Raw genomic sequence first — 115343 nt, 5'->3', positions numbered from 1 at the left:
CCTACCTGCTCTCGACGTCCTCGCCGGCCTCGATCAAGGTGCCCGCGGGCCGCGTCACGCTCACCGCCCTGTGGAACGCCTGGCTGGGCGCGGTCTGGGGCATCGACATATCGGGCGGCCTCGGTCTCGACACGCTGCTCGGCTGGGCCGCCCTCGATCAGCGAGGAGCGCGGTTCGTTGAAGCGATGAGTGCAGCGATCGCCGCGGGTGTACGCGACGAGCTCCTCGCCCACCTCACGGCGCAGTTCGGAGCGGCGGGCCCGGTGGTCTGGAAGGCGTGGGAGAACGCGCGGGGCTCCGCAGTGCTCGCTTACGCGCTGCTCTTCGAGACGCTTTCGTCGAGCGAGCACGCTGGCGTGAAAATGTGGGTCGGCCTGGCGCCACGGGCAGCGCTGGGCGTGACGAACGAGAGCACCATGGCCGCCGTGGCTAGGGCGCTGGGGGCATCGGCGGACGGGGCACTGCGCCATGTGGAAAAGAAGGCAGGGGCAACGCTGGTGCGCACGATCGTCCAGACGGCGGATGCGCTCGTCGAAAATGCCGACGTGCGGGAAGCCCTCGCGACGGATCGCCGACTTCCTTCGGCGTGGCGCGCTCGGCTTGACACACTCGGCCGCACACTCACGGCCGCCGCAGAAGCGCGTTCGGTTGCAAACGTCGAGCGTGCGGCGGCGGCCTACCGAGCGCTCGAGGGACACATGTTCTTCACCGATGCGGATGAGACTGTGCTGATGGCACGCGCCGAGATGGCCGTGCGGCTCGCAGCGTGGCTCTGCGTACGGCCAGATCGGGATCTCCAGGGAGCGCCGACACTGCACGCGGACGCCGAGCTGCTCGCGCGCTGGTATGCCGCCGAGGGCGGCTATGTAGACTGGGCACGACGAAACGCTCGAGGCACCGCTGAGGATGTGTTCGGTAAAGGAGTAAACGCCGTCGTCGCGGCCGCCGACGCGGCACGCGAAGAGCTCGATCGGCGCTTCGCGCGCTCGCTGTCGAGCTGGGTCGAAGCGGGTCGTCCATCGGCGCAAGTGGTTCCGATCGATCAGGCGGTGAAGCGCATCGCCGTCCGCTTCCTCGAAGACGACGACTCACGAAAACTACTCGTGCTGCTGATGGACGGCATGGCCTGGGCGCAGGCGGTAGAGCTCCTGCAGTCGCTCGGCGCCCGAACGGTCCCTTGGGGGCCGCTGGCCTGGCACGGCTCGGCAAAGGGCAAGATCGGCAACGGCATCTATCCCGCCGTGCTGGCGAATCTCCCGACGATGACCGACGTGAGCCGCGCGGCGTTCTTCGGGGGAAAGGCACTTCCGCCTGGTGCCGCATGGAACACGGCGAAAGACGTCGAGCGTTGGGCCGAGCACCGGGAGGTGAAGAAGCTATTCGCAGGCAGCACAGTGCCCAGGCTCCTTCTGCGCGGCGAAGGGCACACGCTCGAGGGCTCGGCCTCACCGGAGGCGCTGAGCCTCGTCGCCGATAGGACTCGGCGCGTGGTGGCGATCGTGATCAACGCCATCGACGCTTCGCTCAAAGGCGATCCGCAGCAGCGCCACGCGTGGACGGTGGAGAGCATCAAGTCGCTGCCCGATCTGCTCGATCGCGCCCGCGAGGCAGGCCGCGCGGTGCTCTTGGCGAGCGATCACGGTCATGTGCCCGCGGATCGTCTCGTCTCAAAGGGATCGTACAAGGATGCGGGGGCACGCTGGCGGCCGTGGACGTCACCCGACGAGGCGCTCGCGCCGTACGAGGTGGGCTTCCGTGGCGACACCGTCTGCAGCCCGAAAGGGGCCCATGGGGTGGTACTCCTGGCGGACGACGCCTCGCGCTACGGGGGAGGCGCTCACGCCGGCGAACATGGCGGGGCAACGCTTGCCGAGGTGGTTGCGCCGTGTCTACTCATCGGGTGCGAGGATCTCGGAGCGCCGGCACACGACGATCGCGCGCTCGACGTCGGCTCAGCGCACGTCCCGCCCTGGTGGTACCTCGAGGTTCGCACGCCGATGGCTGCCCCCGAGGTAACCCCCGTCGAGATCCCAGTCCGACCGAGGAAGCAGGCGAGCCAGGTCCAACTCGGCTTCCCGGCCCTCGCGGAGCCGATACCTCCTCCTGCACCTGCGCCTGCTCCAGTCGCCAAGCCTTCCACCTTCGCCTCCTCGCCAGTCCTCGCCTCGCTGGAGAGATCTGCGAGCGACCGGAAGCAGATCGTCGAAGCGGTCGACTTCCTCCTCGCGCGCCAGGGTGTAGCATCCGAAGCCGCCCTCGCGAGTGCCCTGAACGTGCCCGCATGGCGCATCGGAGGCGTGGTGGCAAAGCTTGGAGAGATCCTCAACGTCGATGGTTACCAGGTAATCCGCCACGACTCGGCGGCCAAGACGGTCCACCTCGACCGGGAGAAGCTCGCCCAGCAGTTCGAGGTGCAGCTTTGATCTCGCAGAGCCCGCTCAAACGACGCGAGATCGTCGATGCCCTGCGACTCGGAGCCGTTCCGCGGCATGGGCTTGAACTCTTCGCGGTCGGCCTCGATCCCTTCGAGAAGGCCATTGACGAGGAACTCTCGGCCTCTGCTGCAGGCCGCGGCAAGTTCAAGGCGGTGCGCGGAGAATACGGTACCGGCAAGACATTCTTCGCGAGCTGGCTCGAGCACCGGGCGCGGCAGCGCGCCTTCGCGACGACGCTCGTGCAGATATCGGAGTCCGACACGCCGCTCTACCGGATGGAGACAGTCTACCGTCGGGCCATTGAGGGCTTGCAGACGAAGGAATGGTCGAGCGGTGCCTTCCGCTCGCTGGTCGACCGCTGGTTCTACAACCTCGAAGAGGAGGTCCTCGCCCAGCCCGACACAGACGCCAACGACGCCGAGGCTGTGAGCCGGGCCGTGGGCCAGCTGCTCGAGCAGCGACTGGCGACGGTGAGCGCAACCCAGCCGCAATTCGCTGCCGCGCTGCGCCGCTGCCACACCGCACGGGTGAAAGAAGAGCACGCGATCGCAGAGGGCCTCGTCGCGTGGCTGATGGGGCAACCGAACGTCGCCGCCGACATCAAGCGGGCGGCGGGTCTCAAGGGTGATGTGGATCACGACGGCGCCGCGGGCTTCCTCCGTGGCTTGCTGGAGCTCCTCAAGCAGACGGGGCGCGCAGGGCTCGTGCTTGTGCTCGACGAGGTCGAGACGATCCAGCGCGTGCGCGCCGACAGCCGCGAGAAGAGCCTGAACGCGCTGAGGCAGCTCATTGACGACCTGAGCGCTGGGCGTTTTCCGGGTCTCTACGTGCTCATCACTGGCACGCCTCAGTTCTTCGACGGCATGCAGGGGGTTCAACGCTTGCCGCCGCTGGCGCAACGCCTCCAGACGGAGTTCGCTAAGGACCCCAAATTCGACAGCGCTCGCGCCGTACAGATCCGGCTTCAGCCTTTCTCTTTCGATCGCCTCGTCGAAGTCGGCCGGCGGATTCGCGATCTCTACCCCACCGACCACCCTGAGCGCATCGCGGCATGCGTGGACGACGCGCTCCTCGCGAGCCTTGCGCGCTCGGTCGCGGGCAAGCTTGGAGGCAAAGTAGGAATGGCTCCGCGTCTCTATTTGAAACGCCTTGTAGGGCTGTTGGATCAGGTAGATGAACATGCCGAATTCGATCCACTCGTCCACTACGAGCTGGTTGTAGCGGCAAACGAAATGACCGATGAAGAGCGCGACGCGGCCGGGGTCGTTCGTACGGTCGCCGACATCGCACTCGACCTGGGAGACGAAGACCGGCGCGCAGGCCGTGGAGACGATCTCGAATGAGCGCCTTCGAGCGGCTCTCGAGCGCTCTTCAGTACCAGATTGCCAACACACTGGGCTATGGCGAGCTAAGGCCTGTTCAGGAGGCCGCGATCCGCCCCGTGCTCGAAGGGAAGAACGCCGTAATCCTCGCTCCGACCGCTGGGGGAAAGACGGAGGCCGCGCTCTTCCCCCTCCTGGCTGCGATGGATACGGAGGACTGGCGCCCAGTATCGGTGCTCTATCTCTCACCGATCCGCGCACTCCTCAATAATCAGGAGGAACGCGTAGCGAGGCTCGCTGGCCTCGTCGGGCGCCGCTCCTTCAAGTGGCACGGTGACACGACGCCGAGCGCGCGCAAAGCGTTCCTTCGGGATCCTACCGACATCCTGCTGATCACGCCAGAGTCGCTGGAGGCAATGCTGATCAGCGCACGCGTCCCGACACGCGAGCTGTTCGCCGGGCTACGCGCTGTGGTCATCGATGAGGTTCACGCATTCGCGGCCGATGACCGCGGGGCCCATCTGTCTTCGTTATTTGAGCGACTGACGCGCTACTGTGGTCGCGACGTGCAGAGGATCGGGCTCTCGGCCACCGTCGGGAACCCAGGGGAGATCCTACGGTGGATCCAGGGGAGCTCGCTGCGTGCGGCAGAGGTGGTCGATCCGAAGGGAGCCAAGATTCCCCCCGATCTCGCACTCGACTTCGTCGCGACGCTCGAAAACGCGGCGACGGTAGTAAAGGCGCTGCACCCGGGTAAGAAGAGGCTGGTCTTCGTCGACTCGCGGCGCACTGCCGAGGGGCTTGGTCACATCCTCAGGCAGCTTGGGGTGACGGCGTTCGTCAGCCATGGATCGCTGGCTTTTCCGGAGCGACGCGACGCGGAGCGAGCTTTTCAGGAGGGAAAGGATTGCGTCATCGTCGCTACAAGCGCGCTGGAGCTCGGGATCGACGTGGGTGATCTCGACCATGTGCTACAGATTGACAGTCCATCGAGTGTCGCGAGCTTCTTGCAACGCATGGGCCGTACCGGACGGCGCGACGGAGCCGTGCCCAACTGCACCTTTCTGGTAACGAAGGAGATGGCCCTCCTACAGGCAGCGGCGATCATCCGGCTGTACCGGGGAGGCTTCGTCGAGGATGTCCGGCCGAGCCGCCGCGCAACGCACATTCTCGCGCATCAGCTCATGGGGCTGAGCATCCAGGCAAGCGGCATCGGCCGGGGCGATTGGTGGGCATGGCTCGAGGGAGCCGTCGCGTTCGAGGGGATCAGCGCCGAGGAGCGGCTGGCGATCGTCCAGCATATGCTGGATGCGACGATTCTGTCGGAGCAAGGTGGGAAGTTCTGGCTCGGAGTCGATGGCGAGAAGCGGTATGGGCGCGCCAACTTCCGGGAGCTGTACGCGGCGTTCGATGTCCCGCGGCTCGTGACGGTCCGTTCGAACACTGAAGAGATCGGAACCGTGGATGCGCTGTTCCTAATGACGCTCGATGCGGACCGAGTGCCAGCGAGCTTCACGCTTGCAGGGCGCGCGTGGGAGGTCCTGTCAATCGACTGGAGGCGCGGGCTCTGCGCGGTGAGGCCGGCGCCCGCTGGACGGCCGCCTCGATGGACGGGAGGGCCGCGACGCCTTGGATACGATCTGTGTCAGGCGATGCGGCGCATCCTTATGGAGGACACAGCGGACGCTAGCTGGTCTCCCCGGACGCGGAACGTGCTTTCCATGATGCGGGCGGAGCACACGTTTCTGCGAGACGCGGCCTCGCCGGTGCTGGAGAGCCACGAGGGGATCACGTGGTGGACGTTCGCCGGTGGGGGGGCAAACTTACTGTTGGCGCGAGTGCTGGAGGCCGAGATCGGGGAACAGTGCGTTAGCCGGAATCAGTCGATCACCTTCAAAGGCGAGGCGGGCAAGAGTATTGTTCGGGTGCAGCAGGTGCTCGCAGAACTGCGTGCCGCGGGAAGGCCGACGGAGGAGGATGCGCTCCGGCATTCAGAGGCGGTGGGGCGAAGCAGGGTTTCGAAGTTTCAGCCATGCTTGCCGGATAGGTTAATGCGAGAGCTTGTCGTAGCCGGTGTGCTAGATGTCGGAGGGGCGCGGCGAATCATCGAGGGTGCGGAACCAGAAACGTCCGTCGCGCATGCCAATGTGCTCGCCTCCGCGTAGGCTCTGTGCCTGAGATATGCACGACGTCGCCCGCAAGCACGGTCCGTCGGGGCGGCACCGCGGACAGGCATTTCCGACGGGGTGACGGGCAGCCGCGCCCCGGCCACGCCGTCGACGAGGTCTCCCGACGGGAGCGGTAAGAGCGGCATCGAGTGGGATCGCTTACACTGAAGCGCCGGCGAGACGGGCTGGCCAGGGGATCGCGAGGCCGGACGGTAGCTTCTCCACCGCCGAGACGGGTGCCACCCATCTTTTCCTGGAGCCACGTCCACCCGGAGACGGGTCCCACCCATCTTTTCCTGGAGCCCCTCCACCGCGGAGACGGGTGCCACCCATCTTTCCTTGGAGCCACGTCCACCGGGAGACGGGTCCCACCCATCTCCCGCGTGGACGCCCCACCTCACCCGGACGGGTTCACGGCATCCCGTCCACCCCCGGCAGGGGCTCCGACACGGCCTCAGGCTTCTTCGCCGGTCCCTTCCGGCGGGCTCTCCCCAGGTCGTCGACCATCTCGACGTACGGCGCCAGCAGGAACGCCGCGAGCGCCTCGCTCCCCGGGATCTCCGGGTCCCCATGGCTCTCGATCTTCTGGATCAGGCTCCGCAGCGCATCCCGGGCGGCGCTCCACTGCGGCCGGCCGTCGGTCGGCGCGCCCTCCTTGGCGATCACCACGTTCGTGAAGCCGTAGGCCTCGCCGAAGCGCGCGTGGGCGGCGACGAGCTGCTGGTAGTGCCGGCTCCCGCCGAACCCCTGGAGCACCGCCTGCGCGCGCTCCTCCTCCAGCGTCTTCATCCGCTGCACCATCGCCGCCCACTGGACGCGGGGCCGGCGCGTGATGAACCGAAGCCCCTCGGGCGCCGGGAAGAGCTGCGCATACAGCCAGCGCGCCTCCGACGGCGACGGCGTCTCCCCGTCGTCGGAGAGCCCGGCGGCGCCCGCGTTCCACTGCTCGAACGCGCGCCATCGGTCGTCGCTGTCGGTGTTCGCCGCGCTCCGCTCGGCCTCGGTCGGCGCCCCATGGCGCTGGTCGGCCTGCGCGCTCGCCCGCAGGCCGCGGAACCCCTGGAGCTCCGTCGCGGCCGCTTCGAACCGCTTCCACGGCCTGTCGATGTGCGGCGGCAGCGCCACGAGCGTCTCGAGCCCCCTGGGCAGCGCCGCGTCGCCCTCCTTGCGCTTGCCGCCCTTGGGCCGAACCACCGCCGCGATCCGCGCGCTCATCTGATCTCGGAGACCGATCACGTCGTCCGCGACGAGATCCGGGGGGAGGACGATGGTCGAAAACATCGGTGTTTCACTCACGGGGAAAACCTCCTGTGATTTCTGATCGGATCCGGCCTGTCGCCGTGGCGACACGCCGTGGTTTCGTTGCGGCGCGGCGGCACGGCAACCTACGTGCCGGCGCGAGATACGTCCCTATCTCCGAGCAACGTCTGAAGACGACACCCAGGAGCTGAGCGCAAAGCCCTGTCATGATCCGCAACGGATTGCGCTGTTGCGCAACGCTCCCGCCGGCGCCTCACGGCCGCGCGTGGCCGGCGGCGACGTCGAACACGTTCCCGCACGCGTCGTAGCGAAAGAGCTCGGCGCGCTCGTGCTCCGGGACATTCGCCAGGATCTGGCTCGCAGGGTCGTACTCGAAGCGGCGCGTGCCGTACGCCTGGTCCCACGCCTCGACGAGCTCCGAACACCAGAGCGCCTCCGCGACGGGCTGGCCAAGAGATCGCGAGGCCGGACCGTGGCCTCTCCACCGCGGAGACGGGTCACGCGCCACGCCGACCCCCGCGTCAGGTCACCGCCCGCCGCTGCGCCCACCCGTCAACGACGGCCGCCATGACCCGGATGAGGTCGCGCAGCCTCGCGCGGAAAGCGTCGACGCGGATGAACCTCGGAAACCTGTGGCTCGCCAGCATGTTGTAGCCGCGCCTGAACGTCCAACCCGCGGCCTCGAGGGCTTCACCTCGTCGCTCGAGCTCCACGAACAGCTCATCCTGGACCGCCGCGTGCTCCTTCAGCGCGGCGTCGCCGTGCTTCGCCTGCAAATCGCTCTTCGAGAGATACGGGTTCGTCTCACAGTGAAGATAGATCGCGAGCCCGTCGGTCGCCGTGTTCCACTGGAGCTCGAAATGGACCGACATGCCAGGATTGCCTCCTGATCTGCGCCGCTCCCACGACGGCTTGCTCCATTTGAAGAGCGGGATGTAGCCGCACCCCGGGTTGGCCGTGTGCCCATGGCTGGTGACGAACCCCTCGTCCGGCATCCGGGCCGCGTCGAGCAAGCGGAGGAACACGACGGCCTCGGTGACGAGGCCCGGGCGCCGATGCAGGTAGCGGAGCACCGGGGTCGTCAGCTCGGGCGCAGGCCAGGCGTCGTGCTCTCGTATCCGAGCGGCGAGCTCGCGCAGGAGCAGGCCCACCGTGTCCGGGTGGGTCGAGGCCGAGGCGGCCTCGGCCACCACGGTCCACCGGAGCGGCCTGAACCAGGACGACCTCGGCGGCGTGCCGTCAAGCGTCAGGAAGAAGCCCCGCTGGTTCGACTCCGGGGCGTCGAGGCCGAGCCGCAGGCACAGCTTCGTCCGCGCCTGCGGCACGGCATACCGCATCGTCTGCCTGTCGCCCTCGCCAGCGTGGATCTTCGCCTCGACGATGACGATCTGGCGCGCCTGGCGGGAGAAGAACACGAGGTCAGGCACGCTCTTCTCGTCCTCGCCGGGGGTCACACCGACGCGCAGGCGGCACATCCAGTCGGCTCCGGCCGCGGCCGCCGCTGGCACCCCGAGGGCAGGCAGCAGCGCGGCGCGGAAGCCCGCGTCGTGCGCGAAGGCGCGCGCGACAAGCGTGGTGTAGCTGTCCTCGCGATGAGAGATGCCGAGAAGATCGAAGGCGTCGAGCGACACGGACGACGCCTTCGGGATCGAGAAGCTGGCCACGAACGCGGCGGGCCGAGCCTTGATCCCCGTGATGGGCTCAGCCACCGCGAGCGTGACGTCGAGGCCGTCGAAGGCATCGGAGAGAGCGTCGCGGAGATCGCTCTTCAACGAATCGGCGATGGTGCCGGGCGGATCGAACAGCAACCGGAGCACCTCGCCGCCTCGCGACGGGAGCTGCCAGACGCCGGTCTTCTCGCCGAGACCGAGATCCTTCACGATCTCGCGGCCCGCGTCGGCGGCGGCAGTGCTCTCCACGGGCCTGTCGACGCGCGGCTCGTTGCACCAGCTCACGTCGCTCGCCGCCGGCGACTCACGCGCTCGACTCTCCCTCCATGCGACGAACCGGTCACGCATGCAGTTGCCGCACGGCCGGTAGCCTGCCGCGACGGCGGCCTCCTCGTCCGCGAAGAAGACCCGGTGCTGCGTGTACGCCTCTCCGTGATCGCGAATGGCGGCGAGCGCAGATCCGCAGTCGAGGCGGCCGTAGATCTTCGCCCTCGCGTTGCCACCCAGCGTGCCGGGCGTCGTGCTCTCGTACCTGTGCCCGTCGGGACCGAGGAGCCAGTACGTCTTGCGGGCGCCGTGCTCGGCGGGAGGGGCCACGCCCGTGACTGTACCGGATGTGCAGGAGCTACGCGACGGAGGCCTGCCGGACGCCTCCTCCGACGCGTCGCACCGAGCGGGTGTCCGCCTCCGGCACCGTGAGAAGGGTGTCCCGACGCACCGTCCCTTGCCGAACGCTGCTGGTCCTGGCGCCCTCTATCTCCACGCGGGCGTCACCAGCCGACCACGCGCGTGCTCGCCGCGCGGTAGCGCGAGACGTCGTCCGCGGTCTCGCTGCGCCAGCGCGCGCGGTCGATCGCGAACCGGAGGCGATGCACGCCGGCCTCGAAGGGCGCATGGTCCCCCGACGGCCCCACCGGGATCACGAGCGCGCGCAGCTCGTCGCCGCTGCCGAGAACCACGACCGGGACGTCGGCGTACGGAGGCGGCCCAGGGAGCGGCGCGGGCGCGAGCAGCGGCCGGTCGCGGTCGTCGAAGAGCCCCAGCTCGTCGGGCCCGAGCGCGGCGTAGCTCTCCGGGATCCTGTCGCCCGGGACCAGCGTCGCCACGCGCGGCGCGCGGCTCGTCTCGCTCGGGTCGACCCGCGGCGGCAGCTCGTACACGTGAAAGGCCAGCCCGCCGCGCGCGCGCTCGGCGCGCACGAGGCGCCGGAGCGCGCGCAGCTCGCTCGGGATCGGCGGGACCAGCAGCGCGTCGTCGGCGAGCTCGATCTGCTCCAGGAAGGTCGCGAACGGCGACGGGCGCGGCCTGCCCCGGATCGACAGCGGCGGCCAGCGCGGCGGCGTCGGGGTCGGCGCCGGCGCGCTCGCGCGGCGGTGCACCGACAGGGTCACGTCGCGGCTGAACGCGAGCGGCTCGGGGCTCTCGACGAGGAGGAGCTCGGTGGCGCCCCCCGCGACCAGCCGCGTGAGCGCGAGCCGCGACGGCCGCTCGCGGAGCGGCACCGAGAGCGCCGCTATCCATCGGCGGAACAGGGCGTCGCGCGCCTCGGCGTCCGCGCCCGCCGCCATCGCCGCGGCGATCGCGCGCGCGTCCTCCGCGAGGAGCGCGGCCGCCGTCGTGGTCGGCGCCCCGGCCACGCCCAGCGGAAGCTCCGGCAGCGCCCCGTCCCAGCTATCGATGTGCGCAGGGAAATCAACGTACCGGCTGGTCCGGAGGTGCGCGCGCCAGACGTCGAGCCCCTGCACCGTGAGCCCGGCGAAGCGCCCGCCACCGCGCGCGCAGAGGCCGATCCGCCCGCCCCGCGCGGCGCCGCGCTCCTCGTCCGGCTGGACCACCACGTCGCCCACCGCGGCGCGCACGCGATCGTCGTACGACGTCACCTCGAGCACGTAGGGGCGCGGCGCGTCGTCCGCGAGCGGACGCGCCGCGAGCTCGCGCACCACGCCGCCGCGCCGCTCGACCAGGCGCAGCCGCCGCGCCCCGCCCCGCTCGTCGATGAGCGCGAAGATCGCCTGCGCCACCGGCGCGCCCAGGACCGCGACCGCGATCCCGGCCTCGCCCCCCTCCGGATCGACGGTCGCGCGCACCTGGACGTGCTCCCAGCCCGCCTCGTCGCCGACCAGCGCGAGCTGCGCCGCGTCGCCGGGCGGGAACGCGGCCGGGCGCAGCGCGCCGTCGTCGACCGTCCAGGCAGCGGCGGCGCCGCTCTCCGCCACGAAGGTGCACGCGGTCGCGTCCTCGGGCTCGAAGCGGCGGCGCTCGATGAACGGCGCGCCCTCCGCGCGCACGCTGACGCGGTACTCCTCGTCGGGCTCCCAGCGCGCGGGCGCACCGGCCGGCGCGCCGAGATCGACCGGCTGGTGCACGAGGAGCTGCGAGGCGTGGATCCGCCGCGGCGCGGTACACGCGCCGGGCCGCGCCATCATGTTCTCCAGGCGGAGCCGGCGCGGGTCGGTCGACGGCGCGCGGCGGATCGGCGCGCTCAGCACCTCGGCGTCGAGGATCCGCGGGCGGCGCGGCGGCGTGATCGGCGACGGCGGCGACGGCGGCGACGGCGGCGACGGCGCGCCGCGGTGCGCGACGATCCAGTCCTCGACCGTCTGCGAGATCCGCTCCAGCCCCGCCGCGCCCCCGACCTTGTCCACGACCAGCACCCAGCGGACGAGCTGCTGGCGCTCCTCCGGATCACCCGGCGCCGGCGCGCGGTCGACGGGGAGGAGCACGTTCAGCCGCTCGTCGAACGCCACCGCGAGCGCCTCGGCGCGGTAGAGGCGATCGGCGGGCGCCGGATAGCGCGACTCGACGTACGGGTCGATCTCCTCGCCGACGAACGAGCACGCGTTCAGGCCGAGCGGACCGCGCGTGCGGAAGTACGCCTTCTGCTCGACGACCGCGTCCTGGTCGCCCGCCGCGGCGTAGCCGAGCACGACGCGGGTGCGGAGCGTGATCTCGTAGTCGGTGTTGGGGAGCCAGCCCAGCCGCCCGGCGCCGTGCACGCGCTCGTCCTGCGCACCGCAGCGGAGCAGGTCGAGGAGGACCTCGTAGGCCTCGCGCAGCGTGCGGTAGCGGAGCGAGATCAGCTCGACGGGCGGCTCCCCGCCGTCGGGCTCGACGTCCCCTTCCTTGCGGAGGAGCAGCGAGGTCATCCCGTCCGGCGCGCTCACCTGGATCGGCGCGGGGGGCGCCACGTCGGAGATCGCGAACTTCAGCGAGGCCACGACCTCGAGGCCGCGGTACGCCTCCACGACCAGCGCCGAGGCGGAGCGGAGCGGCTTCCAGGCCGCGTACACCTCGCAGATCGCCGCCGGCTCGTCGAAGCTCACCGCGGCGATCACCCCGGCGGGGCGCGCGCCCAGGCCGACGGCGGCGACGTTGGCCCCGCCGGGCGCGACCTGGGGCGGCACCACCACGGGCGGGCGCCCCCCGACCCAGCGGAGCGTGCTCGCGCTCTCGCTGAAGCGCTCGATCGCCGGCGTGCGCACGCCCGGCGGCGTGTCGTGGAAGTGGACGATGTGCCACCGCACCGGCCGATCGGCGCGCCGGCAGCAGGGCCAGCCGGGCAGCGTCGCCGCGACGATCTCGTCCGCCTCGGGGTTGCGCGTCGCGAAGGTGTAGGGCGTGTCCGCGTTGACGAGCAGCCGCCGCGGGTCGACGCGCCCCACCCGGTGCACGTCCGGGTCCCAGTCGAAGGTGACGACGGGGCGAAAGCGCGCCTCGAGCTCCTCGGCCGAGAGGCCCCCCAGCGCGTCGACGCGGGTCGTCAACGGATCGAGGAGATCGCGCCAGACGCCGTCGCCGAAGCGGCGGCGGCGGCGCACGCCGATCTCGACGATCTCGTAGCGCGCCTCCAGGTCGTTCGAGCGCTGGGCGCCGCCGGCGGTGCTCGTGGTGCTGGGCAGGGCGGTCGCCCACGCGTCGCACGAGGCGCCCAGGTCGAGCGCGATCACGCTGTCCACGGCGACCGGGCGGAGCGCCGCCAGGTCCGCGTCCGAGGGGCTCGCCGGCGCCGCGTCGCGCAGCGCCCGGAGCGCGTACGTGGGCCCGTCGCCCAGCTCCCCCGCCGGGCGGGTGACGCCGAGCGCCACCGCCTCGCGCGGGCCCGCGGGGCGGTGCGCCGACGCGCTCGCGAGCGGCAGCGACACGACCGGCATCGCCTCGGGGACCGGCGTCCCGTCCTGGCTCTCCCAGCGGAAGGTCAGATCGGGCAGGTACCAGGGGGTCTCGATCCGGAAGACCGTGCTCTTGCGGTGGTAGGTCGGGTCGCCGGGGCCGAGCGCCGCGACGTCGACCTTCACGTGCGCGCCGAAGTTGAAGCAGCCGAACACCTTGCAGCGGATCCCGGCCTCGACGACGAACTGGTGCCCCGACGCCACCCCCTCGTTGCGCCACTGCCCCATCACGACCTGCACGGTCAGGTAGACCTGCAGCTTCCCGAGCGGCCCGAGCTTCCCGCTCCCCTGCAGGGAGAGGCTGAGCGCCCAGACGTTGACGCTCTCGACGGTGGGGTCGAGCGCGTCGGCCTCGTCCACGCGGTGGTGGCAGAACGCGGCCGAGATCCCGAAGCTGACGCGCCCGCCGAACGCGAAGCGGAACTGCAGCCAGGTCGACGGATCGTTGTACTGCCCGATCGCGAGCGTGTCCGGCTTGTTGCCGTAGAAGAAGGTCCCGGTGAGCGCGGCGAGATCGGCAAGGAAGCTGGGCAGATCGTCGCCGAGGAGGTTCTCCAGCCCGAGCGCGATCCCGAGGAGCAGCCCGAGCTTGTCGCGCTGCATGTCCCACTCGAAGACGCCGAACGCGATCGGCTTCCTGGACTTCGCCAGGTAGAGCTCGACGCCGGCGAGCAGCCCCTGCTCGCCGGCGCCCTCGTGGTAGAAGAGGAAGCCGTCGAGCCCCATCGCCCGCGTCGCGGCGAGGTGGATCGTGAGCCCGATCCCGGCCGCGCCGGCGCCCTCGGCGGGCTGCCACGCGGTCAGCTTGCGCGAGAGCGGCACCGCGATGGCGTCGCCGCTCTGCTTGTACCAGCGGAACAGGCGCATGGACTGGCCGTGGCCGTCGGGAGGCGAGAGGCGCGGCGTCAGGTTCGACGTGAACAGCACGCGCACGTTGGCGAGCTCGGTGGCGCCGAGCGGCAGGCGCCCGAACGAGAGCGCGAGCAGCAGGTACGTGAACTCGTCGGCGCCGGTCACGCGCCCGTGGAGGAACTGCCCGCCGAGGTCGAACGCGCGCCCCAGCGCGTCGAAGCGGAACGAGAGCTCGATCCCGATCTCGCGGTGGTGGTTCGCCCCCTGGTCGTACTCGCTCACCATCCCCATGCCGGCCAGCTCGAACTTCCCCTTGCGGGCGAAGAAGCTGATCCCGTCGAGGAGCCACGGCGCCTGGGTGTCGTTGCTCCGCGCGAGCAGCAGCCGCAGCCGGTGCAGGCGCAGGCCGAACCCCTTGCGCCGCGCGTCGTCGGTGGACGCTGTCGTGGCGGGCGCCGCCGGCGCGCCGACCTCGGCGGGCTCGGGGGGCGTGGCCTCGCCGAGCGGCGTGCTGAGCCCCGCCGTCACGAGCAGGTAGAGCGCGCCGTTGTTCTCGGTCACCAGGCCGAGCTCCTCGATGCGCAGGCGGAGCTTGTCGGCGAACACGAAGTCGAGCCCGTCAGGGTCGTACAGGCTGCCGAGCGACGGCTTGCCGAACGCCCAGCCGACGTCGTGGAGCACCTGGAAGCCCGGCTTCCCCGACGCGTCCTGGAGCTCGAAGATCTGCCCCTCGCGGACGGTGTCGATCTGGAAGTCGCCGAGCAGCGCGAGGACGTCGGTCCAGGCGTCGTCGTCGCCGTCGAACACCTTCTTCAGCGACACCCCGAAGCGGAGCGCGCCGAGGCGCACGTGGGCCCCGAGGACGCGCAAGAACGTGACCGGCGCCGGGTTCAGCGCGCCGACGAGGAGCTCGCCGCCGTCGGTGAGCGTGACCTCGCCCTGCAGCGCGCCGGTCGGATCGTCGGGCGAGTCGCTCCACTTCACGTCGAACGCGGCGGGCGACTCGCCGCCGCCCGGGGTCTGGAGCATGAGGCGGAACAGCTTCAGGTACGTCCCGCGCACCTCGATCTCGACCGGCGCGTCGCGGAGATCCCACGCCTCGCCCCCCGCGTCGCCCGCGACGATGCTGCGGCGCAGGTGGAAGCGGCCGTGCGTGGGGATCGGCAGCGGCGGCGCGGTGCGGAACGGCAGCGCGACGTCCTCGAGGGCCAGCTCGACGGGATCCGCCTCGTCGCGGCGCGCGCGGATCCGCTCGACGAGCCCCTTCAGCGGGCCGCGCGTGGCGTCGAGATCGATCGTCCGGATCGTGATCAGCCCGGGGAAGCTCGCGTCCGTGTCAGCGATCGAGATGTCGTGGCGCGCCCACTCGAGCGCGATCTCGGGCCCCTCGCGCCCAGGCTCGACGTGGCGCGGGCGCGGCGTCGGGATGAGCTGCACGTCGTGGAGGCCGCGGCAGGGCAGCCCCGAGAGCTTGCACGCGCCGATCGAGAGCGGCACGACCGTGTCGAACAGGAAGTCGCCGGTCTCGGTCAGGCGCACGTTCACGCGCACGCTGACCCGCGTCGGGCCCGACTCGCTGGCGACGATCTCCAGGCTGTCCGCGTGATCGGGCTCGAACGCGTCGGTGAGCAGCTTGTCCGGGGGATCGCCGACGACGCCAGCGAGCTCCTCCTCGGTGTAGAGCGGCTGGACGAACCCGGGCGGGAGGTGCATCGCCACCGGGAGCCCCTGGATCGCCACCTCCAGCGCGCCCCCGGGCCCGCGGGTCACGAACAGCGTCGCGGGGAGGTTCGCCGTCGCGCGCAGGTGGAACGCGACCTCCGGGAGCTGCGCCATCACGAGCGGCAGCGCGACGGGGGGCGGGGTCACGTGCACGTCGGCCACGAGCCCCACCCTGTCGCCGTCGGCGCCGGGGCGGAGCCCGCGCAGCTCCAGCGCGTCCTGGAGGTGGATCATGAGGTCGCGGTAGAGCGCGTCGCCGCTGCCCCCCTCCAGGACGCCGACGAAGGGGCGCACGAGATCGCGCGGCCAGCGCTCGGCGGCCTCGTCCGGGGTGCTCACGCCGAGGAGCGTGTAGAGTCGGATCCGGCTCATGAGGGCGTCACCTCGGCGGAGAGCGCGTCGCGCCCGTCGAGCGAGAGCGCGCGCAGGCGGTAGCGGAAGACGCCCGGCGCGGGGCGGTGCGCGTGCGCCGCGACGTCGCGCGCGATCCGCCCGGAGACGCGCGACCAGGCGTCGCGATCGGCGGGCGCAGCCTCGAGGATGACCTCGGTCGCGTCGGCCGGAGACGGCCAGGTCCAGGTGAAGAGCAGCTCGGGAGGGCTGGCCGAGACCGAGAGCGCGGGGGCCGCCAGGGCGGCCCGCGGCATCGCGATCGCCCACGCCTCGGGCGCCGACGCGACCCCGTCCCGCGTGACCGAGACGGCCCAGACCCGCGCGCGCTGGCCGTCGACGAGCGCGAGGTCGAGGACCACGCGCCGCGAGGGCGGCGCCCCGGCCACGTCGGGATCGGCCAGGCTCTTCACCTGCGGGGCGAGGATCTCGCCCCCGAGGCGCAGGCGCACCCCCGCGCCCGGCGGCAGGTGCGCCGCGCCGGGGACGCGCAGGAGCTCGGCCTCGTCGCCGGAGGGGGCGCGGCCAGGGGCGACCGGGTCGACGCGCTGGAACAGGAGCAGGTGCGTGATCTCGCCGGGGCCCTCGACGCGCAGGCGCAGGCGCGCGCGCGGGTCGTCCGGCTGCGCCGCCTCGCGCCGCGGCGGCGGGACGCGGGTCGTCGCCGGCACGCGCACCACCCCGCGGAGCGTGCGCCCGTCGGCGGAGAGGCGCCCGGCCGCGTCGGCGAGCCGGACGCGGTAGATCCAGCGCGCGCCGCGGTTCGGCAGGGTCTCGGCGAAGCGCGGCAGCGCGACCTCCGCCTGCGTGACCGGCGTGAACAGGCGCGCGCGGTACGGGTGCGCGGCGGCCAGGAACACGGCGTGACGGTCGGTCAGCGCGCCGACGTCGCGCCCGTCGAGCGCGGCGAGGATCGCGGCGCGATCCGACGCGTTCGGCACCGCCACGTCCACCTCGGCGTCGCCGGGCGCCGGCGGCTCGAGGACGCGCGCGAGCACGCGGCCGTCGCTCGCGCGGTAGGCGCGGAAGACCTCGTCCGCCGAGCAGCGCTCGGGGCGCACGCGCTCGCTCCCCGAGAGCCCGGTGCCGGCGAGGAGCGGGGTCACGTCGAGGACGAGCCGCATCGGCCGATCTCCCGGCTCGGGCGTCACCACCGCCGGCACGTCGGCGAGCGCCGGCGCCTCGACGAGCGCCGGGCGCCCCTGCCAGCGCCCCTCCACCTCGACGGCGGCGATCGCGCTCTCGTTGCCCGGGCGCGCGTCGTCGGGCGCGAGCCGGTCCGGGACGTAGTCCTGCGCGTCGGCGGCGCTCACGCCGACGAGCGCGCGGTCGTGCGGGTGATCCGCGCGGAGGTCCAGGAGGTCGAAGATCGGCGCGGACTCGTACGCGGCGTCCGGGCCGATCGCCCGCACCTCGACGCGCGCGCCCCACGCGGGCGCCGTCGTGCGGTCGGGCGTCAGGTGGACCGGCAGCACGACCGCGCCCGCGCGCGGCACCGGGAAGGCGCCGCCGGGGAGCGGCACCTGGGCGCGCAGGGTGATGGAGAGCGGCGTCCCCGCCGCGCCGCCGTCATGGGCGAGGATCTCGAACGGGTACCCCGCGTCCAGGCGGAGCCGCCGCGCGGCGTTCGCGAGCACCGGCTCGCCGAGCGTGAGGGTCGCCAGGTACAGGCCGCCCGAGCCGGACACCGCGGAGAGCACGCCCGGGATCGCGTCCAGGCGCCGCCGGGTCGCGTACACGCGGAACTCGGTCGCGTCGGGGTCCTCGGCGCGCTGCGCGGCGTGCCACCCCCAGCGGAGCAGGACGGCGCTGCCGTGCGCGCCGAGGAGCGCGCGCTCGTCGTCGGTCAGGTCGGGCGCGCCGGCGACGAGGACGCGCGCGTGCACCCCGGTCGGCGCCGGGAGCGTGAGCGCGTCGGCCTTGGCCTCGTCGGGCCCCGCCGGCAGCGGCGGCGGGCGCCGCTTCTCCAGGCGGAGCTCGCCGGTCTCACACCACGCCGTCCCCGCGCGCCCGACCGCGTCCACGGCGCGCACGCGGTAGCGGTGGCGCGTCCCCGGCTCCGGGCGCGGGCGCCGCACCGGCGCGCCCCCGTCGGGGAAATCGAACACGTCGCGCCAGGCGAGCGTGAGCCCGCCGGGCGCCGGCGACAGGACCTCCGGGAAGGACGCCATCAGGTCGCCGCCGACCGTCATCGGCGGCAGCGCGACCTCGTCGCGGTGCCCGGTCACGTGGTTGTCCTCGTCGAGGAGCGGGGTCCAGGACGGCGCTCCGCCGGCGGGCGTGTGCTCGATCTGGAACAGCGCGGCGTCGATCGGAGGGGGCGGCAGCTCCGCGGGCCATGCCTCGATCCCCTCGGTCGGCGCCGGGATCCAGCGCACCTCGAAGCCGAGCGCGTGGCGCGGCGGCGGCGGCCCGAGCGGCGCGTGGCCGGTCGCGACGCTCTCCGGCTGCTGCAGGTTGGCGAGCCACGCGGCGAGCGGCGCGGCCGGGCGCGGCGTGTCGGCGAGGACGAGCGGGGGCAGCACCACCGCGCGCTCGACGATCGCGGTGGAGCTCTTCGCCGGGAAGCGGAGCGCGCAGAGGAACCCCTCGCCCCCCAGGCGGATCTGGTGCACCGGCGTCGCGAAGGAGAGCGCCGGGCGATCGCCGGCGGGGACGCTCGCCTCGGGCCCCTGCGGCAGCCACGGCGCCCCCGCCGCGTAGGTCAACGAGTGCGCCGCGTGTCCCAGCTCGAGGACGAGCGACGTCACGGCGACGGGCAGATCGATCACCGCGCTCCAGCCGCCGGTCCCGGGCGTCAGCCACCCGGGGTCGCGCCCCGGGGAGAGCGCCACGCCGCGGCGCGTGAGCGCGATCGGATCCGACGGGCGCGGATCGGCCAGCTCGACCAGGCGCGGCTGCGAGAAGCGGACGCGCACGTCGCCGAGCGACAGCTCCGCCGGGAGCTGCGTGGTCGCGGGGGCGGTGTGGAACCCGACCACGCGGTCCGTGAGGTCGGCCTCCGGCCAGCCGCCGCTCACGCGGTACTGGTAGACCTGGCCCGGCACGAGCGCGGGGTCCGCGTCGAAGTACGCGAAGCCGAGCACCCGGCGCCAGCGCGGGTGCGCGATCACGGCGCGGAGCGGATCGAGCGCGACCAGCTCGTCGTGGCGCAGCTCGGGGTCGTCGCGGAGGAGCAGCGTCAGATCGACCGGGCGCGGCGGCCCGGCGGCGGTGACGACCTTGCGCAGGATCCCGGTCAGGTGCTCGAGCTCCCCGCGATCCAGGGCCTCGCCGGGGAGGAGCCGGCGCTTCGCCTCGTCGTACTCGTCATCGGCGCTGGTCAGCCTCGGGTCGAGCTCGCGCAGCGGGAGCTGCAGGCGCGCGATCGTCGCGGCGTCGCGCCAGTCGTCCTCCCTGGCCGGCGGCACGCAGACCCCGAGCGCGGTGAGCCCGCGCGCGTGGACCACGACCGTGTCGATCCCCGCCGCGACGAGCTCGTGGGCCGTGTTGCCGGCGACGAGCCGCCCGCCGGCGATCACCTTGCCGTCGCGCAGGGCGACCGCGAGGCTCGCCGTCGCCTGGACGGGGACGCGCACCCCGTCGCTCGGCCGGTCGAGCTCGATCGTGATCACCTCCCAGGGGATCGTGCCGACGGCGCTCGCGGCGGCGGGCGTGCCGGCGGCGAGCGTGCCGGCGGCGAGCGTGCCGGCGGCGGCGCGCGCCCCGGCGGCCCCGCCGGCGGCGCGCGCCCCGGCGGCGGCGACGAGCGGCGCCGGCGCGGCCCCGACGCGGTCGGTCAGCACGCCGAGGCGGATCCGCAGCTCGCGGCGCGCGCGCAGCGCGGCGAGCTGGTCGGCGGTCAGCGAGACGCAGTCCCAGCGGGGGCGCGGGGCCGCCTGGCGGCGCTGGATCGTCCACCCGGCGGGGGAGTACAGCCAGGCATGGGGGCCGCTCCAGAGCAGGTGCACGCCGACGATCGGCGGCTCGACCTGGGGGATCGCGCGCGCGAACAGGCTCACGGGACCGGCCCCTCCGTGGGTGCGGGATCGGTCCCCGTCGTCGGGTCGATCACGAGGTTCCAGGCGGTGCGGTGGAAGAACGAGAGGAACCCCGCCGGCACGCCCTCGAGGAGCAGCGCGAGCGCGCCGATCAGCGTCATCGGCCAGAGCTGCGTGTCGGGGAGCGACAGGAAGGGGCGGATGTCCGTGCTCTCGAGCGGCGCGAAGCGCGACCCGCCGAGGTGCGGCCGGCGGAAGAGCTCGAACCCCGCGATCGCGTCGCCGAGCAGCGCCCCGCCCTGCGCCGGCGGGATCCCCAGGTGCTCGGCCCAGAGCGCGGTGCGGAGCGCGCGCGCCGGGTTGTCGGGCGCGCCGCGCAGCTCCTCGGGGATCGCGAAGACGTTGATCTCGCCGTCGTGGAAGAAGCCGCGGCGGTTCAGGTTGGTCGAGCCGATCGAGACGAAGACGTCGTCGATCATCATGCACTTGGCGTGGACGTAGATCCCGGCGGGCTGCGAGAAGGTGACCGCGGCCCCCGCGCGGTGCGCGCGCGGGTGTGCGCCCCAGCGGCCGCTCGCCGAGATCCCGCCGCGATCCACGACGACGCGCGCCGCCGGCTCCCCCTCGTGGACGACCGGGCGGGTGACGCTGCGCGCGAGCATCAGCTCGCCATCGACCCAGAGCCACGACGGCGCGCCGATCGCGCGCGCGGGCGGGCCCACGTACAGCTCGGTCGCCCCGGGCGCGAGATCGCCCACCAGCCACGCGCGCCCGCGGCTCGCGAAGCGGTCGGCCCGGCGCAGGCGCGGGCGCCGCTGCGGGTAGCCGACGATCATCCGGTCGCCCCAGACCTCGCGCAGGCGCGCGAAGACGTGCCGCCGGCGCAGGTCGCCGAACGGCTGGTCTCCCTCGCCGGGCACGACGATCAGCAGGCGGCGGCAGCGGTCGGCCCCGCCGGCGGCGCGCAGCGCGTCGACGAAGACATCGTCGGGGGTGAAGTACTGGTCCTCGATGTAGATGTGGTCGCGCGCCTGGCCGATCGCGGCGAGGAGCGTGTCGTAGGTGCCGCGATCGCCGCCGGGCGCGAACTGCAGCGCGGGCGTGCTGCGCGGGTAGGTGCGCCCGATGCGCGCGATGTGGCGCGCGCCTGTGTGCTGGGGCATCGCCGCGGCGACGGGCGCGGGGAGCTCGGCCTCCAGCGCGGCGGGGTCGATCCCCGCGTCGCGCGCCCAGCGCTCGTAGAACGCCCGGAAGGCGTCGGCGACGACGGGCCCGCTGAAGCGGGCGTGGACGTCGTGGTACGGCCCGCCGATCTGGTGCCCCGGGGAATCGAGGCGGTTGCGGTTGACGTCGATCCCGCCCAGGAACCCGACGAACTCGTCGCCGCGCGCGTCGGCGCGCCGCCGGACGAGCTGCATCTTGTTGTGGTACACGCCGAACTGATCCGCGTCGTCCTCGAGCCCGAACAGCGGGCTGTCGCCGTACCGCGGCGCGAGCGGGTTGTCGGCGAGCCGCGCCGGGTTGCTCGACCAGACCGCGGTGCCCGGCGCGAGCGCGTTCAGATCGTCGACGGTGGCGCGCGCTGTCTCTAGCATCCCCACGAGCGCGTCCTCGAGCCACCCCAGCTCGGCGGCGGCCAGCCCGAGCACGCCGGCGACCGCCGGCAGCGCGAACCAGGCGAAGACGACCCAGTCGTCGGTCTCGGCGGTCGGCGCCGAGAAGTTGAACACCTCCGCGGCGAGCTTGATCAGGAGCTCGGTCACCAGCGTCGCGTGGCCGAGCGCGATGAGCAGGAGCGCCGCGGCCGCGCGCGAGCCCGAGAGCTCCGGGTCGCGCAGGTTGAGGAACCGGTTCGCGAGCACGAGGACCGCCCCGTCGCGCGCGAGGATGTCCTCCGCGAGCTCGACGACATCGGTCCGTGCGCCGCCGGGGAGGAGCTGGAAGCGGTTGAAGGTCCACCCCGTGAGGTGGGCGCGGAAGCGGGCGCCGGGCGGATCCGCGGGCGTGCGGACGCACGCGCGCAGGTCCTCGACGAGCGCCTGGAACGCGGCCATCCCGTCGACGAGGGGGATCACGAGGCTGTTCGCGTGGTAACGCTCGACCGCGTGCCCGGGCGGGACGGGCGGGTACCAGCGCGCGAGGTCGAGCACCTCCAGGGTCGCGCGCGGCTCGGCGAGCGCCGGCACCCGCAGGAACGCGCCCGGCGGGCTGCTCACGCGCGTGCCGACCAGCGCCTGCACCGGCAGCGACGACCCGGTGAGCGCGTCGCCTGCCCAGCGCACCGCGACGTGGTGCCCGGGCGGCGGCGCGAACAGCGAGCCGACGGGCGAGGCGGCGGCGGCTGGCTCGAGATCGCCGTCGGCGCCTGCGTTGACCGACGCGGTCGCCACGGCGACGCCGTCCGGGTCACGCCGCAGCTCCAGGTCGAACCCGGCCGCGGCGCCGAGCGGGCCGCCGTCGTGGCGCACGGCGACGAAGCGCCGCGCCGGGCCGCCGAGCGTCGCGAGCTGCGCGCGCCACGCCGCCGCGGCCGCGCCGTCGCCCGCCGCCTCGAGCGCGTCGGCGATCAGCCCGAAGGCGGTGACCGGCGGCAGCGCGGTCCCGTCCTGGAACAGGACGCCGACGGAGAACACGGCCCCCGGGGTGAGCTCCACGATCGGCGCGCCGCGGAGCAGCAGCGCGTCGTCGAGCGGCTCGGCCGGCGGGAGCGCGGCGGCGACGGCGGCGAACGGCGCGACGTAGAAGGTCGGCACGCCGCGCGTCCCGAGGCGGCGCAAGGTCTCCTCGAACAGCGGCGGCGCGCCCGGGGTGTGATCCAGGAACGGGAGCGGCGACAGCTCGAGCAGCTCGACGCCGCCGCCGGGGAGCGGCGCCGCCGGATCGAGCGCCACGCGCCGCACCGCCGCGCGCACCGGCGAGGTGACCGTGTGCGCGAGCTCTCCTGCGCGCAGGCGGACCTGCAGCAGCGTCACGCGCCGGGCGGCGTGGCGCGCCACGCCCGGGCGGGTGATGACGACGGGATCCGGCGCCGGCACCGGCTGTGGCGGGTCCGGCAGCGTGATCGTCGCTTCGAGCACACGCTCGAGGTGCACCGGATCGAAGAGCGGATCGAAGCTCGCCATGCACCGCGCCCCCCTTGGACGCGCGTTGACCGAAGGCCGCATGGTACGGGCCGCCGCGCCGGGGTGGCAATGACGAAGCGGCCGGGCGAGGCGAGCGACGACGGGCTGATCCAGGTATCGAGTATCCACGCCGCGCCGCGGTGAACCATTCGCGAGCTTGCGACAGTTCAGCAGGATGAACATTTCCAATAAACCGGTCCCATCACCCGGTGTCCATCCAAACACTAAATCGTCCATCTAAACACTAAATAACAATACCTTAACATCGCATCCTTGAGACGCGATCGTCGGGTGAACAGGCCTCGCGTACCGCTGCGGCACGGCTCTCTTACGCATCGTCAGGGCACGGCTGCATCCGTCGATTGGCGGGCTAGACAAGCCCTCTCCTTCGTGTCATGACCATGCGCCCATGGCTTGAGCGTTCCCCGTACCCCACGACCCTCTCGGGCTCGCAGCGGAGCGAGCCCGGAGCCCGGCGGATCGTCTCGACCGTTTGCGCCCCCCTGAGTCTCCCGCGAAGCCTCCGATTCGCTGCGGGCGACACGCATCGCTTCGATGGGTGAAGTGCCTGTGCCCACGCTGGTGGTCTTGCGTGCTTGCATCGAAAGGAACTGTTCGTGACAGCTGGTATGACATTTGCCCGACATGCGCCCAGTTCCGCACAGGATCACTCGTTTGAATCTCGGAGCGCCATGACATCGCTGCCCGAGCTGCTCGCTCGCCGCGCGGAGGAGCTCGGCGACGCGCCTGCGTACATTCATTCTCACGAAGGCGAGGAGGAGACGGCGGCGCTCTCGTTCGCCGCGCTACACGCCCGCGCTCGAACGATCGCCGCCTTCCTCCGGAAACACTATCCTCCGAGGAGCCGCGTCCTCCTCCTGTTCGCCCCTGGGCTCGATTTCATCGAGGCGTTCTTCGGCTGCCTGTTAGCGGACATGGTGGCCGTCCCCACCTCCCTTCCGCGACCGAATCAGGCGGAGTCTCGGTTCGACGCCATCACGGCCGACTGTGCTCCTGCGTGCGCGCTCACCTCGCGACCCATGCCGCGGGAGAGGAGCGCATCGACCTCGCGCTCCGGGTTGACCATTCACACGCTGCCCATTCACACGCTGCCCATTTACAAGCTGGAAGAGTGCTCCTCGGGCACCGCCGCCGAGCGCACCGACGCCGGGCGTGCCGACGGCGCGCCTGGCGCGCCCGATGACGTCGCGTACCTCCAATATACCTCCGGCTCGACCTCCAGCCCCAAGGGCGTGATGGTCAGCCATCGCAACGTCCTGCAGAACTGCCGCATGCTCGCCGACGGGTTCGGGATCGAGGGCGGCGACACCTTCGTCAGCTGGCTGCCCCACTTTCACGATCTGGGGCTGATCCACGGGATCATGCTGCCGCTCTTCGTGGGCGGCAGATGCTACAGCATGCCTCCGGCGTCGTTCATCTTCCGGCCCATGCGCTGGCTCGAGGCGCTGTCGCGCCACCGCGGCCACCATAGCGCTGCTCCGAACTTCGCCTTCGATCTCTGCGTGACGAGCTCGACCGCCGAGCAGCGCGCCCGGCTCGATCTGTCCGCGTGGAAGACGGTGATCAACGGGGCCGAGCCCGTCCGCGTGGGGACCCTCGCGCGCTTCCTCGCGGCCTTCGCGCCGAGCGGATTCCGGCCCGACGCGCTGCGACCCTCCTATGGCCTGGCAGAGGCGACGCTGGGGGTCAGCGTCTCGCCGAGGCGCCCGCCGCGCGTCGTCAAGGTGAGCTCCACGGCGCTGCAAGAGGGGCGGGTGCGCGCCCGCTCCGCCGCGGAGACCGACGCGCAGGAGCTCGTGAGCTGCGGCCGACCCCTGGCCGACACGCGCGTCGCGATCGTCGATCCAGCCAGCGGAGAGCCCGCCCCGGATCTGCAGATAGGCGAGGTGTGGGTCGAGAGCAGCGCGGTCGTGAGCGGCTACTGGCAGAACCCGGAGGCCACCCGCGCCTCGTTCGGCGCGCGGCTGCGCGGGGCGGGCGACCTGCGCTTCCTGCGGACCGGCGATCTCGGGTTCTTGCAGGACGGGGAGCTGTTCATCACAGGACGGCTCAAGGACGTCATCATCGTCCGGGGACGCAATTACTATCCGCAGGACATCGAGCTCGCGGTGTGCTCCGCCCACGAGGCCTTTGCCCCCGACGGGGGAGCAGCCTTCTCGGTGGGCCTCGAGGACGGGGTGAGCCTCCCTGTCGAGGATCCGGAGGCGATCGTCGTCTGCCAGGAGATCAAGCGCGGGCAGCGCGGGCTCGACCTCGAGGCGCTCGCGCGCGCCGCGCGGCGCGCCGTGGCGCAGCAGTTCGGGCTGCCCGTGCACGCGGTCGTGCTCCTCCCCCCGCGCCGCCTCCCCAAGACCACGAGCGGGAAAGTGCAGCGAAGGGCGTGCAAGGCGGCTTTCTTGCGCGGTGAGCTGGAGCCCCTCGGCGTGTTCCACGGCGCGCCGACGCGCGATGGAGCGCCCGGCGCGGCCGCGGCGCAGGACGGGGCCGCCGCGGCGCAGGACGGGGCCGCCGCGGCGCAGGACGGGGCCGCCGCGGCGCAGGACGGGGCCGCCGCGGCGCAGGACGGGGCCGCCGTGGCGGCCGGCGCGCAGCCCAGCGAGTCGGGCTGTACCGCGCGCCTCGAGGCGCTCGTGGGAGAGATCCTTCAGCTGGACGCCGCGCAGCTGCGCTGGGACGTGCCGCTCGTCGAGGTCGGGCTCGAGTCGGTCAAGGCGATCCAGCTCGCGGAGCGCATCGCCAGGCTCAGCGGCAGGCAGATCTCGCCGGTGAGTTTGATCGAGGGAATGACGTTGACCGAGCTTCTGCGCCTGATCGCCGAGCCGTCGCCGCCGGGCGGCCGCGAGGGCGAGGCCCCCCTCGTCAGCCCAGGCGACGACGACCCGGAGGCCCCCTTCGCCCAGACCGACGTTCAACGGGCGTACCTGGTCGGGCGCGAGAGCGCCTTCGACCTCGGGGGCGTCGGCTGTCACGGCTACCTCGAGCGGGAGTGCGACGGACTGGATCTCGAGCGCTTCGAGCGAGCGTGGAATCGGGTCATCGCCCGGCACGGGATGCTCCGGTCCGTGTTCACCGAAGACGGGCTCCAGCGAGCGCAGCGGACGGTGCCCCGCTTCGAGCCGAAGGTCTGGGACCTCCGCGCGATGACGCCGGCCGACGCCGACCGGGCGCTCGATGACATCCGTCATCGGCTGTCCCACCGCGTGTTCACGCCCACGGAATGGCCCCTGTTTGACGTCGCCGTGTCGCTCCTTCCAGACGGCCGGCGCCGCGTGCACATCAACCTGGATCTCCTCGCGCTCGACGCCTGGAGCTGCGGGATCGTCTCGCGCGATCTGGAGCGCTTCTACGAGCAACCGGAGATCGAGCTCCCGCCGCTCGGCGTGACCTTCCGGGACTGCATCGTCGATGCGGAGCGCCATCGACAGACACCGGAGTACGAGCGCTCGCTCTCGTACTGGCGCGAACGCGTGGCGAGCCTCCCCCCCGCGCCCGACCTGCCGCTCGCCAGGAAGCCTCGAGACGTCACGCCCCCCCGGTTCGTGCGGCACGAGGGGCGCCTCGACCGGTCCGCGTGGGAATCGCTGAAGAGCCGGGCGAAGTCGAGCCGCCTCACGCCTTCGGCCGTCGTCCTCGCGGCGTTCGCCCAGGTGCTCGGGAGGTGGAGCGCCCGCCCGGAGTTCTCGCTCACGCTGACGTCGTTCGAGCGTCCGCCGCTGCACGAGGACGTCTCGGAGATCGTCGGCGACTTCACCACGGTGGTGCTCCTGGGCTTCGACGTGGGCCGGCACCGGGGGGTCGCCGAGCTGGCCCGCGCCACCCAGGACCAGATCTGGAGGGCGATCGAGCACCGGCGCGCGGGGGCGATCCCGGCGCTCCGCCAGCTGCGCGCGCCGAGCGTCCCCGTGGTGTTCACCAGCCTGCTCGGCCAGGGAGGGGCCGAGCCGCAATCGCTGTTCTCCTGGCTCGGCAAGGAGGTCTTCATGGTCACCCAGACGCCGCAGGTGTGGCTCGATCATCAGGTGACCGAGGACCAGGGCGACCTCGCGTTCTCCTGGGATGTCGTCGAGGGGCTCTTCCCCGAGGGGATGGTCGCAGCGATGCTCGAGTCCTATCTCGATCTGCTCGCGCGGCTGGCGCGGGGCGACGAGGCGTTCCAGCGGGCGAGGGTCGCGCTCCCGATCTCGCAGCAGGCGGCGCGCGCCGAGGTGAACCGGACGCAGCGGGCCGCGCCGGACGAGCTGCTCCACGCGGCGTTCCTCCGGAGCGCGGCGGCCCGCGGCGAGTCGCCCGCGGTGATCGCGCCCGAGGGGAGCATCACCTACGGGGAGCTCGACCGGCGGAGCAGCGCCCTCGGCCGAGCCTTGCGGGCCCGCGGCGCGCGCCCCAATACCCTCGTCGCCGTCGCCTGCGAGAAGGGCGTGGCGCAGGCGCTCGGGACGCTCGGCATCCTCAAGTCCGGGGCTGCCTACGTGCCCGTGGATCCGACCTGGCCCCGAGAGCGGATCTGGGGAATCCTCGAGCAGGCCGCGGCGCGGATCGTCCTCACCCAGGCGCGGTTCGCGGAGCCGGCCCGGTGGCCCGCGGGGACGATCGTCGTGCCCCTGGACGCGCCGGGCGGACCGTCAGAGGACGAGTCGCCCCTCGAGGCCGTTCAGCGGGCTGACGACCTGGCCTACGTCATCTTCACCTCGGGCTCGACGGGAAGGCCGAAGGGAGTGGCGATTGACCACCTCGGCGCCGTGAACACCATCGCGGACGTGAACGCGCGCCTCGGCGTGAATGCCTCCGATCGCGTCCTGTCGCTCTCGTCGCTCGCCTTCGATCTGTCGGTCTACGACCTCTTCGGCCTGTGGGCGGCGGGGGGCGCCGTGGTGCTGCCCGAGCCGGCCCGGCTGCGCGATCCCGGCCACTGGGAGGAGCTGATGTCCCGGCACGGCGTGACGCTCTGGAACACCGTCCCGGCGCTCATGCAGATGCTCGTCGAGCACCGGGCGCGCCGCTCGGGCGCCCCCGCGCCCCTGCGCGCCGCGCTCCTCAGCGGGGACTGGATCCCCGTGACCCTGCCCGATCGCATCCGTGAGACGTTCCCGGGCGCGTCGGTGCTGAGCCTCGGCGGGGCGACGGAGGCGTCGATCTGGTCCATCGCCTACCCGATCACCCACGTGGAGCCGAGCTGGAAGAGCATCCCTTACGGCAAGCCGCTCGCGAACCAGCGGTTCTACGTGCTCGACCGGGCGATGGAGCCGTGTCCCGACGGGGTGTCCGGGCGCCTCTACATCGGCGGCACGGGCCTCGCGCGCGGGTACTGGCGCGACGAGGAGAGGACGCGCGAGCGCTTCGTGACGCACCCGGAGACCGGCGAGCGACTGTACTGGACCGGCGACCTGGGACGCTGGCTGCCGGACGGGAACATCGAGTTCCTGGGACGCGAGGACTTCCAGGTGAAGGTGCAAGGGCACAGGATCGAGCTCGAGGAGATCGAGGCCGCGCTGCTCCAGCACCCCGGCGTGGCGAGCGCCGCCGTCTCGGTGGGGAGCACGGCGAGCGGTGGAAAGCGGCTGATCGCCCATGTCGTCCCGGCCCCGGGCAGGGCGCTCGAGACCCCCGCGCTGCGGGCGTTCATCGCCTCGAAGCTCCCGGACTACATGGTGCCGAGCGCCTTCGTGGAGCTGCCCCGCCTCCCCCTCACCAGCAACGGCAAGGTCGATCGCAGCGCCCTCCGCGATCCGGGGCGCGAGTCCGGCGTGGAGGCGCCACCCGGCGAGCCTCCGCCGGGCGTCGCGGCCGATCCGGCGCTCGCGCCCGGACTCGAGGAGCTGCTCCGCGAGCACCCGAGCGTCGAGGCAGCGAGGGTGGAGCGCGCGGCCGGCGAGCGAGCCGGGCTGGTCGCGTACGTGACGGCCCGGGAGGGCGCGGCGGACTCGACCTTATCCTTGCTGCAGGATCCGATCGCGCGGCTGAAGTACAAGCTGAGCAAGCCGGCGCAGCGCGACGATCTCTCCGGGGCTGCCATCCCGCTGCTCGCCCGCGCGCGCACGGACGAGGAGCTCTCGGCGTTCGCGCGGCGGCGCAGCTATCGCCAGTTCGGGAGCGAGCCCATCGCCTTCGAACGCCTGGCGCACTTCCTGCGGCAGCTGTCTCCGGTGAGGCTGCCAGGCTATCCGCTCGCCAAGCAGCTCTACTCCTCGGCGGGCAACCTGTATCCGGTGCACGCGTACCTGTATGTGAAGCGGGATCGCATCGAGCGGGTCCCCGGCGGCACATACTACTTTCACCCGGAGCGTGAGCAGCTGGTCACGATCCAGCTCGGCGCGCACATCGATCGCTCGGTCCACGGAGGCCCCAACGGGCAGGCGTTCGACAGCTCGGCCTTCAGCGTCTATCTCGTGGCGGACCTCGGCGCGATCGAGCCGGTGTACGGCAGCCGGGCGCGGGATCTGTGCCTCATGGAGGCCGGCATCCTCGCCCATCTGCTCGAGTCGACGGCGCCGGACCACCAGATCGGTCTCTGTCAGACGGGCGGATTCGACTTCGCGCAGGTCGCCCACCTCTTCCAGGTCGGCCCGCGGTACGAGTACCTCCACGGCCTCGTCGGGGGGGCCATCTCGGCCTCGGACACCACCGTCGAGGCGCTGGCCCGCGAGTCGGCGGCGCTGGGGGCCATGGTCGATGCCGCGAGCCGCGCTGCGTGGTCGCAGGGCCCCGCCCTGGCGAGGCCGGAGCGGCTGCGCGATCGGCTCGCGCGAGCGCTCTCGTCGTACATCGCGGAGCGCTGGACGGAGCAGCCCGTCAGCGTGGTGGTCGTCGACAGGCTCCCTGGCTCGGCGGGGGGCGCGCGGCGAGCGGTCCTGGAGGACGCGCCGCCGCGCGCGGAGCAGGCCTGGACGAGGCCCGCCGCGGAGCTCCCGGCCAGGGGGGAAGCCGACGAGCACCCTGGCCAGGAGCCGCCCGCGCGGCGCTCGATCCCGGGGCGAACGCCGCAACCCGTGGCGCTGGATCAGGCGAGGACCGCCGCCGTCGCGGGAGACGGGCTGGAGAGCGCCATCGCCCAGATCTGGGCCGAGGTGCTCAAGCGACTGCAGGTCGGACACGACGACAACTTCTTCGACCTCGGGGGCGACTCGCTCCTGCTCGTCAGCATGGCGCGGCACATCCGCGAGCGCTTCGGAAGGGATGTGTCGTTGATCAACCTGTTCGAGCATCCGACGGTGTCTCAACAGGCGGCCTACCTGAGGACCCTCGGGGTGAGCTCGACCGCCTCGGCGAAAGGCGAGGATGCCGCGGAGGGCGAGGCCGCGCCGGTCGCGGCGGAGAGCGGCCGGTTCAACGCCATCGCCGCGCGCGCCCGGCGGCAGCGCGAGCGAGGTCTGGAGCGGCGCGCGCTCGCGTCGTTCGCGCCGGAACAGGCCTCGCGCCGGGACGAGCCGGAGGATTGAACGATGCAGGACCTCGGAGATCTGGGCGACGCCATCGCGATCATCGGGCTGAGCGGGCGATTCCCGCAGGCGAACGATCCGGAGGCGTTCTGGAGGAACCTGCGCGACGGCAGGGAGTCCATCACCCGCTTCACGGAAGAGGAGCTGCTCGCCGCCGGGGTCCCTCGCGCCCTGGTGAGGGACCCGGGCTACGTCAAGGCACGACCTTGCCTCGACAGGCCGGAGTGGTTCGACGCCGACTTCTTCGGATACAGCGAGCGGGAGGCGCAGTGGATCGATCCGCAGCAGCGGCTGTTCCTCGAGTGCGCGTACGAGGCGCTCGAGGGCGCAGGGTACGACGCCGAGCGGTACCCTGGCTGGATCGGCGTCTTCGCCGGCGCCATGATGAACTCGTATCTTCATTCGCACCACCGCGCGCTGCTCCAGAAGTTCGAGTCATCCGAGGCGATGCAGCTCCTGATCGCGAGCGACAAGGACTATCTGACCACGCGCGTCGCGTACAAGCTCAACCTCAAGGGCCCGAGCATCAGCGTCCAGACGGCCTGCTCGACCGGGCTCGCGGCGGTCCATCAGGCATGCCAGAGCCTGCGCGCCGTCGAGTGCGACATGGCGATCGCGGGCGCGGCGTCGGTGATGTTCCCGGAGCGGCGCGGGTACTTCTACGAGAAGGGCGGGCCGTGCTCTCCCGACGGTCACTGCCGTCCTTTCGACGCCGACGCCGCGGGCACTGTGTTCGGCGATGCGGTCGGGGTCGTCGTGCTCAAGCGGCTCGAGGACGCGATCGAGCAGGGCGACTTCATCCACGCGATCGTCCTCGGGTCCGCGACGAACAACGACGGCGCCGCCAAGGTCGGGTACACCGCCCCGAGCGTCGACGGGCAGGCCTCGGTGATCGTGATGGCGCACGAGGTGGCCGGCGTCCGGCCGGACACCATCGATTACGTCGAGGCGCACGGGACCGGCACATCGCTGGGCGACCCCATCGAGGTCCGCGCCCTGGAGCAAGCCTTCCGGCGCGCTTCCGCCCCGCTCCGCCGGTGCGCCCTCGGCTCGGTGAAAGGGAACGTGGGCCACTCGAACACGGCGGCCGGCATCGTCGGGCTCATCAAGACGGTGCTGGCGCTCCGGCACGCGCAGATCCCGGCCACGCTCCACTACCGGCGACCCAACGCGGAGATCGACTTCGACAGCTCCCCTTTTCACGTGAACACGGAGCTCCGCGCCTGGCCGAGGGACAACGGCCCTCGGCGAGCCGGCGTGAGCTCGTTCGGCATCGGGGGGGCGAACGTACACGCGGTCCTCCAGGAAGGTCCCGCCTACCAGCCGACCCCCGCGGGAGAGAGCGAGATCCTGGTGCTGTCGGCCCGGAGCGAGGCGGCCCTGGCGCAGGTGCGATCGCGCCTCGCGGAGCACCTCGAGGGGCGCCCGGAGATCTCCTTGCGCGACGCGGCGTTCACGCTGCTCGAGGGGAGGCGGCGGTTCTGGCACCGCGATTTCGTCGTCGCGTCCTCGTCGGCCGACGCCGTCGCGCGGCTGCGCAAGCCCGGGCCAGGGCGCGTGGCGCAGCGGGGCGCCGCCGGCGTGGTGATGCTGTTCACCGGACAGGGGAGCCAGCACCCCGGAATGGGCCGGTCGCTGTACGAGGAGCACGCCGTCGTCCGGGAGACGGTGGATGAGTGCGCCGAGAGGCTCCGGCCGCTCCTTGGCCGCGACCTGCGAGCGCTGCTGTTCAACGGCCCGGCCGACGAGCTCCGGGAGACGGAGGTCGCCCAGCCGGCGTTGTTCGTCGTCGAGTACGCCGCGGCGCGGCTGCTCGAGTCGTGGGGAGCGCGCCCCGCGGCGCTCCTCGGGCACAGCGTCGGCGAGCTCGTCGCGGCCTGCGTCGCGGGGGTGTTCTCGCTCGAGGACGGACTCCGGGCGGTCGCGGTGCGCGCGAGGTTGATGCAGTCGCTGCCGCGCGGGGCGATGCTCGCGGTGCCGCTGTCCGAGGGGGCGCTGCTCGAGAGCCTGCCGGCGGAGCTGTCGCTCGCCGCGGTGAACGCGCCCGAGCTGTGCGTCGTCTCCGGCGCCGAGGCGGCCGTCGCGAGATACGAGGCGCAGCTCGGCGCGCGCGGGATCAAGGGACGCCGGCTCCAGACCTCCCACGCCTTCCACTCCGCCGCGACCGAGCCGATCCTGGACGAGTTCCGCAGGGCCATGGCGGGGATCACGCTGCGCGAACCCCGGATACCCGTCCTCTCCAACGTCACCGGCGGTTGGATGACGGCCGCGATGGCGCGAAGCGCCCAGTACTGGGCTGACCACCTGCGGCGCGCGGTCCGCTTCGGAGACGGGGTCAAGGCGGTGCTCGAGGGCGGAGGACCGCACCTCTTCGTGGAGGTCGGGCCCGGCTCGACCTTGTGCTCGCTCGTGCGCGCGGGGCTCGGAGGGAACGCGGAGAGCGCCGCCATTCCGCTGCTGCCCGGGCCTGGCGACGCCGCGAAGGGCCGGCGCGTGCTGCTCGAGGCGGCCGGCGAGCTGTGGGCGCGCGGCGCCGACCTGCGCTGGCAAGCGGTGTTCCCGGACGCCCGGGCGCGCCGGGTCCCCTTGCCTACCTACCCCTTCGAGCGGAGGCGCCACGCGGTCGAGGACGGCGTATCGGAGCCGCCCATGAGCGCGGAGGAGACGACGGCTCCCGAGGGCGCGGAGGACGCCGGCGGTGCGCGGCTGTTCCGGCTCCGCTGGTCTCGTCTCCACGAAGCCGCCTCGGGTTCCCGGCCAGCGGACGAGGCGCCGTGGCTGCTCCTCACCGACGCAGGCGAGAGCGCGGGCGCGCTGGAAGCGCACGTCCGCGACTCGGGCGCTCGCGTGATCACGGCCCGCCCTGGGCCGGCGTTCGCCGCGTCGGGGGCCTTCGCGTTCGTCCTGCGCCCCGACAGCGAGGAGGACTTCCGGGCGCTGCTCTCGACCCTCGACGGCCAAGGCACCTTCCCCCGGCGCATCGTCCACCTGTGGAGCGCGCTGGGGGAGCCGGGCAAGAGCGCTGAAGAGAGCCTGCGGCGGGGCTTGCTCAGCGTGTGCGCCGTTTCGCGGAGCCTCGGCGCCGCGCCGCCAGGGGCCGAGATCGAGCTCGCGGTCGTGACCCGGGGAGCCCACGCGATCGCCGGCGAGACCACCCCTTCGCCGGACCACGCCGCGCTCATCGGCCTTTGCCGCAGCCTGGGCAACGAGCTCGCCGGCGTCCGCTGTCGCGTCGTCGATGTGCTCCTGCCGCGGGACGGGGAGACGAACGCGCCGTGGGCGCGGTCCGTCTTCCGGGAGCTCGCGGGCGCGCCGGAGCACGACCTCGTGCTCCTGCGCGCACAACAGCGCTGGGTTCCGGCGTTCGAGGCGATCTCTCCTCCGTCGCCAGCGGCGGAGTCGTCGCGCTTGCGGCGAGGGGGCGTCTACCTGATCACGGGCGCCTTCGGTGGGATCGGGCTGCGTCTCGCCGAGCACCTCGCGCGCACCTGGTCGGCGAAGCTCGTGCTGATGGGGAGAACGCCGCTCCCGCCGCGATCGGAGTGGTCGAGCTACCGGGAGCGCGACGAGGCGCTGGCCGCGGTCGCCGAGATCCTCGAGGCGCTGGAGCGGATGGAGGCGCAGGGGACAGAGCTCCTCGTCGCCGCCGGGGACGTGGCCGAGCCGCGGGACGTGGCGCGCGCGTTCGCCGAGGCGAGGGCCCGTTTCGGGCGCGTCGACGGGGTCTTCCACGGCGCCGGGGTCCCGGGCGCCGGACCGCTCCAGGCGCGGACGAACGAGGAGATCTGCCAGGTGCTGTCGCCGAAGACCACCGGGACACGGAACCTCGCCGACCAGCTCGGCCAGGAGCGGGAGCAGCCCTTTCTGGTGCTGTTCTCGTCGACGTTCTCCCATCTCGGGGCGATCGGCCAGGCGGACTACGCTGCCGCGAATGCGTACCTCGACGCCTTCGCCGGGGCGCACCAGAGCGCGACCGGCCACCCGAGCTTCGCCGTCGCGTGGGACGGCTGGGAGCAGGTCGGCATGGCGGCGCGGGCCGGAGTCACCCGGCCGGGGCCGTTGCCGCCGGGGCCGAGGTCGACCCCGCGGGGGCCGCACCCGCTGATCGACCGGGTCGAAGGCGGGACGCTCGGGCCGCGGGCGTTCCACAAGCGGTTCAGCCTGGCGCGCGACTGGCCTGTCGTGGAGCACCGGACGCAGCACGCCGGGCTCGTCTCCGGCACGACCCTGCTCGAGATGGCGCGGGCCGCGGCCACGCTCTCGGGGGTGGGCGCCGTGGAGCTGCACGAGGTCCGCTTCCACGCGCCCTGCCGCGTGGAGGACGGGGCGCCGCAGGACGTCTGTCTCGCGACCGAGCGAAACGGGACGCGGACCGAATTCTCGATCTTCGCTCCGGGCCCCACCGGGACCAGGGAGCGGCTCGCGTCAGGCTACTGGACGCCTGCTCTCGACGAGGCGCGCGAGCGGGCGCCGGTCGAATCGATCCGGCGGCGCTGCCGCCCGGCGGCCGCCCGGCAGCTCTTCGAGGCCGTCAACGCGAGCCGCTTGCTGCGGTGGGGACCTCGCTGGGACTGCGTCGAATCTCTCCATCTCGGGGAGGACGAGGCCCTCGCCGACATCCGTCTTCGCCCGGAGTTCGCGGCGGACCTGTCCGTGTACGGCTTGCATCCAGCGCTGCTCGACGTGGCCACCTCGCTGACCGCCGTGCTCGATCCTCGCGGGGTCTATCTCCCCGCGGGGTATGGCCGCGTGGTCTGCCTGGCGTCCACTCCATCGAGGCTGTTCAGCCATGTTCGCCTGCGCCGAGAGGAGACCGAGCCTGGCCGTGTGCTCTCCGCGGACGTGACCCTGCTCGACGAGCAAGAGCGGGTCATCGCCGACGTGACCCGCTTCGTCCTCCAGCGCGTCCACGGCGGCGCCGGAGCCGCCCTCTCCGCGCCGTCGCAGCGGACGTCGCGCGGCATCGCCCCGGAAGACGGGATGAGGGCCATCGAGCAGATCCTCGCCCTCACCGGGCCCGAGCAGATCGTGGTCTCGCCGCGCGACTTCCCTGCCCTCGCCGAGCAGCAGCGCCGCGCCCGGCTGGAGCCCTCCGCAGGTCCGCGGCGGCCCCTCGGCGACGATGAGCGACCTCGCGACGAGATCGAGCGCGTCTTGTGCTCGCAGTGGGAGGAGCTGCTCGGCCGGCGGCCGATCGGCATCCACGACGAGTTCTTCAGCCTCGGCGGCCACTCGCTCCTGGCGATCCAGGTCCTCTCGCGGGTGAAGGAGGCGTTCGACGTCGATCTACCGAAACAGGACATGTTCGAGGGGGCGACCGTCGCGGGGCTCGCCGAGAAGATCACGAGCGCTCTCGCCGAGCGTCTCGCGATGCTCGAGTCGATGACAGACGCCGCCGCGCCCGGCGAGCCGTCCTGAACCACGAACGCACCGGAACCGGAACCGGGAGAGGAACGTCAACTTGAGCGAGCTGCAGCAGCGGATCAAGGGCCTGTCGTCCGAGGAGCTCAAGGCGCTCGTCGCGAAGCTGAAGGGACAACGTCCGTCCGGCGGCGGAGCGGCGGCGGGGCCGCAGCGGACCGGGACGCAGTCGAGGTTCCCCCTGTCGTTCGCGCAGCAGCGGCTCTGGTTCCTGTACCGGTACGAGCCCGACAGCCCTGCATACAATCTCCACGGGGCGGCGCGCCTCCGGGGCTCGCTCGACGTGGCGGCGCTCGAGCGGGCGATCTCGCTCCTCGCGGAGCGGCACGAGATCTTGCGGACGCGCTTCGGCGAGGACGCCGAGGACGCCTATCAGGAGGTGCTGCCAGCGTCCGGCGTCGCCGTGGCGGTCACCGACCTCTCCACGATGGCGCCGGCGGACCGCGAGCGCGAGCTCGTCCTCCGGTGCGCGGAGATCGCCCATGCGCCCTTCGCGCTGGAGCGGGGCGACCTCCTCCGGGCAGCCCTCTTTCGCCTGACCGCGCAGGAGCACGTCCTGCTCATGGCGACGCATCACATCGCCAGCGATCACTGGACCTGGGGCGTGCTGCTCCGGGACCTCGCCGCGCTCTACAACGAGCTGGCCGCGGGGCGCGCCCCGCGGCTGCCCGAGCTGCCCGTCCGGTATGGCGATCACGCCGTCTGGCAGCGAGGCCAGTGGAGCCAGGAGCGCCTTCAACGAGAGCTCGCGCACTGGAAGGACCGGCTGCGCGGCGCGCCGGCGCTCCTCGAGCTCCCGCTGGACCGGCCGCGCCCGGCCGCGCAGGCGCACCGGGGAGCGAAGGCGTCGCTCACGCTGTCACCCCGGCTCTCCGCGGCGGTGAAGGCGCTGTGCCAGCGGGAGGGCGTCACCCTCTTCATGACGCTCCTCGCCGCGTACCAGACCCTCCTCTGTCGCGTCACGCAGAAGCTCGATGTCGTGGTCGGGTCGCCCGTCGCCGGGCGGACGCGGCGGGAGATCGAGCCGCTCGCCGGCATGTTCGTCAACAACCTCGCGCTCCGCGCCGACCTCTCGGACAACCCCAGCTTCGTCGAGCTTCTCCGCCGGACGAAGCGCGACGTGCTCGACGCCTTCGCGCACGACGATCTGCCGTTCGAGCTGCTCGTGGAGGCGCTGCAACCCGAGAGGAGCACATCCCACGCGGCGCTGTTCCAGACCCTGTTCATCCTGCAGACAGCGGCGGCCGATCTGCCGGTCTTCACCGGGCTCACGCTCGAGCCGGTCGAGGTGCCGGTGACGACGTCGAAATACGACTGGACCGTCGAGGCCTGGGACCGCCCGCAGGGCATCCGGCTCGATCTGGAGTACGACACCGATCTGTTCCGCCGCGAGACGGTGGACCGGATGCTCAGGAGCTATGAGGCGCTCCTGCGCGCGGCGGCCGCGCGCCCCGACGCGCGCGCGCTCGATCTGCCGGTCGTACACGAGGACGACGCGCGACTCCTCGAGGAATGGAACCGGACGGAGCGCCCTTTCCCCGAGGATCTCTGTGTGCACGAGCTCTTCGAGCGGCAGGCGCGGCGCCATCCGGAGCGCGTCGCGCTCGCGTTCGGTGATGACGAGATCACCTACGGAGAGCTCGACCGCGCCTCCGCCTGTCTCGCGCGCCGGCTGCGCGCGATGGGCGTCGGCCCGGACGTCCCGGTGGCGATCTGCATGGAGCGGTCGCTCGATCTCGTCATCGGGCTGCTCGCGATCCTGAGATCGGGCGGCGCCTACGTGCCCCTGGATCCCGCGCTGCCGGGCGAGCGCATCGCCTATATCCTGCGCGATCTCGGGACCGCCTTCCTGCTCACGCAGCGCGCGCTGCGACGCTCGCCCGCCGGCGAGCCGCAGCGGACGGTGTTCTTCGAGGATCTCACCGCGGCGGCCGGCCTGGCCGAGGAGCCGCTCGTGCCTCCGCCCTGCAGCCGGGATCTCGCCTACATCATCTATACGTCGGGCTCGACCGGATACCCCAAAGGCGTACAGGTCGAGCACCGCAGCGTCGTGAATTTCCTTGAGGCGATGCGGGACAGGCCCGGTCTCGACGCCGGCGACGTGATGCTGTCGGTGACCACGGCGTCGTTCGATATCTCCGTCCTGGAGCTGTTTCTGCCGCTGAGCGTCGGCGGAAGGACGGTCCTCGTGTCCGCCGCCGAGGCGCGGGACGGCACCGCGCTCCTGCGAGCGCTGGAGAGCTCGGGAGCGACGGTCATGCAGGCGACGCCGAGCACCTGGCGTCTCCTGCTCGCGGCGGGGTGGACCGGCAGCCCGCACCTCCGCGCGCTGGCAGGCGGGGAGGCGCTTCCGCCGGACCTCGCCCGGGAGCTCAGCGCGCGCGCGGGTTGCCTCTGGAACCTGTATGGCCCGACGGAGACGACCGTGTGGTCCGCCGCGGTGCGCGTCGACGATCCGGGCAGGATCACCCTGGGATCCCCGATCGCCAACACGCGGATCTACATCCTGGATGAGCGGCGCGAGCCGCTCCCGATCGGCGTGGCCGGGGAGCTGTACATCGGCGGAGCGGGCCTGGCCCGCGGCTACCATGGCCGGCCCGACCTGACCCGGGAGCGGTTCGTCGAGGACCCGTTCTCGGCGGCGCCGGGCGCGCGGATGTACCGGACCGGCGACCTGGCGCGGATCACGCAGGACGGGCTGCTCGAGTTCCTCGGGCGGATCGATCATCAGGTGAAGATCCGCGGCTTCCGCGTCGAGCTCGGCGAGATCGAGGCGACCCTGGCGCGCCACCCCGGCGTCAGGGAGTGCGTCTGCGCGGCGCACCGGGACCCGGTGGGCGAGTCGGTGCTCGTTGCCTATTACGTGCCCGCGGCGGAGCGGGTGAGCCCCGACGCGCTCAGGGCGCACGCGCGCGCGTTCTTGCCCGAAGCCATGCTCCCGGCGCGCTTCGTCGAGCTGCCCCGGCTGCCGCAGACACCGAACGGCAAGATCGACCGCAAGGCGCTCCCGGGCCCGGACGCGCTGGAGCGCGCGCCGGCGCGCGATCGGCAGGCGCCGGCGACCGAAACGGAGCGGCTCGTGGCCGCCGTGTGGGAGGAGCTCCTCGGGCGCGCGCCGGACCGGACCGACCGTTTCTTCGAGCTCGGGGGCCACTCGCTGCTCGCGATGCGCGTCGTCTCCCGCATCCGCGAGCGAGCGGGCGTCGAGGTGCCGCTCCGGTGGCTGTTCGACACGCCGGCGCTCGCCGACCTGGCTCGGCGGATCGAGCAGATCGCGCGTCCCTCGACGCGTCCGGCGCTGCGCCCCCGCGACCCGGGCGGGGTGATCCCGCTGTCGTACGCGCAGACGCGGCTCTGGTTCCTGGACCGGCTGGCGCCCGGGACAGGGGCCTACAACGTCGGTGGCGCGGCCGAGATCGCGGGGCCTCTGTGCGCGCGCTCCCTCGAGCGCGCGCTCCATGCCCTCATCGAGCGGCACGAGGCCCTCCGCACCGTGTTCCGCGTCGTGGACGGGGCTCCCGTCCAGATCGTCCAGCCGTCAGCGCAGCTCGACTTCGAGGAGATCGATCACCGGCGCCTGGCGCTCGCTCCGGACGCGCGCGAGGCGGCGGCGCTCGCGCGGCTGCGGCGGATGGCCGGGCGCCCGTTCGACCTCGCCAGAGGTCCCCTGGTGCGGGCCGAGCTCGCGCAGATCGACGACGAGCGGTACCTGTTCGCGTTCGCGATGCACCACATCGTGACGGACGGCTGGTCGCACGAGATCTTCGTCCGCGAGCTCGCCGCCGCCTACGAAGCGATCTCGACGGGCGAGCGCCCGCGCTGGGGAGCGCTCCCGGTCCAGCACGGCGACTACGCGGTCCACGAGCGGCGGCGCTGGGACGAGGCGGCGCGGGGCGAGGAGATCGCGTTCTGGAAGGCCGAGCTCGCGGGCGCCAGTCAAACGCTCGATCTCCCGACGGATCACCCTCGCCCCGCGGAGAAGCGGTATCAGGGGGCGCGGCACCACTTCCGCCTCTCGCGAGCGCTGACGGAGGCCGTCGAGGGCCTCGGCCGCGAGCGCGGCGTGACGCCGTTCATGGTCTTGATGGGCGGGTTCCTCGCGCTGCTCCATCGGCTCAGCGGGCAGGAGGACCTCCTCGTCGGGACGCCGATCGCGGGGCGCGATCACCGCGAGCTCGAGGGCGTCATCGGGTGCTTCGTCAACACTCTTGTCTTTCGCGGCGATCTCCGGGACGACCCGCCCTTCAGCGAGCTCCTCACGCGGGTGCGCAGCACGGCGGTGCGGGTGTTCGCGCACGCGGACATCCCCTTCGAGCGGCTCGTCAACGCCGTTCGGCCGGAGCGAGACCTCGGCCGGACTCCGCTGTTTCAGGTGATGTTCGCCTTCCAGCCCAAGGTGCCCGCGCCGATCGCGCTGGGGCGGGCGCGGGTGACGCCGATCGACCTCGATCCCGGGACATCGCAGTACGACATCACCCTGTCGATGCAGCACGACGGAGCGACCCTGAGCGGTCATATCGAGTACGACACGGCGCTGTTCCGCGAGGCGACGATCGCGCGCCATGCCGAGCTCCTCCAGCGCCTCCTCACCGAGGCGGCGCGTGAGCCCGACAGGAGGGTCTCGGCGCTCCTCCGCGGCGACGCGCTCGGCCCCGCGACGGCAGCGGCTGCGCGCCGGGCGCTCTCGGCGCCCGCGCTCCCGTTCGTGCGGAGCGACCCTGCGGGGGAGCCTCCTCGGCTCGTCCGCCGCGCCCGGCGCGTCGATGCCGGGCTCATCCGCGGTATCGAGGCGCGCGCGGCGCTCCTCGGCGTGAGCCCGGGGGCGGCCGTCGTCGCCGCCTTCGCGCAGGCGGTCGCCGCGTGGAGCACGTCGCCGCTGGCCGTCGTGGTCGGCGCGTCGGGCGAGCCGCCGGACGGCGCGCTGTCCGTCTCGATCGGCGCGGGGAGCGGCCGGATCGAGGTGAGCCGCGGTGGCGAGACGCCGTTCGTCGATCTCGCCCGGTCCGTCGACGAGGCGATCGCGCTCGTCGCGCCCGGGACGCGAGCGCCGGACGAAGGCGCGCGTCACCCCGGCGCGACGGCCGTCAGGCTGCAGGTCCCCGCGCCCCTCCGGTCCGAGCGAGGTGGACAGGACACGCAGGCTCCCTGCATCGAGCACGAGATCCGGCAGGACGAGGGGGGCTTCGCGCTGAGCTCCAGCGCCGCCGACGATCTGTTCCCTGAAGGCCTCGCGGTGGATCTCCTGGAGGCGTACGAGGCGCTCCTGAGCCGCCTCGCTCGGGACGACGCGTCCTGGACCAGGGCGGCGACCATCGAGCTCCCGGAGCGGCAGCGCGCCGTCCGCGCCAGCGTCAACGGCACCACGCGCGAGGTCTCGAGCGACCTCCTGCACAGCGGGTTCGTGCGGCAAGCGGCGCTGCGGCCCTCCGCACCGGCGGTCATCAGCCCCGAGAGGACGTTGACCTACGGGGAGCTCGATCGGCGGAGCAGCGCGCTCGCCCGGCGCCTTCGCGCGCTCGGAGCCCGACCGAACGCGCTCGTCGCGGTGGCCGCGGCGAAGGGATGGGCGCAGATCGTGGCGATCCTGGCGGCCCTCAAATCGGGGGCGGCGTACCTGCCCGTCGATCCGGAGTGGCCCGTCGAGCGGATCCGCGCGACCCTGGATCAGGGGCAGGTGGAGATCGTCCTCACGCAGGAGCGTCTTGCCTCCTCGCTGGCCTGGCCCGAGGCCGTGCGCCTGATCGCTGTCGACGACGACAGCGCGTTCGCGTCGGAGGACGACAGCCCGATCGCGGCGGTCCAGGGGCCGGACGATCTCGCCTACGTGCTGTTCACGTCGGGCTCGACGGGCACGCCAAAGGGCGTGGCGCTCGATCACCGCGGCCCGCTGAACACGGTCCTCGAGATCAACGAACGATTCCAGGTCTCCCCGTCGGATCGCGCCCTCGCGCTCTCGGCCGCTCACTTCGATCTCTCCGTGTACGACGTGTTCGGGCTGCTCGGCGCCGGAGGCGCCCTGGTCATCCCCTCACCCGAGGGCGCGCGGGATCCGGCCTACTTCCGGCACCTCATCGAGACCCACCAGATCACGGTCTGGAACTCGGTGCCCGCGCTGATGCAGATGTTCGTCGAGCACCTCGGCGGCGGTCCCCGGGCGTGTCCCTCGCTCCGCTGGGTCATCCTGAGCGGCGACTGGATCCCCGTGTCCCTGCCCGATCAGATCCGCCGCGCCTGTCCGGGGGCCCGGGTCATCGGGGCGGGCGGGCCGACCGAGACCTCGATCTGGTCGATCTTCTATCCCGTCGGTGAGGTGGACCCGACCTGGAAGAGCATCCCTTACGGCAAGCCCCTCCCGAACCAGCGTGTCCACGTGCTCGACGAGCGCATGCAGCCGTGTCCCGACTGGGTCGTCGGCCGCATGTACGTCGGTGGGATCTGCCTCGCCCGCGGCTACTATCGGGATCCCGCGCAGACCGCGGAGCGCTTCCTCGAGCACCCGGAGACGGGCGAGCGGCTCTACTGGACTGGCGATCTCGGGCGATCCCTCCCGGACGGGAACATCGAGCTCATCGGACGGGAGGACTTCCAGGTGAAGATCCAGGGAAACCGCATCGAGCTCGGGGAGATCGAAGCCGCGCTGGCGCAGCATCCCGGGGTCAGGCAAGCGGTTGTGTGCGTGGAGTCGACCCCGAGCGGGGCCAGGCGCCTCGTCGCCTGCTACGTGGCTGAACGGGGCGCGACGCTCGAGCCGCGCGTCCTGGAGGAGGTCGTCGCCGCGAGGCTGCCGCGGTACATGGTGCCCGGCGCGTGGGTCGCGCTGGAGCGCATGCCTCTGACGGCCAACGGCAAGGTCGATCGGAGAGCGGTCCTCGATCTTGCTCTCCAGCAACGCCATGGGGCGAGCGCGGCCTACCGGGCGCCGTCGTCGGAGGCGGAGCGCCGGATGGCCGCGCTCTGGGCCGGCGTCCTCAAGCTGGATCGGGTGGGCGTGGACGACAATTTCTTCGCGCTCGGCGGGGATTCGCTCCTTGGCATCGCGCTGGTGGAGCGGGCGCGGGAGGCGGGGCTCGACATCACGCCGAGGCAGCTCTTCCAGCACCAGACGATCGCGCGCCTGGCGACCGCGTGCGCCTCCCTGGACCGCGCGGAGGGCGACGTAGAACGAGAGGTCGGGGAGCAACCGCTCACCGTCCTCCAGCGCTGGTATCTGGAGCAGGCTCACGAGCGCACCCGCCCGGCGCGCTGGAACGTGAACCTGCTGCTCGAGGCCGTGGCGCCGCTCGATCTCGACAGGCTCGCGCGCGCTTCGCTGATCCTCGTGAACCGCCACGAGGCGCTCCGCGCGCGCTTCGAGCGCGCCCCGAGCGGCTTTCGCCAGGTGATCGACGAGCCGTGGGCCGAGGCGCCGTTCGCCTGCGTGGATCTATCGAGGGTCCCGGAGGATCAGCGCCGGGCCGAGCTCGAGCGGCACTGCGATCGCATGCAGGACGAGTACGAGCTCGAGCGCGGGCGGCTGTTCCGGATCGTGTTCTTCCGGTGGGACGAGCAGGGGCGAGGCCGGTTGTGGCTCAACGCGCACCACCTCGTGGTCGACTGGCTATCGATGATGATCGCCGCGCTCGACCTGCAATCCCTCTACGATGAGCTCGCGACGACGGCCGCGCCCCGCCTGCCGCCCAGGGGCGCCTCGCCCGGCCGCTGGACGCGCGCGCTCGAGCGGTGGGTGAACGACGAGATCCTGCCGAACGAGCGCGACTACTGGCTCTCGCTGCCCTGGGACGAGATCGACCTCCTCCCGGCGGACCATCCGGCGACCCGCCATCTCTATACCGTGGAGTCGGTCCGCGATCACTGGGCGTCGCTCCCCGAGCAGGAGTCCCAGGTCATCTTGCGCGACCTGCCGGCGCGCTTCGGGGTGAGCACGGAGAACGCGCTCATCGCCGCGGTCCTCCGCGGCGTGACCGCCTGGACGGGCCGCTCCTTGCAGGACATCATGGTCCTGAACTCGGGGCGTGATCTGATGCCCCACCGCGCGGAGCTCGACGCGTCGCGCACGGTGGGCTGGCTGAGCGCCGAGCGGGTGCTCGTGCTCCGGCGCCCGAGCCAGCGAGAGCCCCTCGCGGCGCTGCTCGACCTGAGCCGGCAGATCGATCGCATCCCGAACGGGGGCCATGGCTACAACCTCCTCAGGTACCTCGGCGGTGACGCCCGGCTCAGCGCGGAGCTCGGGCGGCTCCGGAAGCGACCGGGGATCCTGTTCAACTACCAGGGGCGCATCGAGCCGCCTGCGCAGGGCTCGATCTTGCGCGTGGCGAATGAGTCCACGGGGTATGACGAGGCGGCGACGAACCTGCGGTTCAACCTGTTCGAGTGCCACGTCCTGGTCCGTGGAGAGGCCCTGATGTTCCGGTGGCGCTACAGCGCAAACGTGCATGCGCCAGCGACCGCGGAGAGGGTCGCCGGCGACGTCATCGACGATTTGATGGCGATCGCGCGCGCGTGCCGGTGAGCGGAGCCCGCGCTCGTGTGCGCGCGGCGGCGCGAGGGACGGACACAACCCATACGGATGAGCCAACATGAAGACGTTCGCAATCGAATTGCCTGACCAGAGGGTCGTTCACGATCGCGTCCCCGACATGGCGAGGACCCTGCACCTCCAGGTGCAGGGCTACTTCAGGCCTCGCGTGCAGAGCCTCCTGGCCGGCGGAGAGGTGACGGTGATCGACGTCGGCGCGAACATCGGCCTCTTCGCGCTCGAGGTGCTGAAGCGCACCGGCGGACGGGCGCGGCTCCACTGTTTCGAGCCGATCCCCGAGACCTTCGAGCTCCTCCGGATGAACCTGGGGTCGTCCGGATCGGAGCGCGTGCGCCTGCACCGCGCGGGCCTCGGTCGCACCGCGGGCGCCGCGACGTTCCACTACGCTCCGCGCCAGAGCGCCATCTCGAGCATGTACGACATGATGGCGAGCGACGACAAGCAGGCCACGCTCGCGGCCATCTACGACGAACGGATCCGGGAGAAGCACCACGCGGATCTGCCGGCCTACATGACGCACCTCCCGCGCGCGGTGAACTCGGTGCTCATCGACTGTCATGCGTGGTGGATGAGGCGCGGTATGAAGCGCGTGGAATGCGAGCTCACGACGCTGTCCGATCTCATCGAACGGGAGCAGATCGGGCACATCGACTTGCTCAAGATCGACGCCGAGAAGGCCGAGATCGACGTGCTGGAAGGCATTCGCCCCGGCGACTGGGGCAGGATCCGGGCCGTCGTCCTCGAGCTGCACGACTTCGGCGGGAGAGGCGAGCGCGTCCGGCGGATGCTGCGCGATCAAGGGTTCGAGGTGGAGACCGATCAGATCTGCCCCGAGGACGTGATCATCACCATGGCGGGGTACCGGTAGCGTGCGGGGGAGCGCCGGCCTCGGAGCGCTCGACGCCTCCCCCCTCACCGGCTCCCCCCCTCCCCCGCCGTCAATGGCCGGCAGCAGGCAGAAGGCGCACCACGCGCTGCGACCAGAGCTCGATCAGCTCGGCGATCACCGCCTCCCGGCCCGTCACGTCGTCGAGCAGTTCGCGGAGCCGCTTCCGGCCGTCGGCCCGCCACAGGACCTCGAACGTCTCGGCGGAGACAGGGTACGTCGCGTCGTTGTAGGTCGTGACGATCGCGCGCTCGACCTCGTGGCCGCCCGGCGTGGGGCCTCGCAGCGAGCGCAGCTTCACGAAGGCAGGAAACGAGAGGACGAGCTCCGCATACGCCGACGGCGGCGCCGGCTTCTTGTGGACGAGGTAGTCGCCGACGACGAGCTTGTCGAGCCGCGTCGTCAGAAAACAGGTCACGCAGTCGTCGACCGAGTCGACGATCGGCTCGGCGTTGTTGTTGAACGAGGTGTTGAGCACCACCGGTACGCCGGTGATGTCGCCGAAGGCCCGGATGAGCTGCCAGAAGCGCGGGTTCGTGCGCCTGGAGACCGTCTGGACCCGCGCGGTCCCGTCCACGTGGGTGATGGCGCCGAGCTGCTGTCGCTTGTGCTCGTGGACGGGCACCGTGAAGACCATGAAGGGCATGGCCTCCGCGCCGCCGAGATCGAAATAGTCGCGCGCGTCCTCCTCGGTCACGGAGGGCGCGAAGGGCCGGAACTCCTCGCGCTTCTTCACCATCGCGTTGATGATGTCCTTGTTCGCCGCCGGCCGGGGATCCGCCACGATGCTGCGGTTGCCGAGCGCGCGGGGGCCGAACTCGGACCGGCCCTGCGCCCACCCGATCACGCTCCCCGCCGCGATCAGCTCGGCGGCCGCCTTGGGCGCGTCGGCGAGCTCCTCCACGCTGATGAAATCGCGCCACGCGTCGAGCGCCCCTCGCACCTCGGCCCGCTCGCCGATGTGCCTTCCCCAGTACAGATGGCTGATCGCGGGCGGTCGCCGCGCCGGAGCCTTTCGCGTGTGCACGGCCATGGCCGAGCCGAGCGCGCAGCCGGCGTCGTGCGCGGCTGGCTGGACGAACACCCGCTCGAACAGCCCGGAGCGGAGGATCTTCCCGTTCAATGTGCAGTTGTGCGCGACGCCGCCCGCGAAGCAGAGGCTCGCCTGTCCGGTCTCGCGCTGGAAGTGCCGCAGGCAATGAAAGACGATGGTCTCGAGCGCCTCCTGGAGCGAGGCGGCGATGTCCTTGTGGTCCTGCGTGATCGGCTCCCGCGGGGCGCGCGGCCGGATCACGTCGTGGAGATCGGCGATCTTGTCGGAGTCGATGACCCACGCGCCCTCCGGGAGCAGCGTATACGTCGCCTGGAGCAGCGCCCGGTACCTGCGCGGATCGCCGTACGGGGCGAGCCCCATGACCTTGTACTCGTCGAACAGCGAGAACCCGAGGAAACGTATCACCTGGACGTAGAAATTGCCCAGCGAGTCCCGTTCCGCGATGTCTCTCAACGAGTGAAGCTCGCCGCGGGAGCCGACGGAGACGGACCCCGACTCGCCGTCGCCGCTGCCATCCAGCGTCAAGACCAGGCTGCTCTCGTACCCCGAGCCGATCAGGGCGCTCATCGCGTGGGCCGTGTGGTGCTTCACGAACTGGATGCGCTCGGGCTCCACGTCGACGCCGAACTCGGCGAGCACGAGGCGCCTCATGACGTCGTGCGCCGTGCGCAGCTCGGGGTCGGCGGAGAAGAGCCCGCGCTTCACCGCGGCGTTGCACCAGTCTTCGCTGATGTAAAAGCAGATGTAGTCCACGTCGTCGACGCGGAGCCCCCGGCTCTCCAGGCAGAAGCGCGCTGCCTGGAAGGGCGCCTTGTTCGAGTGCTTGAGGCGGTTCAGCCGCTCTTGCTCGATCGCCGCGACCACCTCCCCGTCCTCGAGGAGGACGGCGGCGCCATCGTGCGACGTCGCCGCGTTGAACGCTGGTCTCGGATAACCCTGATGGTCCGGCTCGTGGCCGCCGCTTATTCCAAGGATTCGCATGAATGGAGGGTAGCATTCGAATGCGTTAAGTAAACCATCGTCGATGAGCAAATCGACGCGCGAGCATGGCTATCAACGCGATATTCGATCGGTGCATTGGACGCGCCGAACGAGGCTTCTTCCATTCGTGTTTCTGCCGGAGCCGTGCCGCAGCCCGCCCGCGGCGATCACCGCGCGATACCGCGGAGCTGCAGCTCGCCGCCCGGCGAGCGCGCCGCGACCACCGTGATCGTCGCCGAGGCCGACGGCCCGAACAGATCGAGCCCCGCGAGGCCGGGCACCTCGGCCGCGGGCGCCGAGAGATCCGCCGGCCTCCGCCTCAAGGACGCCTCGCCCACCTCGGCCCGCTCCACCCACTCGACGAGCTCGCCGCGGACCGCGGGAAGCACGTACGGCGCGCCCGCCATCTCGATGCTCGCCGCCATGGCGTCGCCGCTCCCAGGAGCGGCGATGTCCCCGATCAGCAGATCGAAGTGCTCGAACTTGGGCTCCGGATGAATCCACGCCCAGTCGAGATAGGCTACCCTCTCTCCGGCGCCGAGCATCGGGAACGCCTGTTTGCCCTCGCGGGAGCGCGGTGAGGCGCGCCCCGTGCGTCGATCATAGACCACGATGTCCGCGAGATCGCGCTCGTCCTGGTCGAAGCGGCCGTCGGGATCCTCGGAGAAATCAGCGAAGGCGACGTGCGTCGCCGAGATGTCCGGAAAACGCTGCTGCCCCGGGCCGGACGCGATGCGGACCGCCTCGGCCTGGCCGGGCTCGTACAGGAAGATGTCCGTGTCGCCCGCCTCGTCCGCGGTCAGCCAGCCCGTCAGCACCACCGCGTCTCCCTCCACGCGCGGCTCGCCTGCGTGATCGAACGGGCCGGGGATCGTCCCGGTCTCGCCCCCCCAGCGCGCGCGCACCACGCGTGTTCCATTCTCCGTCGCCTCCCAGGCCACGACGTCGCCGGCGAGCGCAGGCCGGCGGGGCTCCTCCGCGGCGGGCGCGAGGAGGAGCTCCTCGCCCGTGCCGAGATCACGCAGCTTCAGATCGCCGCTCGCGTCGCCGGCCGCGGGCGCCGCGACGTAGACGAGCCAGCAGCCGTCGATCGCGTAGGCGGGAGCTCCGGGCGCCTGCGGGGCGTCTGTATCGACGCTCGAGGCGAAGACGGCGACGCCGTCGGCCGCGGAGGCATCGCACGCAGCGGGCGAGGGCGGCGCGGCGGGGGCGCCAGCTCCTTCGTCGACGGCCGCGGGCGAGCAGCCCGCGACGAGCAGCGCGAGGGCGAACCGCCCGCTCCATCCACGGCGAGAGCTCGGCTCTGGATGGCAGGGGCGCGGGAAGATTGGAAAGAGCATTTTTCCTGCCGCGCGGCCTTGCTGGTGCTCCTCCTCGAGCCTCGATGTATTCAGTGCTCCGGAACCGCTGCCCTTCATAAAGAGTCCTCCAGTACTGCGTCGGGTTGCCGCTCTGTCAGCAGCGCCTTCACGAGGGGATTCACTCCCCTTTCCTCTTCAATCCGGAGGGGGCGCGCATGCCGAGGCGCACCATGCGCTTCTTCAGGCCGTGGCGCGTAATGCCCAGGCGCTCGGCCGCGCGGCTGATGTTCCCGCCGGTCTCCGCGAGCGCGCGCCGGATCGGCTCGCGCTCATCGTCCTCGGCCGGCGCGTGGCGCGCCTCGCCCGAGCTTCCCCGCCCCGCGGCCGGCGGCGGGACGGGCCCGGCCATCAGCGGTCGGGATGGCGACGCGGGGCGCTCGGCGGCGGCGGGCGTCCGGCGCGCGCTCGCTCGCGGCGCGCTCGCTCGCACCTCGCGCGGGAGGTGCTCCAGCTCGACGCGACGCACGCCGAGCGCGGCCAGGCGCTGGACCAGGTGCGCGAGCTCCCGCACGTTGCCGGGCCACGCGTAGGCGCTGAGCGCCGCGAGCGCGCGCGGCGCGATCTCGATGGGGGCGCCCGTCCGACCCAGGTACCCGGCGAGCAGCAGCGGCACGTCGCCCTCCCGGTCGCGGAGCGGCGGCAGGTGGATCTCGATGGCGTTCACCCGGAAGAGCAGGTCCTGCCGGAACGTCCGCTCGGCGACCGCCTGCGCCAGATCCCGGTTCGTGGCCGCGACGATCCGCACGTCGAACGGCCGCTCGTCGTCGCTGCCCACCGGGCGGTAGCGCCGTGACTCGAGCGCCCGCAGCAGCGCCGCCTGCCGCGCGAGCGGCAGCTCCCCCAGCTCGTCGAGGAAGAGCGTGCCGCCCTCGGCCCGGGCGAGCAGGCCGGGGCGCGCGCGCTCGGCCCCCGTGAACGAGGCCCGCGCGTGGCCGAACAGCTCCGCCTCGAAGAGCGTGTCGGGCACGGCGCCGCAGTTGACGGCGACGAGCTCGCGCGAACGGCGCGGGCCGAGATCGTGGAGCGCGCGGGCGAAGAGCTCCTTGCCCGTGCCGGTCTCGCCCGCGAGGAGCACGGGCAGATCGTTGTCGATGGCCGCGTCGAGGCGCGCGAGCGCCCGGCCCAGCGCGGCGCTCTGGCCCAGGATGTCGGGGAAGCTCCTCCGCGGCTGGGCCGCGGGCACGACGGTCGTGTCGGCGCGCCGGAGATCGGGCCCGGGCTCTGCGAGCGAGGCGAGGCAGGGAGGCGCCGGGCCTTCGCGGCGGGGCTCTTCCGGCGCGCCGGGGCGGGCGAAGAGCCGCAGGAAGAGCCCGGCGAGCGACGCCCAGCGAGCGGCCTGCGCCTCGGTGACGGCGTCGAAGCACGCCGGGCGGAATCGGTGCTCGACCACGATGAGCGCGCGCGGAGGCCCGGGGAGCGCCGGGCCTGGCGCACCTGGCGCGGACGCGCTCGCCGCCAGGACGCGCGCGCGCGCGTCGATCGAGGCGTGATCCGCGCCGCCGCGCAGCACGAGCCGCGAGCCGCGGCCGCCCGGCGTCTCCACGTCGCGCTGGTAGTGGACGGGCGCGGCCTGGCTCAGGGCGAGCCGCGCCAGGTCGGGCGCGATGCGCCGGGCCGCCTCGGCGATCTCCAGCCCGTCGAGATCGGCGCCCCAGGCCGCGACCACCCGCCCCTGCTCGTCGACCACGGCGAGCAGCGCGCGCTCGGCCCCCGACTGCTGCACGAGGGCGCGCGCGAGCCCGACCGCGGCGTCCGCGGCGCCGTCCGCGGTCGCCACCGACGCGAGCCACGCCCAGAGCGCGTCGTCCTCTCCGCTCGCCGCCGCCATGCCTGGGCCAGCATACGCGCCGCCCGCCGCCGCCATGCCTGGGCCAGCATACGCGCCGCCCGCCGCCGCCGGTGCGCCCTGCGCCACGCGCGCGCCGCCCTGCGCCGCCGCCGCGGCCAGCGCCGGCCGTGCGCCCTGCCGCGCCGAGCGCAGCACGTCGAGCGCCTGCGCTTCCACCTCCGCGAGCGTCGCCGCGCGCGCCCGTCGCGCGGCCCGGATCGCCCCCCGCGCCGCCCGCCGGGGCTCCGCCGGCAGCCTCGCGAGGTACACCTGCGCCTCCGCCACCTGCGCCCGCGCGTCCACCAGCGGGTCGCTCGCCCGCACGCCCTCCGAGAGCGCCGCGAGCGCCGCGAGCGCCCGCGCACCGTCGCCGTCGAGCAACGCCACGTTCGCCCGCGCGATCACCAGATCGGCCTGGATCGCCGCAGGGAGCGACGCCGCGAGCGCCCACGCCTCCTCGATGCAGCGCTCCGCCGCGCGCGCGTCGCCGCGGCGCACCTCGATGTCCGCGCGCGCCGACAGGCACCACCCGCGCCCCGCCACCTGACCCAGCGACCGCGCGAGCTGCATCGCCTCGTCGAGCGCGCGGAGGGCCTCCTCGTAGCGCGACGCCTTCCCGAGCGCGATCCCCAGGTTCATCAGGCACGACCGCATACCGGCCCGGTCCCCGAGGCTCCGCTTGACCGCGAGCGACGCCTCGAACGTCCGCACGGCGTCCTCCACCTGGCCGCGGTAGAGGGCGACGACACCCGCGTTGTGATGGAGCCGCGCCACCTCTTCCACGTCGTCGGCGCTCTCGCCCGCCGAGGGCAGCTTCGCCTGCGCCTCCGCGAGCCACGCCTCCGCCTCGCCCCAGTCGGCGCGCATCAGCGCCACGAGCCCCAGCGTCGACAGCGCGAACGCCTCGGCCGCCCCGCCGCCGAGCCTCCGCGCCGCCGCGAGCGCCGCGAGCGCCTGCTCCTTCGCCGCCGTCGCGTCGCCGTCCCGCGCGCGCTTCTCCGCGCGCCGCCGCAGCGCGAGCACGAGCACCCGCTCGTCCCGCTGCGCCGCCTCGTCGAGCCACGCCACGACCTGCGGGTGCGCCGCGCCCACGCCCGCGTCGCGCGTCAGCCGCTCGAGCCTGCACAGGAGCCCCGGGGTCCGCCGGTCCGCGTCCTCGCCGAGCGCGAGCAGCGCCTCGATCTCCTCGGACCGCAGCCCGGCCTCGCGCGCTCGCGCCGCGGCCCGCTCGTGGAGCTGCGCGCGGCGGGCGCTCGTGCACGGCGCCGCCGCCGCCGAGAGGAGCGCCGACGCGGGCGCGCCGGGATCCGCGAGCAGCGCCGCGGCGACCTCCTCGGCGACCTCCGGCGTGGCGAGCGCCGCGGCGAGATCCCGCGCCAGGGCGGGAGCGGACAGCGTGTAGAGCGCGCCGGCCGCCGCCTCCCGCCTCGCGATCAGCGCGCCCGCGAGCAGCTCGCCGAGGGCCCGCTCGCCAGAGGCGCCCGGCTGCCCGCCGCCCCGCGCGTCCGCTCGACCGCCGCGCCCGAACCCGGGACCGCAGAGCGCCTCGGGCAGAGCGCCGCCCGCGATCGCGATCGCCGCGAGCGTCGCGCAGGCGTCGGCCGACAGGCCGCGCACGCGCTCGATCGCCGTGTCCTGCGTGAGCGGCACGCGGCCGAGCGACGCGATGAGCCACCCCGGGCTCTTCCCCGACGCCGCGGCGGCCTCGCGCACGCTCGCCTCGTCGTCCACGCCGAGCGCGCGGCACAGCGCGCCGAAGCTCGCGTCGCTGAGCGGCCCGAGCGCCACGCACGCCGCGCCCTCGGGCGCGCTCCGGACCGTCGCGACCACCTCGATCGCCCCGCCGCCGGGCGCTGCCGGCCGGCACCGGTACGCGTCGAGCGCGGCGCGCAGCTCGGCCGGGGCCTGGTCCAGGTCGTCCAGCAAGAGCAGGAGCGGAGGACCGTCGCCGGACGGCGTCACGAACGGCGGCGCCTGCTCGGCGCCCCGGAAGAACGCGATGAGCCGCAGCAGGAGCGGGTCGGCCTCGCGCGGGAACGCCACGTACCGGGCGCTCCGCCCGGCGAGCAGCGCCCGCGTCACGAGCTCGCGGCCGAGGTGGCTCTTGCCGGCGCCGCTCGGCCCGGTGACGTAGCGCACGCGGCCTGACGGCGACGGCGCCTGCTGCAGCGCCTCGAGCTCGCGCTCGCGCCCGATCGGCGCCGGCGGCGTCCCGACGGCGATGCCCGCCTCCGCGGCCGCGACGCCGAGCAGCCGGAGCACCTCGCGGGCCTCGGGGGGGCGGTCTCGCGGGTGCAGCGCGAGCAGCGCCTCGATCACCTCGGCCACGCTCGGCTGGACCCAGGGTGCGGCGTCGCGCAGCGGGCGCCGCGCGCGCCAGGGCCCAGGCGGGCGGCCCGCGGCCGAGCACCACGCGAGCGCCCCCAGGCTGTAGAGGTCGGACGCGGGCGAGGGCGCGCCCCCGGCGAGCAGCTCGGGCGCGGCGAAGGCCGAGGTGAACGCGACGGCGCCGCGCGGGCCCGTCACGCGCGCCCTCGACACCGCCGCGCCGAGGTCGAGGAGCACAACCTCGGCGCTGCCCCCGCCGAGGGGCCGCATCCGGACGTGCGCCGGCTTGAGATCGCTGTGCACGAACCCCGCGTCGTGCAGGGCGGCGAGGGTCCTCGCGACGCCGCCGAGCACGCGCGCGAGCCGCGCCGGGCGCTCGTCGGCCAGGGCCCCCTGCACCCACGCCGCGGCGTCGTCGCCGGCCACGTACTCCTCGACGAGGAAGGGGGCGCCCGTCCGCTCGTCCCGCCCGAGATCGTGCGCCCGCACCACGCCGGAGACGCGCAGGCGCGCGAGCAGCGCGAACTCGCCGAGCAGGGTGTCCTCGCGGAAGGCGCCCTGACGGAACACCTTCGCGACGAGCTCGCGCCCCCGCGCCTCGCGGTCGATCACGCGCCCCACGACGCCCTGCGCTCCCTGTCCGAGGATCTCGCCGGGCTCGTACCGAGCATGGGCCACGAAGGGCTCGCGCCGCGGGGCGTGCATGGTCGAGAGGTTACTCGCGCGCGGCGCTCGCCGTCGCTCCGGCGGCGATGCGGGCGAGCAGGGGCTCGCCGTACGCGGGCTCGCCGAGGAGCGCGAGCGCGCGGCGGAGGCGCGGCTCGGCGAAGCGCCCGAGATCGTCGAAGTGGCGCTCGGCGTCCCCGGCGAGGGACGGGTCCGCGAGCCGCCGCGCCGCGCCCACGTCGGCCGCCTCGATCTCGGGCGAGAGCACCTCGACGCGGAGCATCATGACGCGCACGACGTCGTCAGGGGTGGGATCGACGGTGAGCGGGATCGAGGCGTCGGTCCACGCCTGCGGAGCGAGGTAGAGCACCCGGACGCCGGGCGTCCGGAACCACTGGCGCTTCCATGTGTTCACCATGGCGACGGCCTCGTCGTGGTACAGGCCGGTCGCGTCGAGGGCGTCGGTCACGCTCGCGCCGAGCGCCTCGACGAACTCGTCGAGGGGTGGCGCTCCGTCGAGAGAGGGGGCGCGCTCGACGAGCGTGCCGCCGCCGGCGATGCCCTCGGGGCGCGCGACGAACGCCCCCGCCGAGGCGCCGACGTTGAGGACGAAGACGGTGCCGATCGCCTCGCCGAGGGTGTTCTCGGCGGAGATCGCCCCGCCGGCGCCGGCCGTCACGCGGACGGGCAGGTCGAAGTTGCCGAGCCCTCGATAGAACAGGAAGCGCTCGTGCTGGGGCGCCTCCGTCGCGCCGGGCACGCCGGCGACGCGGAGCGGGTTGGCGCCGACCTGGCGCGCGTGGGCCCACGTGAACCGATCGAGCGGCGCCTCGGGCACGGGGACGTCGCCGTCGCGCCCGAGGATCTCGATCGTACCCCACTGGAGGTAGCCGTTCGCGCTCGCGCCGTACCTCTCCGCGCACACCGGCGAGCCGAAGGGGAACTCGGGGTCGAACGCCGGGTCCGCGTACGTCGTCACGCCAGCAACGGTGTTGGGCGCGAAGATGGGCGGGTCGAAGCTGTGGACGGCGGGGTACCACTGCGTGAAGATCCCTTTGCGGAACACGACCTGGACGTGCGCTTTGAGCGGCTCCTCGGCGTAGAAGTAAGTGACCGGCGTCTCCATCTTCACGTTGACGCTCGTCGACGTCGAGCCATCGAGCGAGCCGGCGCCGAGCCGGTCATAGACGAAGGCGGGGAGGTCCTCCTCTTCGTGGTGCAGCCCCGGTTGCAGCGAGCCGTCGGAGCCGACGACCACGGTGTCGGTGCCCCATTCGTGGACGATGAAGCCCTTGCCCGGGTACGCGAGGTCGGGCGCCGAATTCACGTCGCGCGCGGGCTGCGCTGGACCGAGCGGCGCGCCGTCGTGCGAGCTACCGCTGTCGGATGTTCCGGAGCACGCGGCGGTCAGGGTGGCGAGAAGGAAGAAGGGGAGCGTGAGGCGGCGGGATGTCGATGCGGTTACCATGGTAAGACCTCCTGGCCGGTCCTGAAGCAGCTCTCGGGCCATCGTGCCCAGTCGCTGAATCTCGATGGATTGCGAGCGTCGCACCGAGGCCGTTACCAGTGGAGGTGGCAACTGGAACGGCGGGACGACCGGGAGCTGGTAACCACGCGAGACGCCGGGGGCGCCTCACCTGCTACGCGGCCACGCCGAGGGTGCCGATCGCCTCGAACTCGCGGATCATCCCGTCGAGCCTGCCCTCATCGACCCTGAGGCCGAGGGCCGCCGCGGCGTGGGCGAGGAGCGTCCGCTCCCGCAGCGACGCGACCTTGTCCACGGCCGCCGCGATCTCGAGCGCGCGCAGCAGCGGGGTGCGCGCGCCCTCCGGCACGGCGCGGAGGCGCTCGATCCAGGCGATGTCGTCGGCGAGCCGCTCGTTCTGGCCAGCGCGCGCCGGGGCCGGCAGATGCCGCAGCACGGCCGCCAGCAGCGCCGTCTCCTCCGGCCTGAGGCGGCCGTCGGCGGTGAAGATGAACCAGAGCCCTTCGAACAGGCGATCGAGGTGCGGGCGCAGCGCCTCGTCGCAGAGCGCCCCGTCGAGCGCGCGCCGGTAACGCAGGTACCGGCGCGCTGTATCTCCGAGGCGCCGGGTCACCACCCAGCTCGTGATCGACGACGAGGCGACCGAGAGCACGGGCACCAGGTTGCGCGCCACGCTCTCGCCGGCGAGCCGCGCCGCGAGCTGCCTGGCCACGTCCGAGCCGCGCTCGCGCGCCGAGCGCACGAGCACGCCCGAGGGATCGTCCGTGTCCTGGGGGTGCTCCACGACGCCGAACGTGAGGACGAGCAGCGCCCAGACGTCGGCCGGCTCGTCCGGATCGAACCGGAGCCCGAAGAGATCCGCGAGCTCGCAGAGCATCTGCACGTGCAGGAGCAGCCGGAGCACCGTCTCGCCGCCGATCGCGAGCACGGCGGCAGGGATCGCGATGAGCCCGCTCAGCCCGCCCGTCTCGCCCGTGGCCACGGCCGCGCCTGTCGAGAGCGCCCCGGTCGCGCCGCCAGCGAGCGCCGAGCGGATGCAGGCGCGCCGGATGACCGCGCGCGCGTCGGTCGGCTCCGTCACGCCGGTCGACGCCGCGATGGCCGCGGGGCGAGGCCGCCCGTTGTAGCGGCGCACCGCGCGGGACAGGAGCTCCTCGAGCCATGCGTCGACCGGGCGCGGGCGCACGCCCGCCTCGCTCGTCGCCTCGGTCAGCGGGAGCGCCGCGGCCCCCGCTGCGTCACCAGGGTGCGCAGCCTCGTCGCTCATGGTCCAGGGCGGTTCAAGATGCATTCCGTGCGCGGCCCGCGCCTGGCGCGTCGAGGCCGAGCCCGTTCGCAGCCCTGCCGAGATCGTCCACCGCCGGTGGCTCACATCCCCTCCTCTCAGGGGAGGCCCATGAGGGCACCTGACCTTGCCTGGTGCCCCTACCGCGGGTTCACGATCGAGATCTGGAACCACTCGCCCACCTTGTCGGGCTGCTGGGATACGCCTCCGACGACACCGGACTGGCACAGGTTTCCCTCGGAGCCGTCCGTATCCCGGGGTCCCATGACGTTCCACACCGAAGCGCTGCAGTCCTCTGCGGTTTCGGTGAGATGGAAGTGTGCCAGGCCGCTGCCCGCCCTCCAGTACAGGAAGTTATATCGGCGCGCAGAAGGGCAGCCACTGGCACCCCGGATCGGCGCAATCCGCGAGCCCGTCGCCGTCGTCGTCGTAGCCGTTGCTGCAGGCCGCGTCGGTGTCCTCGCCCCACGATGCGCACCAGGGCAGCCACTGGCACCCCGGATCGGCGCAATCCGCGAGCCCGTCGCCGTCGTCATCGTAGCCGTTGCTGCACGTCACGTCGGTATCCTCGCCCCACGGTGCGCACAAGGGCAGCCACTGGCACTCCGGATCCGCGCAATCCGCGAGCCCGTCACCATCGTCGTCGTAGCCGTTGCTGCACGCCGCGTCCGTGTCCTCGCGCCACGGTACGCACCAGGGCACCCACTGGCACTCCGGATCAGAGCAATCCGCGAGCCCGTCGCCGTCGTCATCGTAGCCGTTGCTGCACGCCGCGTCGGTGTCCTCGCGCCATGGTACGCACCAGGACAGCCACTGGCACTCCGGATCCGAGCAATCCGCGAGCCCATCACCGTCGTCATCGTAGCCGTTGCTGCACGCCGCGTCGGTGTCCTCGCGCCATGGTACGCACCAGGACAGCCACTGGCACTCCGGGTCCGAGCAATCCGCGAGCCCGTCACCATCGTCATCGTAGCCGTTGCTGCACGCCGCGTCGGTGTCCTCGCGCCATGGTACGCACCAGGGCACCCACTGGCACTCCGGATCAGAGCAATCCGCGAGCCCGTCCCCATCATCATCGTAGCCGTTGCTGCACGCCGCGTCGGTGTCCTCGCGCGGCGCCGCCGTGTCGTCGACGCCGATGACGATGTCGAGGCTCCCCTGGCCGACGGAGATGATCTCGCCGTCGGCGCGGAACTGGAACACGACCGTCGATGTCATGCCCTCGTTGATGAAGACCTGCAGCGGATTCGGCGACGTCAGGACCGCCTGAACCGGCTGGTAACTGACGCCGGTCCACCGCTCGAGGACCCAGTTTTGCTCGAGGTATACGTCATAGCCGCCGACCGGAAGCACCTCCGTGATCACCGGCGTCTCGGTCGACCCGTAGACGAGCCGGTCCGTCGGACCGTGGATATCGAACCATGCGTTCGACAGGCGGTACGTCGCGCCCGTGACGCTGGTCCCCACGAGGGCGAGGCTGATCGAGCCGACATCGGACGCCTGCTCGATGGCGTCCGGCGCCTCCGCTCCTCCACACCCCACCTGCATCGCAAGAGCCGCCAGCACGGAACATACGAATATTTGTCGCAAGTGTCTCATGATGGATTCGTATCAGAGACGCTCGCGCAGGAGAAGCGAGATCGTCGGACGCGATCACGCCACGCGCCCGTCGGCCATGGGCCATCGGGCATCGGCCACGCGCCCATCGGCCATGGGTCATCGGCCACGCGCCCATCGGCCATGGGTCATCGGCCACGCGCCCGTCGACCATCGGCCATCGTCCATTCGCGGCGCGCTCTCGCGAGGCCCTGGCGATGCCCCCGCGAGGCGTGCGCCCGCTGGCCGATCGCAGCGCCGCGGCCGTCGGCCGAGCATGCGCGAGCGCGGTCGCCGGGAAATCGACCGCCGTGACCTCCCGTCCGCGCGCGGCGAGCCACAGCGTCTCCGATCCATGACCGCAGCCCGCGTCGAGCGAACGCCCCGGAAGGCTGGCGACCTCGGCGATCAGGCGCGCACTCGGCGGACGCCGCGCTACCTTGTCCGGGCGCTCGCGCAGCGTCTTTTCCCGGCGCGGTGGTGGGCGTATTGACGCCTCCTCAGCGGGGGTCCGCGTGCGCCTCCCGCTTCATCGAGCCGGCGATCTGCCTGGTGGCGACGTTGATGCGATTGAAGCAGTTGATCAGCGCGATGTGAAGGACCAGCGCCGCGAGCGCCGGCTCGTCGTAATGCCTCGCGGCCTCCTCCCAGATGTCGTCGGGCACCGGATCCGCGCGATCGCTGAGCCTCGTCGCGGCCTCGGCGAGCGCCAGCGCGGCGCGCTCCGCGTCGGTGAAATAGGGCGCCTCGCGCCAGGCCGCCACGGCGAACAGACGCTCGTCGGTCTCGCCCGCCTTCTTGAGCTCGCGCGCGTTCATGTCGACGCAGAAGCCGCACCCGTTGATCTGGCTCGCCCGCAGGTGAACGAGCTCGAGCGTCCGCGCCGGCACGCCACACTTCTTCACCGCGCCGACCAGGGCGTAGATGGGCTCCATGACGCCGGGGATGAGCATCGCGGGGTTCTTCATCCGTGCTTTCAGCATGATCGTGATCCTCTCGAGGCGTTCGGGTGTGCTCGCCGACCGTGAAGGGGCGCTGAACGTCCGTTCGCGCCGTCACATCGGCTAGGATTCGTTCGTCACAGCCATGACGAAGCACGACGAGGGAGTGTGACCGATGGATGAAAATTGTTGGCTGGCGGAGCGGTTCGAGGCCCACCGGGCCCACCTGCGGGCGGTGGCGTACCGGATGCTCGGCTCCCTGGGCGAGGCGGAGGACGCCGTGCAGGAGTCCTGGCTCCACCTGAGCCGCGCCGACACGAGCGGCGTCGACAACCTGGGCGGGTGGCTGACGACGGTCGTGGCGCGGGTGTGCCTCGACATGCTGCGCTCGCGCAAGGCGCGGCGCGAGGAGCCGATGGCCGCGCCCGACCCCGCCGCGGACCGCGAGGCCGGGACCGACCCCGAGCGCGAGGCGGTGCTGGCCGACTCCGTCGGCCTCGCGCTGCTCGTGGTGCTCGATACGCTGACCCCCGCCGAGCGGCTCGCGTTCGTGCTGCACGACCTGTTCGCGGTACCCTTCGAGGAGATCGCCTCCATCGTGGGCCGCTCCCCGGCCGCGGCGAGGCAGCTCGCGAGCCGCGCCCGCCGCCGCGTGCAGGGGGTGCCCCCTTCCCCAGACGCCGACGTCGGCCGCCAGCGCGAGGTCGTCGAGGCCTTCCTCGCGGCCATGCGCGGCGGCGACTTCGACGCGCTCGTGGCGATCCTCGATCCGGACGTCGTGATCCGCTCCGACGCCACGGCCGCGGCCCCGGCCGGGAACGAGGTCCGCGGCGCGCGCGCCTGGGCCAAGCAGGCGATCTCCGGCGCGCGCGGCGCCAAGTTTGCCCGCCCTGCGCTCGTGGACGGCACGGTGGGCATCGTGGTGGCCCCGCGCGGGCGGCTCTTCCGGGTGCTCCGCTTCACGCTCGCGGAGGGGAAAATCGCCCAGATCGACGTCATTGGCGACCCCGAGCAGCTCCGCGATCTCGACCTGTCGGTCCTCGACGGCGGACCGCCTCCGCAAGCCTGAACGAGCCGTGTGTGAAGCGCTCGAGGTCCCGCCGCGCGCGCCGGCCGGGTAACCAGGCCTGCGCCCGGCGCCGGCGCGTGGACCTCAGGTCTTCCAGCGGGTCAGAAGAACACGGCGCGGTCGAAGACCCACGACGCGGACTGCCCGCCGCTCGGGACGCCGCTCAGCACCACCTGGATCTGGAGATCGTTGAAGCTGCCCGCCTTCAGCGCGGTGAGCGTCGCCGAGGGCAATGTCCAGGGCACGGTGTAGAACGTGGAGGCCACCGAGTTGGCGATCCCGTTCAAGCTCTGTACCGAGGAGCACACGTAGCTGCCGATGCCCCGCTGCGGCGACTTGAGGCACAGCTTTACCCCCGCTCCGGTCAGGCCCGCCAGCTGCGTCGAGACGCGAACATCGACCGAGAGGTGCTCGGCGACGGCGACAGCGCTGCTGCTCAGCGCAGCGCTGGTCAGCGTGACCCCGGCGCCGATCCCCGTCAGCTTGAGCGACGCCGCGCCGTGCGTCCGCTCCCCCGCGACCGTGTCCTGCGTCTTTGTGCCCACCGACGCGGTCCAGCTCGAGGTGTTCTCGAAGCCCAGGGTGGCGTGGCCGACGTTGCCCGACGTCAGATCACGGGCGGCCTTCACGGCTGCCGGGTAGTCCATGAAGTAGAACCACCAGTTGTTGAGCCTGCCGTCGGACACGCTCGTGAAGCGCGGGATGTGGCCGAACATGAACTGATAGTACCCGTCGTCGGTGCAGCCCCAGGCGGTGCACGACACGCTGCTGGTGACGTCCTGGAGGAACGGGTAGTACTGCCAGTTGGCCTCGTACGAGGTGACCGGGGTCAGGATGTCGTAGTCGTCGTAGTCGACCAGGCCGTTCACGGGGATGTGCGTGTTGCCGATGTGACCCTGCCCCGGCTTGTCCTTGTCGAGGGTGGCGAACTTCTCCCAGTCGTTGGGATCCGTGGCCGCGGCGTCCCAGCGGCCCATGACCTGGGTCATCACGCTCTCCATGCGGTGACCGAAGCTGTGCACGGCGTTGGGCGTGCTGGCCTCGTAGTTCAGGCCCATGATCGGGAGCTGGCCGTTGCACGTGGTGCCGAGCAGCGGATCGCTGTTGTACCAGAACCCGCCCGGGCCGGCGAGGCGCGACTCGAACATCCCGCCGTGAGGATCGGTGTACACCCACACCTCGTCGATCAGGCCTGCGTCACGCTTCTCGCAGAGCTGCAGGTCGGTGAGCAGCTGGTTGTACTCGAACCCCAGGTTGCCGCTGTTGGCCGCGGCGTTGAGCTGCGGGTTCCAGAAACCGAAGCCCTGGTCGTACCAGCTGATCAGGTCGTTGAAGCTGAGCGGGGCGCCGTACCAGCGCGTGTAGAGGTTGCTGGTGCCGATGTTGCTCGTCTCCACCACGACGTAGTTCACGGCGCCGCCGCTCGACGCGCGCAGCCTGGAGATGACGGTGGCGATCTGAGCGTTCGGATCGTTCCACCCGTAGAGCTGGTGCATCGGGACGTTGCCGTGCTGGGGCACGGGAGGATCGCGCAGCACCACGGCGACCTTGCGCGTGCGCGAGGCGTCCCGCGTCTGGGTGAACGAGCTCGAGGTGGTGACGGCCACCGTATCACTGACGCCGTTGGCGGCGACCGTCAGGGTGGCGGTGCCGGCGGTGCCGGTGGCTGTCACCTTGCCGGTGCTGTCCACCGTGGCGACGGCCGGGTTGCTCGAGCTCCAGGTCTGCGGGTGGGTGATCGGGTAGAGCTTCTTGTTCGTGTCAGCGTACCTGGCCTTGAGCTGCAGGCTCCGTCCGGTCAGCATCTTGACCGAGTTGGCGGTGGTGGAGGCCGAGGGGACGACCTTGATGCTGTTGATCGTCGTGAGGGCGCCGAGCTCCCACTCCCGGATGTGGACGTAGTTGTCGGTGACGGTGCGCGTGACGGTCGCGCGCACGAACTTGCCTGCCGCCGTGAAGCTGGCGGAGCCCCAGGCGTTGAGCGAGAGCACCTGATTGTTGATCGCCAGGGTGTAGGTGCCGGTATGGCTGTCGAGGTCGCTCAGGCTGTCGGCGATCTCGAGCTTCAGCGTGCCGTCGGTGGCGAGCATGATGCGCGACTGATTGAAGTTCACGGGGGCGTCGAACGCCAGGGTGATGATGCAGGGATTGACCGCCGGCGTGCGCGCCAGGGTGCTGGTGTCCCCGTCGAAGATGCTGCTGAGCTGCCCGATGTCGAACTCGGTGTTGACGGTGGAGCTCACCTGACCGGCCGCTAGCAGGCCGTTCATGTCGAGGGTGTGCTGGAACGAAAACGAGCCGAGGGCTTGCCCTTGCTGTTCTGTCTCGCCGTCGTCCTCGCGGGGCGGGTCGACAGCCCCGCAGCCCAGCGACACGAACGCGCCCGCGATCATCACAAGATACGCCTTCGAAGACCTTCGATGAACCATGCTCTCCTACCTCCGCTGGCCGCCACGCAGATCCCGGCCAGCGCGCTTTCACGGCATTGAACCCCCAAACGGGCGGGCGGGCCCAGCAAAATGGAGCCCGCGGTCCGATCGGCGGCAGGATCTACGGCGGGACCGCGGAGGAGATCGTGGTCCTCGCCGACGCCGGCGAAACCGCCGAGATCTACGATCCCGCGAGCGACGCGTGGACGCTGACCGCGTCGACGAGCTTCCGCCACACCTGAGCGTCCGCCGTGGCGATGTTGAACTGCGATCGCCCCTTCTCGACGAGCTCGTACATACGCGCGAGCAGCGTGAGCTGCCTGGCCGGCGACGGCGCCGCCTCGGTCTCGTCGAGGATGAATCCGGGCTCGACAATGCGTCACCCACGGCCTGCGCCAGGGGTCCAGGTGCCGCGAGCGGATCGCAAGGGCAGGATCGCGACCGGATGCCTTCGCCCCGTCGCCGCGGGCAGCTTCTCGACATGGCACGCGGCCACTGGCCTCTATAAGCTCCTCGAATTGCTCAATACCCGCGCGCGCGGACGGCGAGCTCGTCGACTCACTCCATAAGCTCCCTCGAGAGGTCATCGCATGGCAATGGAACGGGACAAGCAGAAGATCACCCTCATGGGTCGCGTCGTCGATACCGCCAACCTCGCCGGGAACGAGGAGGCTGCCGGCGTGGACAACGCGACGATCGAGGTGTTGGTGAGCACCACGCCGCCTCAGATCGTCTCCGCTGCCACGACCGATTCGGTCGGCGCGTTCGCCTTCGAGCTCGACGTGGCGACGCTCCGGCCGATCCTCGGCTCTCACGCCGTGTCGGGGTTCTTCCGTGTCTACCAGGGCAGCCAGCTGCTCGCCGATACGCGAGACTCCCTGCTGTGGTACGACCGCTCGACCGACGCCGTGCTGCGCATCGGCGTCGACCCGGCGAAGCCCGAGGGCACAGGGTCGCCGGCGCACTGGACCGTGCGCGGGCGGGTCACCGACCCGAACGGCGGGCCGCTCCAGCTCTTGCTCGTCTACGTGTTCGATCGGAACGTCACCGCCTCGGGAATAACGCTCACGAAGCTCGGAGAGGCCGAGACGGACGCCGGCGGGTTCTATCAGGTCGGCTACACCCGGAGCGAGCTCGGACGCGCCGGAAAGCAGCTCCCGGACCTCGAGGTGCAGATCTATGACAGCGAGACTTTCGTGACCGCTGCCCATCTCTGCCACGCGCCGGCGACCGCCGTCGTCGACGTGGTGGTCGAGGGCGATCAGTACCGCGCGCCGACAGAGTACGATCGCGTCGCGGCCGCGGCCGTGCCTGCGCTCGGCGGGGCCGACCTGGAGGACCTCGACGAGGACACCCTCGCCCTGGTGGCCTGCAGCGCCGGCGTGGATCGCGAGCGGCTCGCCAGGGTCGCTGACGCGTCCAGGATGGCCGTCGGGACCGCCATCGCCCCCGAGATCTTCTATGGCCTGCTCCGGTGGGGCCTCTCCGCCAATCGCGCGGAGCTGCTCTCGCGCGGCCTCCCGACGCTGCGTGAAGCCATCACCTGGGCGTCCGAGGAGCGCGTCATCCCCCGGCTGTCCGAGGCCCAGATCGACGCGGTGATGGCGCAGCTCAAGCCCCTCGTCGCGGCGAGCGCGTCCGAGGAGCGGACGGCCGGCGCGGGATCGTTCGATCAGCTGCTCGCGAACACCCTGCCCGCCTCGAGCGACCGGCAGGTGCTGCTCAATCATCACGTCAGGTTCCAGGGGAGCATGTCGAGCTACTGGAGCGGGCTCCGCTCTCCGGCGCCGCTCCTGACGCAAAGCGCGGTCGACAACACCCAGCGAGTCGTCCAGCTCGGCGCGCTAACCCGCGACCACCTGCCGCTGGTCAAGAAGCTGAACGAGCAGATCGCGTCCGGCGCGGTGCAATCGCTGCGCGACCTGGCGCGACGCGACGTGAGCGACTGGCTCGCCGTGCTCGACCAGACGGTCAACGGCGCGCCCATCGGCGTTCCCGCCGGCGTGCCAGGCGCCACGACGCAGGAGAAGAAGCAGAACTATGCCTCGGTCCTGACCTGGACCCTCGAGAGGGAATTCCCGAGCGCCGCCCTCGCCGGTCGCCTCGGCACGGCCGCTCCGGCCCTCGCCGACGCCGTGCGCTTCCTCAATGAACAGCCGAACTTCGAGCTCGGGAGGACCCGGCTCCGCGCCTATCTCAGCGGCAACTCGTCCGCCCTCTCCTTCGCCGCGCAGCCCGCCGTCGTGGCCGCCCAGCTCGCCGGCATGGAGAGGCTGCACAAGATCACCCCCTCTGCCTCCGAGATCAGGACGCTGATGGGCTACGGGCTCGACTCCGCCCAGAGCGTCGTCCGCATGGGGCGGCACGCCGGCCGTCAGCCACCTGGACGCGCTGGGGCGGGTGTTCCGCGCGGTGGCGGACAACGGCGCCGAGGGGCAGTACGTCACGCAGACGACGCTCGACATCGAGGGGCAGCCGCTCGCGATCACCGATGCTCGCGGCAACCAGGCCATGCTCCATCGCTTCGGGATGGGCGGGCAGCTGCTCTATCAGAAGAGCAACGACGGCGGCGAGCGCTGGATGCTGGCGGACGCGACAGGGCAGCGGCTCCGCGCCTGGAACGGGCGCGGGTTCGTCTACCGCTCTTCCTACGATGCGTTACGCCGGCCGACCCACGAGCACGTGCAGCCCGCCTCGGGCAGCGAGCGCCTGGTCCGCCGTTATGTTTACGGTGAAGCCCATCCCCAGGCGACGGCGCTGAACCTGCGCGGACGGCCCTACCAGGTGTATGATGGCGCCGGTGTGGTGACCAGCCTGGCGCACGACTTCAAGGGCAACCTGCTGCAGGCCTCGCGCCGGCTGCGCAGCGACGTGCACGCAGACGCCGACTGGTCGGTGCTGGCGGACCTCACCGATGTCGCCGCCATCGCCGCGGCGGCCGAGCCGCTGCTCGAGGCCGAGAGCTTCGCTACCCAGACCGCGTACGACGCGCTCGACCGCCCGACGAGCGTGACCGCGCCGGACACGAGCGAGCTCAGGCCCACCTACAACGAGGCAGGCCTGCTCGAGCGCGTCGAGGCGCGCGTCCGCGGCGCGGCGGCGTGGACCACGTTCGTCGACGACATCGACTACGACGCCAAGGGCCGGCGCGAGCGGATCGACTACGGCAACGGCACCTCCACGGCCTACACCTACGATCCCCTCACCTTCCGCCTCTCGCGCCTGAAGACGACGCGCAGCGCCGACAGCGCCGTGCTGCAGAACCTCACCTATGTGTACGACCCGGCCGGAAACATCGTCGAGATCGGCGACAGCGCCCAGCAGACGGTGTTCTTCAACAACGCCGTGGTCTCGCCCAGCGCGCAGTATGTATACGACGCGATCTACCGGCTCATCCAGGCTACCGGGCGGGAGCACGCCAGCCTCGCCGACGTGCAGCGCGACCAGAACGACATGCCCATCCAGTCGCTGCCGCACGCCAACGACGCGCAGGCGCTCCGGAACTATACCGAGCAGTACGTCTACGATGCTGTTGGCAACCTGCTGCGGATGGTGCACCAGGCCGGTGCGGGCGGCTGGACCCGGCGGTATGCGTACGAGGCCACTAGCAACCGGCTGAACAGCACCAGCGTGCCAGCGGATCCGGTGAACGGGCCCTACAGCGCCACGTATGCACACGACGAGCACGGCAACATGACGGCCATGCCGCACATCGACGCGCTCACCTGGGACGAGAACGACCAGCTACGGAGCACCGACCTCGGCGGCGGCGGCGTCGTCCACTACACCTACGACGCGTCCGGGCAGCGCGTGCGCAAGGTCTGGGAGCACAGCGGCCTCGTCGAGGAGCGCATCTACCTCGGCGGCTACGAGGTCTACCGCAGGCGCGACGCGACTGGGCTGGTGCTGGAGCGGCAGACGCTCCACGTGATGGATGGCGCGCGGCGGGTCGCCATGGTCGAGACCAAGACCGTCGACACCTCGGGGCCCTTCACGGTGACGCCGCGGCTGCGCTACCAGCTCGACAACCACCTCGGTTCTGCGGTTCTGGAGCTCGATGATGGCGGGCTCGTGATCTCCTATGAAGAGTATCACCCCTACGGCACGACGGCGTACTGGTCCGCCAGCAGCGCCGCCGAGGTCAGCCGGAAGCGCTACCGGTACACGGGCAAGGAGAAGGATGAGGAGACGGGGCTCTACTACTACGGCGCGAGATATTATGCGCCTTGGCTCGGGAGGTGGACGAGCGCGGATCCGGCGGGGATGGTGGATGGGCCGAACCTGTACGCGTACGTGCGTGAAAATCCCGTTTTGCTTCGGGATCCGACAGGACACTTGAGCTGGCTGGAGGAGCAACTCGATAGCATCTACAACCCAATGAGCCCCATTGCCAATGGCCTTGTCCAGAACCTGCACAAGCGTGGCGAGGCCATCACCAATGCACCTAAATCCATCAAGGAGGTTGTCAAAAAGGAAGGCGTGTCAGGCCTTATCAAGATCATCGTAAGCGGGGCGGGTCACCTCGTCGAAGATACTGGTGAGGCGCTCGGTGATATCGCTTGGGAGGCGACTCATTACGATGGCAACAAGAGTAAGGAGAAGATCGCAAGTCGGTCGCTCGACGTCGTTTTGAATGCCGCGGATGCCGTAACCCTGGCGGCCGGAGGTGCCGGAGCCGCCAGAGGTGCGGCCGCGGTAGGCAGGACCATCGAAGGCGCCGCGGCGGCTGTTAAGTCCGGATCGCCTGCTCTAGCAACTGCTGGGGGGCGCGTTACCAGCGGCGCTGCCGTCGTAGGCGAAGCCGCTGCCTCAGGCGGCGGCTTCGGTGCGCCAGGGCTGAAGACGGTCGGTACCGCTACGACGGCCCTCAGTACCGGAGGCAAAGCGGGGGGCACCACGAAACCCGCGTCATCCGCCAACAAAGGACAGGCTGGTGGCGACGCCAAGCGCGGGTCAACCACAAGAAAGCCAAGGAGTACGGACGCAACGGAAGGAGTGGCTGCTCCCGCGGCCGAAGAACTGGTGCCTTCATTGCGTCCGGATCGGGCGCTCGGCTCAACGCCGCATCCGTTCGAAGGGATTCCGAAAGAGCTACATCCCGAGGTCTTCGACATCATCGCGGACCTTCAGGCCTCGCGCGCAGGAGATGCGACGGCTGCGGCGCGGCTCGGGGCGAGAACTCCACATCCTCTCAAAGGCGATCTCAATGGATGGACATCACTAGATATCAAGGGACGAGAAATCTCGGCCCGATTCCTCTATCGAGAGACCAAAGATGGCATCAAGTGGATGGTACAGAACACTCACTAAAGAACGCGAACGGTTCTATGGCCACAATCGACACAGTTGAACGACTCCGGACCTGCTTGCTCGCCCTCGAAAAATCCATAGACGCTCCGCGCCTGGATGTCGAGTGGCTGCGCCTGCGATGTGACGATACTCTGCGCTTCAGGGGACAAACGCAGCGGGATTCGCTAAGGCAGCTTCAGAAAGACGTTGCGCAGTTCGTGGCGGATTTTCCTCATTTGATCCCCGCCTCGCTTCTCGACGAGGTGAATGGTTGGACCGCGGAATGAGCGCTGTGGGTTAAAATGGCTCCGGTTCATTCACCTTCCTCTAATAGAAGGCAGCCCTCTACGTTCGGGTCTCGACCGTCGAGACCCCATTCCCCAACATCGAGAGGTCTACCGACCGCGCGCTGGAGCGGCAGACACTGCACGTGATGGATGACGCGCGGCGGGTGGCGATGGTGGAGACGAAGACGGTGGATACCTCGGGGCCGTTCACGGTGACGCCGCGGGTGCGCTACCAGCTCGACAACCACCTCGGGTCGGCGTCGCTGGAGGTCGACGGGGCGGGGCTGGTGATCGGGCACGAGGAGTACCACCTGTATGAGACGACGGCGTACTGGTCCACCAGCAGCGCCGCCGAGGTCAGCCGGAAGCGCTACCGGTACACGGGCAAGGAGAAGGATGAGGAGACGGGGCTCTACTACTACGGCGCGAGGTATTATGCGCCTTGGCTGGGGCGATGGACGAGCGCGGATCCAGCGGGTTTGGAGGGAGGGCTCAATTTCCATGAGTATGCAGCCAGCAATCCCGTGCGGTTCATGGATCCGAACGGACGCAAGCCGCTGAATCCCAACGATCCCAACGTCCAGCGGTTATGCAACCTGGGCCTCTCCGACACCGACATTCAGAAGCTAGTTGATCTGGGGCCAACTGCGCGGAGCCAAACGGTAGACACTGAAGACTCTGGCGGTCCTGGGGAATCACCGAAGCGGCGCACGAACCCGAACCCATCACCCTCAGGCCTTCCTCCGGGGCCGACAGGCTCGGGACGACCGAGCGATACAAACATTCTCGCGGGCCCCGGCGAACATCACGGAGCGGGTGCCAAGGGAAGCGGCAACGCTGAGGGAAATGGCAGAGGTACTGGGCCCGGAAACACACTGCTCGATTTCGCTGTGTTCGTCATGGGAATCATGGGGATGCAGCTACCAAGCGAAGATGGCGTGAGCGGCGGCATCCCGGGAGGTTCAGGCGGTGAGAAGAACGCCAGCGCGACAGGTCAAGCGGCCTGGCTCACGTTGAACGTCGCCTGGGGCAAGGCGGTCGGAGCGTTCAGGAAAATCAAATCAATTACGAATTCTTTCGGCCAAAGGGCGGCCAGTAGAATCGAACAGTGGATTACAAAAAAAAAGGAGGAGAGGAGCTCGCAGGAAATGGCGCTTCTGGAGTCGCCGCTGGCGCCAGAGGAGAGCTGACACAACTCCTACAGCTGCGTGCCCGCCAGCTTGAGCTTGGTACAGATCCCGCCAGAGGCTTCCTCGCTGCCGAGGGGGCGGCGGGAGCACGCATCGAGCAAGTGCTTGGCCGCCAGATCAAGCGCAGTGCGGATACCGCAATCGATTTTGTCGACACGGTACTCGGCCCTATCAGTCTCAAGGGGCCGATTCCTGGCACAGGAAGCGTTGAGGGGCTCGCCAAGGCCGCGATCAAATACATCCAGGCAAACACTGCGACCCGTGCACTATTCGTCGACCTCACAGACCTATCTGCACAGAATGCCGCAAAAGTTCAGAACATGGTCGAGGCCGCCGCGGCCGGCGCAACTAAAAAGGTATTATTCCTGAGGTAACGAATGGCGAATTCGATCCAGACCGCAAGACAAAACGCAGCTCACTTCAACGATCTCGACCTCATTGCGGTCACACGCGTCATGATTGATGAGGTACAGCAAAACCCAGAGGTCTACCATCTATTGACGAACCTGGCCCACGAATGGTCCCAAACTCTCGCCGACTACGGACCTGGAACGATCGACATGAATCTTGATCACGTCGCCTCGTCACACGAATCGATATCATGCTTCTGCAAGCTACTTCTAGCTGTCGACGCAAAACTCAAGCAGTTCGGTGACATTGTTCCGTCATCATTCCTCAACAGGCAACCCCCGATCCCTGGCGTCTCATTCACTGACTGCCCATACATTCTATTGGCAAAAACAATCGACAACTTGCGAGAGCTCGTCTCTAGCTCGTAGTCGAACTATGATAGCCTGGCACCCGTCGCCAGGCGCTGCCGGCGGGCGATCCCGAGCGCCGGGCGGCGGACCTGGCGGCCGCGCACGCCGGCACGCCGGCCGTCAGCCACCTGGACGCGCTGGGGCGGGTGTTCCGCGCGGTGGCGGACAACGGCGCCGAGGGGCAGTACGTCACGCAGACGACGCTCGACATCGAGGGGCAGCCGCTCGCGATCACCGATGCTCGCGGCAACCAGGCCATGCTCCATCGCTTCGGGATGGGCGGGCAGCTGCTCTATCAGAAGAGCAACGACGGCGGCGAGCGCTGGATGCTGGCGGACGCGACAGGGCAGCGGCTCCGCGCCTGGAACGGGCGCCAGACGCTCCACGTGATGGATGGCGCGCGGCGGGTCGCCATGGTCGAGACCAAGACCGTCGACACCTCGGGGCCCTTCACGGTGACGCCGCGGCTGCGCTACCAGCTCGACAACCACCTCGGTTCTGCGGTTCTGGAGCTCGATGATGGCGGGCTCGTGATCTCCTATGAAGAGTATCACCCCTACGGCACGACGGCGTACTGGTCGACCAGCAGCGCCGCCGAGGTCAGCCGGAAGCGCTACCGGTACACGGGCAAGGAGCTCGCCGGTGGCGTCGGGGACCATCGGCCCCTGTCGAGAGCTCCCGGATACGCTCCGCCCTGCCCGCAGGGCAGCACCGAGACTCCACCCCCGATCGCTTCTGGCACCTTCGCCGCCGCGGCGGCCTGTCGTGCGCCGTCGCTCGCGCGATCCTCACTCATCGTCCCGGAAGAGCTCGCGGAAGAAGCGATCCCTGTGCAGCAGGAAATCGCGCGTGAGCGCGAAGTGGTCCGTCTCTTCATACGCCACGGGCGCGATACCGCCCTCCGAGAGCAGGTAGATCGACGCCGCTGGATAGGCCAGCACGATGGGCGAGTGCGTGGCGATGATGAACTGCGATCTCCCCTTCTCGATGAGCTCGTGCATCCGCGCGAGCAGCGTGAGCTGCCTGGCCGGCGACAGCGCCGCCTCGGGCTCGTCGAGGATGAAGAGGCTGTCCGGCCTGAACCGGTGCTTCATGAGGGCCAGGAACGACTCGCCGTGCGACTGCTCGTGCAGCGACGTGCCACCGTAGAACTGGGTCACCCCCAGCTCGTCCACCTGGGTGGCGACGTTGTAGAAGCTCTCGGCGCGGAGAAAGAAGCCGTTCTTCTCCCGGCGCGGCCCGCGGACGAGCCGCATGGCCGCGTGCAGCTCCGACTCGGAGCGCCGGGTCGAGAAGTTGAACCCCTTGGAGCCGCCCTCCGCGTTGAAGCCGGCCAGCAGCGCGAGCGCCTCGATGAGGGTCGACTTGCCGGAGCCGTTCTCGCCCACGAAAAAGGTCACCTTCGGGTGCAGCGCGAGCTCCTCGAGGGCGCGCACGGCGGGGATGCTGAACGGGTACCTGGAGAAGTCGGCGACACGCTCGCGCAGGAGCTGGACGGAGCGGATGAAGCCGGGCTGGAGGTGGGCGCGCTTCATGAGGGGGTCGCTCGGCGCGCCTGCCGGGAGACGTCACGCATTGTCAGCGCTGCTCTCGCTGGCTTTCTCGTCCTCGCTCTCTCGCGCCTCGCGGAGCTCGTAGTGCTGCGATCGGGCATCGAAGCGCGTGAGGACGGCGCGCGCCTTCGCCGGCACGTACGCGGTCTCGTGATCCTCGCCGGCGAATCTCTTCACGGCCTCGATCGAGTCGAACCACATGATGGTGACGAACTCGACCTCGTCCCCGAGCGGGCGCCGGAGCAGCTCGATGCGGCGGAAGCCCCGCACCTGCTTCGCCAGGATCGCCGGGAAGATCTCCGTCTTCAGCAGCGCCTCGTACGTGTCTGCGTTCTCGGGGCTCGTCCAGCCGTGCCAGATCCGTCGGATCATGTGGCCTCCTTCGACAGCTCGATCAGGGTACCGGATCGGCGCTGCGGGGGCCAACGCCGCTGGTCACGCCAGCCCGGCGCTCGCCCCCCGCCGTTCACACCGAGCTAAAGAATCCGCACCAGTCGATGTGCCATGTGAAGGCGCCGGATCCGGTCGGGTCGGGATCGCCGCTTCATGCCTCGCGTCCGTGCCAGCAGGAGACCTCCAGCTTGTCCCCCAGCGGGATCTCCACCGACCCGTAACCGCTGCCTGCGCCGCGGACGTGGTCGAGGTAGGGCCGCAGGTCATCGGGCGCGATGTCGAGGTCGTCGGCGACGATGAGCGCGCCCCTCCGCAGCCGCGGCTCGAGCATCCGGAGCACCGGCAAATAAAGGTTCTTCCAGCCGTCCAGCAACAGGAGATCGATCGGCCCTTCCACGTCCCGGAGCGTCACCAGGGCGTCTCCCTCGCGGATCTCGACGAGATCGCCGAGCCCGCTCTCGTCGAGGTTGTGCCGCGCTCGCCGCACCTTCTCCGGGTGCATCTCGCTGCCGATCACCCGCCCGCCGCCGCCGTCGCGGAGGGCCGCGGCCAGGAACACCGTCGAGATCCCGAAGGACGTCCCGAACTCCACCACCGTGCGCGCCCTCGTCGCGAAGGCGAGGAGGTGGAGCAGCCGCCCGACCTCGCGGGAAACCGGCAGATAGGCGTCGGCGAGGAGCTCGGCGAGCGCCTCGGGGTCGGGTCTCGGCCCGCGGCGCTCCAAGTCGCCGCGGACGCGGGCGAGGATGCGCGGATCGCCGCTGTCGGCGTCCTGGAAGAGGCGGTCGAGGGTCCGTTGAACGCGCGGCGAATCGAGCGTGGTGCTCATGATGGATGGCTCCTCCGGGCAGGCCCACGGCGACGGCGCTGCTGCCCTCGCTGCTGCCCTGTTCGACGCGGAGCCTGCGCCCGAAGAGACATGACTTCCAGTGCATGATCGTTAAGGTATCGTTGCGTTCCATGCACTCCATGGATCTGAACCTGCTCGTCGCGCTCGACGTGCTCCTCGAGGAGGAGAGCGTGCTCGTCGCCGCGAAGCGGATGCACCTCAGCCCCTCGGCCATGAGCCGCACGCTCGCGCGCGTCCGCGAGGCCGTGGGCGACCCGATCCTCGTGCGCGCCGGCCGGCGGCTCGTGCCCACGCCGCGCGCCGCGGAGCTGCGCCCGCGCGTGCGCGCGGTGGTCGCCTCGGCCAGCGCGGTGCTCCGCGAAGGGGGCGCGCTCGACGTCGCCGCGCTCACCCGCAGCTTCGCCGTCCGGACCAGCGACGGCATGCTCGGGCTCCTCGGCGCCCCGCTCCTCGACGCGCTGAGGGCCGAGGCGCCGCGCGTCATCGTCCGCTTCCTCCCCGAGGGCGACGAGGACGTCGCCGCGCTCCGGGAGGGCCGGATCGATCTCGACGTCGGCATCATCGGCGACATGGGCCCGGAGATCCGCGTCCAGGCGCTCGCCAGGGACCGCTTCGTGGGCGTGGTGCGCCGCGGCAGCCCGCTCGCGTCCGGCAAGGTGACGCTGCAGCGGTTCGTCGAGCACGCCCACCTCGGCGTCTCCAGGCTCGGGAAGACCTGGGGCCCCATCGACGAGGCCCTCAAGAAGAAGGGGCTCGCCCGGACCACCGCGGCCGTGGCGTCCGGCCATTACGCGGCGCTGTGCCTCCTCGCCAGCTCCGACCTCGTCGGCGCGTTCCCATCGAAATGGCTCGCGCATGCCGCGCCGCGCTTCGACCTCGTCACGTTCCCGCTGCCCGTGCCCACGCCGGCCATCACCATCGCGCAGGCGTGGCACCCCCGCTTCGACGCCGACCCCGCGCACCGGTGGCTGCGCGACCGTCTCCGCCGCGTCTGCCGGTCGATCGCGGAGCTCCGATCGGAACGCGTCCCCGGCGCTCGGGCGGCGGGCTAAAGAGGGATGTTTGCCCGGTAAGACGTTGCCGGCAGCGATCGGCCCGGCAGGTTCTTGCCCGAGCGGGCGCCGGCCCGCCTCCAGGCGCCTCGCGGATGACGTCGGGGCTGACCACCGCCTCGGAACCCGTCCCGGCGCTCGGGACTCGGCGTGGAGCAGGTTGTTGCCCGGCAAGACCTTGCCGGCAGCGATCGGCCCGGCAGGATCTTACCCGCAGGGGCGCCGGCCCACCTCCGGGGCTACCCCCATCGCTGCGAGGCTGGTCGCCGCCTCCACGCGCATCGTCGCGGCCGCCGCCACCCCGCGATGGCGATACGGGCGCGGATGGCACGAACACTGCTAACCCGCTCCTGCGAGCGAGACCGCTCCGGCGGGCGCCCGTGCCGCGCGGATCCCGTGGAAGTGACGAGACCGACCTGGCGCTGATAGACAGGGATATCACCATGGTCAACATTCTCAGCATGGATGGCGGTCCCGGACCGCTCATCCAACTCGACATTCTGCTCGAGCTCGAGCGCAGGCGCTCCGACAACGAGCCCAGCTTTCTCGGGCAGGTCGATCTTTTCGCCGGCTCCTCCGACGGCGCGCTCATGTCCTTGTACCTCGCCCAGGCGCTCACCACGGAGATCGAGGCCGGTAATCATGAGGTGACCGCGTGCAGGGCGCGCGAGATCATCAACGGGTGCATCGCGTTCTCCGAGGAGCTCGCCAGCGTGTGCTGCGCGACGAGGGGACTCGGGGCGCCGCTGCAGCTTGCGGGGTCCCTGCTCGAGCTCGCGATGTGGATGGGCAAGCCGAGACACAAGCAAGCGAAGTTTTATGCCGAAAAGCGGCGCCAGCTGTTCGAGCACCTGCGGGACATGCGCTACTTCCCGAACGCGCTCTGGGAGATGAAGCGATTCCTCACCGGACAGCAGCCGTTCCTGAAGAGTGAAAGAGTGAAGGAGGTCCTGGCGAGGCACTTTACCGACCGCACGCTCGGGTCCCTGAGGAAGCACGTGGCGGTCGTCAGCTTCGACACCAAGGCCTGGTCAACCCGCGTGTTTCGCAATTTCTGGTCGCTCAGCGACGAGGACGGCGCGATGGACGAGGAAGGTGCGAAGGACCGCGAGCGCGACCAGAACCTGTCCCTGGTGGACGTCGCGATGTGCACCGCCTCGCTGCCCGTCGTCATGCCCGTGTTCGGCGGGCAGGATAACTACGGATACCTCGACGGGATCTTCTCGGCGAACAACCCCGTGATGGCCGCGACATCGCTCGCGATTCGCCACCTCAAAGTCCCGATAGATCAACTCCGGGTCCTCTCGCTCGGGGTCACGCAGACGGCGGAGGAGGCGAACATCGAGCACCGGGGCGGCCTCCTCGCCCTGCTCGCCTTGCTCGCGGTCGATGACCGCGACGCACGCCTGGCCTTCATGCCGATGAAGGCGTCAAAGCTGGCGCATTATCTCTTCTCGAGCGACGCACGCGAGGCGATACAGGGAGATCTCTGTTTCTCGGGCATAGGCGCCGCCTCCTGGGGGTGGCTCGATTACCTCCGGCGGCCCACGTTGCTGGCCAACCTGCTCGTCCACGGGACGGGCACGGAAGAGGCGTGCCAGTGCAAGCGGATCCTGGGTGACCGTTTCCACCGCTTCGCCCCGCGCATCAACGTGGTGCGCGCGATGTTCCGCCTGATGGTATTGAGGCTGCCGGTCAGCAAGATGGATCTGCCCTGGAACGCCATACGCGGCATCCCGAATTCGTCTCATGAGCCCCTGTCCGCGGATGAAAAGCATAACGTAGCGGAGCACGAAAAACTCCGCCAATGGCTCGACGACCACTGGTGGCCGGAGCGGCCCACCCGGTCGCGCCGAGCCCCCCCTGCGCAGGCGTGAAGAATCCCGTCTCGGGCGTCGCGCCGTGGTGTGGAGCCAATCGTTGAAGAATTCCGATGTGCATCCGGCAGAGGCTTGACGTGGCGCCTTGGACCGGAGAGAGTGCATCGATCTGACCGTGGCTCGAGGGGCCGCGAGCCCTCAGGGATCGGGGAGGAACGCGACGTCCCAATACAATCTGTTCACAATTACGCCATTTCATCCGTTCGCGATTACGAGGTCACCGAGGTCGTCGCCAGGGGCAAGACCGCGCAGGTCGTCCGGGCGCGCCTCGATGGCCGGACACTCCTGCTGCGGCGCCCCGCGCACGAATACCCCTCCCCCAGCGACCTCGCGCAGCTCAAGTACGGCGCTGACCTCGCGTCCAGCCTGGATCTGAGTTGCGTGCTGAAGGTGCTCGGGACCAGGAGGGACGGCAAGGCCCTCGTCGTCATCCACGAGGACCCCGGCGGGCGCACGCTGCGGAGCCTCCTTGATGACGGGCCGCGCTCCGTCGAGCAGGCCCTCGGCATCGCCGTCCAGCTCTCGCGGCCCTCGGGGAGCTGCACCGGCGGCGGGTAGTCCACAAGGACCTCGAGCCCTCTAACATCTTCATCGACCCCACTTGGGCACGTCAAGCGCGCCGGCCGTCCGTTACCTCAAGACCGGGGTCGATCTCCTCCCGGAGGACGCGTGGGAGCGCGATTACGAGCTCACGTTCGCCCTCCATCGGCACCACGCCGAGGCGGCCTACCTGCTCGGCGATCACGAGGGCGCGGCCTCGCTCTTCGAGCGGATCCGGCGCGAGGCGCGCCTCGACGCCGATCGGGTCGAGACGTACCGGCTCGAGATGTCGCTGCTGGTCAGCCGAGGGAGCTTCGCGAAGGCCATCGACGCCGGGCACGCGGCTCTCCGCATCTACGGGATCGACATCCCCTCTACAGAGGGGCTCGCCGACGCCAGCGTCGCAGCTCGGGAGAAGCTCGAGGCGCTCCTCGCCGGCCGCTCCATCGCCGCCCTGGCCGACCTGCCGGCGGTGACCGACAAGGACGAGCAGGTGCGGCACCTCCTCCTGTCCGAGACGGTGCTCCACGGCCCCTACCAGCAACCGGCGCTCTTCCAGCTCCTGGCGTGCACCCTGGTCACGCGGTCGATCGAGCACGGGCACGCTGTCGGCTCGGCGATCGGCTACGTGACGTACGCCATGGTCGTCGGGGACCACGCCGCGGCGTACGAGCTCGGCCGGGTCGCCCTCGCCGTCAGCGAGCGATTCGACGATCTGCAGGCGCGCTCGCTCATCAAGTTCTACTTCGGTGCGTTCCTGAACGGCTGGCGTAAGCCAGTCTCGGAGGCCCTGCCGTACATCGAGCAGGCACACGCCGGGTGCTTCGAGTCTGGAGAGGTGCTCTACGCGAGCGTCGCCGCGATGCAGGCGGTCTATATGCACCTGCTCTGCGGCGATGAACTCCGGAGCGTCCGCGCGCTGGCCAGCAAGAACCGCGAGCTCACGAGGCGCGTGAACCACCTCGACATGTCGCACACCATCGCCATCTTCGAGCGAACGGCCGCGCTCCTGACCGCAGGGGCAATCCGGCCCGAGGAGGAGAGCATCCTCGCGGGGGACATCATCGAGGAGAAGCTCGCTCATTACTTGAGCCCCCTCGGGGCCTACTATAACTGCTCGCTCCAGGCCGCCTATCTCCTCGGCGAGCACGATCGCGCGCTCGCCATGGCGGCGAAGGCGGAGACGGTCATAGCGGCGATGTTCGGGCACATCGGCGGGGAGCCAGAGCTCCGCTTCTACCAGGCGCTGCTCTTCGCCGAGCTCCTCCCCGCTGCCGCCGCGGGCGACCGGGCGAGGTACCGGGACGCCATCGAGGATGGCGTGAGAAAAATGGAGGGGTGGGCGCGCTCATGCCCCGAGAACTTCGAGCACAAGCACCTCGTCCTCTCGGCGGAGCTGGCCCGGCTCGACGGCAGGTACGACGAGGCCGGCGAGCTGTTCGACCGCGCGATCGAGTCGGCCGTGCAGCACGACTTCACCCACGTCCAGGCGATCGCCTGCGAGCTCGCGGCGCGGCTCTACCTGGAGAGGGGGCGGCGGCGCATCGCGAGGGCCTACCTGAGCGACGCGCGCCACGCATTCTCCCGCTGGGGCGCCGACGCAAAGATCACTCGGATGGAGCAGCGCTACGGCGAGCTGTTGCCCTCCGGGGCGCCGGATCACGGCGCCTCGTCGAGCGGGGCCAGCCTCGACCTGGCGGCGGTCCTCCAGGCCTCCCAGGCGATCTCGGGCGAGATCGTCCTCGACGACCTGCTCCGGACCCTGATGCGCACGGTCCTCGAGAGCGCCGGAGCGCAGCGGGGCTTCCTCATCCTGACCGGGGAGGCCCCCCTCTTCGTCGAGGCGGACGAAGGCGCCGCGATCCGCGTGCACGCCGAGGCGATCGCGACCCGCCAGGATGTCGCCCACACCATCGTGCGGTACGTGGAGCGGACCCGGGAGACCGTGGTGCTCGACGACGCCCCGCGCGCCCCGCGCTTCCACGCCGATCCCTACATCGCACAGGCGGCGCCCCGCTCGGTGCTGTGCATGCCGATCGTCAAGCAGAAGAAGCTCGTCGGCGTCCTGTACCTCGAGAACCGGATCATCGCCTCGGCGTTCACGCCGAACCGGTGCGCGGTGCTCGATCTCCTCGCCGCGCAGGCCGCGATCTCGATCGACAACGCGCGGCTCTACGACACGCTGGAGCACCGGGTCAAGGAGCGCACGCGGGAGCTACAGGCAAAGAACGAGGAGCTGTATCACACGGTACAGCACCTCAAAACGACGCAGCGGCAGCTCATCACCCATGAGAAGCTCGCCTCGCTGGGCGCGCTCACCGCGGGCATCGCGCACGAGCTGAAGAACCCGCTCAATTTCGTGAACAACTTCGCCGAGCTCTCGGCGGAGCTCGCCGCCGCCGTCGACGAGGTCCTCGACCGCTACGCGGCGCGCGTGGCCCCTGAGGCGGTGAGCGAGATCAAGGAGATCCTCCTGGATCTCCAGCAGTCCGTGCGCTGCATCAACAAGCACGGCGTCCGGGCGAGCGGCATCATCGACGGGATGTTGTTGCACGCGCGCAACACGTCGGAGCGGCGGGCGCCGGCCGCGCTGAACGCGCTGGTCGCGGAGAGCGTCAAGCTCGCTTACCACGGCGCACGCGGCGGTGGAGGCGCCCCCGAGATCTGCTTCGAGGAGGCGTACGACGAGGCCGTCGGCCAGATCGAGGTGAACGCCACGGAGATGACCCGGGTGCTCATCAACCTCATGAACAACGCATTCCATGCGATGCGGTCGAGGCAGCGGGTCGGGGGCCCCTCGTACGTGCCGACGCTGTCCGTCCGGACGCGGGACGCGGGCGACCGGGTGGAGATCACCATCCGCGATAACGGGACGGGGATCCCGGCGGAGGTGCTGCCGAGGATCTTCAACCCGTTCTTCACGACGAAGCCGCCGGGCCAGGGCGCCGGGCTCGGCCTCTCCATCAGCCGCGATATCGTGGTAGACGGGCACCAGGGCGACATCCGGGTGGATACGGCCCCGGGCGAATTCACGGCGTTCCTCATCAGCTTGCCGAAGTAGGCGCCCGTGGCCTGAGCCGCTGCGAGCTACCGACGATCGAACGCGAGGATCACGTACCGCAGCAGCCCGAGGCGGCTGGCGAGCTCCATCGCGGCGGCGCCAGCGACAGCGACGCCGACCTCGCGGTCGAGCTCGCGGAGCACCCGGCGCACCACGGGATAGGTGGGCAGCGTACCCCGGGTGATGTCTTCCTCATGAACGGGCGAGAGCCCCGCCTCGCGGCCGAGCGCACGGTAGCGGTCGAGCGTGGTGCTGAAATCGCTCTGGCCGGAGAATCGCTCGAAATAGGCCCGCAGCATCCGCTTCGAGGGGGCAACGAACGGGGCCATCACCGGCGCAGGGACGAAGTCGCACAGCGCCAGGCGGCCGCCTGGCCGGAGCACCCGGCGGGCCTCCGCGAGGAAGCGGGCGCGGCTCTCGAAATGGAACGCGCACTCGATCGCGAGGACGACATCGAACCACGCATCAGGGAAGGGCATGCGGCAGGCGTCCCCCTCCTGGAAATCGACCCGGTTGCCGGGGCGCACCTGCACGTCGCGCCGCGCCCGCTCGAGCTGCCGGGGGTCGATGTTGAGCCCGACGAGCTCCACCGACGAGAACCGCTCGTTCAGGCTCATCAGCGTGCCGCCAAAGCCGCAGCCGACATCGAGGATGCGCTGCCCATCCCGCGCCCCGCCGGCGTCGCAGACGCGGACGCAGAGGCGCTCGGCCGCGGCGACGAAGTCGGCCACCGAGCCGTCGGCGACGCCCGGGTCGGGCCAGTAGCCCCAGTGCACGTGCCGACCGAAGGCCGCCGCGAGGACCGGGTTGCCGCGGCCGAGCGCCTCGAGCAGGAGGTCGAAGTAGGGTAAGACGACAGCTCGGCTCATGCTCTCGGGCGGGGAGGCTACCACGCCTCTTCGCGGGTTGCGGTAGGGACGGCCCTTCGTCGCCATGCTTGCCGACTCGGGCCGCCCCCCGCGCAGATCCCAGCGAGCGCTGCTAACGCACTGGGCTCTTACCTCGGGTACGGACGCCGAAGCGCTTTTCGGGCCAGGGATGCAGGATGCGGGCGCGGGGGATCCATCGGCCGGCAACTAAGCGCCCGGCCAAGGGCATCGTGAGAGCGCGCTCGGCGACGAGTAACGCGCCTGCTGGACGAGGGAGCGCGCGGCGACGCGCAGCGAGGAGGAGCCGGCGCCACAAGGGCTCCGACGTCACAACGGGAGCGCTGCGCGGAGCACGAAGGCGAGACCGCCGCGTACTCGCTGCTCTTGCTCCTCGCGGGTGGGCTCGGGCAGTCCGAAGAGGCCGACGAGGCGATGTCCCGCGCCGTGCGCGCCGTGCGGCTTGACACGATCAAGCGCTACGTCGAGACGCAGCTCGAGTCCGACGAGATCCGCGTGAACGACATCGCGCGGCGCTTCGGGCTCTCTCGCGCTTCCCTCTACCGGCTCTTCGAGCCGGACGGCGGGTTCGCCTCGTACGTGCACTCGCGGCGGCTGCACCGCGCCGCGCGGCTCCTGACCTCGCCCACGCACCGCCACTTGCGCATCCTCGATGTCGCGCTGGAGAGCTGCTTCGCGAGCGAGGCGAGCTTCGCCCGCGCGTTCCGCCGCGAGTTCGGGCTGTCGCCCGCCGAGCTCCGCGCCTCGATCGACGCGCATGGAAGACGCCAGATCGAGCACGCAGAAAAAAGCTTGACAAAGTCGCTAGAGTAAAGTTCTGCGCGCCGGGGGCCGCTACCCCTAGTTATATCGTACCGCTGGTTGCCTTCGCTCTGCGTATGGTAGGCTAAGTATCAATTTCCAAGGAGGCATTGGTGGCGACCGAAAATCCTGTTCCGTGCGACGTATGCCGACGCCCAAACATCGAGGGCTATTATGGCTGCCCCCGATGCGGGATGGGCCGATTCGCCTCGGGAGCCGGGCGGCAGCCGTTTTTGCACGGATCCCACTGCTACCCCATATCCGTCGCCTGAGGACGGCGACTCCATTGAAGACGCAATACAGACGCGTGAAAGATAATGGAGACAGCCATGCGCATGTATCGATTGACGCTCAAAAAGTTCCCGGACGACAAAAAACAACGCAGCGTCCTCATGGAGAGCCCGCAGAAAGTCTATGTGTGGTTCCCGAACTCGGACGAGTTTTACACTCAACCCCAGGTGGAGGCTACTTACTGGGCGTGGGAGGGGGAGAGGGTGCTTCGTGTCGAATCGAAGAACGATCTCGTGTTCGAAATGGAATACGCCGATAAGATTTACGTGGTCTTCAAGGACTGCGACAAATTCGAAGTCGAAAAGATCCAGGCGGCATAGGCGTGCGAGATCGCGCGCATCTCGCCGCCTCCTCGATGGCTGTCGTCGGCTTGAGCCTGCCACGCTCGCCGCTCCGCGCCCTCCGTTCCGGGTAGGGCAAGTCGGATTCTCGAGAATCGGGCGGGGCGCGTCGACCGCGGGAGGGCTCCGGCCGCGCCGCGCGGCTTGGGTGGCTTGACGGCCTGATTCTAGTGCCAGCGGCCGTACTAGCGCAGGTTTTTTCACGGATGCCACTGCTACCCCGAATCGTTAGAGTAAATTTCAGCGCGGCGGGGGCCGCTACGCCGACCCCGACGATCCCGGCGCCGGCCTCGCTCTCGAGGCACACCGAGCCCTTACTCTTCGCGCTGGTTCCACCGAGGGGGCCGGGGAGCATTTGACGCGGCCCCGAGGGTCGTAGAAAGAGGTCGGGCATGGCGCTCCCGCCCGGCCCCGATCTCCCGCCCATCGCTCAGGGCGGCTGGTACGTGCTCCGGCCGTTCGATCTGATCGACACCTGCATCCGCCGTTACGGCGACCTCTTCACGCTCCGGCTCTTCGGCTTCGGGACGCTCGTCTGCGCCAGCCACCCTGAGGCCATCAAGGAGATCTTCACGGGCGACCCCGAGGAGCTCCGCGTCGGCGAGGCCAACGCGCCTATACGGCCGCTCGTCGGAGACGGATCCATCCTGCTGCTCGACGGGCCGGACCACCTGCTGCTCCGGCGCCTCATCTATCCCCTGTTCCATGGCGAGGCCCTGAAGACGACCACCGCGCTCATCGGCGAGATCGCCGCGGGCGCGCTCCGGCGCTGGCCGGAGGGGTCGCCGATCGACATCTACGAGTCGATGCAGGAGATCACGCTCGACGTGATCCTCCGGGTGCTCTTCGGCGCTCTCCCCGAGCGCGAGCGGCAGGCGCTGCGCGAGGCCTTCGCGACGCTCGTGAACCAGCACGCCTCGCCGCTCGCCGGGCTGCTCATGGTGCCGTCCCTGCGGCGCGAGCTCGGGCCGCTGACGCCGTGGTCCAGGTTCCGCCGGAGCATCGACCGGATTGACGCGCTGGTCCATGCCCAGATCGCTCGTCACCGGCGTGAGCGAGGCCTCGCGCGCGACGATATCCTGTCCCGTCTCACGGCCGCTGCCGAAGAGGAGGGACACCCGCTCAGCGATGCGGCGCTCAGGGATCACCTGGTCACGCTGGTCATGGCAGGCCACGAGACGACGGCGGCGACGCTCACCTGGGCCTTCGCCCTGATCCTCGGGCGCCCGGAGGTCGCGTCGCGCATCGAGGACGAGGTCAGGCGCGCCGCCGGGGGCGGCGGCGGCCCGGTCCGCAACGAGCACCTCGATCAGCTCGATTACCTCGACGCGGCGATCCGCGAGGTGATGCGGCTCCGCCCGGTGGTGCCCATCCTGGGCGTCGGCCGACTGCTGAAGCGCCCGATGCAGCTCCAGGGATACCACCTCCCCGCGGGGGTCAAGCTGGTCCCCCTCATCTACGGGACCCACCGGCGCCCGGACCTCTACCCGGACCCCGATCGGTTCGCGCCAGAGCGGTTCCTCGGCAGGAAAATCGACCCCTACACCTGGCTCCCGTTCGGCGGCGGCATGCGGCGCTGCCTGGGGCTCGGCTTCGCGCTCCACGAGATCAAGATCGTGCTCGCCACGGCGCTGTCGTCGGCCCGCCTCCGGCTGCACGGCCGGCCCGCGCTGCGGCCGACGCTCCGGGGCATCACCATCGGACCGCAGGGCGGCGCCCGGATGATCATGGAGCGACCGGGATCTCCGCACCGGAGCGCCGCGGGTGCTTGATGGCGCTCCCGGGTCCGGCCCTTCGAGCGGTCGCGCCTGGTGAGGAGATGGCTCGAGCGCTGGCCGGGGTGACGACCAACCGCCGCGCGTGCCTGGAAGAGGCCGCTCACCGCGCGGCGCCCGCCGCCCGGAGATCGGCCTCTTCCAGGCACGCGCGGAGGAGATCGGCGACGACCACCACGTGGGGCTGTCGCACCACGGTGAGGTGCTCTCCGGGGATCGCGTGCACGTCCACGCCGCCGGCTGCGAGGAGGCCCCAGCCCCAGGTCGGATCGCGCTCGTAGCGCCCGCCGAGCCGGGTCGCCTTGAAGAGGGTGACCCGCCCCGGATAGGCGCGCGGCACGTACGCGATGGTCTCGCGGAGGTGGATCATGAAGAGGCGGAACATGGGGAGCATCGCGGGCTGCCGCAGCGCGAGCAGCATGGATTCCCGGGGGACGTAGTTCGCCATCGTCGAGCGCGCCAGGAACGCCTCGAACAGCCCGCCGTCGGGGCTGGCGCGGAGGAGCGCCTGGAGATCGAGCCACGGCCCGCCGCGCTCGCGGGGGCCGCGCGCGTTGCGCGCGAGATAGAAGTAATCGTGAAGGTGCGGCCAGATCGAGCGGGCGACGCCGGTGGAGAGGAGCTTCGCCATCAGGAGCGGCGACGGGCGGTGTCCGTGGACCGGCGCCGGCTCGTCGAGCATCGCGAGCAGCTCCACGCGGTGCCCGGCGCGGACGAGCTGCTGGGCGGTCTCGAAGGCGACCAGGCCGCCGAAGGAGAAGCCGCCGAGATGGTAGGGCCCCTCCGGCTGGACGCGCCGCATCGCCGCGACGTAATGGCGCGCCATCGCCTCGATGGTGGTGTCCGGCGGCTCCATGCCGTCGAGGCCGCGGGCCTGCAGGCCATAGAAGGGACGGTCCGGGCCGAGGAGGCGCGAGAGCTCGACGTAGGGGAAGACGACCCCCGCGGCGGGGTGCACGAAGAACAGGGGCCGCTTCGTCCCGCGCGGCTGGAGAGGTACGGCGAGCGAGGCGTCGCGGTCCTCCGCGACGCCGGCCGCGCCCTCCGCGCCATCAAGCGCGCTCGCCATGCGCTCGACCGTGGCTCCCCGGAAGGCGGCATGCGGCGGCACCTCGCGTCCGAGCTCCTGGCGAACGCGATCGGTGATGCGCAGCATGATCAGCGAGTCGGCGCCGAGCTGGAAGAAGTCGTCGCGCACGCCGACGCGCTCGACCCCGAGCAGCGGGCCGACGATGGCGGCGATCCGGCGCTCGAGCTCGCTCCGCGGCGCGACGTAGGGGGTGGCCACCTCCTCGGGCCGCCGGTGGAGCGGCGCCGCGGGGCCGGGCGGCGCCGGCAGCCCGGCAGGCCGCGCGAGCGCGACGGGCGGCCGCCGCGCGCCGGCGAGCTGCATGCAGCCCGTCCTCTGCCGGCGCGCCAGGATCAGGCCGTGATCGGCGCGGGCGCGCCACTCCTCGGCGCGCGGGTAGCCCTCGACCCGGTCGAACCCGCGGCGCGCGATGAGCTCCTCCCAGGCGCCGAGGGCGAGCAGGGGGGATGCTCTGCGGTGCTCGTCCTGGAAATACCACCAGCCCTCCGCGAGGCCCCAGGTCAGGGTGTCCCAGCGCCGCACCCGGACGGTCTCCACCAGCGCCATCGTCCCCTCCGGCGCGAGCAGGCGCGCGAGGTTGTCGATCGCCTCGCCGACATCTCGCGTCGCGTGGACGACGTTGAACGCGACCACGAGGTCGAAGCGCTGCTCCTCGTGGCCCTGGGTACGGGGATCCCTGGCGATGTCGAGGACGCCGAAGCGCATCCGCTGATCGACGCCGCGCCGCGCGGCCTCGGCCCGCGCGTCGTCGACGAAGACCCTCCCGAGGTCGGTGAAGTGGTACTCGACGTCGTGGCCGGCGAGCGCCTCGACGAGCGGCCAGGTGAGCAGGCCGCGGCCACCGCCGACCTCCAGCACGCGGAGGGGCCGGCCCTGGGCCGCGGCGGCGATGCGCGCCGCGGCCTCGCAGAGCAGGCCGATGTAGATCCGCTCGCTCCGGTGCTCGACCGTCGCGCGCTCGCACTCGTCCACGAAGGCCGAGCTGCCGCCCGGGAAGAGCACGCCGATGGCCTCGATCCGGCCGGTCAGCGCGTCCGGGTAGCTCGTCGCGCAATGTTCGAGGAAGCGGTAGATGCCCGTGAACCCGGGGTATCGCACCTCGAGGTCCGCGCGGAGCGCCGCCGGCGCGGGGACCTCCGCTGCCCGCCCGGTGAAGCGGATCTCGTCCCTTTCCTGCCGGATCAGCCCGTCCTCGGCGAGGATCCGCAGCATGGCGGCGTGGAGCCGCTCGAATTTGGGCAAGACCCCGAGCCGCGCGAGCAGCTCGCCGCGCCGCACGGCGGCGCCCTCGCGGAGGTCGACGCCGCTGTCGCGCAGGTAGCGCACCACGTGGCTCGCGCACAGCGCGTCGATGGCCGGCTGGAGGCCGGGGTAACCCTCGATCGGCCGGATGGCGAGAGAGGCGCGGATCGCCTCCTCCATCGCGGCGAGGTGGCGCCGCTCCGCCGCCACGGCGTCGCCCTCCCCGGCGGGCGAGGCGGGCCCGGGCGCGTCGATGAAATGGCGCTCGCGCTCGAAGGGATAGGTCGGGAGCGGTACCCGCCGGCGGCCGCCGGGCTCGTGGAGCCTGTCCCAGGCGATGGGCACGGACGCGAGCCAGAGCCGCCCGGCCGCGTCGAGGAGCGAGGCCAGGTCGGGGTCGCCGGGGCGGCCGAGGCTCGCGATCGCCGCCGGCGCGGCCTCGCCCGGGCGGAGGCGCGCGGCGGCCGCGCTCAGGGTCCGGCCGGGGCCGACCTCGAGCAAGAGCCGCCCCGGGGGCGCGGCGGCCTCGGCGAGGCCCTCGGCGAAGCGGACGGTGCTGCGGAGGTGCTCGACCCAGTACGCGGGGCTCCGGGCCTCTGCTTCGGTGATCCAGGCGCCGGTGAGGTTGGAGAGATAGGGGATCGAGGGCCGGCCCAGCCGGACGCGGCGGACCTGCTCGTGGAAGCGGGAGAGGATGGGCTCCACCGCCGGCGAGTGGAACGCGCGCGCCACCGCGAGGCGGCGCGCCGGAACCCCCGCGGCGGCGAGGCGCGCCTCGAGCGCGTCCACGGCGGGGCGCGGCCCGGAGGCGACGCAGAGGGCGGGGGCGTTGACGGAGGCGACCGCGAGCTGCCCGTCGAGGTGCCGCGCGAGCTCGGCCTCCGGGAGGGTAACGGCGAGCATCGCGCCCTCCGGAAGCTCCTGCATCAGCCGGCCCCGCGCGGCGACGAGCAGGGCCAGGTGGTCGAGCGAGAGCACGCCGGAGAGGCACGCAGCCACGTATTCACCGAGGCTGTGGCCGATCAGCGCACGCGGGCGGACGCCCCAGTCCATCCACAGTCGGGCGAGCGCGTACTCCACGGCGCAGAGGGCCGGCTGCGCGAGGTCGGTGCGCTGGAGCTCGCTGCCGGCCGCGGGGTCGAGGAGCTCGCCGAGGTGGCGGCCGAGGTGAGGGGCGAACGCGGCCGCGATCTCGTCGAAATGGCGGCGGAAGGTCGGCTGCGCGTCGAGGAGCGCCCGGGCCATGCCCGGATGCTGGGCGCCCTGGCCGGGGAGCATGAACACCACCTCGGGCTCGGTGTCCCCCGCCCGCGCCGTGGAGAGGGCGGGCCACGGCATCTCCAGGGCGGCCACGGCGCTCTCGGCGTCGCTGCATACGACCACCCGGCGGTGGTGGAAGGCGCGGCGGCCGACCTGCAGCGTGTACGCGACGTCCGCGAGGTCGAGATCCGGCCGACGCGCGAGGAACGCGCGCAGGTTCGCGGTCGCGGCGTCGAGCGCGGCGGCGCTGCGCGCGGAGAGCACCAGCAGCTGGTGCGACGGCGATGGCGCCGGAGGCGGGGCTGCCGGCGCCTCCTCGAGGATGACGTGGGCGTTGGTGCCGCCGAAGCCGAACGAGCTCACGCCGGCGCGGCGGGGAGAGGCCGGGCCGTCCGTGTCCCAGGGGCGCAGCGCCGCGTTCACGAAGAACGGGGATCGCTCGATGTCCATCTCCGGGTTCGGCTCGGAGAAGTGCAGGCTGGGGGGTATCTCCCCGTGCTCGACGGCGAGCGCCGCCTTGATCAGGCTGGCGACGCCCGCGGCGGTGTTCAGGTGGCCGACGTTCGTCTTCACCGAGCCCACCGCGCAGAAGCCCCTGCGCTCGGTGCTCTCCAGGAAGGCGAGGGTCAGCGCGGCGATCTCGATCGGGTCGCCGAGGCGCGTGCCGGTGCCGTGGGCCTCGACATAGCCGATGGAGCCGGCGTCCACCTGGGCCACCGCGTGAGCCATGGCGATGACCTGCGCCTGTCCCTCGACGCTCGGCGCGGTGTAACCGACCTTGGCGCCGCCGTCGTTGTTGACCGCCGCGCCGAGGAGCACCGCGTGGATGTGATCCCCGTCGGCGAGCGCCTCGGACAGCCGCTTCAGCACCACCACGCCCGCGCCGTCGCCGGGCACCGTTCCCTGGGCGCGGGCGTCGAAGGCGCGGCAATGGCCGTCCGGCGAGAGGATGAAGCCCTCCTGGTAGGCGTAGCCGACGTCCAGCGGGAAGCCGATGGATACGCCGCCCGCGAGGGCGAGGTCGCACTGGTACCCGAGCAGCGCCTGCCACGCGAGCTGCACGGCGACCAGGGAGGTCGAGCAGGCGGTCTGCACGGTGATGGCGGGGCCCTTCAGGCCCAGCTTGTACGCGACGCGGGTGGTGAGGTGATCCTTGTCATTGCCGAGCATCGCCGCGACGTCGCGGCCCCCGCCCGGGGTCCTCGGCGCCACGTGGTGGAGCAGGTAGCCGCTCGGGCCTGCGCCGGCGTAGATGCCGATGGATCCGCCGTGGCGCGCGGGGTCGTAGCCGGCCCGCTCGAGCGCCTCCCAGGCGCACTCGAGGAAGACGCGGTGCTGGGGGTCAATGACAGCGGCCTCGGCCGGGCTTACCCCGAAGAAGGCGGCGTCGAACAGCTCGGCGCCACGGAGGAGCCCGCGGGCGCCAACGCGGCGCCCGCCCCCTTCCGGCGCGGGCGCCGCTCCGTCGGCGGAGAAGGTGATGGACTCCACCCCGCTGCGGAGCTTCTGCCAGAAGGCGTCGACGTCGTCCGCGCCTGGCACGCGGCACGCCATTCCGATGATCGCGACCGCCTCGCCGCGCCCTTCCGCGCGTGATTCGCCGTCAGCCATGGGTCTTCCTGGCCGTGGGCCGCTGCCGCCCGAGCTCCAGCGCCGCGCGCTGCCGCCGCCCGCGCTCGGCGCTCCCGGCGGTCGCCGCGGCCTGCGCGCCGCCCAGGTACGCGGCGAGCGCGCGGACGGTCGGATACCGGAACAGATCGGTGATGGGGACCTCCCGCTGGAAGGCGCGCTCCAGCCCGGCGCGGACCTCGGCGAGCAGCAGGGAATGGCCGCCCAGATCGAAGAAGTTGTCGTGGACGCCGATCCGATCGGCGCGCAGGGCGCGCTGCCAGATCGCGGCGATGGTCCGCTCTGCCTCGTCCCGCGGCGCCTCGTGCGCGGCGCCGCGCCGGGCGCGCGAGGGGTCGAGGGCGGTGAGCGCCCCGCGGTCGACCGCCCCGTCCGGCGTCCGGGGGATGCGCGCGACCACGCGCACGCGGCACGCGCTCGCCGCGCCGAGGCGATCGAGGACCGGCAGCGCCCCGAGCGCGGCGGGGTCCACGGAGCCCGGCTCCGCCGCGACGTAGGCGCAGAGCGCCTCCGGCCTGTGGGCGCCGCGGCGCAGGTGCTGGAGCACCCGGCCATGCTGGCCGTCGAGGCCGATGAGCAGGTGCGCCTCGCCGCTGCGCAGCGCCGCGCGCAGCGAGGCGAGCCCCGCGCGCGGGGAGATAGGCAGGTACCCGCTCGCGAGCGCGGCCTGCCGCGTGACCTGGCCGGCGCTCATGCCGAGCTCGTCCCAGAGGCTCCAGGAGAAGCAGAAGCTGCGCGGGCGCCCGGCGCGACGCAGCGCGAGGGTGAAATGCTCCAGGAAGCGGCTCGCGGCGGCGTAGGCTCCCACCGAGGTCCCGCCGAACGAGCCGGTGGCGGAGGAGAACCCGAGGAACGCGGCCCCGGGCCGCCGCTCCAGCAGGGCGGCGATCGCGCGCGCCCCCTCCACCCTGGGCCGGAGCACCGACGCGAGGCCGTCGCGGGTCTCGTGGACGAGCGGGCGCTCGCGGAAGGCGGCCGCGAGGTGGATCACGCCGTCGATCGGCCGACCCCAGCGCGCCTCGGCGCGCGCCGCGGCCGTCGCGAGGGCCACGGCGTCGGCCACGTCCGCCGCCTCGTAGATCACCTCCCCCGGCTCGCCGGGCCGCGCGCGCGCAGCCGCCGCGAGCTCCGCGAGGGCCTCGGCGCGCGCCGGAGCGGGCGCGCGGCCGATCAGGAGCAGGCGCGCTCCGAAGCGATCGAGCAGGTACCGCGAGAGGTGCCTGCCGATGCCGCCGAGGCCCCCGGTGACGAGGTAGGCCCCGCCGGGCACGAAATCGAAGGCAGGCTCGGTGCCCGCGAGCAGGGCCGGCGCCGCGTCGTCCAGCTGGGGCACGTAACGCGCGCCCCCGCGGAGCGCGACCTCGCGGTCCCCCCGGGCGCACCGGAGCTCGCGGAGGACGTCTCCCGCGCCGCCCTCCGAGGGGTCGCCGGGCAGGTCGAGGTGGCGGCACTCGAGCCAGGGGAGCTCCTGCGCCGCCGTCTGGAGCAGGCTGATGGCCACGGCCCGCTCCGGATCGACGGCATCGGCCTCGAGCACGGGCTGGGCGCGGCGCGACACGAGGAGCAGCCGGACGCTGACGCTCTCCTGCTCGGCGGCGGACCCGGCCAGCGCCTGGATCAGCGCGAGGAGCGCGGCCTCGGTGCCGGAAGGATCCCAGCAATGGATGACGTCCCCGAACGGCGTGTGCGCGAGGAGGCGCCGGTAATGCTCCGGCTCGTCGGGATCGATGCGGTATCGATCCGTGTCGAGCTGCGCGAAGCGGTCGCCCGGCTCGACGGCCACGGCGCGCCGCCCCGCGGCCCGGAGCGCGTCGCAGAGCTCCGCGCCGAGGCCTCCCCGATCGAGCAGCACCAGGCAAGGCCCGGCGTCCGCCGCGGGGGCGCGCGCCGCTGCCTCCTTCAATCGCCAGACCCGGCGGTAGAACCAGCGCGGGAGGGTGGCGGCGCCTCCCTCGCAGAGCTCGATCTCCCGGAGGGTCCTCTCGAAGCGCCCCTCTGCGAGGGCGCGCTTCAGCGCGGAGCGCTGGATCTTGCCGCTGGTCGTCTTCGGGAACTCCTCCCGCGCCACGGGCACCACGAACGCTGGAGCAATGCCGAGCCGGGCGGTGACCTCCCTGCGGATCGCCGCCGCGATCTCCGCCCGCGCCTCGACGGACGCGCCGCGCGACCCGAGCGGCACGAAGAACACCGCGAGCCCTTCGGTGCCCGTTGCAGCATCGTCCACCGCCGCGGCGGCCGCGAAGGTGGGCTCCACCCCGGGCACCGAGCTCACGATCTCTTCCACCTCGTAGCAGGCGAGGTTCGCGCCCCGGACGATGATCGTCTCCTTCTCGCGACCGGTGAGGGTGAGGCGGCCGTGGAGGAGAAAGCCGAGATCCCCCGAGTTGAACCAGCCGTCGCCGACGAAGGCCTCGCGGTCGGCCTCTTCATTGTAGAGATAACCGGGAGTCACCACCTCGCCCTTGATCTGGAGTCGGCCGATCACCCCCTCGGGCACGACGCGGTTCTGGGCGTCGGTGATCCGGATCTGGACGCCGGGCACGGGCGGGCCGAGGTCGACCAGCGGGATGGCCGCGGCGTCCTCGCCGGCGGCGAACTGCACGTCGCCCTCGAGCGAGCCGCGCAGGGCCCAGCGCACCGCGACCGCGAGGTCGAAATCGTTATTGTACGTGATGCAGGTGCATACCTCGGCCATCCCGAAGGCCGGCTGCATGGCGGCCGGGCGCACGCTCGAGGGCGCCATGAGGCGGAGGAAATCGCGCACGACCGGGAGCGTGACCTGCTCGCCCGCGTTCATGAAGTGGCGGACGGAGGAGAGATCGCGCTGCCGCTCGCCCGGTGCTCCGGAGCGGAGCCGGTCGGCGACCAGCTTGAAGCCGAAGTTCGGACACCAGGTCTCCGTGACCCGGTGCGCCTCGAGCAGATCGAGCCAGCGAATCGGATCGCCGAGGATCCACTCCGTCGCGACCTGGATCTGCTCGCAGCCGAGATAGACGTCCCGGAGGTGCCAGGTGAGGATCGGGACAACGTGGTCAGCGGGGAGCCAGTTGAGGGACACGTCGTCTGGCGTATAGCCATTCTGCTGCTGCGCAGCGTGGATGTGGCAGATGACGCCCCGGTGCCTCTCCTGGATGATCTTGGGGGTCCCGGTGCTCCCGGAGCTGAGCTGGAGAAAGGCGATGTCCTCCGGCCTGCCCTCGCGAATGCGCGCCGGCGGTGCGGTAAGCGAGAGATCCTCGACGGCGAGGATCTGGAGCCCCTCCATGGGGTGGAGCGCGGGGAGGCCGCCGAGCGGCCCGGCGAGGCGCCGGCTGGTCAGGAGGACCGGGCCACCGAGGAGCTTCCAGGTCTCAAAGAGCCTCGCGGTGGCCGCGCTCGGGGCCTCGTAGGACGGCGCGACGGCGGCCGTGACGGGGACGATGCCGCCGAGGACGCAGGCCCAGAAGGCGGTGAAATGGCCCCGGAGCGAGCCGAGATGGAGAATGGCCCGATCCCCCGCGCGGAGGCCGCGCAGCTGGAGGCCGGCGAGGAGCACGCGCGCCTCGCCGAGCAGCTCGCTGTAGCGCTGCACGCTGGCGCGGCCGTCGGCCTCGACGTAGGTCAGGCCCCGGTCCCCGGCGGCGGCCCGGACGAGGGCCTCGGTGAGCGTCCTCGGCTCGTCCGCCGCGATGACCAGCGGACCACCGTCCGCCTGCGCGGGCGGGCGCCCCGACGCGCCGGGCCCGGGCCGGGCCGCGGCGATGACCGGCGCGGGCGCCGCGGGCGTCCGGGTGGCCTCGCCGGGGAGCAGGTCCGCGAGGTGCAGGCGCGGCTGGGGGACGCGCCGGGCCTCGATCACCACCGCCACCTCGGCCACGCCCGGAGCGGCGCGGAGCGCCTCGTCCCAGCGCCGCGCGAGATCGGCGTCGATCACCGGGAGGCGCCGGACAGCTTGCAGGTCGACGCGCCCGTCCGGCGAGAGGGGCAGCGCATGGACCGGGATCCATGCGTCCGGGAGCAGCTCAGAGGGCAGCCTACCCTCGAAATGGGCAGCGAGCAGCGCCGCCGAGGGCGCCCTCGGGGAGACCACGTAAGCCGCATGGCGGGCGGTGCCTCGGGGCGCCGGCCGGGCCAGGACCGCCGCGTCCTCCACGATCGGGTCGGCGAGCAGCGCGGCCTCGATCGCCAGGGCGGCGGCCCCACGGGCAGGCGGGGTGACGCGCGCGTCCGGCGCGGCGACCATCGCCTCGAGCACCGCACGATACGCATCGAGGAGCCAGGAGACCGCCGCGTCGTCGAGGACGCCGGCTCGGTGGACGATCACCCCCTCGAGGCCCGGCGAAGAGCCCGGCTCCTTGCCCTCTCCGGCGGTCTCCCAGACCTGCCACAGGAGATCGAAGGGGGACTCGCTGGGATCGAGCTCCGACAGGGTGAGCCGCAATCCGCCCGCGGTGGTCAGCGCGGGCGGCGGCGCCTGGAGGGCGAACATCACCTGGAAGAGCGGGTTCTCGCCGGGCACCCGCGCCGGCGCGAGCTCCTCGACGAGCCTCTCGAAGGGGAGCTCGGCGTGCTCGTAGGCGCCGAGGGCGCGCTCGCGCACCTCGGTGAGGAGGGCCCGGAAGGTCGGGGCTTGGTCGAGCCGCGCCCGCAGGACCAGCGTGTTGGCGAAGAAGCCGCAGATCCCCTCGAGCTCGCGCCGCGGCCGGCCCTCGACGGGCGTGCCGACGACGAGATCGTCTTCCCCGGTGTACCGGTGGAGCGTGGCCACGAGGCCCGCGAAGAGCACCATGAACAGCGAGGCCCCCTCGGCGCGGCCGAGCGCCCGGAGCGCGCCCGCGAGCTCGGACGAGAGCGCGAAGGGGCGCCGCCCGGCGCGGCGGGCCCGCGCGGACGGGCGGGCCGCTACCGGCAGGCCGCTGCGCGGCGGCGCGCCCGCGAGCTCGCGCCGGAAGTGGTCGATGTCGCCCGCGAGCGCGTCGCTGGCGAGCCGGCGCCGCTCCCACGCCGCGTGATCGGCGTAATCCAGCGCCAGCGGGGGGAGCTGGGAAGCCGAGCCGGGCGGCGCGTCGAGCAGGGCCGCGAGCTCCTCGACCAGCACCTGCATCGAGCGGCCGTCGCAGATGATGTGGTGCAGCGACAGGAACAGCACGCTGGCGTGCTCCCCGAGCCGGAAGAGCCGCGCGCGGAAGAGCGGGCCGCGCCGCAGATCGAAGGGCTCCTTTGCCTCGCGGGACAGGGTCGCGGCGAGCTCCGGTTCCCGCTGGCGGGCGGGCAGGCAGGAGAGATCGGTGACCGGCAGCGCGAGCTCGCCGGGCGGGGCGATCCTCCGCGCCGGCTCTCCACCGGCATCGTCGTACGTGGTCCGCAGCGCCTCGTGCCGGCGCACCAGCTCGGTCAGGCACCGGCCGAGGGCGGCGGCGTCGATCGGACCGTCGAGGTGGAGCGCGCATGGCAGGTGATATCCCCTGCCCTCCGGGTCGAGCTCGTGCAGGAACCAGAGGCGTCGCTCCGCCGACGAGAGCGGGAGCGGCGCGGCGCGATCCACGCGGGCGAGCGGAGGCGCCAGCGAGGCCTCGAGGCGACCCCGGGCCTCCTCGGCGCGACGTGCGAGCCGGGCCACGGTGCGCGCCGCCAGGAGATCGCGGATCCCGAGCTCGACGCCGAGCGCGCCTTTTGCGCGGGCCACGATGCGCGCGGCGAGCAGCGAGTCGCCGCCCAGATCGAAGAAATCGTCGTCCACGCCCACCGGCTGGACGCGGAGCGCCTCGGCCCAGAGGGCGGCGAGCGCCCGCTCGTCCCGCGTGCGCGGGGCCACGTGATCGACCGGCAGCGCTGGGCGCGCTTCGTCAGGCGCGGGCAGCGCGCCCCGATCCACCTTGCCGCTCGGGGTGAGCGGCAGGGAGGGGAGCGCGACGAAGGCCGAGGGGATCATGTGCTCGGGCAGGCGCTCGTCGAGGAAGCGGCGCAGCGCCGACGTGTCGGCGCTCGCTCCGGGGGCAAAGGCCACGTAGGCCAGGAGGCGTAGGTCGCCGGGCGCGCGCTCCCGCGCCACGACAGCGGCCTCCCGCAGCGCGGGGTGTTGCTTGAGGGCGGACTCGATCTCCCCGAGTTCGACGCGGAAACCCCGGACCTTCACCTGATGATCGCGGCGCCCCAGGTACACCACCGCGCCGTCGGGCTGAACCCTCCCGAGATCCCCGGTGCGGTAGAGGCGCGCGCCTGGCGCGCGCGGGTCGGGCACGAACCGTTCGGCCGTGAGCTCGGGTCGCCCCAGATAACCCCGCGCGACGCCGGGCCCGCCGAGGCAGATCTCGCCGACCTGCCCGGCCTCCACGGGCTCGAGATCCTCGCCCAGGATCCGCAGCACCGTACCCGGCAGCGGGTAGCCGATGGGCGGATCCCCACCCCCGGGCGCGCACTCGAACACGGTCGCCCAGATGGTCGCCTCGGTCGGCCCGTAACCGTTGAAGAAGCGCCGCCCTGGCGCCCAGCGCGCGACGACCGAGGCGGGGCACGCCTCCCCCATCGAGATGATCACGCGGAGCGCGGGCAGATCGGCGTCGGGCAAGGTCGCGAGGAGCGAGGGGGAGAGCTCGACGTGGGTGATGCCCCGCTCACGGAGAAGCGCGCAGAGCTCCTGGCCGGGCATCCGCGCGACGTCGGCCGCTAGGTGGAGGCTCGCGCCGGCCGCGAAGGCCATCACGTACTCCGAGACGGAGGCGTCGAAGCAGCTCGACGCCCACTGGAGGACCCGGCTGTCCGCGCCGAGCTCCAACAGCTCGATCAGCGTGCGCGCGAGGGGCGCGAGGCCGCGGTGCTCCACCAGCACCCCCTTGGGCACCCCGGTCGATCCGGAGGTGTAGATCGCATAGGCGAGGTTCGACGGCGTGGCCCCGGAAGCGATCCGCTCCCCGGGCTGCCGCGAGAGGAACTCCCGGTCCTCGTCGAAGCAGAGCACGCGGGCGGCGCGCTCCGGCAGCGAGGAGCGCACCGCCATGTGGGTGAGGATCACCGCCGGCTCGGCGTCGCTCACCATGAAATCCAGGCGGCGCCGGGGGTACGCCGGGTCGAGGGGTACGTACGCGGCGCCGGCCTTCAGGATCCCGAGCAACCCCACCATCATTTCAATCGATCGATCGAGGTACAGGCCGACGCGCGCCTCGGGCCCGACCCCCATCGCGCGGAGCGCGCGGGCCACCTGATTGGCGCGACGCTCGAGCTCGCTGTAGGTAAGCTGCCGCCCCTCGAAGACGAGCGCGACGGCATCCGGCGTCCGATCGACCTGGGCCTCGAAGATTTCGTGTGCGCACAGCTCCGGAAGGCCCCCGTTGGGCGGCTCCCTTCCGGGAGATGCGATCGATCGCGAGTCCCCTGTTGGCTCCGCGTCTGCTCCCGACATCCTGGGCGCGACGCCCTACCCAGATCGCCCATGCGCATCAAGCCATTTCGCAACTCGCGCCGGCGCCCGCCATCTCGGGGCGCTCCTTCGGGTGGGCGTCATCGCCGTACGAACGCGACCGTGAGAACGGACAGCAGATCACCACTCCGAGAGGGGCTCGACGACACGGCGCTGTTCTTCTTGACAACGAGACTCGCATCGTCCCCTGATGCACCTATCATGTCCAGACGGCTCAGCGCGTTCATCGATTGTCACGGCAAACAAGACGTGCTTTTCGACGTCCTCGCCGAGGTCCTTAGACACGCCTCCAGCGTGTCGCAGATCCTCGACAGCTCCTCGCTCGTGTGCGCTGCGAACCCGAAGCGAAATGCGGCCACGGCCCCGGTCGCGGCGTGAGCAGACCCCGGCGTGAGGGCGAGGCCGCGCGCGCGCGCGCGCTGGGCGAGCTCTTCCGAGGTCAGGCCGCGCAGGCGCATCCAGAGCGCCAGCCCCCCGCCAGGCGGGTCGCACTCGATCGCGGAGCGCAGGGGCGACCTCGACGCGAGCTGTTGCAGCAGGTGATCGCGGCGCTGCCGGTAGAGCTGCCGCGCGCGCCGCGCGTGCCGCTGGAGCTCCCCGTCCTCGATGAGCTCGGCCACGGCGCGCTCGAGGACGACATCTCCCTGACGATCGAGCAGCTCGCGGACTGCTCTCAAGCGCGCGACCACGGACCTGTCCGCGATGATGTATCCGAGCCGAATGGCCGGGGCGATGAGCTTCGACAGCGAAGCGATGTAGATGCAGCGTGACGAGAGGTCCTTGGTCGCGGCGAGGGGGAGCAGCGGCGCGCCCTCGAAGTGGTACTCGTAGTCGTAATCGTCCTCCACGATGTAGAGCCCGAAAGACTCGGCGATTCGCCGCAGGTGCATTCGACGCTCGGCGGACATCGCGACGGTCGTGGGGTACTGATGGTGAGGCGTCACGTACACGGCCTTCAGGCGCCCCTTGAGCCTCCTGGCCTGCGCCTCCAGCTCATCCGTTCGAAGGCCATCCGCGTCGACCGCCACATGAACGACGTCGGCTCGAGCGAGCTGGAACGCGCGCCAGGCTGGCGCGTATCCAGGGTGCTCGACGGCGACGGTATCCCCGGGCTCCAGCATCGCCAGCGCGAACAGGCTCAGCGCGCCCTGGCTGCCGCGCGTCAGGACGACCTCCTCCGAGGAGCACGAGAGCCCGCGAGCGTGATTGACGAAGCCCGCAAGAACGTCCCTGAGCACGGGATCGCCCGCTGTATCTCCGTAGCCGAGGCCCGTCCGGGCCAGCGCTCGGAGGGCGCGGCGCTGGGCACGAGCGAGCTCGTCGACGGGCGCGATCCGGGCGTCTGGAACCCCGTCGTTCATTGCGACCACGGTGGCGCGGCGCTGGGCGAGCGCCGTCTCGACCGAGCGGCGGCCCTCCGCATCGGCAACAGCAAGCGTCGGCAGGTTGAGCGCGACCCGGGTGCCGCGGGCGGGTAGCGCCTCGAGCCACCCCTGGGCCACCAGCTCGTCGACGGCAGCCACGACGACCTTCCGGTTGACCTTGAGCTGGGCCGCGAGCGTTCGGCTCCCCGGAAGCGTCGACCCCGGCAGAAGGCGCCCGCGCTGGATCTCCTGAACGAGCGCCCGGCTCAGCTGGGTCTGCCGCGGCACGGAAGCGCCATCATCGAGCACCAGGTCGAAGCGCCAGGGTCGGCCAGCTGGACCCGTAGAGATGTTACTTCTGGAGCCTGCCATGGGTCCAGCTTCGCACTATCTCTCTTTCTGGGCAAGGCGCCCTTCGCGCTGACAAGGAGCAGAGATGAGCGACAAATTTCATTCAGCAGACTTCGACAAGACGCCGCCGCGGCCTCGCGTGGTGATGCCAGAGCGGCTCGCGCACCCCGCGGTCGAGTCGGCCGGGCATCACGGCGACTACTCGAAAGCGAGGAAGCACCCGGTCTTCTTCGTGGACCTCCCGTCACACGCGATCAGCATGACCATCGGCTGGCTCGATCCGGGGCAATCCTCGAATCGGCATCGGCACACGTACGAGACCGTCCTCTACGTCCTCGAAGGAGAGGGCTACTCGTACGTGGGTGGGAAGCGTGTCGACTGGAAGGAGGGGGATGCGATTTACGTCCCGGTGTGGGCCTGGCACAACCACGTCAACACGGGAAAGGGTCGGGCGCGCTACCTCGCCTGCGAGAACGCGCCGATGCTGCAGAACATGGGGGGCGTCGCGCTGCGCGAAGAGGTGCCCGACCGGGGTGACCAGCTCTTCGACGGGAACCACGAGGCGGAAGGAGGTGTGCGATGAAACCGGCTCTGCATGGGATCGTCGCCTACCCCATCACGCCGTTCACCGAGGCCGGGCGCGTCGATGAGCAGCTCCTCGGGCGCATCGTCGACGGCATGCTCTCCGCGGGCGTTCATGCGATCGCGCCGCTGGGCAGCACCGGGGTGTTGCCGTACCTCTCGGACGAGGAGCGCGAGGCCGTCACCGACGTCGTCGTCAAGCGCGTGGCGGGCCGGGTTCCGACCCTGGTCGGCGTCTCGAGCCTCACCACGGAGCGGACCGTGCACCACGCGAGGTACGCCGAGAGGGCTGGCGCTGCCGCGGTGATGATCCTCCCGATGAGCTACTGGAAGCTCTCGGACAGGGAGATCGTGACGCACTTCGAGGCCGTGGCGAAGGCGATCTCCATCCCCATCGCCGTGTACAACAACCCGGCGACGGGCGGCCTCGACCTCAGTCCCGACACGATCGCCCGGCTGCTGCGCATCCCGAACGTCACGATGGTGAAGGAGAGCACCGGAGACGTGAACCGGATGCACCGGCTCGTGCAGCTCTGCGGCGACCAGGTTGCCTTCTACAACGGGAGCAATCCGCTCGCGCTCGCCGCCTTCGTGGCCGGGGCTCGCGGCTGGTGCACGGCTGCCCCGCACGTCATCCCTCGCCTCAACGTCGAGCTCTACGACGCGGTGACGCGTGGCGATCTCGATGCCGCGCGGCGATCCTTCTACCGCCAGCTGCCGTTCCTGCAGTTCATCGTCGCGCACGGCCTGCCGCGGGCCATCTCGGCAGCCCTCGAGCTGATGGGCACACGGGTCGGGCCGCTGCGGGCCCCGCTGCAGCCGCTGGAGAAGGAGCGCGTGGAGGAGCTTCGACGGATCCTGGTCGAGCTCGACGTGCTGCCATCCGCTGCATGACGGGTTTTCGCGGGCAGCGCTGCTCGCCGCGGGCGTAAAGCTCGCGGTGGGCGCGCTCGCCGGCGTGTGGATCTGGTACGGCGACGCGGCGCTCCAGTCGGCCGAGATCCCTCAGGGGGACAGGATGAGCACCTTGACCTGACTCGGCACGATCCGCATCCCGGGGCAGTTCGTGGAGTTCTGCAGGCTCATGCTGGTCAGCCGCGTGGCCGGCATGCCGCCGACGAGGCAGGTGAACGCGGCGGTGATGTGGCGGGAAGGCCCCATGACCGAGCCGGACGCGACCCCCAGGGCGATGCCGGGCTGATCGCCGACGGAGATGAGCTGCGTCGTCAGCAGGTTATGCGCGGGCGCGCACATGAACAGCACGTTGTACGCTGCTGGCGCGCTCACCGGGCCAAAGGACATGTTCGGATAAGGGATCGGGGCAGGCACCGGCGGGGTGAGGCACACGTCCGGAAACCCCAAATTCATCCCGCCCATCTGCGTGTTCGCGAACATGATGCCTCCTCAACCCAGGTGGATCTGCTCGCCGTCGATCTTGACGAGCTCCTGCGCGGTCACCAGCGTGTTCTCGCCGCGCAGGCTCATCGTCTGCTTCGCGACGTAATCGATCCGCTCGGCCCGGAGGTGCTCGCTCTCCTCGATGGTCCGGTAAGAGCGCTTCACCCGCTGCGAGAGCCGCTCCAGCACGGAGTCGAGGCTCCCGGCAAGGACCTTGGCCTTGCTGATCTCCGCGCGAAGGAGCGTCCCGACGAACGAGAGGCTTTGCAGCGCGACGTTCCCGTCGACGGCGTTCACCGAGAGGCCCGCCGAGACCACCGCCACCTCCTTGGCCGAGACCAGGCCGATGCCGCCCTGCGCGGCGACGCCGAGGCGACCGGCAGGCAGCTTGATGTTCAGGTCGCCGTCCGCGACGATGCTCCCGGGCGCGCCGTCCTCCCGCTCCAGCACGGAGAGCACGTAGCAACGCCCGTCGGTCGCCACGGCAATGAGCACGAGGTCGCCCGCCTCGGGCTCGAGGAGGCACCCTTTGGCGCGCTTCGCCCGGAGTTCGCCCGTATCGGTCTCCACGACGAGCGCCGCGCCGTCGACGCGCACCACGGTGCCGAACTCCTGAGTGATCAGAGCCCTCGGCTCCTGCTTTCTCGCCAGACTGCGCATGATTCCCTCGTCAACGAGTAGACGTCTCGACACCCACGGCCGGAGGCTCCGAGCTCCCCCGGCTGCCGTTCAAAACCCGTGATTGCCACTGCTCCGCCTCGGCGAGCTCCGCGTCGTCGCCGAGGGCGGCCGCCCGGTTGGACCACGCGGCCCCATCGTCCTTGATCCGATGGAGGCGCGCTCGAAACAGGGTCGCCCTCGAGAAGTCGCCGGCCGACACGTCCGCGTGGGAGAGGTCGGCGTACGTCAGGTTGGCGCCGTTCCAGCGCGCCCCCGCGCACGCGGCCCGGGTCAGGATGCACATCTCCAGGTTCGCGCCGGCGAGGTTGGCGTCGATGAGGCGAGCGCCCACGAAGACCGACTCCTTGAGCACGGCCCCGGCGAGGCTCGCGCGGGTGAGGTTGGCATTCACGAAGAGCGCCCGGCCCGCGAGCGCGCCGTCGAGCTTGGCGCCGGAGAGGTTCGCGTCCTTGAATCCGCACTGCGTCAGCGTCGCGCCGGAGAAGTCGCAGCCGCTGAGATCGGCGCCCGTGAACTGCGTCATCGTGAACGACATCCCGCGCAGGTCCTGGCCCGCGAGCTTCCCCTCCACGAGCACGACGAGCTCCAGGACGGCGCCGCCGAGGGTCGCGGTCGAGAGATCGGCGCGCACGAGCGCCGTCTACTTCAGCACGGCGCCCGAGAGGTCGATCCGCTCGGTCCGCGCGTCCAGGATGACGGCGCGGTCCAGATTGGCGCGCGCGAGCCGGGCGCACGAGAGGCTCGTGTTGATCACGCTCGCGAGGGTCAGGTCTGCTCCGCTCAGGTCGATCGAGGAGAGATCGCCGCCGGTGACCTGCGCTGCGATCAGGGAGGCGCCGTCCAGCTTCGCCCCCGTGAGATCACAGTCCACCATCGCCGCGAGGTGCAGGTTGGCGCCGGACAGGCGCGCGCCGCTGAAGCTGCAGCCGGTGGCGGTCGTCTCCTTCAGCCGAGCGCCCGAGAGGTCCGCGCCGGCGAAGCTCACCTTGTCGAAGATCGCGCCGGAGAGGTCGGCGCCCGAGAGGTCGGCGCCCGAGAGGTCGACGTCGGAGATGATCTCGCCGCCCTGGACCAGCTCGATCAGATCATTTCTGTCCATGGTTCTCCGGCGGCGCGACGAAGCGCACGTACTTTACATTGGCCCCCTTCAGGCTCGTCGCGGCGTTTCCGCGCATCTTCGCGGCGTCGACGCGGAACAGGTTGGCCCTCTCGAAGTTCGCGTCGTCGACCTTCGCCTTCTGCAGCACGGCGTCCATCAGATCGATGCCGGACAGCGAGGCGCCCGAGAGATCTGCCCGCGTGAGCATGGCGCCCACCGCGACGGCGCGATCCAGGTGAGCGCCCGTGAGGTCGCACTCGCTGAGATCGGAGCTCCGCAGGTTGGCCTCGGTGAAGTCGCTCCCTCTGAGGCAAGTGCCCCGAAGGTTGGCCTGCTCGAGCGAAGCGCCGCGGAAGTCGGCGCCGGCGAACGACGAGCCTGCGATGAGGCGGATGTTGTCGAGCTTGGCGCCGCGGAAGACGGCGCCGTCGCCCTTGCCGGTGATGAACACCGACGCGCGGAGGTTCGCGCCGCGAAAATCGACGCCCTCCACGTTGGCCTCGATGAAGGTGCACTGCTCGAGGTCTGCGCCGGAGAGCTGGACGCCGGAGAGGTCGGTGTTGATAAGGACGAGGTTGCGCGCGGTCACGCGGCTGAAGTCGGCCCCGTCGCAGGTCGCCTCGGACAGGTCGGCGTCCGAGAGGCGCGCGCCGGTCAGGTCGGCGCCCGAAAGGTTGGCCTTCGCAAGCACGGCGCCGGTGAGGTCGAGCCCGCCGCCCATCTTCACATCGGAAAGGTTCGCTCCGCCGAAGTTCGCGCCGGCAAGGTTCGCCCCGGTGAGCTCTGCGCCGAGGAGATTGGCCCTTGCCAGGACCGCGCCGGCGATGTTCGCGCCGCAAAGCCGGGTGCCGGTGAGGACCGCGGCCTCGAGCAGCGCGCCCTCGAGATCGATGCCCGATAGATCGAGGTGCGAGAGATCGGCGCCCGTGAGATCGCGCCCCGCGAAGCTCTCCCCGGCCCGGTGCCCGGCGATCACCTCTTCCCGTACGCGAGCGGCCTCCTCGCCGCCCAGCCGGGAGGCCGCCGGGTAGTGGTGTGCGAACTTCCGGTAGGCCGAGCGCATCTGCTCCTCGACCTCGAAGAGGCGCGCCGCGAGCACTGGATCACCGAGACGCGCCTCGAGCTCGGGCCACTCGACCCCGCCGTTCCGCGCCATCTGGGCCACGTCCTCGAGCCGCTCGATCTCCTTCTTGGCCGAGAACCGGGGCGGGCCGCCGGCTTCCTTCTGTCGCTCGCCCATGATCGCGTCGTAATCAAATCCGTGCTTCGCGCACTCGGCGCGCGCCCTTTGCTCGTCGGCCGCGCGGCGCACCTCCGCGTCCGCCTTGACCTTCTCGGCCTCGGTCATCGCCCGCTCGACGTACGCCGGCAGCTCGTCCATGCTGGGCTCGACCATGTCCTCGTCCGGCGGCAGCGGGGCGACGAGCGGCTCCGGATCGAGCCCCTGCGCCCGGATCTTCGCCTTGAGCTCCTCGATGTCTCGTTCCATCTTGCCGCGGGCGCGCTTCTGCCAGAGCCGTTCCGACTGGAGCAGCCTGGTCATCTCCGCCTGAGGGTCGTCCGGCAGCGGCCCCGCGCCCGGCTGCGGAGGCGGCAACAGATCCGCGTCACGCAGGAGGAACAGGTGCCCTTTCTCCTTGTCGAGTCGCTGGGCCATGACGGTTCGGTAATGCTCGTCCGGCCTGGGCTCGCCCATCGCCTCGCAGCCCGCGACGATGTGGAGCACGTCGGCCGCGTCGTCTTCGCGGATCTTGAGCGCCCCGCGATAGACCAGGATCCCGCGCTCGTGGTGGGGGAAGAGCCGGACCGTGTCGAGGCGGGTCGCGATCTCCCGGAAGGACTCCCCCTCGCCGGTCTTCTGGTTGATGAAGCACCGCGTCGTCACGCCCGGCAGCGCCCCTTCGATCCGGGGCTTCCCGGGGTGCATGTTCTCGACGACGAACGCCTCGTCGCCCCGGAAATACCCCTCGATCTGCTGGTCCGGCGGCGCGGTGTTGAAGAAGCTCCAGTCGAGGTCCCTGGCGAGCTCGGGGAAGCGCTCCTTGAGCCACGCTTCATCGTACGTCCCGACCTTGGAGAAGCGCTGTGGCCAGGTCGGATCATAACTTCCGAAGCCGGCGGGCGGGGGCCGGTCGCCGGGCGACCGGACGAGGCGGCGCGGATCCTCGATGTTGGGCAACGGGTGGACCGAGCCGTTCTCGCCGCGCACCGGCGCGAAGCCTTTGCCGAGCGGGTTCGGCGCGTAGCCCTCGCCGCCGAAGGCGTTCTGCCAGGTGATCGGCATCTCGGCGAACGGCTCCGGATCGTTCATTCCCAGGAGCCCGAAGCGACGATCTCCGACGACGTAAAGAGTCTTGTCGATCGCCCCGAGCTGGACCCGCACCGAGCACGCAGGGCGCGGCACGCCGCCCGCGGTGAAGCAGCGGCCGTTCACGAGCAGCTCTCCCCGGAGCTTCGGCATGCACTCATCGAGGATGGCGTCGCTCCCCAGCTCGGCGCCGGCGAACCTCCAGAGGCTCTGCTCGTAGAGCAGGCGCCTCGGCGCCTCGAACGGGAAGAAGACGAGGAGCGTCACGACGAGGTACGGCTCGCCGTCGTTCTCGAACACCTTGGTGAGCAGCCCCAGCCGGTTCGGCTTGATCGTCTTCATGAGGTTCGCAGCAGGCTCCCGCGGTCTTCTGCTGGGCGCCGCGCTAGTGGAACATGTGGATGAAGGATTGCCAGATCTGAGCCCCCGTCGAGGTCACCCTCGCCGCAGCGTGCCTGGTGACCGTCACCGCTGAGCTACCCACCTCGACGCCCTTCTGCCAGACCTCGAGGAAGTTCCTGTTCACCACCAGGTTTGAGTTCTTGACGTTGACGCCGAGAATCGCCTCCGCCTTCATCCCGACGATGACATCCAGCTTCACTCCCCCGACCAGCTCCGTCCGTTGCGGGGCGACGACGTTCAGGGTGCCGAAGCCGTAGGTGAGGTTGATCAGGCCGCCGAAGGTGTTCTGGATTCTGATGCCCTGAATCTCGCGGTAGTCGGATTTGGCCTTCGCTCTGAAGTGCTGTGCCTCGATGACATAGTCACCCTTCGCGAGGTGCTCGACGTTGCCGCCCGGGATCTCGACCTTCCAGCCATCGTTGAACTTCTGGTGGTGAGGGCCGGTGGTCTCCTCGTACCGGCCGCCCGTCGTCACCTTCGTCTCGTGGTGGCCCTCGTACGTCTCGTTGACCGTCCCGTGGACGATCGTCTCCTCGGTGCCGTGCTCGGATTTGCGCAGGTTGGTGACCGTGGTGGTCTGGGTGTCCAGGTATTTTTCCGTGACGGGATTGGTGACCGTCTCGCTCTTCGTGTCTTTATAGATCTCCGTGACGGCGTTCGTGACGGTCTCGGTCTTCGTGTCCTTGTAATCGAGGGTGACGGAGCCGGTGACGGTCTCTTTCAGGAAACCGCCGACCTCGGTCTCCATTTGATTGGTGACGTTATCTTTCCTCCAGGTGCCCGTCTGGATCTCGAGCGACCTGCCCGTCTTGATCAGGGCGGTGCCGTCCGTCCTGGAGATGAAGTTGTGGTGATCGTTGGGCGCGCCCATGCGCAGTATCGTGTTCTCGGTCGGCGTGCTGACGGTGATGCGCTGCGCGCCCGCCTGGTCCTCGAGCTCGATGCGGTTCCTGCCACCGGTCTGGATGACGTTCCTCGTCCTGTTGGCCGAGGTGACGGGGCTCGGCGTGAGCGCGTTGGGGGCGACGCCGGCGATGACGGGGCGGTCCGGATCCCCGCCGAGGAAGGTGCACATCACCTCGGTGCCCTTGCGGAGGGGGAAATGGAACCCCTCGGTGCCGCCGCCGTGCGGCTGGAGCATGCGCACCCAGGTCGAGGCCTTGCCGCCCTGGAGGTCGCTCTCATCGAAGCTCAGCTTGACCGCGTAGCGACCGTACTGGTCGATCTGGGCGTACTCGCTGTCCGCCGGGCCGTCGACGACGGCGTGCTCGGTCCCGTAGATACGAGGCCACGGCGTCCGCTGCGGCGCCCGGTACTGGACGGTCGAGGAGACGGCCTTGACCTCCATCCGATACACATCGTCCCAGGTGAGCCCGATGAGCTGCATCAGCTCGGGCGCCCAGCCCGTCTGGTTGCCCCAGTGCTCGACCTCGGTGGCCAGATAGACCGCATTGAACGCCGGCCTCGGATGCTCTTCGAGCTCGAACGTGTACCCGGGGCGCATGTGGAACGCCGCCCCGGTGCCGTGGTAGACGACCTGGCCCGCGAGCAGCTCCTGCGCCTTCACGGCCGCGAGGCGGCTGCCCTCGGCCGGCGTGAAGAACCGCGCGCCGTGGACGCTGATCTCGCCGAGTCCGTTCGCCGCGACGGGCGCCCTGCCGGAGATCTCGATCGCGGGATTGTTGTAATCATAGTCGCTCATGCGGACCCTGGACGGCATCGACGTGTGCCGGCACGTGAAGGTCCAGAGCACCTCTCCGTTGGCCCTGTCCTCGCCGAACTGCGGGACATACCGGACCGCCTTCTGGCCGAGCGGGGCGTGGACGCCCTTGTCGTCGGTGATGATGAGCGTCTCCCCGCCGTCCCCTTGCTCGAAGTAATAATAGAGCCCCTCGCGCTCCATCCACCGCGAGATGAAGTCGAAGTCGCTCTCGCGGTACTGGCACACGTGCTCCTGCGGCTTGTAGCTGCCGATCAGCCTGAGCTCGTAATCCGATACCCCGGCGCCCGAGAGCACCGTCTTGATGATGTCGGGCACCGTCTGGTCGGTGAAGACCCGGCTGTGCAGGGAGACGGTGAGCTTCCAGAGCTGCGGCACGAGCACAGCGCGGAAGACGGAGCGCTCGCCGAACGCGTGGACGAGCTCGACCGTCGCGAAGATGCCGTTCACGAGGAAGGGAGCCCCGCCGTCCGACGGGGAGAGGCGGAGTATCGCCTTCGTGCCCACGGCGTCGGCGAGGTCGAGATCCTGGCCCACGTAGTTCGTCGTCACGAGGTAGATCTCGAAGACGTACGGTTTCGACAGCCCCTCTGTCCCTCGAAAGCCAACGACCCGCGTGGCGGCAGGGAGCGCCCTGCCGCTGACGGTGAACGCATCTTGCATGGTTTTAATTCCCCGTTATCGGTGCGCGTTAGCTCCTGGCGCCGGAAGAACGTCGATTATAGAGGCGATTTCTGGAAATCAAAGCAATGATTGCATTGTCACGACGGCGTGTCGCCATCGTGTGGTCTGCACACCTGACATCGCATCGCGCGGATCAGCCGGCCTGCGCCGCGGGGGCATTGCTGTCCGCGGGCTGCCGCGGCGCTCCGCGCAGCGTCGCGATCTCGGCCTCGACCTGCGCTCTCAGGCGCGGATCGCCGGCGAGCCGCCTGGCCCAGAGCCGCTTCAGTTGCGCCCACACTGTGCGTCGAATGGCGAGCGGATCGAGCGCCGCGGCCGCGCCGTCGCGCTCGGTCGCGACGACCAGTCGCGCATAATCGGTCGGATGCAAGACGCCACGGATGGACTCCCAGGCGGCGAGATAGGCTGCATCGAACCGATCGCGGAGCGGTCGCTCGCGGCGTCGGGCCTCGTCCGCCATCGCCGCTTGCCAATGCGTCTCGGCCTGCTCCCAGCGTTCATCGGAGAGGCCGTGCGCGCGGAGCACGTCGGCCCGGGGGACCGGCCGCTCTGCGAGCTCCGCCGCGATGATCGCGCACCGCTCGACGCTGACCTCGTCGTCCTCGCCGAGCGGCGGGAGCGGCCCTGGCGCCTCGTCGCCCTCGCGTCTGAGCTCGTGAAAAAAGCGGGACGCGGCCGGCTGATCGGGCGCTTCCGGGACGAGCCCCGGGACCCCGGTGGCGTCGAGGGGAGCCTCGAAGCACGCCGGCGGCGCCGCCGTCGGCGCGGAGGTCGCGGGTCCCACGGACGCGGAAGGCGCCCGCGCAGCGCGCTCGCCGGACCAGGGCGCGCCAGGGATCGGCAGCTCGGGCGCGACGCGCGGCGGAAGCGGCGGCGTGGCAGGAAACGGCGTCGCGGGCTGCTCGGTGGCCCGCGCCTCGTCCTCGCCCGACAGGAGCGTCGTGCTGGTGAAGAGGACAGGGATTTGATCTGCGACCGGCCCAGGCTCGTCCTGCGACGCGGGCGCAGGGGCTGCGGGCCCGAAGGGGAGCGCCGGCGCGCGGGGCGCGCGGATCGACGGCTCGTCCGGCTCCACGGGGAGCGCGAGCGTGCGAAACAGTGACGCGGCGGATAACGGGGGATCGATGAGCTCGACGTCCTCGGCTGAGAGGTTGATCGGGAGCTCCGGGGCGAGCCGCGCCTCGCCCGCCTCCTCGGGCGCGTCCTCGATCCGGGCGGTCCCCTGGGAGCCCAGGCGGAGGGAAGGCGGGTGCGCCGGCTGCATGCGCTCCTGCTCCTCGAGGCGCACGTCGGGCCATGCGATCTCCTCGCCTTCGATCTCGACGCCGGCCACGATCCGCACGGCCGCGAAGGCGTCTTCGTTGGAGACGGGGAAGACCCGGCGCCACACGACCGTGCAGCGCTGCTCGACGCCGTCGATGCGAAGCGTGTCGGCGTTGAGCTCGAGCAGCTCGCCGTCTGCCGCGGCGGAGGCGTCGAGCCCCCGGATCCGCGCCACCCCGCGCGCCCCGGGCAAGCGCATCTGAAGCCGTGGAGCCGCCGGATTCAGGTGCTCGAGCACGATCCACTCATCGCCTTGCAGGAATGCGATCCTCTGGTCCGGGGGCGCCGCCTGGAAGTACGACCAGTCGAAGCCCGCGGGGATGTCGGCGTTCGGCCCCTCGAGCGCCTTGCGCGGCGTGCTGCCGAGCAGCCGACGGCGCACCGGCGAGGCGCGCGCGAGCGGCGCGAAGCCAGCGGGGCGCGCGGGATCCTGGAGGTCGAGGATGCTGGCCGGGCCGTCCATCGGCTCCCTGTCGAACGGATTCTCCCACCCGTCCGCGCCGCAGACCGCCCTCTCGTACTCGAGGGGTATCTGCCGGAAAGGGCCCTTGTCGCGGACGAGGAGGCGCTTGTCGAGCACCCAGCCGCCCGCGCTGTAGACCGCGAGCCGCACCGGCAAGGACTGGACCTCGGTGCCGCGCGGCGCGTGCGCGTCTCCGGTGAAGACCACATCGGCGAGACCGAGGTAGGGCGCGAGGTCCCCGCTCCATCGGACGCTCCGGGCCGGGTTTTTGCCGTGGTGGACCTCGGCGCGGAGGATCTCCTGCGGATCGGTCCGCCACATCACCGCATCGGTCGCAAAGGCGAAGCTCGCCTTGGCGATGACGGTGATGTAGTGCCGGCCCTGCGTGCGCCAGGCGATCGCGGCGGCCGCGGATCCTTTCAGCGGCGTCACGGCGCCGCGCGGGAGCGCGCTCATGAGCGTGCTCTCCGACAACCGCTTTCAGTTATGGCTCGCCTCGGCACCATGAATCGCCTCACATGTTGAGTACCCTCTCCTGTGTGAAGAGCGCGCGGCAATCTCGCGATCTATGTGTGACTGCAGCGCCGGCGCACGGCGCACGGCGCACGGCGCACGGCGCATCTCACCGTCGGCGGGTCGAGCAGCAGCGTCCCCGCGCGCCTGCGCTCGGGCGTTCAAGCGTCGCGCGGGCCGGACCGCTCGCCCGTGAGCTCTACCTCGAGCCCACCTTGCTCGGACGGCCGCAACGTGAGGCGAAGCCGTGGAGCTTCGAGAACTCCCCGTTCGCCAGCATGGCACTCGTCATGATCACGCCGGGCGACGTCGACGCGTGGATATCCGCTCTCCAGAAGAAGCTCACTGCAACACGCTATCGCGCGCCCGATCCGATCTCGCCCGCCACGGTCAAAGCAGGTCATCGGTCTGCTCCGGCAAATGCTCGACGATGCCATGCCCCAGCACATCACCACGAATCCTCTTCGCCCTCCTCACCGGCCTCCGCCAGGGCGAGCAGTTCAACCTGGAGCTCGCCGATCTCCGCCTCGACGCCGACGCCCCACACGTCGTGGTCCGCTTCGGCTCGAAGAACGAGCCCCCCAAGAACGGCAGATCCGCCGCGTCTACCTGTCCGCCGACGCCGTCGACATCTGCCGCCGTTGGCTCGCGCTCCTCCCCAGCTACGCCCCCCACAGCCCGGAGGCTCTCCGTCTTCCCCGGCGCCCGGGGCGGCCGCGTCTCGAAGGGCAAGACCCCGCTCATCCACAGCGAGATGGTCACGCTCCCGACCGGCACCGGGCGCCGGAAGCAGAAGGAAGAAGGTCGACCTCTTCGACCGCCACCTCGCCGCCGGCATCGCCCGCCCGGTTCGCTGGCACGACCTCCGCCACACCTGCGCCAGCTCGCTCGTCGCCGGCTGGTGGGGCCGTCGCTGGACGCTCGAGGAGGTCCGCGAGCACCTCGGCCACACGTCGATCGCCTCGACGCACCGCTACGCGCACCTGAGCGAGACGGCCATCAAGGGCGCCGTCCGCCAGACGCCCGGGTGGGCAGCGCCGCTGCCCACCTCCGCCTCGATTCCTCCTGAGGTTTCGCGTCTAACCCCTCGGAATCATTCAGTGGGTCGACAGGGACTCGAACCTCTAGCGCCGGAGATCGCTAACGTGGCGATGGTGCTCGCTTTTCTGGCGTAGGGGTTCGAGATCCTTGGGGTTTTCGGGGTGCGGTGAGGCCGCGTGAGTCGCGGGAGTCCACGGGAGTCGACCGGAGTCATGGAACAGATTTGGAACAGGTCTTTGGGTCGGGGTGACGCGGTGGGGGGGTTGCACGTTCTTTGGGCGAGGTCGGAGCGCGGCGATCTCGTCCTACCCCCAGGGGGCCAGCACCGCCTTGCGGAGCGCGAGCGCACGGACGAGCTGGTCATCGAGGCGCTCTCGCCGCAGCTCCGCGATGATCCCGGAGAGCTCACGGACGGCGAGGTCCGCGTGCTCCTCCTGGAGCACCCTCAGGAAGTCGCCAACGCCGCGGAGCAACCCGTAGTCCTCCCACACGGCAAGCTCGAGGAGGTCGCGCAGGATCCCGTCAAGCCCGGCATGGTCGCGGGCGAGCGCGAGGTATGCGCGCTCGCTCGCCGCGAACACCTCGCTCATGTCGGCAAGGGAGTCATCGAACCGATCCATCATCTCGATGATCACGGTCATCGCTGCTCGATGCAGCGCCAGGCGCTCCAGATCCGAGGCTGCCATCGCTCCGAGAAGGTCGACCTGGCCCTCGAGGAGGCGCGCGACCAGATCCGTGGCGCGGTGATCGTAGTGCGCGTGGTCTCCGACGGCGCGGCGGAGCTCGGGCTCGAAGCGCGCAGGCGACACCGGGAAGCGCGGCCAGTTCCCCCGGAGCGCGCGCGCCTCGAGCCGCCGGCGCGGTGTGTTGCGCATCGCGTCCGTGCGGCGGTTCGGGCCGTCATGCCAGACCCGCTTCCAGGCCTTCTTCAGCAGCCACCCGCTCGCTCGTTCTTCCGCATCGAGGACCTCTTCCGGGGTCCGCGCGAGGCGCGCGAGCCGCGCACGGAGGTCGACCACCTGCGCGAGCATCGCCTCGGCGGCCTCGCCGCTGACGCGCCGGCTCGCCGCGCGCGCACGGAACTCGCGCGCGATCGCATCGATGCCGCGCGGCTCCGCCAGCGCGAGCCGCAGGAGCCACCGGTCCCAGTGGGAGAAGGCGACGCCGTCGATCTCGCGCCACGTCTCCGGGCCGTAGCGCACGCCGTCGTCGAGCGGACGCTCCGCCGGCTGCGGCAGCAGCCTGGCTCGCGAGTCGTCGTCCATCATCGTCTCGGCTCGTTCATCCGCTCGCTCATCCCCCCGACGCAGAGAGAGCACGCCCTCGCAGCCGCCGCTCCGGAGCACAGCGCTCCAGGATGCGCCGCCACCCGTTCCTCGCGGCCACCGCCTCGGTGAGGATGTCGAGGTACTCCCCCGCGTCGACACGCTCGTCCGGCGGCATGGATCCGTTCGCGAGCTCATCCAGCGCTCGCCTCCGCTCGGCCGGCTTGTTCCCTCGCTCCAGGATGCACGTGTAGGCCTCGCAGGCGTACGCGAACGTCTCGCGCTTCCGGAACTCGATCTCGAGCAGCCACTCGCGCCAGCGGGTGGATGGTAAGCCGACGGTCTTCCGCTTGCAGTTGTGGAAGACGTGCGCGGCCTCGTGCACGATGAAGTCCGCGAATGGCTCGTTCTCGTGGAAGTACGCGGGGGATACGTAGCAGGTCGTCTCCTCGCTCACGCCGACGAGACGTGGCGCATCCTCGGCGAGCAGCTCGGCACCCGCGCCGTTCAGGTAGAGGTTCGCGAAGGTCCACGCCGAGCCTGGCGAGCTCGTCTCAGCGAGGAGCGCCTCGATGTTGTGCGGCGTCAGGAATACGATCGCGCGCTCCAGGATGGCAAGCACGATGTCGTGCTCACGAGCGGGAAAGAGGCCGCGGACCATCGGCTCGATCCTCGCCCTGGCGAGCTCGATCAAGCCGACCCCCTCGGGCACGGACGGCGCGGTTCGCCCCTGCATGCGGTGGCGCACCTCGGCGATGAGAGCCTCCCTGAGGTGCGCGTCGCCGCGTCGGATGCGATCGAGCACGTCGCTGCCCGACCAAGCTGGGAAGAGCTGGTCGTGCTCACCTGTGCGGAGGTAGTGAGCAACCTGGGTTTCGATACTCGCGTTCATGAAGCCGTTTGAGAGCATTCCTACCCTACCGGCCAAGGCGATGGACTCCAAAACCGTCCGCATGTAGCTGCATCCGCGCGATGAGTGACGTTAAAAGTAGGGTGGCTGAACGAGAAAATCCGCCAGCTTCCAGCAATACCCTTGTGAATCGCGGGCCGGGCGGGCAGCTCACCCGGGCTTGGACAGTTCGCCCGTGTTACCGAGGAGTTTCCCGGGAAGGCCGGCCCGGCGACGCTCCACGGTCAAATCGACAGCGATTCACGGCCGCCGTTTGGGGCCAGTCACGCATCTCGCAGCGCCGTCGCCCACCGTATGGACGCGCCGCTCGGTAGCGCCGACCCAATGCTCCTGGTCCGATCGACCGAGCGACCGACAACCATGTCGGCGGCCGGCCACTGACCAGCCGCCGGGCCGAGGAGGCTCGACGCTGGGACGCGCCTCAACGAAACCGCGGCCCGGAAGGCCTAAAAATACAACTGAGACGGAACGTCAAGTGGTTCCAGACCCACTGAAATCACGGGCGTCCGCTCGACAGAGCAGTCGACCGCTCTCGGTGCGTGTTTTCTTTGGCTCCGGGATCGCCTTGCCACGGCTCCGGGATCGCCCTGTCAAGCGAGCTCTCCGAATCGGCGCCGTACGCGCGGCCCACGTCGCCCTTGTAGTCTACCATGGCCAGTGGTATGCGATACGGTCACCAGTAGGAGGGGTTGATGGCGGAGGGGGCTGGAGCTTGGCTCACGCTGCGGGGAGAGGTCCTCGGCGAAACCATCGACGTGCTCCGCGCCCGCGGTCGCGAGGCGATGAATGCGCTGTCTGACTGGGAGGTCGAGGTGCTCGCCGCGGACGGCCCCCTCGACACCGCGGATCTCCTCGGCACGGCGGTCACGCTCGTGCTGGAGGATGCGCAGGACGAAGCTGCCCGCGCGATAGCGCTCGTCGTGACCGACGCGATCTTCACTGCCGAAGCGACTGACGGGCTCGTCTACACGATCCGGCTTGCGCCTCCCGAGTGGTTGCTCACGTTGCGCTCGGGTTACCGCATCTTCCGTGACAAGACGGGACCGGACCTCGTGAGACAGCTCCTCCGCGACGCGGGAACCAGCGAGGATTGTATGGCTTTCCGCCTCGCGGGATCCTACGGGCTGCGGCTCCACACCGCCCAGTATGACGAGCTCGACTGGGCCTTCCTCGAGCGCATCTGCGCCGAAGAAGGGATCTCCTACTGGTTCGACACGGGCGATTCAGGCCCTGTGATCGTCTTCGGCGACGCTCCCGGAAGCCACGATGGCGTCGAGACGGGTCGGCCGATCCCGTTCGAGGACCCATCGAATCGCGTGCGACCTCGCGCGCTCTTCGAGCTGGAGGTGACCGAGGAGCTGACCGAAGATGCGGTCTACCTGCGCGATTACGATGTCCGGCACCCCGACGTCCTCATCGAAGGGGCCGCCGGCGCCGGCGCGCGCGAGATGTACGAGTACCCGGCCCGCGTGCTCGACGCCGCGCAGGCGCGCGAGCGGGCGCGCGTGCGGCTGGAGCAACTCCAGCGTTTCCGGGTGCGCGCGATCGGGCGCAGCGACAGCACGCGGCTCCAGCCGGGGCGCGTCGTGAAGCTCGTCGGCACGGCCGACGGAGAGCTCGATGCGGACTACCTCGTGGTCTCGGTCGAGCACCGCTGGTCGCGGCCGACGCCCGGCGTCGTCGAGGAGAGCGGCTATCAGAACGAGGTCGTTCTCGTGCCGAAGGACGGCCCCGGCCATCGTCCGGCGGCTCCAACGGAAAGGCCGGCTGTGCCCCCGAACCCGTGGCGTCGTCCCCCGCCGGCGGAGCCGCTCCCGGCCGGCCGCGTTGCCCAGGAGCCCCACGCGCGGAGCGCGCTGCGTCCCCGCGCATCCGGCGTCGAGACGGCGATCGTTGCCGGGCCCGCCGGCGAGGAGATCCACGTGAACGACCTCGCGGAGCTGAAGATCCGATTCCCCTGGGACCGGTCCGGCATCACCGACGACAGCGCCTCGACATGGGTGCGCACGCTGCAGATGGGGCTCGGCGGCGCGCTGCTCATCCCGCGTGTCGGCTGGGAGGTGCCCGTCACCTACTACGATGGCGACCCGGATCGACCTCTCGTGCTGGGCCGCCTTTACAACGCCCAGGGCGTCGTACCTTACGGGCTCCCCGGCGCCAAGGCCACGACCGCGCTCCAGTCGGCCACGTCGCCCGGCGGCGGGTCGACGAACGAGCTGCGCATGGGAGATGCCGGCGGCAGGATGGAGATGTTTTTGCACGCGTCGCGCGACCAGTCCGTCTTCGTGGGCGGCAGCGCGACGAGCAAGGTGTCGGTCGACGCGTCACACGATGTCGGCCAGAGCCTCGCGGTCTCCATCACGGCCGACCAGACGCTCACCGTCGGAACGGATCAGACGGTGAATGTCGTGACCGATGACTCTCTCGGCGTGAAAGGCGCACGTACAGAGACCGTGGGCGGGGTCGAGACGAACAAGGTGACGGGCAACCGGGTCGTCGCTGCGAAGGGCGCCTACGACGAGCTCGTCGGCGCCCTCTACGGCCTCCAGGCCAACCAGGTGAACAGCCAGGTGACCGGCTTCTTCAGCCAAATGATCGGCGCCACGATGGCGCACGCATCCGGGCTCGGCACGAGCGAGTCCGTCGGCGGCCTGCGCGCGGAGACCGTCGGCGGCGTGCGCAGCATCACCGCGGCGAAGGCGTACGGCGAGAGCGTGTACGGCACAAAGACGGTGACGGCCGGCGCGTGCCGGGCCAAGGCCGGCACGATCGTCGCCACGACGACGAAGGGCGCCCAGAGCACGCAAGTGGGCGGCTCGGTGGACATCAAGGCGGGCGGTCCGGCCGTGTTCGCGGCCAACCAGATCGAGATCCAGGCCGCCTCGCTCGACGCCGGTGCGCTCAAGCTCGCCGGCGGGTCGTTCAAGGTCACCAAGGGGGCTGCCAAGCTCGACGGCAAGGTCAAGCGCCGCGGCGGGAGCAAGATCGGATGAACGGCGCGTTCGAGCTCGAGATCGACGGCGCGCCGTGGCTGGTGCACGACGTGCGCGGCCGCGAGGCGGTCGGCGAGCCATTCTCGTTCGAGGTCGCGGCACGAGCGGAAGACGATGCTGCGGCCGAGATCGGCGCCGAGGCGAGGCTCGCGTGGCCGACAGAGGAAGGTGTGGCGCGCACCGTGACGGCCATCGTCGACGCCGTCGAGGAGCGCGCCGGTGCGGGGGACGACCGCAGGTCGAGCCGGGGGGCGACCGTGATCC

The 115343-nt window shown here is 71.3% G+C and carries 58 protein-coding genes and 4 pseudogenes (2 of these 62 only partly in view); 29 read left to right on the top strand and 33 right to left on the bottom strand.

Annotated features, from left to right (window positions below; translation table 11 throughout):
• The 3 genes in view from pglZ to WME85_RS19605 are tightly spaced (each overlapping or abutting the next) and all read left to right on the top strand, a layout consistent with a single transcriptional unit that may run on beyond the window.
• Window positions 1–2423, top strand: the 3' portion of a protein-coding gene (gene pglZ, locus WME85_RS19615; RefSeq protein WP_437840169.1) for a BREX-2 system phosphatase PglZ. The gene continues 376 nt to the left of window position 1, outside the view; only the last 2423 of its 2799 coding nucleotides appear in the window; its start codon lies beyond the left edge, outside the window; the stop codon is at window positions 2421–2423.
• Window positions 2420–3778, top strand: coding sequence for a BREX system ATP-binding protein BrxD (gene brxD / locus WME85_RS19610; RefSeq protein WP_437840168.1), 1359 nt, complete (start codon window positions 2420–2422; stop codon window positions 3776–3778). Before pglZ ends, brxD begins: the two co-directional genes overlap by 4 nt.
• Window positions 3775–5922, top strand: a complete 2148-nt coding sequence (locus tag WME85_RS19605; protein WP_437840167.1) for a DEAD/DEAH box helicase — start codon at window positions 3775–3777, stop codon at window positions 5920–5922. The genes brxD and WME85_RS19605 overlap by 4 nt, the downstream gene beginning before the upstream one ends.
• 414 nt (window positions 5923–6336) lie before the next feature.
• On the opposite strand, the gene WME85_RS19600 is transcribed toward WME85_RS19605, so the two are convergent.
• From WME85_RS19600 to WME85_RS19575, 6 genes are all read right to left on the bottom strand, one after another.
• On the bottom strand, window positions 6337–7206 hold the full coding sequence (locus WME85_RS19600) for a hypothetical protein (RefSeq protein WP_437840166.1): 870 nt from the start codon (window positions 7204–7206) through the stop codon (window positions 6337–6339).
• A gap of 232 nt (window positions 7207–7438) precedes the next feature.
• On the bottom strand, window positions 7439–7693 hold the full coding sequence (locus WME85_RS19595) for a hypothetical protein (RefSeq protein WP_437840164.1): 255 nt from the start codon (window positions 7691–7693) through the stop codon (window positions 7439–7441).
• A gap of 13 nt (window positions 7694–7706) precedes the next feature.
• Window positions 7707–9452 (bottom strand): Ada metal-binding domain-containing protein, encoded by a 1746-nt coding sequence (locus tag WME85_RS19590; protein ID WP_437840163.1) that lies wholly within the window; start codon window positions 9450–9452, stop codon window positions 7707–7709.
• A gap of 173 nt (window positions 9453–9625) precedes the next feature.
• On the bottom strand, window positions 9626–15970 hold the full coding sequence (locus WME85_RS19585) for a hypothetical protein (RefSeq protein WP_437840162.1): 6345 nt from the start codon (window positions 15968–15970) through the stop codon (window positions 9626–9628).
• Window positions 15967–19989, bottom strand: a complete 4023-nt coding sequence (locus WME85_RS19580) for a hypothetical protein (RefSeq protein ID WP_437840161.1) — start codon at window positions 19987–19989, stop codon at window positions 15967–15969. The genes WME85_RS19585 and WME85_RS19580 overlap by 4 nt, the downstream gene beginning before the upstream one ends.
• Window positions 19986–23090 (bottom strand): phospholipase D-like domain-containing protein, encoded by a 3105-nt coding sequence (locus WME85_RS19575; RefSeq protein ID WP_437840159.1) that lies wholly within the window; start codon window positions 23088–23090, stop codon window positions 19986–19988. Before WME85_RS19575 ends, WME85_RS19580 begins: the two co-directional genes overlap by 4 nt.
• A 629-nt stretch (window positions 23091–23719) precedes the next feature.
• Between WME85_RS19575 and WME85_RS19570 the strand changes: the two are divergent.
• The 6 genes and pseudogenes from WME85_RS19570 to WME85_RS19545 form a co-directional block, all read left to right on the top strand.
• Window positions 23720–27253: pseudogene (locus WME85_RS19570) on the top strand (AMP-binding protein); the annotation flags it as partial.
• A 63-nt stretch (window positions 27254–27316) separates the two neighbouring features.
• A pseudogene (locus WME85_RS19565) lies at window positions 27317–28840 on the top strand (amino acid adenylation domain-containing protein); the annotation flags it as partial.
• A gap of 15 nt (window positions 28841–28855) precedes the next feature.
• Window positions 28856–30547 carry a phosphopantetheine-binding protein gene (locus tag WME85_RS19560; RefSeq protein WP_437842328.1) on the top strand — a complete coding sequence of 564 codons (1692 nt, stop codon included), beginning with the start codon at window positions 28856–28858 and terminating at the stop codon, window positions 30545–30547.
• Between the two features lie 3 nt (window positions 30548–30550).
• Window positions 30551–35965 (top strand): SDR family NAD(P)-dependent oxidoreductase, encoded by a 5415-nt coding sequence (locus tag WME85_RS19555; protein ID WP_437840157.1) that lies wholly within the window; start codon window positions 30551–30553, stop codon window positions 35963–35965.
• 43 nt (window positions 35966–36008) lie between these two features.
• Entirely contained in the window at window positions 36009–44477 is an 8469-nt protein-coding gene (locus WME85_RS19550; RefSeq protein ID WP_437840156.1) for an amino acid adenylation domain-containing protein, read from the top strand.
• Between the two features lie 67 nt (window positions 44478–44544).
• Entirely contained in the window at window positions 44545–45372 is an 828-nt protein-coding gene (locus WME85_RS19545) for an FkbM family methyltransferase (RefSeq protein WP_437840155.1), read from the top strand.
• Window positions 45373–45442: 70 nt separating this feature from the next.
• Here WME85_RS19545 and WME85_RS19540 read toward each other — a convergent pair whose 3' ends face one another.
• From WME85_RS19540 to WME85_RS19500, 9 genes and pseudogenes are all read right to left on the bottom strand, one after another.
• Window positions 45443–47425 carry a carbamoyltransferase family protein gene (locus WME85_RS19540; RefSeq protein ID WP_437840153.1) on the bottom strand — a complete coding sequence of 661 codons (1983 nt, stop codon included), beginning with the start codon at window positions 47423–47425 and terminating at the stop codon, window positions 45443–45445.
• A gap of 167 nt (window positions 47426–47592) precedes the next feature.
• Window positions 47593–48765: a hypothetical protein gene (locus WME85_RS19535; protein ID WP_437840152.1), complete on the bottom strand. Its 1173-nt coding sequence runs from the start codon at window positions 48763–48765 to the stop codon at window positions 47593–47595.
• A gap of 139 nt (window positions 48766–48904) precedes the next feature.
• On the bottom strand, window positions 48905–53647 hold the full coding sequence (locus WME85_RS19530; RefSeq protein WP_437840151.1) for a sigma 54-interacting transcriptional regulator: 4743 nt from the start codon (window positions 53645–53647) through the stop codon (window positions 48905–48907).
• Window positions 53648–53657: 10 nt separating this feature from the next.
• Window positions 53658–55076, bottom strand: coding sequence for a hypothetical protein (locus WME85_RS19525; protein WP_437840150.1), 1419 nt, complete (start codon window positions 55074–55076; stop codon window positions 53658–53660).
• 172 nt (window positions 55077–55248) lie between these two features.
• Window positions 55249–56361, bottom strand: coding sequence for a hypothetical protein (locus WME85_RS19520; RefSeq protein ID WP_437840149.1), 1113 nt, complete (start codon window positions 56359–56361; stop codon window positions 55249–55251).
• Window positions 56362–56519: 158 nt separating this feature from the next.
• Entirely contained in the window at window positions 56520–56645 is a 126-nt protein-coding gene (locus WME85_RS19515; protein ID WP_437840148.1) for a hypothetical protein, read from the bottom strand.
• A gap of 88 nt (window positions 56646–56733) precedes the next feature.
• Complete coding sequence (locus WME85_RS19510) at window positions 56734–57945, bottom strand: hypothetical protein (protein WP_437840146.1); 1212 nt, start codon at window positions 57943–57945, stop codon at window positions 56734–56736.
• Between the two features lie 298 nt (window positions 57946–58243).
• Window positions 58244–58384, bottom strand: a pseudogene (locus tag WME85_RS19505) (methyltransferase domain-containing protein); the annotation flags it as partial.
• A gap of 91 nt (window positions 58385–58475) precedes the next feature.
• On the bottom strand, window positions 58476–58955 hold the full coding sequence (locus tag WME85_RS19500; RefSeq protein ID WP_437842327.1) for a carboxymuconolactone decarboxylase family protein: 480 nt from the start codon (window positions 58953–58955) through the stop codon (window positions 58476–58478).
• A gap of 136 nt (window positions 58956–59091) precedes the next feature.
• Between WME85_RS19500 and WME85_RS19495 the strand changes: the two genes are divergently transcribed.
• Window positions 59092–59985 (top strand): sigma-70 family RNA polymerase sigma factor, encoded by an 894-nt coding sequence (locus WME85_RS19495; protein ID WP_437840145.1) that lies wholly within the window; start codon window positions 59092–59094, stop codon window positions 59983–59985.
• A 101-nt stretch (window positions 59986–60086) separates the two neighbouring features.
• Here the strand turns inward: WME85_RS19495 and WME85_RS19490 are convergent, their stop codons facing one another.
• Entirely contained in the window at window positions 60087–62414 is a 2328-nt protein-coding gene (locus tag WME85_RS19490; RefSeq protein ID WP_437840143.1) for an Ig-like domain-containing protein, read from the bottom strand.
• A gap of 56 nt (window positions 62415–62470) precedes the next feature.
• Between WME85_RS19490 and WME85_RS19485 the strand changes: the two genes are divergently transcribed.
• The 7 genes and pseudogenes from WME85_RS19485 to WME85_RS19455 all read left to right on the top strand — a co-directional run.
• Entirely contained in the window at window positions 62471–62656 is a 186-nt protein-coding gene (locus tag WME85_RS19485; protein ID WP_437840141.1) for a hypothetical protein, read from the top strand.
• Between the two features lie 348 nt (window positions 62657–63004).
• On the top strand, window positions 63005–65149 hold the full coding sequence (locus WME85_RS19480) for a hypothetical protein (protein ID WP_437840139.1): 2145 nt from the start codon (window positions 63005–63007) through the stop codon (window positions 65147–65149).
• Between the two features lie 718 nt (window positions 65150–65867).
• Window positions 65868–67724 (top strand): RHS repeat-associated core domain-containing protein, encoded by a 1857-nt coding sequence (locus tag WME85_RS19475; RefSeq protein WP_437842325.1) that lies wholly within the window; start codon window positions 65868–65870, stop codon window positions 67722–67724.
• 17 nt (window positions 67725–67741) lie between these two features.
• Window positions 67742–67990, top strand: coding sequence for a hypothetical protein (locus WME85_RS19470; protein ID WP_437840138.1), 249 nt, complete (start codon window positions 67742–67744; stop codon window positions 67988–67990).
• Window positions 67991–68160: 170 nt separating this feature from the next.
• Complete coding sequence (locus WME85_RS19465; RefSeq protein WP_437840136.1) at window positions 68161–69180, top strand: RHS repeat-associated core domain-containing protein; 1020 nt, start codon at window positions 68161–68163, stop codon at window positions 69178–69180.
• Entirely contained in the window at window positions 69099–69554 is a 456-nt protein-coding gene (locus tag WME85_RS19460) for a hypothetical protein (RefSeq protein ID WP_437840134.1), read from the top strand. Before WME85_RS19465 ends, WME85_RS19460 begins: the two co-directional genes overlap by 82 nt.
• A 758-nt stretch (window positions 69555–70312) precedes the next feature.
• A pseudogene (locus WME85_RS19455) lies at window positions 70313–70576 on the top strand (hypothetical protein); the annotation flags it as partial.
• Between the two features lie 153 nt (window positions 70577–70729).
• Here the strand turns inward: WME85_RS19455 and WME85_RS19450 are convergent.
• The 3 genes from WME85_RS19450 to WME85_RS19440 all read right to left on the bottom strand — a co-directional run bounded on the left by WME85_RS19450 (window position 70730) and on the right by WME85_RS19440 (window position 72716).
• A complete protein-coding gene (locus WME85_RS19450) occupies window positions 70730–71476 on the bottom strand; it encodes an AAA family ATPase (protein ID WP_437840133.1) in 747 nt (248 codons plus the stop codon).
• Window positions 71477–71509: 33 nt separating this feature from the next.
• The gene (locus tag WME85_RS19445; RefSeq protein WP_437840131.1) at window positions 71510–71866 is read right to left on the bottom strand and encodes an antibiotic biosynthesis monooxygenase family protein; all 357 of its coding nucleotides are present in this window, start codon (window positions 71864–71866) and stop codon (window positions 71510–71512) included.
• A 172-nt stretch (window positions 71867–72038) separates the two neighbouring features.
• Window positions 72039–72716, bottom strand: coding sequence for a class I SAM-dependent methyltransferase (locus tag WME85_RS19440; protein WP_437840130.1), 678 nt, complete (start codon window positions 72714–72716; stop codon window positions 72039–72041).
• Window positions 72717–72847: 131 nt separating this feature from the next.
• On the opposite strand from WME85_RS19440, the gene WME85_RS19435 reads away from it, so the two are divergent.
• From WME85_RS19435 to WME85_RS19420, 4 genes are all read left to right on the top strand, one after another.
• Window positions 72848–73789: a LysR family transcriptional regulator gene (locus WME85_RS19435; RefSeq protein ID WP_437840129.1), complete on the top strand. Its 942-nt coding sequence runs from the start codon at window positions 72848–72850 to the stop codon at window positions 73787–73789.
• 443 nt (window positions 73790–74232) lie between these two features.
• Window positions 74233–75666, top strand: a complete 1434-nt coding sequence (locus tag WME85_RS19430) for a patatin-like phospholipase family protein (RefSeq protein ID WP_437840128.1) — start codon at window positions 74233–74235, stop codon at window positions 75664–75666.
• Window positions 75667–75768: 102 nt separating this feature from the next.
• Entirely contained in the window at window positions 75769–76227 is a 459-nt protein-coding gene (locus tag WME85_RS19425; protein ID WP_437840127.1) for a hypothetical protein, read from the top strand.
• Window positions 76228–76270: 43 nt separating this feature from the next.
• Entirely contained in the window at window positions 76271–79270 is a 3000-nt protein-coding gene (locus WME85_RS19420; protein ID WP_437840126.1) for an ATP-binding protein, read from the top strand.
• A 26-nt stretch (window positions 79271–79296) separates the two neighbouring features.
• Here the strand turns inward: WME85_RS19420 and WME85_RS19415 are convergent, their stop codons facing one another.
• Window positions 79297–80139 carry a class I SAM-dependent methyltransferase gene (locus tag WME85_RS19415; protein WP_437840125.1) on the bottom strand — a complete coding sequence of 281 codons (843 nt, stop codon included), beginning with the start codon at window positions 80137–80139 and terminating at the stop codon, window positions 79297–79299.
• A gap of 384 nt (window positions 80140–80523) precedes the next feature.
• Between WME85_RS19415 and WME85_RS19410 the strand changes: the two genes are divergently transcribed.
• The 3 genes from WME85_RS19410 (at window position 80524) to WME85_RS19400 (ending at window position 83362) form a co-directional block, all read left to right on the top strand.
• A complete protein-coding gene (locus WME85_RS19410; protein ID WP_437840123.1) occupies window positions 80524–80970 on the top strand; it encodes a helix-turn-helix transcriptional regulator in 447 nt (148 codons plus the stop codon).
• A 317-nt stretch (window positions 80971–81287) separates the two neighbouring features.
• Window positions 81288–81569 (top strand): hypothetical protein, encoded by a 282-nt coding sequence (locus tag WME85_RS19405; RefSeq protein ID WP_437840122.1) that lies wholly within the window; start codon window positions 81288–81290, stop codon window positions 81567–81569.
• A gap of 413 nt (window positions 81570–81982) precedes the next feature.
• Window positions 81983–83362, top strand: coding sequence for a cytochrome P450 (locus WME85_RS19400; RefSeq protein ID WP_437840120.1), 1380 nt, complete (start codon window positions 81983–81985; stop codon window positions 83360–83362).
• Window positions 83363–83468: 106 nt separating this feature from the next.
• Here the strand turns inward: WME85_RS19400 and WME85_RS19395 are convergent, their stop codons facing one another.
• The 3 genes from WME85_RS19395 to WME85_RS19385 all read right to left on the bottom strand — a co-directional run bounded on the left by WME85_RS19395 (window position 83469) and on the right by WME85_RS19385 (window position 97634).
• Window positions 83469–88568: a beta-ketoacyl synthase N-terminal-like domain-containing protein gene (locus tag WME85_RS19395; protein WP_437840118.1), complete on the bottom strand. Its 5100-nt coding sequence runs from the start codon at window positions 88566–88568 to the stop codon at window positions 83469–83471.
• Window positions 88561–95964, bottom strand: coding sequence for an amino acid adenylation domain-containing protein (locus tag WME85_RS19390; protein WP_437840117.1), 7404 nt, complete (start codon window positions 95962–95964; stop codon window positions 88561–88563). Before WME85_RS19390 ends, WME85_RS19395 begins: the two co-directional genes overlap by 8 nt.
• A gap of 251 nt (window positions 95965–96215) precedes the next feature.
• Window positions 96216–97634 carry a PLP-dependent aminotransferase family protein gene (locus WME85_RS19385; RefSeq protein ID WP_437840115.1) on the bottom strand — a complete coding sequence of 473 codons (1419 nt, stop codon included), beginning with the start codon at window positions 97632–97634 and terminating at the stop codon, window positions 96216–96218.
• A 148-nt stretch (window positions 97635–97782) separates the two neighbouring features.
• Here WME85_RS19385 and WME85_RS19380 point away from each other — a divergent pair, with 148 nt between their 5' ends.
• Together WME85_RS19380 and WME85_RS19375 are read left to right on the top strand one after the other, a co-directional pair.
• On the top strand, window positions 97783–98280 hold the full coding sequence (locus WME85_RS19380; RefSeq protein ID WP_437840114.1) for a cupin domain-containing protein: 498 nt from the start codon (window positions 97783–97785) through the stop codon (window positions 98278–98280).
• The gene (locus tag WME85_RS19375) at window positions 98277–99173 is read left to right on the top strand and encodes a dihydrodipicolinate synthase family protein (protein WP_437840112.1); all 897 of its coding nucleotides are present in this window, start codon (window positions 98277–98279) and stop codon (window positions 99171–99173) included. Before WME85_RS19380 ends, WME85_RS19375 begins: the two co-directional genes overlap by 4 nt.
• Window positions 99174–99284: 111 nt before the next feature.
• Here the strand turns inward: WME85_RS19375 and WME85_RS19370 are convergent, their stop codons facing one another.
• The 8 genes from WME85_RS19370 to WME85_RS19335 form a co-directional block, all read right to left on the bottom strand.
• Complete coding sequence (locus WME85_RS19370; RefSeq protein ID WP_437310865.1) at window positions 99285–99674, bottom strand: DUF4150 domain-containing protein; 390 nt, start codon at window positions 99672–99674, stop codon at window positions 99285–99287.
• 9 nt (window positions 99675–99683) lie between these two features.
• Window positions 99684–100337 carry a DUF3540 domain-containing protein gene (locus tag WME85_RS19365; protein WP_437840111.1) on the bottom strand — a complete coding sequence of 218 codons (654 nt, stop codon included), beginning with the start codon at window positions 100335–100337 and terminating at the stop codon, window positions 99684–99686.
• Between the two features lie 10 nt (window positions 100338–100347).
• Window positions 100348–100989: a pentapeptide repeat-containing protein gene (locus WME85_RS19360; RefSeq protein ID WP_437840110.1), complete on the bottom strand. Its 642-nt coding sequence runs from the start codon at window positions 100987–100989 to the stop codon at window positions 100348–100350.
• Between the two features lie 9 nt (window positions 100990–100998).
• Window positions 100999–101457, bottom strand: a complete 459-nt coding sequence (locus tag WME85_RS19355) for a pentapeptide repeat-containing protein (RefSeq protein WP_437840108.1) — start codon at window positions 101455–101457, stop codon at window positions 100999–101001.
• Window positions 101444–104107 carry a DUF2169 family type VI secretion system accessory protein gene (locus tag WME85_RS19350; protein WP_437840106.1) on the bottom strand — a complete coding sequence of 888 codons (2664 nt, stop codon included), beginning with the start codon at window positions 104105–104107 and terminating at the stop codon, window positions 101444–101446. Before WME85_RS19350 ends, WME85_RS19355 begins: the two co-directional genes overlap by 14 nt.
• Window positions 104108–104150: 43 nt before the next feature.
• Complete coding sequence (locus WME85_RS19345) at window positions 104151–106550, bottom strand: type VI secretion system Vgr family protein (protein ID WP_437840104.1); 2400 nt, start codon at window positions 106548–106550, stop codon at window positions 104151–104153.
• 154 nt (window positions 106551–106704) lie between these two features.
• Window positions 106705–108813: a DUF2169 domain-containing protein gene (locus WME85_RS19340; RefSeq protein ID WP_437840102.1), complete on the bottom strand. Its 2109-nt coding sequence runs from the start codon at window positions 108811–108813 to the stop codon at window positions 106705–106707.
• A 447-nt stretch (window positions 108814–109260) separates the two neighbouring features.
• Window positions 109261–109632, bottom strand: a complete 372-nt coding sequence (locus WME85_RS19335) for a hypothetical protein (RefSeq protein WP_437842657.1) — start codon at window positions 109630–109632, stop codon at window positions 109261–109263.
• A 74-nt stretch (window positions 109633–109706) separates the two neighbouring features.
• Between WME85_RS19335 and WME85_RS19330 the strand changes: the two genes are divergently transcribed.
• Window positions 109707–110045 (top strand): tyrosine-type recombinase/integrase, encoded by a 339-nt coding sequence (locus tag WME85_RS19330; protein WP_437842323.1) that lies wholly within the window; start codon window positions 109707–109709, stop codon window positions 110043–110045.
• 171 nt (window positions 110046–110216) lie between these two features.
• Here the strand turns inward: WME85_RS19330 and WME85_RS19325 are convergent, their stop codons facing one another.
• A complete protein-coding gene (locus WME85_RS19325; protein ID WP_437840101.1) occupies window positions 110217–111179 on the bottom strand; it encodes a hypothetical protein in 963 nt (320 codons plus the stop codon).
• A gap of 25 nt (window positions 111180–111204) precedes the next feature.
• Complete coding sequence (locus tag WME85_RS19320; RefSeq protein WP_437840100.1) at window positions 111205–112068, bottom strand: hypothetical protein; 864 nt, start codon at window positions 112066–112068, stop codon at window positions 111205–111207.
• A gap of 710 nt (window positions 112069–112778) precedes the next feature.
• On the opposite strand from WME85_RS19320, the gene WME85_RS19315 reads away from it, so the two are divergent.
• A complete protein-coding gene (locus tag WME85_RS19315; protein WP_437840099.1) occupies window positions 112779–115079 on the top strand; it encodes a type VI secretion system Vgr family protein in 2301 nt (766 codons plus the stop codon).
• Window positions 115076–115343, top strand: the 5' portion of a protein-coding gene (locus WME85_RS19310; RefSeq protein WP_437840098.1) for a type VI secretion system Vgr family protein. 1883 nt of this gene lie beyond the right edge of the window; 268 of the gene's 2151 nt are visible here — the first part of the coding sequence; the start codon lies at window positions 115076–115078; its stop codon lies off the right edge, out of view. The genes WME85_RS19315 and WME85_RS19310 overlap by 4 nt, the downstream gene beginning before the upstream one ends.

Source organism: Sorangium sp. So ce1153, assembly GCF_051521595.1.
Lineage (GTDB): Bacteria > Myxococcota_A > Polyangia > Polyangiales > Polyangiaceae > Sorangium.
Note: the sequence above shows the minus strand (reverse complement) of the source record. Positions and strands in the feature narration are given on the sequence as shown.

Excerpts from the sequence above, each read along its gene's own strand:
- WME85_RS19350 (WP_437840106.1), bottom strand. The coding sequence starts at position 104,107 with ATGAAGACGATCAAGCCGAACCGGCTGGGGCTGCTCACCAAGGTGTTC.
- WME85_RS19600 (WP_437840166.1), bottom strand. The coding sequence starts at position 7,206 with ATGTTTTCGACCATCGTCCTCCCCCCGGATCTCGTCGCGGACGACGTG.
- WME85_RS19395 (WP_437840118.1), bottom strand. The coding sequence starts at position 88,568 with ATGGCTGACGGCGAATCACGCGCGGAAGGGCGCGGCGAGGCGGTCGCG.
- WME85_RS19530 (WP_437840151.1), bottom strand. The coding sequence starts at position 53,647 with ATGCACGCCCCGCGGCGCGAGCCCTTCGTGGCCCATGCTCGGTACGAG.
- WME85_RS19585 (WP_437840162.1), bottom strand. The coding sequence starts at position 15,970 with ATGAGCCGGATCCGACTCTACACGCTCCTCGGCGTGAGCACCCCGGAC.
- WME85_RS19445 (WP_437840131.1), bottom strand. The coding sequence starts at position 71,866 with ATGATCCGACGGATCTGGCACGGCTGGACGAGCCCCGAGAACGCAGAC.
- WME85_RS19605 (WP_437840167.1), top strand. The coding sequence starts at position 3,775 with ATGAGCGCCTTCGAGCGGCTCTCGAGCGCTCTTCAGTACCAGATTGCC.
- WME85_RS19325 (WP_437840101.1), bottom strand. The coding sequence starts at position 111,179 with ATGATGGACGACGACTCGCGAGCCAGGCTGCTGCCGCAGCCGGCGGAG.
- WME85_RS19390 (WP_437840117.1), bottom strand. The coding sequence starts at position 95,964 with ATGTCGGGAGCAGACGCGGAGCCAACAGGGGACTCGCGATCGATCGCA.
- WME85_RS19340 (WP_437840102.1), bottom strand. The coding sequence starts at position 108,813 with ATGAGCGCGCTCCCGCGCGGCGCCGTGACGCCGCTGAAAGGATCCGCG.
- WME85_RS19480 (WP_437840139.1), top strand. The coding sequence starts at position 63,005 with ATGGCAATGGAACGGGACAAGCAGAAGATCACCCTCATGGGTCGCGTC.
- WME85_RS19355 (WP_437840108.1), bottom strand. The coding sequence starts at position 101,457 with ATGGACAGAAATGATCTGATCGAGCTGGTCCAGGGCGGCGAGATCATC.
- WME85_RS19525 (WP_437840150.1), bottom strand. The coding sequence starts at position 55,076 with ATGGTAACCGCATCGACATCCCGCCGCCTCACGCTCCCCTTCTTCCTT.
- WME85_RS19470 (WP_437840138.1), top strand. The coding sequence starts at position 67,742 with ATGGCCACAATCGACACAGTTGAACGACTCCGGACCTGCTTGCTCGCC.
- WME85_RS19555 (WP_437840157.1), top strand. The coding sequence starts at position 30,551 with ATGCAGGACCTCGGAGATCTGGGCGACGCCATCGCGATCATCGGGCTG.
- WME85_RS19365 (WP_437840111.1), bottom strand. The coding sequence starts at position 100,337 with ATGCGCAGTCTGGCGAGAAAGCAGGAGCCGAGGGCTCTGATCACTCAG.
- WME85_RS19545 (WP_437840155.1), top strand. The coding sequence starts at position 44,545 with ATGAAGACGTTCGCAATCGAATTGCCTGACCAGAGGGTCGTTCACGAT.
- WME85_RS19380 (WP_437840114.1), top strand. The coding sequence starts at position 97,783 with ATGAGCGACAAATTTCATTCAGCAGACTTCGACAAGACGCCGCCGCGG.
- WME85_RS19535 (WP_437840152.1), bottom strand. The coding sequence starts at position 48,765 with ATGCTCTTTCCAATCTTCCCGCGCCCCTGCCATCCAGAGCCGAGCTCT.
- WME85_RS19400 (WP_437840120.1), top strand. The coding sequence starts at position 81,983 with ATGGCGCTCCCGCCCGGCCCCGATCTCCCGCCCATCGCTCAGGGCGGC.
- WME85_RS19465 (WP_437840136.1), top strand. The coding sequence starts at position 68,161 with ATGGTGGAGACGAAGACGGTGGATACCTCGGGGCCGTTCACGGTGACG.
- WME85_RS19520 (WP_437840149.1), bottom strand. The coding sequence starts at position 56,361 with ATGAGCGACGAGGCTGCGCACCCTGGTGACGCAGCGGGGGCCGCGGCG.
- WME85_RS19450 (WP_437840133.1), bottom strand. The coding sequence starts at position 71,476 with ATGAAGCGCGCCCACCTCCAGCCCGGCTTCATCCGCTCCGTCCAGCTC.
- WME85_RS19430 (WP_437840128.1), top strand. The coding sequence starts at position 74,233 with ATGGTCAACATTCTCAGCATGGATGGCGGTCCCGGACCGCTCATCCAA.
- WME85_RS19540 (WP_437840153.1), bottom strand. The coding sequence starts at position 47,425 with ATGCGAATCCTTGGAATAAGCGGCGGCCACGAGCCGGACCATCAGGGT.
- WME85_RS19415 (WP_437840125.1), bottom strand. The coding sequence starts at position 80,139 with ATGAGCCGAGCTGTCGTCTTACCCTACTTCGACCTCCTGCTCGAGGCG.
- WME85_RS19515 (WP_437840148.1), bottom strand. The coding sequence starts at position 56,645 with ATGGGACCCCGGGATACGGACGGCTCCGAGGGAAACCTGTGCCAGTCC.
- WME85_RS19435 (WP_437840129.1), top strand. The coding sequence starts at position 72,848 with ATGCACTCCATGGATCTGAACCTGCTCGTCGCGCTCGACGTGCTCCTC.
- WME85_RS19320 (WP_437840100.1), bottom strand. The coding sequence starts at position 112,068 with ATGAACGCGAGTATCGAAACCCAGGTTGCTCACTACCTCCGCACAGGT.
- WME85_RS19475 (WP_437842325.1), top strand. The coding sequence starts at position 65,868 with ATGCCCATCCAGTCGCTGCCGCACGCCAACGACGCGCAGGCGCTCCGG.
- WME85_RS19440 (WP_437840130.1), bottom strand. The coding sequence starts at position 72,716 with ATGAGCACCACGCTCGATTCGCCGCGCGTTCAACGGACCCTCGACCGC.
- WME85_RS19370 (WP_437310865.1), bottom strand. The coding sequence starts at position 99,674 with ATGTTCGCGAACACGCAGATGGGCGGGATGAATTTGGGGTTTCCGGAC.
- WME85_RS19490 (WP_437840143.1), bottom strand. The coding sequence starts at position 62,414 with ATGGTTCATCGAAGGTCTTCGAAGGCGTATCTTGTGATGATCGCGGGC.
- WME85_RS19345 (WP_437840104.1), bottom strand. The coding sequence starts at position 106,550 with ATGCAAGATGCGTTCACCGTCAGCGGCAGGGCGCTCCCTGCCGCCACG.
- WME85_RS19405 (WP_437840122.1), top strand. The coding sequence starts at position 81,288 with ATGCGCATGTATCGATTGACGCTCAAAAAGTTCCCGGACGACAAAAAA.
- WME85_RS19315 (WP_437840099.1), top strand. The coding sequence starts at position 112,779 with ATGGCGGAGGGGGCTGGAGCTTGGCTCACGCTGCGGGGAGAGGTCCTC.
- WME85_RS19375 (WP_437840112.1), top strand. The coding sequence starts at position 98,277 with ATGAAACCGGCTCTGCATGGGATCGTCGCCTACCCCATCACGCCGTTC.
- WME85_RS19495 (WP_437840145.1), top strand. The coding sequence starts at position 59,092 with ATGGATGAAAATTGTTGGCTGGCGGAGCGGTTCGAGGCCCACCGGGCC.
- WME85_RS19575 (WP_437840159.1), bottom strand. The coding sequence starts at position 23,090 with ATGGCGAGCTTCGATCCGCTCTTCGATCCGGTGCACCTCGAGCGTGTG.